Annotated in this window: 80 protein-coding genes, 2 tRNA genes and 2 pseudogenes (1 of these 84 cut by a window edge); 40 read left to right on the forward strand and 44 right to left on the reverse strand. The window is 65.0% G+C overall.

Annotation, left to right across the window (positions count from 1 at the left end):
• Positions 1–1,203, forward strand: partial view of a sensor domain-containing diguanylate cyclase gene (locus OC450_RS27535; RefSeq protein ID WP_262049014.1) — the 3' portion only. 381 nt of this gene lie to the left of the window's left edge; 1,203 of the gene's 1,584 nt are visible here — the last part of the coding sequence; the start codon falls outside the window, past its left edge; it ends in the stop codon at positions 1,201–1,203.
• Between the two features lie 13 nt (positions 1,204–1,216).
• Here the strand turns inward: OC450_RS27535 and OC450_RS27540 are convergent, their stop codons facing one another.
• The 4 genes from OC450_RS27540 to OC450_RS27555 form a co-directional block, all read right to left on the reverse strand.
• Entirely contained in the window at positions 1,217–1,552 is a 336-nt protein-coding gene (locus OC450_RS27540; protein WP_211386102.1) for a carboxymuconolactone decarboxylase family protein, read from the reverse strand.
• Positions 1,522–1,607, reverse strand: a tRNA-Ser gene (locus tag OC450_RS27545). The genes OC450_RS27540 and OC450_RS27545 overlap by 31 nt, the downstream gene beginning before the upstream one ends.
• A gap of 292 nt (positions 1,608–1,899) precedes the next feature.
• Entirely contained in the window at positions 1,900–3,060 is a 1,161-nt protein-coding gene (locus OC450_RS27550) for a PLP-dependent cysteine synthase family protein (protein WP_262049015.1), read from the reverse strand.
• A gap of 45 nt (positions 3,061–3,105) precedes the next feature.
• Entirely contained in the window at positions 3,106–3,570 is a 465-nt protein-coding gene (locus tag OC450_RS27555) for an Lrp/AsnC family transcriptional regulator (RefSeq protein WP_211386100.1), read from the reverse strand.
• A gap of 163 nt (positions 3,571–3,733) precedes the next feature.
• On the opposite strand from OC450_RS27555, the gene OC450_RS27560 reads away from it, so the two are divergent.
• On the forward strand, positions 3,734–4,747 hold the full coding sequence (locus tag OC450_RS27560; RefSeq protein WP_256806186.1) for a 1-aminocyclopropane-1-carboxylate deaminase: 1,014 nt from the start codon (positions 3,734–3,736) through the stop codon (positions 4,745–4,747).
• Positions 4,748–4,952: 205 nt separating this feature from the next.
• Here OC450_RS27560 and recQ read toward each other — a convergent pair whose 3' ends face one another.
• From recQ to OC450_RS27585, 5 genes are all read right to left on the reverse strand, one after another.
• The gene (gene recQ / locus OC450_RS27565; protein WP_262049016.1) at positions 4,953–6,818 is read right to left on the reverse strand and encodes a DNA helicase RecQ; all 1,866 of its coding nucleotides are present in this window, start codon (positions 6,816–6,818) and stop codon (positions 4,953–4,955) included.
• Positions 6,819–6,949: 131 nt separating this feature from the next.
• On the reverse strand, positions 6,950–7,693 hold the full coding sequence (locus OC450_RS27570) for a polysaccharide deacetylase family protein (RefSeq protein ID WP_211386098.1): 744 nt from the start codon (positions 7,691–7,693) through the stop codon (positions 6,950–6,952).
• 105 nt (positions 7,694–7,798) lie between these two features.
• On the reverse strand, positions 7,799–8,800 hold the full coding sequence (locus tag OC450_RS27575) for a homoserine O-succinyltransferase (protein ID WP_211386097.1): 1,002 nt from the start codon (positions 8,798–8,800) through the stop codon (positions 7,799–7,801).
• 12 nt (positions 8,801–8,812) lie between these two features.
• Complete coding sequence (locus OC450_RS27580; protein WP_211386096.1) at positions 8,813–10,114, reverse strand: O-acetylhomoserine aminocarboxypropyltransferase/cysteine synthase family protein; 1,302 nt, start codon at positions 10,112–10,114, stop codon at positions 8,813–8,815.
• Positions 10,115–10,377: 263 nt separating this feature from the next.
• Complete coding sequence (locus OC450_RS27585) at positions 10,378–11,949, reverse strand: amidase family protein (RefSeq protein WP_262049017.1); 1,572 nt, start codon at positions 11,947–11,949, stop codon at positions 10,378–10,380.
• Between the two features lie 253 nt (positions 11,950–12,202).
• Here OC450_RS27585 and OC450_RS27590 point away from each other — a divergent pair, with 253 nt between their 5' ends.
• Entirely contained in the window at positions 12,203–13,021 is an 819-nt protein-coding gene (locus OC450_RS27590) for a uracil-DNA glycosylase (protein ID WP_262049018.1), read from the forward strand.
• Entirely contained in the window at positions 13,018–14,628 is a 1,611-nt protein-coding gene (locus OC450_RS27595; protein WP_262049019.1) for an amidohydrolase family protein, read from the forward strand. Before OC450_RS27590 ends, OC450_RS27595 begins: the two co-directional genes overlap by 4 nt.
• Positions 14,629–14,654: 26 nt before the next feature.
• On the opposite strand, the gene OC450_RS27600 is transcribed toward OC450_RS27595, so the two are convergent.
• Positions 14,655–15,836 (reverse strand): MFS transporter, encoded by a 1,182-nt coding sequence (locus OC450_RS27600; RefSeq protein ID WP_262049020.1) that lies wholly within the window; start codon positions 15,834–15,836, stop codon positions 14,655–14,657.
• Between the two features lie 98 nt (positions 15,837–15,934).
• On the opposite strand from OC450_RS27600, the gene OC450_RS27605 reads away from it, so the two are divergent.
• Positions 15,935–16,894, forward strand: a complete 960-nt coding sequence (locus tag OC450_RS27605; protein WP_211386091.1) for a LysR family transcriptional regulator — start codon at positions 15,935–15,937, stop codon at positions 16,892–16,894.
• Here the strand turns inward: OC450_RS27605 and OC450_RS27610 are convergent.
• Positions 16,895–16,984 (reverse strand) — tRNA-Ser (locus tag OC450_RS27610). It lies immediately after the preceding gene.
• Between the two features lie 196 nt (positions 16,985–17,180).
• Between OC450_RS27610 and OC450_RS27615 the strand changes: the two genes are divergently transcribed.
• The gene (locus OC450_RS27615; RefSeq protein ID WP_211386090.1) at positions 17,181–17,522 is read left to right on the forward strand and encodes a hypothetical protein; all 342 of its coding nucleotides are present in this window, start codon (positions 17,181–17,183) and stop codon (positions 17,520–17,522) included.
• Between the two features lie 51 nt (positions 17,523–17,573).
• Here the strand turns inward: OC450_RS27615 and OC450_RS27620 are convergent, their stop codons facing one another.
• The 3 genes from OC450_RS27620 to OC450_RS27630 form a co-directional block, all read right to left on the reverse strand.
• Positions 17,574–19,037 carry a trehalose-6-phosphate synthase gene (locus OC450_RS27620; RefSeq protein ID WP_262049047.1) on the reverse strand — a complete coding sequence of 488 codons (1,464 nt, stop codon included), beginning with the start codon at positions 19,035–19,037 and terminating at the stop codon, positions 17,574–17,576.
• A gap of 236 nt (positions 19,038–19,273) precedes the next feature.
• Positions 19,274–20,095: a trehalose-phosphatase gene (gene otsB / locus OC450_RS27625; protein ID WP_211386089.1), complete on the reverse strand. Its 822-nt coding sequence runs from the start codon at positions 20,093–20,095 to the stop codon at positions 19,274–19,276.
• A gap of 3 nt (positions 20,096–20,098) precedes the next feature.
• Positions 20,099–21,586: an MFS transporter gene (locus tag OC450_RS27630; protein ID WP_211386088.1), complete on the reverse strand. Its 1,488-nt coding sequence runs from the start codon at positions 21,584–21,586 to the stop codon at positions 20,099–20,101.
• Positions 21,587–21,767: 181 nt separating this feature from the next.
• On the opposite strand from OC450_RS27630, the gene OC450_RS27635 reads away from it, so the two are divergent.
• Positions 21,768–22,151, forward strand: coding sequence for a DUF3175 domain-containing protein (locus tag OC450_RS27635; protein WP_262049021.1), 384 nt, complete (start codon positions 21,768–21,770; stop codon positions 22,149–22,151).
• Between the two features lie 61 nt (positions 22,152–22,212).
• Here the strand turns inward: OC450_RS27635 and OC450_RS27640 are convergent, their stop codons facing one another.
• Complete coding sequence (locus OC450_RS27640) at positions 22,213–24,246, reverse strand: methyl-accepting chemotaxis protein (protein WP_262049022.1); 2,034 nt, start codon at positions 24,244–24,246, stop codon at positions 22,213–22,215.
• 198 nt (positions 24,247–24,444) lie between these two features.
• On the reverse strand, positions 24,445–26,484 hold the full coding sequence (locus tag OC450_RS27645; RefSeq protein WP_262049023.1) for a methyl-accepting chemotaxis protein: 2,040 nt from the start codon (positions 26,482–26,484) through the stop codon (positions 24,445–24,447).
• Positions 26,485–26,735: 251 nt separating this feature from the next.
• Here OC450_RS27645 and OC450_RS27650 point away from each other — a divergent pair, with 251 nt between their 5' ends.
• Positions 26,736–27,899, forward strand: a complete 1,164-nt coding sequence (locus OC450_RS27650) for an FIST N-terminal domain-containing protein (protein WP_211387245.1) — start codon at positions 26,736–26,738, stop codon at positions 27,897–27,899.
• Positions 27,896–29,254: a hybrid sensor histidine kinase/response regulator gene (locus OC450_RS27655; protein ID WP_211387244.1), complete on the forward strand. Its 1,359-nt coding sequence runs from the start codon at positions 27,896–27,898 to the stop codon at positions 29,252–29,254. Before OC450_RS27650 ends, OC450_RS27655 begins: the two co-directional genes overlap by 4 nt.
• A gap of 9 nt (positions 29,255–29,263) precedes the next feature.
• On the opposite strand, the gene OC450_RS27660 is transcribed toward OC450_RS27655, so the two are convergent.
• The 5 genes from OC450_RS27660 to OC450_RS27680 form a co-directional block, all read right to left on the reverse strand.
• Complete coding sequence (locus OC450_RS27660; protein ID WP_211387243.1) at positions 29,264–29,962, reverse strand: response regulator; 699 nt, start codon at positions 29,960–29,962, stop codon at positions 29,264–29,266.
• A 68-nt stretch (positions 29,963–30,030) separates the two neighbouring features.
• Entirely contained in the window at positions 30,031–30,717 is a 687-nt protein-coding gene (locus OC450_RS27665; RefSeq protein WP_211387242.1) for a response regulator, read from the reverse strand.
• A gap of 134 nt (positions 30,718–30,851) precedes the next feature.
• Entirely contained in the window at positions 30,852–32,033 is a 1,182-nt protein-coding gene (locus OC450_RS27670; protein ID WP_211387241.1) for a c-type cytochrome, read from the reverse strand.
• 73 nt (positions 32,034–32,106) lie between these two features.
• Entirely contained in the window at positions 32,107–33,822 is a 1,716-nt protein-coding gene (locus OC450_RS27675; protein WP_262049024.1) for a PQQ-dependent dehydrogenase, methanol/ethanol family, read from the reverse strand.
• A gap of 289 nt (positions 33,823–34,111) precedes the next feature.
• Complete coding sequence (locus OC450_RS27680; RefSeq protein ID WP_256805428.1) at positions 34,112–34,561, reverse strand: SRPBCC family protein; 450 nt, start codon at positions 34,559–34,561, stop codon at positions 34,112–34,114.
• A 537-nt stretch (positions 34,562–35,098) separates the two neighbouring features.
• Between OC450_RS27680 and OC450_RS27685 the strand changes: the two genes are divergently transcribed.
• The 4 genes from OC450_RS27685 to OC450_RS27700 all read left to right on the forward strand — a co-directional run bounded on the left by OC450_RS27685 (position 35,099) and on the right by OC450_RS27700 (position 40,214).
• A complete protein-coding gene (locus OC450_RS27685; protein WP_211387238.1) occupies positions 35,099–35,584 on the forward strand; it encodes a (2Fe-2S)-binding protein in 486 nt (161 codons plus the stop codon).
• A gap of 83 nt (positions 35,585–35,667) precedes the next feature.
• Positions 35,668–38,010, forward strand: a complete 2,343-nt coding sequence (locus OC450_RS27690) for a xanthine dehydrogenase family protein molybdopterin-binding subunit (RefSeq protein WP_256805427.1) — start codon at positions 35,668–35,670, stop codon at positions 38,008–38,010.
• Positions 38,011–38,024: 14 nt separating this feature from the next.
• The gene (locus OC450_RS27695) at positions 38,025–38,825 is read left to right on the forward strand and encodes an FAD binding domain-containing protein (protein WP_262049025.1); all 801 of its coding nucleotides are present in this window, start codon (positions 38,025–38,027) and stop codon (positions 38,823–38,825) included.
• Between the two features lie 282 nt (positions 38,826–39,107).
• Complete coding sequence (locus tag OC450_RS27700; protein WP_262049026.1) at positions 39,108–40,214, forward strand: CaiB/BaiF CoA transferase family protein; 1,107 nt, start codon at positions 39,108–39,110, stop codon at positions 40,212–40,214.
• A gap of 97 nt (positions 40,215–40,311) precedes the next feature.
• Here the strand turns inward: OC450_RS27700 and hppD are convergent, their stop codons facing one another.
• The gene (hppD, locus tag OC450_RS27705) at positions 40,312–41,430 is read right to left on the reverse strand and encodes a 4-hydroxyphenylpyruvate dioxygenase (protein WP_256805425.1); all 1,119 of its coding nucleotides are present in this window, start codon (positions 41,428–41,430) and stop codon (positions 40,312–40,314) included.
• A 122-nt stretch (positions 41,431–41,552) separates the two neighbouring features.
• Here hppD and OC450_RS27710 point away from each other — a divergent pair, with 122 nt between their 5' ends.
• Together OC450_RS27710 and OC450_RS27715 are read left to right on the forward strand one after the other, a co-directional pair.
• Positions 41,553–42,032 carry an Lrp/AsnC family transcriptional regulator gene (locus OC450_RS27710; RefSeq protein ID WP_256805424.1) on the forward strand — a complete coding sequence of 160 codons (480 nt, stop codon included), beginning with the start codon at positions 41,553–41,555 and terminating at the stop codon, positions 42,030–42,032.
• A 74-nt stretch (positions 42,033–42,106) separates the two neighbouring features.
• Positions 42,107–42,418: a DUF1272 domain-containing protein gene (locus OC450_RS27715; RefSeq protein ID WP_262049027.1), complete on the forward strand. Its 312-nt coding sequence runs from the start codon at positions 42,107–42,109 to the stop codon at positions 42,416–42,418.
• A 134-nt stretch (positions 42,419–42,552) separates the two neighbouring features.
• Here the strand turns inward: OC450_RS27715 and fahA are convergent, their stop codons facing one another.
• The 5 genes from fahA to OC450_RS27740 form a co-directional block, all read right to left on the reverse strand.
• The gene (fahA, locus tag OC450_RS27720) at positions 42,553–43,827 is read right to left on the reverse strand and encodes a fumarylacetoacetase (RefSeq protein WP_262049028.1); all 1,275 of its coding nucleotides are present in this window, start codon (positions 43,825–43,827) and stop codon (positions 42,553–42,555) included.
• A gap of 178 nt (positions 43,828–44,005) precedes the next feature.
• Positions 44,006–45,352 (reverse strand): homogentisate 1,2-dioxygenase, encoded by a 1,347-nt coding sequence (gene hmgA / locus OC450_RS27725; RefSeq protein ID WP_262049029.1) that lies wholly within the window; start codon positions 45,350–45,352, stop codon positions 44,006–44,008.
• Positions 45,353–45,354: 2 nt separating this feature from the next.
• Positions 45,355–46,311, reverse strand: coding sequence for an MBL fold metallo-hydrolase (locus OC450_RS27730; RefSeq protein WP_262049030.1), 957 nt, complete (start codon positions 46,309–46,311; stop codon positions 45,355–45,357).
• Between the two features lie 22 nt (positions 46,312–46,333).
• A complete protein-coding gene (locus OC450_RS27735) occupies positions 46,334–46,567 on the reverse strand; it encodes a DUF2783 domain-containing protein (RefSeq protein WP_262049031.1) in 234 nt (77 codons plus the stop codon).
• Positions 46,568–46,575: 8 nt separating this feature from the next.
• Positions 46,576–48,225 carry an FAD-dependent oxidoreductase gene (locus tag OC450_RS27740; protein WP_262049032.1) on the reverse strand — a complete coding sequence of 550 codons (1,650 nt, stop codon included), beginning with the start codon at positions 48,223–48,225 and terminating at the stop codon, positions 46,576–46,578.
• 110 nt (positions 48,226–48,335) lie between these two features.
• Here OC450_RS27740 and OC450_RS27745 point away from each other — a divergent pair, with 110 nt between their 5' ends.
• Complete coding sequence (locus tag OC450_RS27745) at positions 48,336–48,878, forward strand: MarR family winged helix-turn-helix transcriptional regulator (protein WP_262049033.1); 543 nt, start codon at positions 48,336–48,338, stop codon at positions 48,876–48,878.
• Between the two features lie 9 nt (positions 48,879–48,887).
• Here the strand turns inward: OC450_RS27745 and OC450_RS27750 are convergent, their stop codons facing one another.
• A complete protein-coding gene (locus OC450_RS27750; protein ID WP_256805416.1) occupies positions 48,888–49,694 on the reverse strand; it encodes an N-acyl homoserine lactonase family protein in 807 nt (268 codons plus the stop codon).
• Between the two features lie 374 nt (positions 49,695–50,068).
• Here OC450_RS27750 and OC450_RS27755 point away from each other — a divergent pair, with 374 nt between their 5' ends.
• The 4 genes from OC450_RS27755 to OC450_RS27770 all read left to right on the forward strand — a co-directional run bounded on the left by OC450_RS27755 (position 50,069) and on the right by OC450_RS27770 (position 56,636).
• Positions 50,069–51,583: a caspase family protein gene (locus OC450_RS27755; RefSeq protein ID WP_211387222.1), complete on the forward strand. Its 1,515-nt coding sequence runs from the start codon at positions 50,069–50,071 to the stop codon at positions 51,581–51,583.
• A gap of 144 nt (positions 51,584–51,727) precedes the next feature.
• Complete coding sequence (locus OC450_RS27760) at positions 51,728–52,399, forward strand: OmpA family protein (protein ID WP_211387221.1); 672 nt, start codon at positions 51,728–51,730, stop codon at positions 52,397–52,399.
• Between the two features lie 158 nt (positions 52,400–52,557).
• Positions 52,558–53,487 (forward strand): efflux RND transporter periplasmic adaptor subunit, encoded by a 930-nt coding sequence (locus tag OC450_RS27765; protein ID WP_211387220.1) that lies wholly within the window; start codon positions 52,558–52,560, stop codon positions 53,485–53,487.
• Complete coding sequence (locus OC450_RS27770) at positions 53,487–56,636, forward strand: efflux RND transporter permease subunit (protein WP_211387219.1); 3,150 nt, start codon at positions 53,487–53,489, stop codon at positions 56,634–56,636. The genes OC450_RS27765 and OC450_RS27770 overlap by 1 nt, the downstream gene beginning before the upstream one ends.
• A 205-nt stretch (positions 56,637–56,841) precedes the next feature.
• Here the strand turns inward: OC450_RS27770 and OC450_RS27775 are convergent, their stop codons facing one another.
• Positions 56,842–57,516 (reverse strand): Crp/Fnr family transcriptional regulator, encoded by a 675-nt coding sequence (locus OC450_RS27775; RefSeq protein ID WP_211387218.1) that lies wholly within the window; start codon positions 57,514–57,516, stop codon positions 56,842–56,844.
• 250 nt (positions 57,517–57,766) lie between these two features.
• Here OC450_RS27775 and OC450_RS27780 point away from each other — a divergent pair, with 250 nt between their 5' ends.
• The 3 genes from OC450_RS27780 (at position 57,767) to OC450_RS27790 (ending at position 63,678) form a co-directional block, all read left to right on the forward strand.
• Positions 57,767–59,875, forward strand: a complete 2,109-nt coding sequence (locus OC450_RS27780; RefSeq protein ID WP_262049034.1) for an AsmA family protein — start codon at positions 57,767–57,769, stop codon at positions 59,873–59,875.
• 265 nt (positions 59,876–60,140) lie between these two features.
• A complete protein-coding gene (locus OC450_RS27785) occupies positions 60,141–62,588 on the forward strand; it encodes an adenylate/guanylate cyclase domain-containing protein (protein ID WP_262049035.1) in 2,448 nt (815 codons plus the stop codon).
• Between the two features lie 262 nt (positions 62,589–62,850).
• Entirely contained in the window at positions 62,851–63,678 is an 828-nt protein-coding gene (locus OC450_RS27790) for a hypothetical protein (protein ID WP_262049036.1), read from the forward strand.
• On the opposite strand, the gene OC450_RS27795 is transcribed toward OC450_RS27790, so the two are convergent.
• Both OC450_RS27795 and OC450_RS27800 read right to left on the reverse strand, forming a co-directional pair.
• Positions 63,679–64,950 carry a Spy/CpxP family protein refolding chaperone gene (locus tag OC450_RS27795; protein ID WP_249129696.1) on the reverse strand — a complete coding sequence of 424 codons (1,272 nt, stop codon included), beginning with the start codon at positions 64,948–64,950 and terminating at the stop codon, positions 63,679–63,681. It abuts the gene before it with no gap.
• Positions 64,951–65,084: 134 nt separating this feature from the next.
• Positions 65,085–66,188, reverse strand: a complete 1,104-nt coding sequence (locus tag OC450_RS27800; protein WP_211387247.1) for a LysM peptidoglycan-binding domain-containing protein — start codon at positions 66,186–66,188, stop codon at positions 65,085–65,087.
• A 190-nt stretch (positions 66,189–66,378) separates the two neighbouring features.
• On the opposite strand from OC450_RS27800, the gene OC450_RS27805 reads away from it, so the two are divergent.
• From OC450_RS27805 to OC450_RS27830, 6 genes and pseudogenes are all read left to right on the forward strand, one after another.
• On the forward strand, positions 66,379–67,071 hold the full coding sequence (locus tag OC450_RS27805) for a hypothetical protein (protein WP_256805412.1): 693 nt from the start codon (positions 66,379–66,381) through the stop codon (positions 67,069–67,071).
• 138 nt (positions 67,072–67,209) lie between these two features.
• Positions 67,210–69,873, forward strand: coding sequence for an EAL domain-containing protein (locus tag OC450_RS27810; RefSeq protein ID WP_262049037.1), 2,664 nt, complete (start codon positions 67,210–67,212; stop codon positions 69,871–69,873).
• A 409-nt stretch (positions 69,874–70,282) separates the two neighbouring features.
• Positions 70,283–70,435, forward strand: a pseudogene (locus tag OC450_RS27815) (helix-turn-helix domain-containing protein); the annotation flags it as partial.
• 98 nt (positions 70,436–70,533) lie between these two features.
• Positions 70,534–70,824, forward strand: coding sequence for a hypothetical protein (locus OC450_RS27820; protein ID WP_211387211.1), 291 nt, complete (start codon positions 70,534–70,536; stop codon positions 70,822–70,824).
• A gap of 104 nt (positions 70,825–70,928) precedes the next feature.
• Positions 70,929–72,134 carry an NAD(P)/FAD-dependent oxidoreductase gene (locus OC450_RS27825; RefSeq protein WP_262049038.1) on the forward strand — a complete coding sequence of 402 codons (1,206 nt, stop codon included), beginning with the start codon at positions 70,929–70,931 and terminating at the stop codon, positions 72,132–72,134.
• Positions 72,135–72,228: 94 nt separating this feature from the next.
• Positions 72,229–73,146, forward strand: coding sequence for an MBL fold metallo-hydrolase (locus OC450_RS27830; protein WP_211387209.1), 918 nt, complete (start codon positions 72,229–72,231; stop codon positions 73,144–73,146).
• 226 nt (positions 73,147–73,372) lie between these two features.
• On the opposite strand, the gene OC450_RS27835 is transcribed toward OC450_RS27830, so the two are convergent.
• Together OC450_RS27835 and OC450_RS27840 are read right to left on the reverse strand one after the other, a co-directional pair.
• Positions 73,373–73,495: a hypothetical protein gene (locus tag OC450_RS27835; protein WP_256805409.1), complete on the reverse strand. Its 123-nt coding sequence runs from the start codon at positions 73,493–73,495 to the stop codon at positions 73,373–73,375.
• A gap of 97 nt (positions 73,496–73,592) precedes the next feature.
• The gene (locus tag OC450_RS27840) at positions 73,593–73,769 is read right to left on the reverse strand and encodes a hypothetical protein (RefSeq protein WP_211387248.1); all 177 of its coding nucleotides are present in this window, start codon (positions 73,767–73,769) and stop codon (positions 73,593–73,595) included.
• Between the two features lie 147 nt (positions 73,770–73,916).
• Between OC450_RS27840 and OC450_RS27845 the strand changes: the two genes are divergently transcribed.
• From OC450_RS27845 to OC450_RS27860, 4 genes are all read left to right on the forward strand, one after another.
• The gene (locus OC450_RS27845; RefSeq protein WP_256805408.1) at positions 73,917–74,048 is read left to right on the forward strand and encodes a hypothetical protein; all 132 of its coding nucleotides are present in this window, start codon (positions 73,917–73,919) and stop codon (positions 74,046–74,048) included.
• Positions 74,049–74,168: 120 nt separating this feature from the next.
• Complete coding sequence (locus OC450_RS27850; protein WP_262049039.1) at positions 74,169–75,293, forward strand: lactonase family protein; 1,125 nt, start codon at positions 74,169–74,171, stop codon at positions 75,291–75,293.
• Between the two features lie 108 nt (positions 75,294–75,401).
• Positions 75,402–75,533, forward strand: coding sequence for a hypothetical protein (locus OC450_RS27855; RefSeq protein WP_262049048.1), 132 nt, complete (start codon positions 75,402–75,404; stop codon positions 75,531–75,533).
• 226 nt (positions 75,534–75,759) lie between these two features.
• On the forward strand, positions 75,760–76,650 hold the full coding sequence (locus OC450_RS27860; RefSeq protein ID WP_211387207.1) for an efflux RND transporter periplasmic adaptor subunit: 891 nt from the start codon (positions 75,760–75,762) through the stop codon (positions 76,648–76,650).
• 265 nt (positions 76,651–76,915) lie between these two features.
• Here OC450_RS27860 and OC450_RS27865 read toward each other — a convergent pair whose 3' ends face one another.
• Complete coding sequence (locus tag OC450_RS27865) at positions 76,916–77,764, reverse strand: caspase domain-containing protein (protein WP_256809503.1); 849 nt, start codon at positions 77,762–77,764, stop codon at positions 76,916–76,918.
• A gap of 423 nt (positions 77,765–78,187) precedes the next feature.
• On the opposite strand from OC450_RS27865, the gene OC450_RS27870 reads away from it, so the two are divergent.
• From OC450_RS27870 to OC450_RS27880, 3 genes are all read left to right on the forward strand, one after another.
• On the forward strand, positions 78,188–79,918 hold the full coding sequence (locus OC450_RS27870; protein WP_211387205.1) for a hypothetical protein: 1,731 nt from the start codon (positions 78,188–78,190) through the stop codon (positions 79,916–79,918).
• A 163-nt stretch (positions 79,919–80,081) separates the two neighbouring features.
• Positions 80,082–80,822, forward strand: coding sequence for a thermonuclease family protein (locus OC450_RS27875; protein ID WP_211387204.1), 741 nt, complete (start codon positions 80,082–80,084; stop codon positions 80,820–80,822).
• 105 nt (positions 80,823–80,927) lie between these two features.
• The gene (locus OC450_RS27880) at positions 80,928–82,115 is read left to right on the forward strand and encodes a pyridoxal-phosphate-dependent aminotransferase family protein (RefSeq protein ID WP_211387203.1); all 1,188 of its coding nucleotides are present in this window, start codon (positions 80,928–80,930) and stop codon (positions 82,113–82,115) included.
• Positions 82,116–82,279: 164 nt separating this feature from the next.
• Here the strand turns inward: OC450_RS27880 and OC450_RS27885 are convergent, their stop codons facing one another.
• Complete coding sequence (locus OC450_RS27885) at positions 82,280–83,386, reverse strand: hypothetical protein (RefSeq protein WP_211387202.1); 1,107 nt, start codon at positions 83,384–83,386, stop codon at positions 82,280–82,282.
• Positions 83,386–84,822 carry an MBOAT family O-acyltransferase gene (locus tag OC450_RS27890; RefSeq protein ID WP_262049040.1) on the reverse strand — a complete coding sequence of 479 codons (1,437 nt, stop codon included), beginning with the start codon at positions 84,820–84,822 and terminating at the stop codon, positions 83,386–83,388. Before OC450_RS27890 ends, OC450_RS27885 begins: the two co-directional genes overlap by 1 nt.
• A gap of 312 nt (positions 84,823–85,134) precedes the next feature.
• On the opposite strand from OC450_RS27890, the gene OC450_RS27895 reads away from it, so the two are divergent.
• Positions 85,135–87,240, forward strand: a complete 2,106-nt coding sequence (locus OC450_RS27895; protein WP_262049041.1) for a S9 family peptidase — start codon at positions 85,135–85,137, stop codon at positions 87,238–87,240.
• A gap of 24 nt (positions 87,241–87,264) precedes the next feature.
• On the opposite strand, the gene OC450_RS27900 is transcribed toward OC450_RS27895, so the two are convergent.
• Both OC450_RS27900 and araD read right to left on the reverse strand, forming a co-directional pair.
• Positions 87,265–87,984, reverse strand: a complete 720-nt coding sequence (locus OC450_RS27900) for a ribonuclease activity regulator RraA (protein WP_211387199.1) — start codon at positions 87,982–87,984, stop codon at positions 87,265–87,267.
• 10 nt (positions 87,985–87,994) lie between these two features.
• Complete coding sequence (araD, locus tag OC450_RS27905; RefSeq protein ID WP_262049042.1) at positions 87,995–89,731, reverse strand: L-arabinonate dehydratase; 1,737 nt, start codon at positions 89,729–89,731, stop codon at positions 87,995–87,997.
• Between the two features lie 257 nt (positions 89,732–89,988).
• Here araD and OC450_RS27910 point away from each other — a divergent pair, with 257 nt between their 5' ends.
• On the forward strand, positions 89,989–90,405 hold the full coding sequence (locus OC450_RS27910) for a response regulator (protein ID WP_211387197.1): 417 nt from the start codon (positions 89,989–89,991) through the stop codon (positions 90,403–90,405).
• The gene (locus OC450_RS27915; RefSeq protein WP_262049043.1) at positions 90,383–93,979 is read left to right on the forward strand and encodes a PAS domain S-box protein; all 3,597 of its coding nucleotides are present in this window, start codon (positions 90,383–90,385) and stop codon (positions 93,977–93,979) included. The genes OC450_RS27910 and OC450_RS27915 overlap by 23 nt, the downstream gene beginning before the upstream one ends.
• A 49-nt stretch (positions 93,980–94,028) precedes the next feature.
• On the opposite strand, the gene OC450_RS27920 is transcribed toward OC450_RS27915, so the two are convergent.
• Positions 94,029–94,664: a response regulator transcription factor gene (locus OC450_RS27920; RefSeq protein WP_106946755.1), complete on the reverse strand. Its 636-nt coding sequence runs from the start codon at positions 94,662–94,664 to the stop codon at positions 94,029–94,031.
• A gap of 149 nt (positions 94,665–94,813) precedes the next feature.
• On the opposite strand from OC450_RS27920, the gene OC450_RS27925 reads away from it, so the two are divergent.
• Positions 94,814–95,104: a hypothetical protein gene (locus OC450_RS27925; RefSeq protein WP_211387195.1), complete on the forward strand. Its 291-nt coding sequence runs from the start codon at positions 94,814–94,816 to the stop codon at positions 95,102–95,104.
• A 52-nt stretch (positions 95,105–95,156) separates the two neighbouring features.
• Here OC450_RS27925 and OC450_RS27930 read toward each other — a convergent pair whose 3' ends face one another.
• The 5 genes and pseudogenes from OC450_RS27930 to OC450_RS27950 form a co-directional block, all read right to left on the reverse strand.
• Positions 95,157–95,660: a response regulator gene (locus tag OC450_RS27930; RefSeq protein WP_262049044.1), complete on the reverse strand. Its 504-nt coding sequence runs from the start codon at positions 95,658–95,660 to the stop codon at positions 95,157–95,159.
• Between the two features lie 141 nt (positions 95,661–95,801).
• Complete coding sequence (locus OC450_RS27935; protein WP_211387193.1) at positions 95,802–96,119, reverse strand: PilZ domain-containing protein; 318 nt, start codon at positions 96,117–96,119, stop codon at positions 95,802–95,804.
• A gap of 2 nt (positions 96,120–96,121) precedes the next feature.
• Entirely contained in the window at positions 96,122–97,003 is an 882-nt protein-coding gene (locus OC450_RS27940) for a CheR family methyltransferase (protein WP_211387192.1), read from the reverse strand.
• A 61-nt stretch (positions 97,004–97,064) separates the two neighbouring features.
• A complete protein-coding gene (locus OC450_RS27945) occupies positions 97,065–97,451 on the reverse strand; it encodes a PleD family two-component system response regulator (protein ID WP_211387191.1) in 387 nt (128 codons plus the stop codon).
• A gap of 31 nt (positions 97,452–97,482) precedes the next feature.
• Positions 97,483–97,564: pseudogene (locus OC450_RS27950) on the reverse strand (chemotaxis protein CheW); the annotation flags it as partial.

Consider the following 97,564-nt stretch of genomic DNA (forward strand, 5'->3'; position numbering starts at 1 on the left):
ATCAACCGCGCATTCCGGCGGATGTGGCTGTTGCCGGACGAAGTCGCCAACAGCAATCCGTCTTTCGTGACCTTGATGCACCACGGCCGCGATACGCTCGCCTACGAGGTTCCGCCGGCCGAGCTTGAGGCCTATGTCGCCGAGCGGGTCCGTCAGATACAGGCGGGCGACGCGTCTCCGCGCGATCTGCGCCGCACCGGCGGCGACGTCGTTCGGATGCAATGCACGCCGCTGCCCGACGGCGGCCGGATGCTGACCTATACGCCCGTCACCGACATCGTACGCTATTCCGACGAGCTGAAATTGCTGCGCGACGCGCTCGAGAACGTCGAAGACGGCGTGCTGTTGCTCGACCGCGATCTCAATGCCAGCTTCATGAACCGGCGCATGCGGCGGTTCTGGGAGGTGAGTGAGCAGGAGGCGGCCGGCCACCCGACCTATGCATCGCTGGTGAGCCGGGCGCAGCGTGCGAGCGCGCCGGGACTTCCGGCGACCGAAATGACGAAGTTTCCCGTCAAACGCGTCGCAGAGGTCAAGGCCGGCGACCATGTGCGCGATCTTCAGACCCCGGATGGGCGGCGCATCAGGGCCCACTGCACCACGATGTCGAATGGCGGTCGCATGCTGACCTATGTCGACATCACCGATCTGACGCAAAAGGCCGCGATGCTGGAGACGCTCGCCACCACCGATCCGCTCACCGGCCTCTACAACCGCCGTCACTTCCTCGGCTCTCTCGATGCAGAATGGAGCCGGTTCCAGCGCTATTACCGCGCAGTTTCCGTCCTGATGCTCGACATCGATCATTTCAAATCGGTCAACGACCGCTACGGCCACGCGGTCGGCGACGCCGCGATCAGGACGGTGGCGGCCGCATGCCTCGATGGCAAGCGCAAGTCGGACATCGTCGGTCGCCTCGGGGGCGAGGAGTTTGCGATTCTGCTGCCCGAGACCAGCCTGTCGCGTGCCAGGACGGTGGCCGAGCGCATCCGCAAGCGCGTGATGAGCTCGCACATCCCTGCCCATCAGGTTCAGTTCGGCGTCACCGTGAGCATCGGCATTGCGGAAGCAAGCGTCAGCATGTCCGGCATCGACGCCTTGATGAGCGCGGCCGATCACGCGCTGTATCAGGCCAAGGCCGAAGGCCGCAACCGCTGCATCGCCTGGTCGCCCTCGCCGCCCGTGAACAAGGCGGCGGAGTGATCGCACCGAGGATCTATTCCGGCACCGGCACGTCGAAGGTGTTGAGCGTGACCGAGACCATGCAATAGACGCCGACGAGATAGGACAATTCGGCCGCGCCGTGCTCGCCGAACTCCTTCACTGCAGCGCGCCAGGTCAGTTCCGGCAGCACGCCGCCGCTGACCAATGCCGATGCCACGTCGTAAGCGACGGCCTCCTGCCTGGTGAGATCCACCGGCCGCTGCCCGGCGACGATGGTCGCGAGCTTCTCGTCCGACAGGCCACGCTGCTCGGCCACCAGCACATGCGCATAGAGCTCGTAGCCGGAGCGGAAATGCGAGCCGGTGACGAGAATCGCAACCTCGCGCACCGGCGCCGGCAGCAACGGGTTCGACGCGATCGCCTTGACCAGCTCCCACACCGGCTTGCCGAAACGCGGCTCGCGAATCCAGGGATTCCAGGGCCCGAGCAGCGCGCCGTCGTCGCGCATATTTATGAAGCCCTTGAAGTGGTCCGTAATGCCGGCTCGCATGTCGTCATAGAGCGGCTTCTGCTCGTCGGTCAGCTCTTTCGGATCGAGTATGGGAAGGCGCACGGCAGGATCTCCTCGTTGAGAAGGTGGAAAGCTCACCCGCGTGCGCGCGCAAGGCAAGTGAAGTTGCCGTGACGACCGTGCAATTTTGCAAAGGGCAGGGAGACGTTACGCGACGGTATGCCCTATGCCTCGGAATTTTCCACGCTCTGTGGATTGGCGACGTCATCGACGGCAAGCGTCAGCGGCTCTCCCGTCGCGAGGAACGAGGACAAGGCCGCCTCGAACGGCGCAGGGTCGAGCCCCCGCGCTTTCAGCCAGGCGGGCTCGTAGTAGGTCTGCCGGTAACGTTCGCCGGAATCGCAGATCAGCGTTACCAGCGATCCCGTGACGTTCGCTTTTCGCATCTCCGATGCGAGCCGGCACAGCGCCAGGAAATTGGTGCCGGTGGATCCGCCGACCGTCCGCCTCAGGCGGCGCGACAGCACGTTCATCGCTGCGATCGTCGCCGCATCCGGAATCTTCATCATGCGATCGACCACGCCCGGAACGAACGACGGCTCGCAGCGCGGGCGACCGACGCCTTCGATCAGCGAGGGACGCTCGCAGACATGGGAGCGATCCTGCAAGCGGAAGCAGTCGAAGAAGGCGGAATGCTCGACATCGGCAACGCACAGCCGCGTCGGATACTGGCGATAGCGCAAATACCGTCCGATGGTGGCTGACGTACCGCCGGTGCCGGCGCCCATGACGATCCAGTCCGGGATCGGCCGCGGCTCGCCCGTCAATTGCGTGAAGATGGACTCGGCGATGTTGTTGTTGCCGCGCCAGTCGGTCGCGCGCTCGGCGAAGGTGAACTGGTCCATGTAGTGGCCGTTCAACCGGGTGGCGAGCGCGGTAGCCTCCGCATAGAGCGCGCGGCCATCATCGATCAGATGGCAGTTGCCGCCAAAATGCTCGATCGCGGCGATCTTCTCCGCCGAGGTCGTGCGCGGCATCACCGCGTAGAAGGGCACGCCGATCATCTGCGCGAAATAGGCTTCCGACACCGCGGTCGAGCCCGACGAGGCCTCGACGACGGGCGTGCCCTGGCGGATGTGACCGTTGCAGAGTGCGTAGAGGAACAGCGAGCGCGCCAGCCGGTGCTTCAGGCTGCCGGTCGGATGCGTGGACTCGTCCTTCAGATAGATGTCGATGCCTGATAGCGCCGGCACGATCAGCCGGATCAGATGCGTGTCAGCCGTGCGGCACTGGTCGGCCTCGATCGCGGCGACGGCTTCATCGACCCAGCCGCGCCGATAGGCCGGCCCGTCCGGATTGAGATGGCGGAAGGGAAAAGTCTGCATCGGCTGAATCTCTCATGACGCCGATCGCGCATCAATAGCTGCCCCTCAAAACTCCAGCGGCGCGTTGTCGACGACCTCCTTCATCACGAAGAAGGTGCGGGTCTGGCGCACACCGGGTAGCGCGATGAGCTGCTCGCCGTGGATGCGGTTGAAGTCCTCCATGTCGCCGACGCGGATCTTGAGGAAATAGTCGAAGTCGCCGGCGACGAGGTGGCAGTCGAGCACGAATTTCAGTTTTGCGATCGCCTGCTCGAAGATGGCAAAGCTCTCCGGGGTGGAGCGATCGAGCACGACGCCGACCATCACCAGCGTGCCCTTGGCCACCTTCTTCGGGGCGACCATGGCGCGGACCGCGGCGATGAACCCGTCCTCGAACAGGCGCTGGGTGCGGCGATGGCAGGTGGCGGGGCTGATGGCGACGGTCCCCGCCAGTTCCGCGTTGCTGAGGCGACCGTTATTCTGCAGCAATCTCAATATCTTGAGGTCGACGCGATCCAGCCGTGACGACATGGAAGATACTTCCGCTATTAGATTGATTTGCGAAAGAAACACTATCTCAACAGGCAATATTCGCAAGATCACATGCAATATGAGTGCAGCATTCGAGAGCACATTTCTCGCCGACCATGCTAGTCGCTGCGGCCAGCTCAACGCCAATCGGGATGACCTGACCATGCTGGAAAAATTCGCGCGCTATCCGCTGACCTTCGGCCCGACGCCCATCGAGAAGCTGGAACGGCTGTCGAAGCATCTCGGCGGCCAGGTCGAGGTCTATGCCAAGCGCGAGGATTGCAATTCCGGCCTCGCCTATGGCGGCAACAAGCTGCGCAAGCTCGAATACATCATTCCCGATGCGATCGCATCGAACGCCGACACGCTGGTGTCGATCGGCGGGGTGCAGTCGAACCACACCCGCATGATCGCGGCGGTCGCCGCCAAGATCGGCATGAAGTGCCGCCTGGTGCAGGAAGCCTGGGTGCCGCACGAGGACGCCGTCTATGACCGCGTCGGCAACATCATGCTCTCGCGCATCATGGGTGCCGACGTACGTCTGGTCGACGACGGCTTCGACATCGGCATCCGCAAGAGCTGGGAGGACGCGATCGAGGAAGTGAAGGCGGCGGGCGGCAAGCCCTACGCGATTCCCGCCGGAGCCTCGGTGCACAAGTTTGGCGGGCTCGGCTATGTCGGCTTCGCCGAGGAGGTGCGCAAGCAGGAGGCCGAGCTCGGCTTCAAGTTCGACTACATCGTGGTCTGCACCGTCACCGGCTCCACCCATGCCGGCATGCTGGTGGGCTTCGCCGCGGACGGCCGCGCGCGAAAGGTGATCGGGATCGACGCCTCCTTCACCCCTGCGCAGACCAAGGCGCAGGTGCTTTCGATCGCGCAGAACACGGCAAAACTTGTCGAGCTCGGCAGCGACATCGTCGCAGACGACGTCGTGCTGATCGAGGACTACGCCTATCCCGCCTATGGCGTGCCGTCGGAGGAGACCAAGGAAGCGATCCGCCTCACCGCGCGTCTCGAAGCCATGATCACCGATCCCGTCTACGAGGGCAAGTCGATGCAGGGCCTGATCGACCTGACGCAGAAGGGCTATTTCGAGAAGGGCGCAAAGATCCTCTACGCCCATCTCGGCGGCGCGCCGGCGCTGAACGGCTACGGTTATGCATTCCGGAACGGGTGAGGTTGCCTAGCTCTCGCCTCCTCTCCCCTGTTGTCCCGGGCAAGCGTTTAATTAGCACTGACCCGGGACCATTGCCCCAGGAAGGCGTTTGGCGAAGACTTGCAGTTCCGTACTCCTACCGATCGCAATCGATAGATCACGCAGTATGGAACCCGGATCTGCGCTGCGCTTGTCCGGGATGACAGCAGAGCTATTGGCGGGGCCCCTACCGCGTCCGCACGATCTGCAGCAGCTCGTCTCCGTAATGTTCGAGCTTCTTGTCGCCGATGCCGGGCACGTTGCGCAATTCGTCGAGCGTGGTCGGCCAGGCCCGGACGATGCCGTCGATGGTGGCGTCGTGCAGCACGACATAGGCCGGCACGCCGCGCTCCCTCGCGATATCCGCGCGCCAGGATCGCAGCCGCGCGCGCAATTCGGGATCGACGTCGCCTTGCGGCGTGCTGGCCGCCGGCGCGAGATCGCCGCGGCGGGATTTTGCACGGCTGCCGCGGGTGCGGGTGGCCGGGGCGTCCTCGCGCAGCTGCACTTCGGTCTCGCCGCGCAGCACGCCGCGCGAGGACTCCGTCAGCTTCAGCGCGCCAAAAGCTTCGCTGTCGCTCTGCAAATGGCCCATCGCCACCAGCTGCCGCAGCACGGTGCGCCACTGTTTCTCGTTGAGCTCGCGCCCGATGCCGAACACCGACAGTTTGTCGTGGCCGAACTGCGTCACCTTCTCGGTGAGGCGTCCGATCAGCGCGTCGATCAGGTGCATCGCGCCGAAACGCTGGCCGGTACGATAGACGCAGGACAGCAGCTTCTGCGCCAGCACCTTGCCGTCGCGCATCTTCGGCGGCGTCAGGCAGTTGTCGCAATTGCCGCACGCCTCGCCCATCGCGATCTCGCCGAAATAGGCGAGCAGCCGCCGGCGCCGGCAGTGCGGCGTTTCGGCAAGACCAACGAGCGCATCGAGCTTGCCGATCGACACCCGCTTGAATTCGTCGGAGCCGCTCGACTCGTCGATCATGCGGCGCTGCTGCACGATGTCGGAAAGGCCATAGGCCATCCAGGCCGCCGACGGCTTGCCGTCCCGACCGGCGCGCCCCGTCTCCTGGTAATAGGCCTCGATGCTCTTGGGCAGATCGAGATGGGCGACGAAGCGGACGTCGGGCTTGTCGATGCCCATGCCGAACGCGATGGTCGCCACGATGACGATGCCGTCCTCGTTGAGGAAGCGGTCCTGGTTGCGCGAGCGTACGCTGCTGTCCAGGCCGGCGTGGTAGGGCAGCGCGGCAATGCCGGCATCGGCGAGCGCGGCGGCCACTTCCTCGACGCGATTGCGCGACAGGCAGTAGACCACCCCGGCATCGCCCGCATGCCGCTCCCGAATGAACTCCTTCAGTTGCGACACCGCATTGCGCTTGTCGACGATCTCGTAGCGGATGTTGGGCCGGTCGAAGCTGGAGACGAATTGCGGACTGTCCGCAAGCCGAAGCCGTTCGACGATTTCCTTGCGCGTCAACTCGTCGGCGGTCGCGGTCAGCGCGATGCGCGGCACATTTGGAAAACGTTCGGCGATGATGGAGAGGCCGACATATTCCGGGCGGAAGTCGTGGCCCCATTGCGAGACGCAGTGCGCTTCGTCGATCGCGAACAGCGCCACCTTCGCCTGCGCCAGCAGCGCCAGGCAGCGTGGCGTCACCAGGCGTTCCGGCGCGACATAGAGCAGGTCGAGATCGCCCGCGATCAGGCGCCGCTCGATGTCGGACGCTTCCTGCGGGGTCAGCGAGGAGTTCAGCGCGGCGGCATTGACCCCGGCTTCGAGCAGGCCGGCGACCTGATCGCGCATCAGCGCAATCAGGGGCGACACCACGATGCCGCAGCCTTCACGCAGCAGCGCCGGCAATTGATAGCACAGCGACTTGCCGCCGCCGGTCGGCATCAGCACCAGGCAATTGCCGCCCTCCGTGACGTGCCGGATGATCTCGCCCTGCTCGCCGCGGAACCCCGGCAGGCCGAACACCGAATGCAGCACCGACAGCGCATCGCGGCCGTTGGCCGGCGCAGGCAGCGGAGCGGTGGAGGGAGAGGACATGCGTGTGTCGGGGCAAAGCCGTGAGATTCGTCACAAGGCCAGTCGCATGGCGGCGTCCGCGTGGCAAGCCCAACTTGTCCCTCTCCCACTTGCCGGGAGGGACAAGAGGCATATGCGCGCATGAGAAAGCGCTACGCCCCGATCCTTCGCAGCGCTTCCGCGACCGTCACGATCGGCATGTTGCGCTTCCCGGCGGCCTCTAGCGCGTGGCGCATCAGATGCGGCGTGCAGCCATAGGGGCTCGGCGCATCGACGACGTCATGGCTGTAGAAGATCAGCCAGCCACCACTCGCGACCGCCTCGTCGAAATAGCCATCGACGCCTGCCGCATCGATCTCGTAATTGACCAGGGGCGAGGCGCGCAGGAACTGGAGATCGATGACGTCGCGATTGACGCCGGGAAGGATGCCGCGCGCCGAACGGAAGGTCCTGGCGAGCTGCGGCTTGCGCCAGACCGAGGCGATCCCATAGGGATAGGCGAAATTTTCCAGCACGATCGAGGAATCGATGCCGCGAAAATGGCTGCGGTTCCGCTCGATCTCGCGGGCCATGGCGGCCTCGTCGAGATTGATCGCGCTCTGGTGCGAGAAGGTGTGGCAGGCGATCTCGTGCCCGGCACGGTGAAGCCGCACGATGGCGTCGTTCGACAGGCCGTGCCAGTGGTCCGACGGCCGGTCGATCAGGCTGCCGGCGAGATAGAAGGTGCCGCGGCCGCCATGCCGCTCCAGAAGCTCGGCGCCCTCGCCTGCGGCGCTATCGGGAGCATCGTCGAAGGTGAAGCTCACCATCGGCGCATGCGCGGGCAGCCGGTGCGGCGCGGCGCGGAAATGCCGGGCCAGCCGATTGCTCACGCGTCCCTGGAGTGCCGACCACACGACTGCGTTTCCCGTGATTCCCTATTGCTCTACTGAAACATTCGCGCGCTGGTTGAGGCAAGCCTAACGCTTGGGTAATCCTAACGAGGGACCAACGCCCTTCGGTTAACGCGCCAGCACCGAGGCGTCGGCTTCGGTACCGAGATATTGCAGCCAGTTGCGAAATAGTGCCGCAGCAGCGCTGCCCGCGGCAATATCCGTACGCAAATTCAGCGCAGGCAGTTCGTTGCTGAGCGCCGGGTGGCGCTGGTGCCTTGCCTGTTTCTCGAAGCGGGCAAGCTTCTCCTCCGTCGCTGCGTCAAAATAGCTCACGGGCAAATGCGGGTAATTTTCACGCTCGCGCGCAAGATAGCGGCCGATGTCGCGCAGATATTCGCGCTGGAGCGACAGTGCATCATATTCCGGGTGGCCCTGGAAGAATACGAAACGGCTGGCATATTGCCGGACGAAGATATCGACGCCGGCCTTCGCCGAACGCGTCAGCACCTGGTAGCCGGCCTGCGCGAGGTCGCTTTCCGCAATCTCGTTGAGACGCGAATGCGAGACCTTGAGCGGCGCAGGCGCTGCCCGCATCAGCGCATCGCCGGTGACGGTCTCGCAGTCGAAAATGCCGTGACATTTGGCCGGCAGCCGCCGCCGTTCGATCCGGTCGAGGTGCAGCACCGCCGCATGCGCGGCAAGGCACGACCAGATCGTCGAGCGCGTGTTGACCTTGGCCCAGTCGATCAGCTCGGTGAGATCTCGCCAGTACGGTTCCTGGTCGAGTTCGGGTGCAACCGGCTCGGCACCGGTCACGATCAGCCCGTCGAAATTGTGTTGCCGGAGTTCAGCGAGCTCAGAATATTCACTCTCGACATGCCACTTCGCTTCCGGCGAACGCTTCACGGAAGGAAGCGAGAAGCAGTGGAAGCGGATGCGCCGCGGGCCTGCCGCGGCCTGCAGCAGCTTCATGAACTGCCGCTCGGTCGCCTTCAGCGCCGCATCCGGCATGTTGTTGATCAATCCGATGGTGAGTTCGGCGCCGCGATGCTCGCGCGCCAGATCACCCTCGCCCGGCACCAGTGCCGGGCTCGATATGCCTTGATCCCTGTCGATCAAGATCGTCATCGGTACCGCCGCCTACTCCGCGGCCTGGAGGCGCGCCGACGGACAGGCCTTCTCCAGCGCCTGGTCGATGTCTCCGATGATGTCCAGGGAATGCTCGATGCCGATCGACAGGCGGATCGTCTCGGGCAGCACGCCGGCGGCGCGCTGCTGCTCGGCCGACATCTGCCGGTGCGTGGTCGAGGCTGGATGGCAGGCCAGCGACTTGGCGTCGCCGATATTGACGAGGCGCGTGATCAGCTTCAGCGCATCGTAGAAGGTCTTGCCGGCTTCCATGCCGCCCTTGATGCCGAAGGTGAACAGCGAGGAGGCGTTGCCGTCGAGATATTTCTGAACGAGCGGATAATAGGGACTGTCCGGGAATCCAGTGTAGTTGACCCAGGCGACGCGCGGATCCTTGCGCAGAAATTCTGCGACCTTGCGGGCGTTCTCGCAGTGGCGCTCCATCCGCAGCGCGACGGTCTCGATGCCCTGGAGCAGCAGGAAGGCGTTGAACGGCGACAGCACCGAACCCATGGTGCGCTGATAGATGCTGCGCGCGCGCTCGATATAGGCCGTCCTGCCAAAGCGCTCGGCATAGACGAGGCCGTGATAGGAGGCGTCCGGCTTGTTGTAGCCCGGGAAGCGATCGGCGTGCTTGGCCCAGGGGAAGTTGCCGGAATCGACGATGGCGCCGCCCAGCGTGGTGCCGTGGCCGCCGAGGAACTTGGTCAGCGAGTGCACGGCGATGTCGGCACCGTAGTCGAACGGCTTGAGCAGGATCGGGGTCGCAACCGTATTGTCGACGATCAGCGGCACGCCATGCTTATGCGCGATTTCCGCCAGCGCCTCGATGTCGCAGACATTGCCGGCGGGATTGCCGATGGTCTCGGCAAACACGGCGCGGGTGTTCTCATCGATCAGCTTTTCGATTGCTTCAGGCTTGTCGCTCTCGGCGAAGCGGCCGGTGATGCCCTGGCGCGGCAGGATGTGCGAGAGCAGCGTGTGCGTGGTGCCGTAGAGCTGCGGAACCGAAACGATGTTGCCGCCGTGGTCGGCGACGTTGACGAAGGCAAAGTGCAGCGCCGCCTGTCCGGTCGCAACCGCAAGCGCGCCGACGCCGCCTTCGAGCTGGGCGACGCGTTTCTCCAGCACCGCGCTGGTCGGATTGGCGATACGGCTGTAACGATAGCCTTCGGCCTCGAGATTGAAGAGCGCCGCGCCATGATCGGCGCTGTCGAAGGCATAGGCCGCGGTCTGGTAGATCGGCACGGCAACCGCGTGCGTGGTGGCTTCGGGCTCGTAGCCGGCGTGAATAGCGATCGTCTCGTTGCGCATCGTGCCACCTCCGCGTGGAGCGGGCCGCACTTATTGGCCTGTACGAGGCATGTGCGTTGTCCGCCGTCCCTCTGTTAGAGGCGGCTGGTAAAGCGGACAATAATTCGTCTAGAGATCGAGGAAGTAACCCTAACGGTTGTTGATGAATTGGCTAAAATTCGAATCAAACTGGATTAATGAATTGATGCGCCGTGGTGCCTCTTCTCCGGCGCGGCGCGCCACGCTCTCCCTCTCCCGCAACAAGGGGAGAGGGAGAGCGTCGCCTACTCCATCATCTCCCACAGTCGATGGGCGAGCACGCCGGCGCGCTTCTCGATCGCGGCCGCCGCATCTAGCGCGAGGTCCTCGCGATAGCGCCCGGCGATGAGCTGCACGCCGATCGGCTTGCCGTCATGCGGGGTCACCGGCACCACCGCGCCGGGCAGGCCCAGCACATTAATCGCGGAGATGAAGCGGATTTCGCCCCAAAAGATCTCCTTGACGCGTTCCGCGCTGACGGTGTCGTCGCGCGGCCCCGGCGTCGGCTGCACCGTGGTCGGCGCCAGCACCACCGGATATTCCTCGAAAAACAATTGCCAGGCGCGGATGTGGCCGTTGCGCGCGGCGGTCGCATGCATCCAGGCCTTGAGATCGAGCACATTGGCCTTGGTCTTCATGCCATTCCACGCCTTGTGGAAGTCTTCCGAGGTGACTTTCAGCATGCCGGCTTCCTGCATCACCACGGTCTCGTTGGTGATGATGTCGCACCAGCTCTGCCAGACGCCATTGATGTCGGGCACATCGACCTCGGTCACGCGATAGCCGGAGCGCTCGAGGTGATCGGCGGCCTGGCGCAGCGCCGCGCGGACTGAAGGATCCACGTCCATATCCTCGGGGATCCTGGCCAGCGCGACCTTGATCGGCCCCTTCGGCTTCGGCCCGACCAGCGGCGCCGGCACCCACCAGGGATCGCGCGGATCGCGCTGGCTCATCGCCTCCAGCGCGAGACGGACGTCGGCGACGTGGCGGGCGAGCGGGCCCTGCGCCGACATCAGGTGCGCCAGCATCGGCCGCTCGGCCGTAGCGCTTCCGTTGAAGGCGGGGATGCGGCCCTGCGTCGGCTTGATGGTGGCAACGCCGTTGCAATGCGCCGGCCAGCGCAGCGAGCCGCCGATGTCGTTGCCGTGGGCGATCGTGCCGATGCCGGCGGCGACTGCCGAACCTGCTCCGCCCGAGGAGCCGCCGCAGGTGATGTTCGGATCCCAGGGATTGAGCGTCAGCCCGTGCAGGGGATTGTCGGTAAAGCCGCGGAAGGAGAATTCCGGCGTGTTGGTGAGGCCGATGACGATCGCACCGGCCTTCTTCAGGTTGCGGACGACGGGCGAATCCGACGGCGCGATATAATCCTTGTTGGCGGGAACGCCGTTGAAATTAGGCCGCCCCTCGTAGTCGACGTTCTCCTTGATGGTGATTGGCACGCCGTGCAGAAGGCCGAGTTCGCCACCTTTGGCACGCCGCTTGTCGGCCGCATGCGCCGCAGCCAGCGCCTCCTCCGAGAGATCGACGACGACGGCGTTCAGCCTCGGATTGATTGCGCGCATCCGTTCGAGATTCGCCTCCACGGTCTCGACCGCGGAGATGGCACCGGAGCGGATTGCGGCTGCGGTCTCGACCGCCGACCATTGCCAGGCCGGGCCCCTGGGGCGGCGCGGTGCGGACGATTTGCGCGGAGCGGCCTTCTTGACCGTCTTCGCTGCAGCCTTCGCAGCTACGCTCTTGCGAACGGCGCTGGTCTTGCTGGAGGTCCTTGCTGCCTTCTTCGAAGCGTTCTTCTTGGTAGCCGTCTTCTTCGCCACGCCGCATCTCCTGGAATTGCGCGGCGGAATTTATGGAGGTCACGCGACCGTGTACAGGTGCGTTTCTGCATGGCGCGCCGTCGCGACGCGTTGTCGCGGCCGAAGGCGAAGCCAGAGGTGCGCATGAACCTTTGGGACTTCTCGCTTGACCCATATAGTGGTTGAACAACGCAATAAACTACCGCTAAGATTGCCGCCAAACGATCCGTTTTTGACGCAGCTATTTTGACAGCCACAGACTGGAGCATTTGCCATGCTCGTGGATTTCGACAGCGGCTACGGCCAGCAACCATTTCGCGATCTGTGTGCCGACTATCCCGGCGCCGAGACCTACGATCCACACGACTTCCGGATCGAATGGGGGCCGATCTTTCACCGCGGCCGTCTCGACGGAACGGCGCGCGTCCTCGTCGTCGGTCAGGATCCCGCCCAGCACGAGACGGTCGTGCGCAGAATTCTGGTCGGCACCGCGGGCCGGCGGACACAGGGTTTCCTGGCGAAACTCGGCATCACGCAGAGCTACGTGATGGTGAATACCTTCCTGTACAGCGTCTACGGACAGAGCGGCGGTTCAAAGCACAAGAACGAGCCCGGCATCGTCGCGTATCGCAACAAATGGTTCAAGGCCGTGCTCGGGCCGGGCAACATCGAGGCCGTCGTCTCCCTCGGGGGCCTCGCCGACGAGGCCTGGAAGGCCTGGCTCAAGACTGCCGATGGCGCGGCCTACAAGACCCTTGCGTATCAGCACATCACCCACCCGACGTGGCCGGAAAGCTCCGCGCACGATAATGCGACGCGGGCTGCAAACACCAAGATCATGCTGACCAAGTGGAATGCCGCGCTCGCAGCTCTTGCGCCTCAGGTCATGCATCCCGACGTGGCGACGACGCTCGTGCCCTATGGCGACGCCTTCAAGCCGACCGAGCTGTTCGACATCATCGCAAAGGATCTTCCCGCGGGACTGCCGGCCTGGATGCGCGGAGATACGCCATGGGCCGTGCGCCAGGGCGCGGATGCGGCAGCCAAGCGGCGTACGATCACGATGACCATTCCTGACGGAGTGATCCCATGAGCCCGGCCGCAAGCCCGATGCGACGGGCGCTGACCGGGCGGATCGTGACGATGGCCACCGAGGGCGACGTCATCAAGAGCGGCACGATCTTCATCGAGGACAATCGGATCGCCGCGATCGTGCCCAAGGGCCAGCCGGCTCCCGCAGGCTTCGAGGCCGTCGATCCCGTCGCGACCGGCGGCACCATCTATCCCGGCCTGATCGAGCTGCATAATCATTTGAGCTACAACATCCTGCCGCTCTGGCGCGTGCCGCAGCTCTTCGGCAATCGCGACCAATGGCAGAACGCCAAATCGTACAAGACGTCGGTGACCGGCCCAATGAGCGCGATTGCCCTCGCCGACGATGGCTCCCTGCTGCCGGCGCTGGTGCGCTATGTCGAAGCCAAATGCCTGGTCGCGGGAACGACGACGAGCCAGGGGATCACGCTGTCGAACTGGAGCGGCACGATCCACAAATACTACAAGGGCGCACTGCGCGCCGCCGAGATCGGCAGCCCTCCCGATCTTCCGCGAGCGCACTCGAAGATCCCCGACATCGATGCGGAGGATTGGCTGAAGTTCGACAACGAGCTGAAATCGTCGGCGTGCTTCCTGCTCCATCTCAGCGAAGGCATCGATGCCAAGGCGCATAACCATTTCCTCGCGTTGCGCAATGCTGCGGGAGATTGGGCGATCGAGCCGTCGCTGGCCGGCATTCATTGCACGGCCCTCGATGCGACCGACTTCGGAACGATGGCCGAAAACCACGCCAAGGTCGTCTGGTCGCCTCTGAGCAATCTGCTGCTCTATGGGAAAACGACCGACGTCGCCGCCGCCCGCGCGGCCGGCCTGACGATCGCGCTGGGCTCGGACTGGTCACCATCCGGCAGCAAGAACCTGCTGGGCGAGCTGAAAGCGGCGAAAGTCGTGTCCGCGCATTTCGGTCTCGGCTTCAGCGACTACGACATCGTCTCGATGGCGACGCGCAACCCGGCGACGATCCTGAAGTGGGATGCGAAGTTAGGGACGATCGCCACGGGCAAGTTCGCCGACCTCCTGGTCGTGAAGGGCGTCACCGGCGATCCCTACGATCATCTGATCAAATCGCGCGAGCAGGATATCGTCGTGGTCACGATCGGCGGACGACCGCGCTTTGGGACGAAAAAGGCCATGCAGCTGGCGGGCGGAAGCGGCGAGGCGCTCAAGATCGGCAGCAGCGCCCGGTTGATCGACTTCACCTCGCCCGACCAGGACCCGGGAATCGAAAGGGTCACGCTGGCGGAGGCGACGAGCCGGTTGCGCGCGGCGCTCGGCGGTCTCGGCACATTGCAGCCGCGCAGCGTTGCCATGGCGGCGGCGATCGCCGACGGGAGGGTGTCGCGGGCCGGGTGGCGCCTCGCGCTGGACGAGCAGTTCGGCAACAACGTTCAATTGCGCCCGCGGCTCGCATATAACGGCATCCGGACCGGTCCCGATTTGCATGCGGTGGCAGCAGCAGCCGAGCCGCTGCATCCGATCAAGCTGGACGGCCTCACGGTATCAGGCGATGCCGTCTTCCTCGACACGCTCAGGAGCGAGCCAAATTTGCCGCAGGGAATCGCCGAGGCAATCGCAGCGTTCTACTAGGCCGCGATCGCCGATCGTCATCGCCCCTATTCCGCCGGACACGCCGCAACGACGGGGTGCCTGCGGTCGAGCTGGAGGCTCCACAGCGCGAGCAGAAGGCCGATCGCCGTGATGCCGGCTGCGACCAGAGGCAGCGCGGAGAGGCCGAGCCCGCGATCGATGGCCACTCCTCCGGCCCAGGCACCGAGCGCGTTGCCGAGATTGAACGCTGCGATGTTGAGGCTGGAGGCGAGCGTGCGACCGCTGGCGCCGGCCGCCTCCAGCACGCGAAGCTGAAGCGGCGCGACCGTCGCAAAGGACGCGATGCCGAGCAGCAGGATCAGAGCGATGGCGGCGATCTTGACCGACAACACGGCGGCGAGGCCAAGCAGCACGATGGCGAGCGCCGCGAGCGTGCCGATCAGGGCGCGTGCAAGACCGCGATCGGCGAATTTGCCGCCCGCGACATTGCCGATCGCGAGCCCGACGCCGAACACAAGCAGGATCGGCGAGACCGCGGCTTCCGAAAAGCCGGTAAAGCGCGTCAGGATCGGCTGGATATAGGTGAAGACGACGAACAGGCCTGCAAAGCCGAACACGGTCATGGCAAGCCCGAGCAGCACCTGCGGACGGCCGAGCACCGCGACTTCCTCGGCAAGCGAGATCGGCTTGTCGCCATTGCCGACATCACCCGGCACGAGCGCCGCGACCACCGCGAATGCAATCATGCCGATGACCGTCACTGCCCAGAACGCCGCGCGCCAGCCGAGCATCAGGCCGAACCAGGCCCCGAAGGGGACGCCCAGGAGCGTTGCGACCGTCAGGCCGATGAACATGGTCGATATCGCCGAAGCCCGCTTGTCCTCGGCGACGAGGCTGGTCGCCACCACCGAGCCGACGCCGAAGTAGGTGCCATGGGCAAGCGAGGTCAGCACCCGCGCCGCCATCAGCAGTTCATAGTTCGGTGCGAGCGCGCAGGCGGCATTGCCGAGCGTAAAAATCGCCATCAGCCCGAGCAACACGGTTTTCCGCGGAATCCGCCGCGTCGCCAGCGTCAGCACCGGCGCGCCGACGAACACGCCGAGCGCATAGCCGGAAATGAGCAGGCCCGCGACCGGCACCGAAACATGCATGTCGGCGGCGACCTGGAGCAACAGGCCCATGATGATGAATTCGGTGGTGCCGATGCCGAAGGCACCGGCGGTGAGGGCGAGGACGGCGGGAGGCATGCGTGGCTCCAATGCGAGGGAACAACCACGCAGATAGCCGCGCCGACTCAAAATCATTAGAATGCCCATAATCCAATCATTTGTGACGTGAATTCAACATGGCCCGTTTCGATACCAACCGCTCCGCCGAGATGGAGGTCTTCGTCCGCGTCGTCGATCTCGGGGGGTTCACCCAGGCGGCGCGAAAACTGCGCCTGACACCGTCGGGCGTGAGCAAGCTGATCTCGCGGCTGGAGGCGCGGCTCGGCTCCCGGCTGATCAACCGCACCACGCGCAAGCTCACGCTGACGGAAGAGGGCCAGGCTTTCTACCAGCGCGCCGTACGCATCCTCGCCGAGATGGAGGAAGCCGAGCGCGAGGCGGCATCCGGCGCCACGCCGCGCGGCCGGCTCACCGTCAACAGCAACATTCCCTTCGGCATGCTGCATGTGATGCCGCTAATCCCGCGCTTCCTCGAACAGCATCCCGACGTCACGCTCGACCTCGTTCTGACCGATACGCTGATCGACCTGATGCAGGAGCGCGCCGACGTCGCGATTCGCGTCGGACCCTTGCGCGCCTCACGCCTCGTCGCGCGAAAGCTCGGCACCAGCCGCATGGTCGTGGTCGGCGCCCCGAATTATCTGGCACGCTTCGGCACACCAAAGATGCCGGCGGATCTCGCCGACCATCGCGGCATCGGCTGGACCTTTCCGCGCTCGATCCGCGGCTGGCCATTCAAGCGCGGCGACCATTCCGAAGAAGCCGTGCCGCCGCCGGCCGCGCGCGCCAGCGACGGCGAAGCCGCCCGCCGCCTCACCCTCGGCGGCGTCGGCCTCGCCCGCCTCGCCCTCTTCCACATCGGCCCCGACATCGAAGCCGGCCGCCTCGTGCCGGTGTTGCAAGGCTACAACCCCGGCGACCGCGAAGACATCCACGCCGTCTATGTCGGCCATAGCGCACCGCTCCCGGCACGCGTGCGCGCGTTCATCGATTTTCTGGCCGAGCATGTGCGGGTGAGCGATCCCGTTCTGAAGCGCGCGGGGGACGGGAGGTGGAGGGTGTTGGGGCAAGGCTGATGGCGGAGAGAGTGGGATTCGAACCCACGGTACGGTTTCCCGCACACACGCTTTCCAAGCGTGCGCCTTAAGCCACTCGGCCATCTCTCCGGAGCGCACTCTCTTGAAGGGGCGCCGACGATTTTGCAAGGGATCGCGGGGGAATCGGGCAATTTTTCCGTAAGATGTTGTATTTTATAAGCAATATCGGGCGTCACCTTGGCGCCTGGAACCGCCGGCAGACTGAACCGGCGGCAGGTTTGGCGCGACGATTCACTTGAGGATTCCAAACACGACCGGGGACACGATGACCTTCCGCCAGACCATCGCCGCGCTGAGCCTGATTTCGGCCCTTGCCACAGCCTTCGCGGTGCCGGCCGCCGGGCAGGTCTGCACCCGGCAAGGGTTCGACGTCAGCTGCGACGACGGGCGGCGCGGGGTGCTTTCAGGCGATGCCATCCTCTGGCCGGACGGCACGCGTTCGAGCGCGACGCCGCACCAGAGCGTGATCATCGGCAACAAGAGCTCGGTGCATGTCGGGCCCGGCGTGTTCGTCGGCCAGGGCAAGGGCGTGGTGCCGCTGGACGATCCCAACGCACCGAACAAGCGGCAGTGCGCGATTCTGGAGGGGGTGTCGTATTGCTATTGAGGCGCGCTCATCCTTCACCTCTCCCCGTAAGAACGGGGCGAGGGAGAAGACCTATATCAACCGCACGCCGGAGATCGCCGACTTGAGCCAGCGCAGCGCTTGCGGCGGCTGGGCGGCGAGCGGTGCCACCGCCGCCTTTTCCGTCCGGCACTTCTCCAGCTCGGCGACGAAATCGGCGGACCATTGCTGGATGGTGTGGCCGCGCAGCTTCTTCATCATCGCTTCCCAGCGCATCTTGCGCTCGGTCAGCGGCATTGCGGCTGCGACGGCGATTGCGCGGGCCATGCCGTCGATGTCGTGCGGATTGACCAGCAGTGCCGTGTCGAGCTCATTCGCTGCGCCGGCGAATTTCGACAGTACCAGCACGCCGGGATCGGCCGGATTCTGAGCTGCAACGTATTCCTTGGCGACGAGATTCATGCCGTCATGGAGCGGCGTCACCACACCGATCTGCGCGGTGCGGTAAAGGCCGGCGAGCACGGCCTGGCTGAAGCCCTTGTTCAAATAACGGATCGGCGTCCAGTCCACCTCGCCATGGCGGCCGTTGACGTCGGTGACGAGGCGCGCGACCTCGTTCTGGAGATTGCCATAGGCCTCGATCGCACCGCGGGAGGGGTTGGCGATCTGGAGCAGCGAGATGCTGCGCAAGAATTGCGGCTGCTCGGTCCAGAGCCGGTCGAACGCGCTGATGCGATTGACGAGGCCCTTGGAATAGTCGAGCCGGTCGACACCGATGGCAAGCCGCTCGCCGTTGAGGCTGCGGCGCAGCCGCGAAACGTCGGGATGCGAAACCGATTTCGCGGCGTATGCGGCGAACTTCTCCGCATCGATGCCGATCGGGAACACTTCGCAGCGCGTGCGGCCATGCTGCGAGCTGACGACCCCATCCTCGATGGCGAGGCCGAGCTCGCTGCCGACATAGCCGAGGAAATTCTCGCAATCCTCATTGGTCTGGAAGCCAAGCAGATCATAGGCCAGCATCGCCGTGATCAACTCGCGATGGTTGGGCACGCCCTGCATCACCGCGGCGACCGGCCACGGCGTGTGCAGAAAGAAGCCGATAGGATCGTCGACGCCGAGATCGCGCAGCTCCGCACCGAGCGCGAGGAAATGATAGTCCTGCACCCAGAACGCGGTTTGTGCTTTTCGGAATCGCATCAAGGCGCGCGCCATGAAGGCGTTGACCTCGCGATAGCTGACATAGTCGTCGCGAGAGACGTGGATCAGGTCGCTGCGCGAATGCAGCGCCGGCCACAGCGCCGAATTGGCAAAGCCTTCGTAATAACCGCCGTAATGCGCCGCCGGCAGATCCAGCGTCGCGATCGCGCCCGAACCCAGCGATTCGATCTCGGCGAATGGTTCCTTCTGATGGCCGTCGCGCACGCGGCCGGACGAACCCACCCAGATCGCACCCGAATGTTCCACCACCGGCAACAAGGCCGCAGCGAGACCGCCCGTCATGGGCTCGTTTGGCTTCCCGCGCGCAACTCGATTTGAAACGACGACTAAGTTCACAGGTCGTCCCCTCCTGTTCATTCCACCCCATTTAACTGCCGTTCATCAATATGGTTCCTGTCATCATTTCTTCGGAATGAAACCAAAATCGGGCACGCGCGTTGGAACCGGTTTACCTCGACGGAACCCGGGGATTTCACTGAACAAAGTCGTCTTCCGAGGCTTTGGTGCGCAACGTGAATTGCGCGCGCAAGGGAACTGCGCGAGCGATAATGTGGCTCCGGGATGTCGGTGCCTTATTCCAACCTTGAGTCGTCGAGCAGCCGCGCGAGGAACGCGCGCACATCGTTCGGCGCGTCGAAGTGCCCGTTGACACCCATAGCGCGGCGGCCGACCGAGAAGGCGAGCCCGTTCATGTCGGGCATGATCGCAAACACGGTCTCGTCGGTGACGTCGTCACCGATGAAAATCGGACGGCGTCCCTTGAAAGGTTCGTGCTTCATCAATTCACGCACGCCGGTCGCCTTGGTGAAACCGGAATGCTTGATCTCGCAAACGAACTTGCCGGGCAGTACCTCGATCGGCGCATTGGGCAGGTCGGCGCGGATCAGCGAGACGGCTTCGTAGATCGCCTTCTCCGCGTGCGGCGCGAGGCGATAATGCAGCGCCAGCGAATAGCCCTTGTCCTCGAGAAGAATGCCGGGGCTGAGTTTTGCGACCGCGGCCAGCCGTCGCTTCAATTCCTTGTCCATCGGCGGCGCGTGCACGTCGTCGGCCTCGTTGCCCCCCGACAGGCGCATCTCCGCGCCGTGGCCGGCGACCGCGCGGAAGACATCCGGCGCGAAGATCAAATCGATGTCGTTGAGCGAGCGGCCGCTGACCATCGCCAGCGCGCCTGAGGTGCGCTCCGTCAGTCGCTTGAGCGTTTCCGACAGGCCCGGCGGCACCCACACCTCACGCGGCGTCGGCATCAGGTCGAGCAGCGTGCCGTCGATGTCGAGCAGGATCGCTGTCTCATCGAGATGCGGCACGAGTGCGTGAGGCACCGGCACCGCATCGGGCGCTTCATCGTCGACCATGGCGCGCTTTTGATCCAATTCAGCCAGTTCCGATTTCATAGTCTACTCCATTGACGCCAGCGGCCGCGCGATTTCTTCCAGCGATTTGCGCTCCGCAGAGACGGCATAGCGCCACGCCACGATTGCAGCCGCGACCATCAGTGCCGCCCCCAGCAGATAGCCGGCGAACACGCTGGTCCGGGAGCCGGTGTCGATCAGCGCGCCGAACAGCGCCGGCCCGATGACGCCGCCGATGCCGGTACCGACCGCGTAGAACACCGCGATCGCCAGCGCGCGGACTTCCAAAGGAAAGGTCTCGCTGACGGTGAGATAGGCGGCGCTCGCGGCGGGCGAGGCAAAGAAGAAGATCACCATCCATGCGATGGTCTGCCCCTGCGCACTCAAGACGCCGATCGAGAACAGATAGCCCGACAGCGCCAGCAGCAGGCCCGACGCGCCGTAGGTGAACATGATCATGGCACGGCGGCCGAGCGTATCGAACAGACGGCCGAGCAGCAGCGGGCCAAGGAAATTGCCGGCGGCGAAAGGCAGCAGATACCAGCCGACGTGATCGGCGCGGATACCGTAGAAGTCGGTCAGCACCAGCGCGAAGGTGAAGAAGATGGCGTTGTAGAAGAAGGCCTGCGCGATCATCAGCACCAGGCCGACCATCGCGCGCTGGCGATAGACCGAGAACAGCGTGTGCACGACCTCGCGGATCGGCGTGTGATCGCGCATCCTCAGCCGCATCCTGGGGAAACGCCCGTCGCTCGTGTCCTGATCGTGTCCGATCACCGAGCGCTCGATCTCGCCGACGATGGCGTGGGCCTGGTCGGGACGGCCGTGGATCATCAGCCAGCGCGGACTTTCCGGAATCCACATGCGCATCAGCAGCACGACGAGCCCGATGGCTGCGCCGATGAGATAAGCGAGGCGCCAGCCGAAATCGGGGTCGATCACGGCAGGATCTAGCAGAACGATGGCCGCCACCGCACCCATTGCCGCGCCGATCCAGAAACTGCCGTTGATGACGAGATCAGTCCAGCCGCGATAGCGCGCCGGCACCAGTTCCTGGATGGTCGAATTGATCGCGGTATATTCGCCGCCGATGCCGGCGCCGGTGAGGAAGCGAAACAGCGCGTAGCTTGCGACATCCCATGACAGAGCGGTCGCCGCCGTTGCCGAGAGATAGAGCGCGAGCGTGATGAAGAACAGCTTCTTGCGGCCGATGCGATCGGTGAGCCAGCCGAAGCCGAGCGCGCCGATCACCGCCCCGGCGAGATAGGCCGAATTGGCAATTCCGAGATCGAGATTGGAGAAATGCAGCGAGGGGCTCTGCTTCAGCGCGCCGGAGAGCGCGCCGGCCAGCGTCACCTCGAGGCCGTCCAAGATCCAGGTGATGCCGAGCGCGAGCACGACGCGGGTGTGGAAGCCGCTCCAGGGCAGCGCATCGAGCCGTGCGGGGATGCTGGTCTCAATGACGCGATCGGCCGCGGCCGCCGTGGAGACCACAGGTCCATAGTTCGGCGCTGGACTTCGCTGCAATTCCATCGCGTTGTTGCATCTGACCAATGGACGCGGCCCCGGTTCACACGACGTGGACGGGGCGATCCGATCCTGGGGGTGCGGCATTCCGCCTGCCACCTGCGACAACGTCTGCGGCGAGGGCAGGTTCCCATGGGAACGGCCGTTGGCACGGCTCGTTTCCGGTGGAGCCACAAGGAATTGACGCATGGCTCACGTCAGAAAGACGACACATTCCCGCAAACCGGCAGCACGCAGGAGCGCGCGCAGGAAGACCAGTACAAGGCACAGCGTCGCGCGCAAGAGCAGCAAACACGCCACGCCAAAGCGCTGGTCGCAGCGCGTGACGAAGGAGAGCGACGCCCTCGACCTCAAGCAAGGCGTGTTCAAGCTGACCAGCGCGAAGAGGATCGCGGCCTCACTGATGCGCTCGGCCGAGCACAGCGCGCGCCGCAGGACCGGCGCCTACCGCTCGGCGCTGTCGATGCTGACCTTCTACATCAATCGCGCCGGCAAGACGCTGCCGAAGACGCAACGCACGCGGCTGGAGCGCGCGAAGGTGGAGCTGAAGCGGGCGTTCGGGAAGGAGTGAGCCCCGAATCATCCTGGACAAGCGGAGCGCTGATCCAGGACGACATTGGAGAGAGCGCGCGTTACGCCGCCCGGATATTTCCCATGAACCGGTCGAGCTCGGCGCGCAGGCGGGTGCTTTCGGACGACAGCGTCTTGGCCGAGTTCAGTACTTCTTCCGAGGCCGAGCCGGTCTCGGCCGCGCCGCGGTTGACCTGGCCGATGTCGATGGCGGCGGTCTGGGTGCCCTGCGCGACGGTCTGGACGCTGCGCGCGATTTCCTGCGTCGCTGCGCCCTGCTGCTCGACCGCGCTCGCAATCGATGTCGAGATCGACGAGATCTGGCCGATGGTCGCGCCGATCTCCTTGATCGCCGCAACCGATTCGGCAGTTGCGCCTTGCATGCCGGTGATGTGAGAGGAGATTTCGTCGGTGGCCTTCGCAGTCTGGCTCGCCAGCGACTTCACTTCGCTGGCGACAACGGCAAAGCCGCGGCCGGCCTCACCCGCACGCGCCGCCTCAATCGTCGCATTGAGCGCGAGAAGATTGGTCTGCTCTGCGATCGCCGTGATGAGCTTGACGACTTCGCCGATCTGCTGGGCGGCATGCGAGAGCTTGCCGATGCGACCATCGGTCTCCTTGGCCTGCACCACGGCAGCTTCCGCGATGCGGCTGGAATCGCGGACCTGGCGACCGATCTCCTCGACAGAGGCCGAGAGCTCTTCCGTCGCGGTCGCGACCGACTGCATGTTGCTGGAGGCCTGCTCGGAGACGCCGGCGACCTGGCTCGACAGGCTCTGCGTGGTCTCCGCGGTGCGGGTCAGCGTCGAGGCCGCCGATTCGAGCTGCACGGCTGAGGCCGAGACGTTGGAGACGATGGCGCCGACCGCGCTCTCGAAATCGTCGGCAAAGCGGATCAGCTCGGAACGGCGGCTTGCGGCCTGCTCCCTGTTCTGGGCTTCGCTCGCGGCGGCGTCGCGCTCCGCCTTGGCCACGGCCTGCACCTTGAACTCCTCGACTGCGCCGGCCATCTCGCCGATCTCGTCCTTGCGCCCCAGGCCCGGCAGCACGACGTCGAAATTGCCCGACGCAAGCTCGCGCATCGCCTTGCACATCGCGATCATCGGACGCGAGATGCCGTTGCCCAGCATCAGAGCCAGCACGGCGCCGATGGCAAGGCCGCCCAGTGCCATCATCAGCATCAGCCGCTCGGTCTCGCCGATGGTTGCATTGGCGCTGACTTCGATGCGCTGCTGATCCGCCGTGAGCTCCGACCGCAGTTCACCCGAGAGCTTGAGAATGGACGCGGCCGTCTTGGTCATCTCGCCGTTCAGCTTGACGATGACCTTCACGTTCTCCGTCAGCTTTGAAAAGGAGGTGCGGTACTGCTTGAGCAGATTGCCGATTTCGGTGACGCGATCGGTGATCTTCTGGTCGTTCGCATAGATCGAGACCAGCAAGGTCTCCAGGAACTTGATGCGGGCGATCACGCCGTCGGCGGTCTTCGGCTCCGGCTTGGCAACGAAGGCGCTGACCGATGTGGAGACCGCCAGGTATTGCGATGTGATGTCCTTGGCCGTGGTTTGGACGGATCCAAGCCCTGCCAGTGCGGCGGTATCGGCGAGATCGTCGAACTTGAAACGGATCTTGTTGCCGACGCTGTTGAGCTCATCAGCCGCGATCTTGCTGTTATCGCGCGTCAGCGTGATGATTTCGCCGAACACCTTGGTAAAGCTCTTGAAGTCGGCCTCGAGCTTGCCGACCTGCTCACGGCGCGCGGCGCCCGTGGTGGCCGCCGCCGACTTGGCGATCGCAGCCCTCAGATTCTCTTCGGCTCCCCTGGCCGCGGTCTCATCGTCCGCCGCACCGGTCAGCGTGTAGGCCCGCGCCAGCCCCTGGTAAGCGATCAGCTCGCGATCGACCGTCCGCGCAAGGTCCGCTTCGGCGACGCTGGAGCGGTAGGAGGTCACGGCGACCTGAATCCGCTCGAAGCCGAAATAGGCGAAAGCCATGCTGACGGCGAGGATGGCCAGCACCGCCACGAAGCCGAGGATGATTTTTGCACGAAAACGCAAGGTGAGCAGCTTCGATGTGTTCGGCTTCGACTTGACGGGCATTCCCCCACCCCATTCCATTCGCGGAAAACCAGGCGCAGCCCGGAAGCAGCCCGCTTCCCGACTCTTCGCCACGTTACGGGGCAAAGGATAAGCCGCGGTAAATTTGCGGCGCCGCAACCGGCGGTTAGGCGACGCGGATTTTTCCGTCGACCCGGTCTTCGCCGGGACAACATCGAATCCTAACGCGCGGCGGAGCCCTTACGCCGCCCTGATATTGCCCATGAAGCGATCGAGTTCGGCGCGCAGGCGGGTGCTTTCGGACGACAGCGTCTTGGCCGAGTTCAGTACTTCTTCCGAGGCCGAGCCGGTCTCGGCCGCACCGCGATTGACCTCGCCGATATCGGTGGCCGCAGTCTGGGTGCCCTGCGCGACGGTCTGGACGCTGCGGGCGATTTCCTGCGTCGCTGCGCCTTGCTCTTCCACCGCGCTGGCGATGGACGTCGAGATCGACGAGATCTGCCCGATGGTCGCGCCGATCTCCTTGATCGCGGCGACCGATTCGGCGGTTGCGCCTTGCATGCCGGCGATGTGCGAGGAGATTTCGTCGGTCGCCTTTGCCGTCTGGCTCGCCAGCGACTTCACTTCGCTGGCGACAACTGCGAAGCCACGACCGGCGTCTCCGGCGCGTGCGGCCTCGATGGTCGCGTTGAGCGCCAGAAGATTGGTCTGCTCGGCAATCGCGGTGATCAGCTTGACGACTTCGCCGATCTGCTGGGCCGCATGCGAGAGCTTGCCGATACGACTATCGGTCTCCTTGGCCTGCACCACCGCAGCCTCTGCGATACGGCTGGAATCGCGGACCTGGCGGCCGATCTCCTCGACGGAGGCCGAAAGCTCTTCCGTCGCGGTCGCGACCGATTGCATGTTGCTGGAGGCCTGCTCGGAGACCCCGGCGACCTGGCTCGACAGGCTTTGCGTGGTCTCGGCGGTGCGGGTCAGCGTGGAGGCCGCCGATTCCAGCTGCACGGCGGACGCCGAGACGTTGGAGACGATGGCGCCGACCGCGCTCTCGAAATCGTCGGCGAAGCGGATCAGCTCGGAACGGCGGGCAGCGCTCGCTTCCTTGTTCTGGGCCTCGTTGACGGCGGCGTCGCGTTCGGCCTTGGCCACGGCTTGCAGCTTGAACTCCTCGACCGCGCCGGCCATCTCGCCGATCTCGTCCTTGCGGCCGAGACCCGGCAGCACGACGTCGAAATTACCCGACGCAAGCTCGCGCATCGCCTTGCACATCGCGATCATCGGACGCGAGATGCCGGTGCCGAGCAGGAAAGCGAGGACCGCGCCGAGCAGCGTGCCGCCGATGGCCAGCATCAGCACCAGTTGCTCGGTCTTCCCGATGGTGGATTCCGATTCGGTATCCAGCCGCTGCTGCTCGGCGACGAGGTCCGCCTTCATGGCGGTGGCGCCCTGCAGGATCGCGCCGGCCGAGCCGCTCATTTCGGTGACGAGTTCGTCGACCAACTTGGCGTTGGCGATCAGCTTCTCCAGCGATTCGCGATAGGCTCCCAAGAGGTCCTTGGCGTCCTTCAGGCCGGCGACGATCTTGTCGTCCATGGAATAGACCGCGCCGAGGGAGTTCTCGACGAATTTCAGCCGCGCCAGCGCGCTGGTCGCAATCGCCTGGTCGGACGTCAGCACGAAATTGGTCGCGGCCGCGGTCGCAGTCTGGAATTGGGCATTGACCTGCTTGGTGCCGAACTCGATCGCCTGCGCCTCGGAATCGGAGGCGTTGTTGCCGATGTCGTCGAGCTTGTACTTCAGCAGGTTGGCGTTGCGCATGAGCTGGTTCTGCACCAGCAGCGCGCTGTCACGCTTGGCCTGGAGGACTTTTGCGAAAGTCGCCGAGAAGTTGGAGAACTCCTTGGCGAGCTTGCCCAGGCTCTCCTGCCGCGCCGGCTTCTTGGCGCTCTTGACCGCCTTGTCGATGGCGTTCCTCAGGCCGGTCTCGGCGTCCAGCGCCGCCTTGGCGTCGTCCTCCTTGCCGGTGACGACGAAATACTTCACGGCCGAGCGGTAGGCGAGCAGCTCACGGTCGATGTTGCGGGCGAGATCGGCCTCGGTAACGCTGCTGCGGTAGGACCCGACCCCGAACGAGACCCGCTCGAAGCCGAAATAAGAGAAGGCCATGCTGCCGGCGGAGATCACCAGCACCGCAGCAAAGCCGAGGATGATCTTGGCGCGGAACCTGAGGGTCGGAAATATTGTTCGCTTCGACGGCGACGCGGTACGCCCGGACATTCCCACCCCCATTTATATTCAGCCGCGTTCCGGAGGCGCCCCGCCCCCAGACCCGCATGCGCAAAACTAGGGCACAATGGATAAAGGGCGGTAAATTCGTCAGGCCCGCAATCACGGGGTTGGCCGGGATCGCCGCCGCGCCCTGCAGCTCGCCGCAGCCCGGCCCGGCATGTGTTGCGGCCGCGCTGGAAAGGCCCTACTCTTCCGATACTTGGCGCCAGACCAAGCCTATCCAGAGAGGGAGCTACCGAGTGGGACAAACCGATTTTCGGTTTGGCAATTCCTCCGGCGTTGCCGTTGCGAAGTCGAAGGCGTCGACCGTGGAACAGGCGGTGGCCGAGCTCGCGGGCCAGATTCCGTCCGACGACACCGCGCTCATCCTGGTCTTCCTATCCCCGCATTACGACCCCCACCACTTCATCGCCGAGATCACCGCACATTTTGCAGAGATCCTGATCTGCGGCTGCACCACGGCGGGCGAGCTTGCGCCCGACGGTTGGGATGAGAACAGCGTCGTGGCCCTCGCCTTCAGCCGCGAGGATTTCAGCGCGGCGGCCCGGCCGATTCTCAATCTTCAGAATTTCCGCGTCGAGGACGGCCGCAGGGCCGGCGCAGAGCTGCGGCAGGAATTGCGTATCTCGTCGGAGGTCGATGGCGGCAGCTCCTTCGGGCTGGTGCTGATCGACGGCCTTTGCCGCCGGGAAGAAGCCGTCATGTCCGCCATCTATGCCTCGCTGGACGACATTCCGATCGTCGGAGGGTCGGCAGGCGACGGAATGCGCTTCGAGAAGACCTGGGTGTTCTTCGACGGCAAGGCCCACACCAATGCCGCCCTCCTGATCCTTCTCAACACCACGCTGCCGTTCCGCGTCTTCAAGTGCGACAACTTCGAGCCGCGATCGCAGAAGATGGTGGTGACAGAAGCCGACGTCGAAAATCGTACGGTCAGGGAGTTGAACGCGGAGCCGGCGGCCGAGGAATATTCGCGCATGGTCGGCATCATGGATGCCAAGCTCGACCCGTTCTCCTTCGCGTCCCATCCGGTGCTGGTCCGCGTCGGCGGCTCCTATTACGCACGGTCGATCCAGCGCGTCGAGCCCGACGGCTCCCTGCATTTCTTCTGCGCGATCGACGAAGGCATGGTCTTGACGGCCGCGACCTCGCGGAGCCTGGTCGGGGCGACCCGCGACCTCTTTGCGGAAACCCGCGATCAGATCGGCGATGTCTCTCTCTATATTGGGTTCGAATGCCTGCTGCGCAGGCTCGACGCAGAGCAGCATCAACTCGCCCGCGACATGTCGGAGCTCTATCGGGACAATCGCGTCATCGGTTTTCACACCTACGGCGAACAGTTCGGCTCGATGCACGTGAACCAGACCTTCACCGGCGTCGCCATCGGCAGGCGGCGGACGTGACCGAGGTCTGGCAGGATCCGGAAACGGTCGAGCAGCTGCGGCGAGAGGCCGCGAAGCTGAAGAAGATCAACGCCGCGTTGATGTCCCGCGTTGAGCGCTCGATGGATCAGCAGCTCAACGCCTTCTCGCTGTTCGAGACCGCGATCGCGCTCGACCACCAGGTGCGCGACCGTACCCAGCAATTGCGGGATGCGCTGCACTCCGTCGAACGGGCCAATGAAGGGCTCTACCGCGCCAAGCAACAGGCCGAGGCCGCCAGTTCGCTGAAATCGTCGGTTCTGATCTCGGTGACGCACGACCTGCTCCAGCCCCTGAACGCAGCGCGGCTGACGCTGTCGGCGCTTGCCGAAATGATGGAGTCGCAGGATGGCGCCCTGCTCGTCGACCAGGTCGACCGCTCGCTGATGACGCTGGAAGACCTGTTGCGCTCGCTCCTTGAAATCGCGAAGCTCGATGCCGGCGCGCTGAAGCCCGACGTGCGGCCGATCGCCGTCGCGCCGCTGTTCACGCAGCTGCGCAACGAATTCGAGCCGATCGCCTCGCGGCAAGGTCTCTCACTGCGCATTCGTCCTTCCTTGCTTGCAGTATCGTCCGACGCAATGATGCTGAGGCGAATCCTGCAAAACCTGCTGGCAAACGCCATCCGTTATACGCGCACCGGCGGTGTCATCATGGGATGCCGGCGGCGGGGCGGTCGCGTCTGCATACAGGTGACCGACTCCGGGCCTGGCATCGCCCATGCGCAACAGGAAGCGATCTTCCGCGAGTTCCAGCGCGGCGAGGCCAATGCCATCGACCAGGCCGGCTTCGGGCTCGGCCTGTCAATCGTTCGTCGCTTCGCCACGGTGCTCGGCCACGACGTACGACTCTCGTCGCAGATCGGACACGGATCGACATTCGTCCTGGAGCTGGAGCAGGCGGATCGCGCCGACGTCAGTGACGACGCGCGCGAGGTCAGGCCGGCGGATCTCCAGTACGGCGGGATGGGAGGGGCAAAAATCTTGCTGATCGAGAACGATGCGTCGGGCTCGGCGGCCATGGCAGCGCTGCTGGAAGGATGGGGTTGCGACGTCGCGACAACGCGCTCCGGCGCAGAGGCCGTGCAGCGTCTGAGCGAGCTCGGCGGCGCGCCCGACACGATCATCGCGGATCTCCATCTCGATCATGGCGAGAGCGGGCTGTCGGTCGTGGAAAATATCCGTCGGCAGCTCAAGCTGGACGTGCCCGCGATGATCATCACGGCCGACTATTCCGAGAAAGCGGCCAAGGAGGCGAGCCTTTGCGGGCTCGAAGTCTTGAAGAAGCCGGTCAAGCCAGCCGAGATGCGCGCGCTGCTGTCGTTCCTGCTGACCTGATCCGGCCGTTCAGCCCTTGGAATCCGGCTTCGCGCGCGCGTGCCTGGCTTCGGCGCCGGGGCTTATCAGCGACGTAAAATCGATCCTCGACATCTCGACGATCGCCTTGGTTCGGCTGAGCACGTTCAATTTGCGCAGGATCTCGGAGACATGAACCTTGACCGTGGTCTCGGAGATGTTCAGCTCATACGCTATCTGCTTGTTCTGCAAACCACGCTTGAGCATCTCGAGGACCCGTAATTGCTGCGGCGTGAGATCGTGCAATCGTTTCAGCAGGTCACGGGTCGGGCTGGTAGACCGTAGCGGACGCGTCTGCGTGCGATAGGCCGCCGGAACACAGACCGCGCCGCGCAACACCTCGCCGATCGATTGCGCAAGCTCCTGCTTGGATGCGGACTTGAGGATGTAGCCGGAAACACCGAGCGACAGGGCGTTGCCGATGATTTGCGTATCCTTGTACCCCGACACGATGATGACCGGAATCCGCGGGAAGGCCTTGCGGATCCGGATGATGCCCGACAGACCGGTCGTCCCCGGCATCGAGAGGTCAAGCAGAATGAGATCGACGCTTTCAGTCGACGACAACAGGTCAAGTGCACCGTCGATCGAGGTGGCTTGCAGGATCTCCGCCCCGGGCGTCGCCATTTGCAGTGCGCTCTCCAGCGCCTCGCGAAACAGCGGATGGTCTTCAACGATCAGAAATCGCATCGCGTTCGAGCCGTTGTCACGTTCAGTCGCCAAACATAACGCATTTTCGGGCCGGACCGGACCGGATTTCATTGCGGCCTGCCGCGATCGGCCCGCGCATTGAGCCTGCTCTTCGGATCAGGCAATTCGAGCTTGCCGATCTCGATAACCGCCTTATTGCGGCTGAAGAGACCAAGCTTGCGCAGGATCTCGGTGATATGTGCCTTCACGGTCGATTCCGCGAGTTGGAGCTCATGGGCGATCTGCCGGTTCGGATAGCCGCGGCGAAGCAGATCCAGCACGCGAAGCTGCTGCGGCGTGAGTTCGCGAAGCTTGACCTGCAGCGCCCTGGCGCTCGCTTCCTTGCTGCGCTCGGGCGTCGCGACGAAGTCCTTCGGCACGGAAACGGAACCGCTGAGCACGCCCTCGATCGATTGCGCCAGCTCGCGCTTCGACGTCGACTTGGGAAGATAGCCGGCCGCCCCCAAGGCCAACGCCTCTCGCACCACGTGTTGGTCCTCCTCGCTCGAGACGATTGCAACGGGCAGTCGCGGATGGGTCTCGCGCAGCCGGAGGAAGCCCGAAAACCCGGTCGCATCAGGCAGCGAGAGGTCGAGCAGCGCGAGATCGATGCCCTGCTCGCCAGCAAGGACATGCAGGGCATCCTCGATCGACACGGCCTCGAAGATATGCGCCTCGGGAAGCGCCAGACGAACGGCATTGCCGAGCGCCTCGCGAAACAGCGGATGATCGTCGATGATCAGGAAGCTGGTCATGGCGCCTTCCCGGAACTCCAGCGCGGCGCCCACTCTGAGCGCGAAATGGGCGCACGCCTCAGGATCTTGACCGGCACCGAGGCGACGCGGGACGGACGCTAGCACATCTATCCGCTCCCGTACGGTCGAGCTCGTCAATCGTTCGACTCGACCTGAACGGTCGCCAGGAATGAATAAATGCTCTCGAACTGCTCATCCGTGAAGACCTCTTTCCAGGCCGGCATGCCCTTGGCCGGCCGTCCCTCATGCACGGTCTTCAAATACGTCGCGCGCATGTCGTCGCCATAGCGATGGCGCAGGAGCCGCAAATCGATCTTGCGCTCGCTCTGGATCGCGTCGGGACCATGACAGTGGGCGCAGGTGCCGTTGAAGATTTCCTTGCCGGTGCTGACCGCCTCGGCGCTTTGAGGCAAGGCGTCTCCCTTGGTCTCGGTCGCCACCACATTCGCAACCTGCGCTACGCTCGCTGCGGCCCCGGTCGTGACACCCGGCGGCTCAGCCCTCGCCGCGCTGAAGTGAACGGGTTGGCCGGCCGGCAGGCCATACTTGACCGAGAGCTCGGTGATGGCGCGCGCAAGCTGCGGCAGGACGGCGTCGACGCGGTCGCGCAGTTCGCTTGACGTCCTGGCGAAGCCGATAGCGGCGTCCCAGGAAAGGCCTTCGCCTTCAGTGACCTGGATCCGGTATCGGTCCTGATAGACAGTCTTGTTCAGCCAGCCGGCGACCGGGCCCCAGATGAAGGCAACGTCGGCCTTGCCCGCATCGAGGGCCTTCATGCCTTCCTCGGGCGACAGCACCGTGACCTTCTGGATATCGTCACGGCTCGCCAGGAGATTTTGCGGCGTGCTGGCAAACTGCACGGCGACGCGTTTGCCGCGGAGATCCTCGACACCGCCGACCGCGCGGTCCCTGGCCGTGACCAGGGCATACCCTTCCTTCGCAATGGCGCTGGAGAAGATCACCGCCGGCCCCATGAAATCGTCGGAGCGCGGCAGGCCGATCATGGCGTCACACTGCTTGCCGAGCAGCGTGACACGTACCGTGCGCTTGCCGAAATAGGACTTGTACCAATCATAGGCGATCGGCTGGCCCAGCGCCTGCGCCAGCGCCTGGCCGATCTCGACATAGAAGCCCGGTTGCGACGGACTGTCGCTGGAAAATGGAAGATTGGTCGGGTCGGCGCAGAGGCGGAACGGCTGCGGTTGGTCTGCGCGGCCTGGCACCGCTGCGATCGACGCCGCAATCGCGGCGCACACAAGGATCGTGCGATGCCGGCGATCAATTCGCCTGCCAATGCCTAATGGGTCTGAACGCATGCTCAATCTCCGGTCGATTAAGATCGAAAAGAGCGCGCGCGTATCCCGTCACCGAGGATACGCGCGCGAGTGGTCACTGGACGGAGAACACGAAGAGCGACCCGCCCTCAGGAGCCGCGGCCGTCATCTTCTTTCCAACGTCGCCCAGGAACGCCGGGAGAGCAGCGGTCCGGCCGACAACGATGGCGACGTATTGCTTGCCATCGACCATGTAGGTCACGGGACCGGCGCCGATGCCGGAACCGAGGTTCTTGGTCCAGAGCACCTTGCCTAACTTGGCATCGATGGCGCGGAAGTCGCCACGGATGTTGCCCGCAAAGACGAGGCCTCCGCCGGTGCTCAGCGTGCCGCCGTTGAACGGCAGGTCTTCCTTGATTGACCAGACCTTCTTCTGGTTTACGGGATCCCATGCCACGAGCTCGCCGAGGAAGCCGCCCGGACCTTCCTTGGTCGGGAATTCGGCACCGAGATAGAACACGCCGCGCTTGTAGGAGACTTCGCCGACCGACCAGTCCATGCACACGTTGTTGGACGGGATGTAGACGAGGCCGGTCTGCGGGTTGAACGACATCGGCTGCCAGTTCTTGCCGCCGATGAGGTTGGGACAGATGTCCTTGGCGGGATGGCCTGGCCCCGGACGCTTGTCGGGATCCTCGACCGCGCGCATGGTAGCGAGGTCGAACTTCTCCGCCCAGTTGGCGAAGACGTATTTCTCTGCCGAGAGCACCTTGCCGGTCTCGCGGTTGGCAACAAAGAAGAAGCCGTTGCGATCCGCCTTCATCAACGCCGGAACGGTGCTGCCGCCGATCTTGAGATCGGCGAGAATGGCCTCGTTGACGCCGTCATAGTCCCAGGCATCGGCCGGCGTGGTCTGGAAATGCCACTTGATCTTGCCGGTGTTCGGATCGAGCGCCAGCGTCGAGGCCGTGTAGAGGTTGGTGAGCTTGCCGAAATTGCCGTCGCCGGTCGAGCGCACCGCCGTGTTCCACGGGCCGGGATTGCTGGTGCCCCAATAGACCGTGTCGGTCTTGCCGTCGTAGGAGCCGACCAGCCACGCGGCGCCGCCGCCATGCTGGGCGGAATCGCCCTTCCAGGTGTCGCCGCCGGGTTCGTCCGGCGCAGGCACCGTGTGCGTCTCCCAGAGCTGCTTTCCGGTGTTGATGTCGAAGGCCAGCAGCGCGCCGCGCACGCCGTACTCGCCGCCGCCGAAGCCGGTGATGACCTTATCGCGCACCACCAGCGGCGGCGAGGTGATGACCGAGCCCTGCTTGTAGTCGACCACCTTCGTCGTCCACAGCGCCTTGCCGGTGGCCGCATCGAGCGCCGTCAGCTTGCCGTCGAGCCGCCCGACGAAAATCTTGCCGTCGGCATACGAGACGCCGCGATTGTTCACGTCACAGCAGGCGTGTTGCAGCACGTCGTCCGGTATCTCCGGCTCGTACGTCCATTTGCGCGCGCCGGTCGCGGCATCGAGCGCATAGACGTATTTCGGCCCCCACGAGGTCGAGACGTAGAGCGTGTTGCCGATGACGAGCGGCGAGGATTCGTTCGAGCGCAGCGACGCCAGCGAGAACGAATAGGCGAGCGACAGCTTGCCGGCGTTCTCGGTGTTGATCTGGTTGAGCGAACTGAAGCGGGTGTTGGCGTAGTCGTGTCCCGCAACCGCCCATTGATTGGCGTCGGCTTGTGCCTTGATCAGTGAATCGTTGGCGCGAACGCCGATGGTGCCGGCCGCCAGCATGGCGATCATCGAAATGCCAGCCAAGAATCCCTTGGTGCCTAAGGACATATTCCCTCCGCGATGTTGTGTTGCGCCACGTTGGGCGCTGATGCGCTTTGTGCTTGTGATGCGCAGTTCGCCTGCGAGCCATCGGGGAAAATTACAGCATCGCGCTTGCGCGCTTAGTATAGGCGGAAGGTAGTAGTGCAAATCATCGCCATATTGTCCGGCGCATGTCGTTGTCGTCGCTCGCCTCTTGCCGGATGACCGCGGCTCGAAACGCGCAATCGAACCGCGGCGGAGTTGCGCCGCAATCCCATTTTTCCGTCGAGCATAACGCGACGGGCCGCTCGTCGAATCAGGCGGAGGGAGCGACGATACCGGCAAAATTTTCGAAGAAGCTTGCGGCGAGCTTCCTGGACGTCGAGTCGATCAGTCGCGAGCCGAGTTGCGCGAGCTTTCCGCCGATCTGCGCCTCCGTCTCATAGTGGAGAACGGTGATATCGGGCGACTCCTCTTCGAGCCTGACCTTGGCGGCGCCCTTGGCAAAACCCGCGACGCCGCCCGCGCCTTCCCCGATGATGCGATAGCTGCTCGGCGCATCGATATCCGTCAATGTCACCTTGCCGTTGAAGGTTGCCTTGACCGGACCGACCTTCAGCACGACGGTCGCGCTCATCTCGGTCGGAGAAACCATCTCGAGCGATTGGCAGCCGGGAATGCAGCGCTTGAGAATGTCGGGATCATTCAGTGCGGCCCATACCGTCGCCTTCGAAGCCGGAATGCGCTGGCTATCGTTCATCCGCATCGTTTCCACCCTCCACCGTTGTTTGCGTACTCGGTTAGGTTGGTTCAGCGCGACAGACAATCGCCAGGAAGTACTAGGCGCAGCGTGGACCGCCGAAGCGCCTCCAAGTGCTGCGTCGAGTGACGCGCCGAAGGCCGCCGGCCACCCGGCACGCAGACGTCTCAACAAGCGAAATCAACGACTTAGCCTGGCGATCCCCTACTACGAAGATCGCGATTACAAAGCCGTCGGGCCGTGCTCCTATTGCTGCCAACAACGAATGCTTTCTTCAGGGAGAAACGACACGCGGCGGGCTTGGCGCCGAGGGCGAATGGTCTCGCATGATGGCGCGAGACAACGCTGCCGCAGACAAGACACGAATTTCTTCTCAGGTCGCGCCACCCTTTGGCGGCGCCACGGAACAGTTTTGCCGAAGCACGACGCTTTGGCAGTCGTCGCAATGACCTTTCCATGACGCTCGCGACCAAAATCCCAGTTGCAAAGTTCCGTTGCGCTGTCTCTAATTAGAATAACTACAAACGATCGGGAGGTATTCACGTGTCTACAGTCAAACTGACGGTGAACGGCAAGGCCGTTACCGTCGACGTCGAGGACCGCACGCTGCTGGTCCAGCTGCTGCGCGATCACCTCAATCTCACCGGAACCCATGTCGGCTGCGACACCAGCCAGTGCGGCGCCTGCGTCGTCCACATGGACGGCAAGGCGGTGAAATCCTGCACCATGCTGGCAGGCCAGGCCGACGGCGCCAGTATCACCACCATCGAAGGCATCGCCAAAGGCGAGGAGCTGCATCCGATGCAGGCCGCCTTCCGCGACAATCACGGCCTGCAGTGCGGCTATTGCACGCCGGGCATGATCATGTCCGCGATCGACATCGTGCACCGCCATGGCGGCCAGCTCGACGAAGCCACCGTGCGCCACGAGCTCGAAGGCAATATCTGCCGCTGCACCGGTTACCACAACATCGTCAAGGCCGTGCTGGATGCAGCCGGACGCATGAAGGTCTCGCAGGCGGCCGAGTAAAGCGGCCCGCCTCGAATAAGAACCACCGCTGCTGCTTTCGAGGGAAAGCGCGGTCAAGACAATTCCGGTCGGGAGGACCAGACATGGGTGTTGAAGGTATCGGCGCGCGCGTCGTGCGCAAGGAAGACAAGCGTTTCATTACCGGCAAGGGTCGCTACGTCGACGACATCAAATTGCAGGGCATGACCCATGCCCATTTCATCCGCAGCCCGCACGCGCACGCCAAGGTGAAGGGGATCGATTCCTCCGCCGCGCTGAAGATGCCGGGCGTGGTCGCGGTGCTCACGGGACAGCAGATCGTCGACGACAAGGTCGGCAACCTCATCTGCGGCTGGGCCATCACCTCCAAGGACGGCAGCCCGATGAAGATGGGCGCATGGCCGGCAATGGCGCCGGAGACGGTGCGCTTCGTCGGACAGGCCGTCGCGGTCGTGATCGCCGAGAGCAAGAATCTGGCGCGCGACGCGGCCGAGGCCGTCGTCGTGAACTATGAAGAGCTTCCCGCGGTCGCCGACGTCCAAGCCGCGATCAAGTCCGGCGCACCGCAGCTGCATCCCGAAGCCCCCGGCAACCAGGTCTACGACTGGGTGATCGGCGACGAGAGTGCGACGGACGCCGCCTTCGCCAAGGCCGCCAATGTCGTGAAGCTCGACGTCACCAACAACCGGCTCGCGCCGAACGCGATGGAGCCGCGCGCGGCGATCGCCGATTACGACGCGGCGGAAGAGCATTTCACGCTCTACACGACATCGCAGAACCCGCACGTCGCCCGTCTGGTGCTGTCGGCGTTCTACAACATCGCCCCCGAGCACAAGCTGCGCGTGATCGCTCCCGACGTCGGCGGCGGCTTCGGCTCGAAGATCTTCATCTATCCCGAGGAGATGGTGGCGCTGTGGGCCTCGAAGAAGGTCGGCCGTCCCGTGAAATGGACCGGCGACCGCACCGAGGCCTTCCTCACCGACGCGCATGGCCGCGACCACGTCACCCACGCCGAGATGGCGTTCGACGCCAACAACAAGATCACCGGCCTCAAGGTGAAGACCTACGCCAATTTCGGCGCCTACATGTCGCTGTTCTCGTCCTCGGTGCCGACCTATCTCTACGCGACGCTGCTGTCGGGCCAGTACAACATCCCGGCGATCCACGCCGAGGTGGTCGGGGTCTATACCAACACCACGCCGGTCGACGCCTATCGCGGCGCGGGCCGCCCCGAAGCGAGCTACCTGATCGAACGGCTGATGGAGACGGCGGCGCGGCAGTTGAAGGTCGATCCGGCCGCATTGCGCCGGACCAACTTCATCACCCAGTTCCCACACCAGACGCCCGTGATCATGGCCTATGACACCGGCGACTTTAATGCCTCGCTCGATGCCGCGATGAAGGCGATCGACTATGCCGGCTTTGCCGGACGCAAGGCCAAGGCGAAGGCCGACGGCAAGCTGCGCGGCATCGGCGTGTCCTGCTACATCGAGGCCTGCGGCATCGCGCCGTCCAAGGCGGTCGGCAGCCTGGGGGCCGGCGTCGGCCTGTGGGAGTCCGCAGAAGTGCGCGTCAATCCGGTCGGCACGATCGAGATCCTCACCGGCTCGCATAGCCACGGCCAGGGTCACGAGACGACGTTCTGTCAGCTCGTCGCGGAGCGCCTGGGGGTTCCCATCAGCCAGGTTTCGATCGTCCACGGCGACACCGACAAGGTGCAGTTCGGCATGGGCACCTACGGCTCGCGCTCGGCGGCCGTCGGTCTCACCGCGATCCTGAAGGCGATGGAGAAGATGGAATCCAAGGCCAAGAAGATCGCAGCGCATGCCCTCGAAGCGTCGGAAGGCGACATCGTCATCGAGAACGGCGAGTTCAAGGTGGCCGGCACCGACAAGGCGATCGCCTTCCCGATGGTCGCGCTCGCGGCCTACACCGCGCACAACCTGCCTGACGGAATGGAGCCGGGCCTGAAGGAGAGCGCCTTCTACGACCCGACCAACTTCACCTTCCCGGCCGGCACGTACATCTGCGAACTCGAGGTCGATTCCGGCACCGGCAAGACCTCCTTCGTCAACTTCGTCGCGGCCGACGATTTCGGCCGGCTGATCAACCCGATGATCGTCGAGGGCCAGGTCCATGGCGGCCTTGCCCAGGGCATCGGGCAGGCACTGCTCGAGCACGCGATCTACGATGCCAACGGCCAGCCGGTCACGGCGTCGTTCATGGACTACGCCATGCCGCGCGCCGACGATTTGCCCTCTTTCAACCTCTCCCACACCACGACGCTGTGCCCGGGCAATCCCCTGGGCATCAAGGGTTGCGGTGAGGCCGGCGCGATCGGCGCCTCTGCGGCCGTGATCAACGCGATCACGGATGCGATCGGCAAGAACAATCTGGAAATGCCCGCAACCCCCGACAGGGTGTGGCGCACGATCCACGCAGCTTAAGAGGGAGAGCCAAGATGTACCAGACCATTTATCATCGCGCCTCCACTGTCGACGAAGCCATCAGCCTGTTCGGCAAGAGCAGCGAGGCGAAATTCCTTGCTGGCGGCCAGACGCTGCTGCCGGTGATGAAGCAGCGGCTCGCCAGCCCGTCCGACCTGATCGACCTCGGCAAGATCAAGGAGCTGCAGGGCGTCGAGCTCTCCGGCGACGTGCTGACCATCAAGGCCGGCACGACCTATTTCGACATCATGCAGAGTGCCGACGTGAAGAAGGCGATCCCCGCGATCGCTTATCTCACCTCCGTGCTCGGCGATCCCGCGGTGCGCTATCGCGGCACGATCGGCGGCTCGATCGCCAATAACGATCCCGCCGCGGATTATCCGGCGGCGCTGCTTGCGCTCGGCGCCACCGTGAAGACCAACAAGCGGTCGATCGCGGCGGAGAACTTCTTTCAGGGCCTGTTCACCACCGCGCTCGAGGACGGCGAGATCATCACCGCCGTGTCGTTTCCGGTCCCGGCGAAGGCAGGCTACGAAAAGATGCGGCATCCGGCCTCGCGCTTCGCGCTGACCGGCGTGTTCGCGGCGCAGACCAAGTCGGGCGAGGTTCGGGTCGCCGCCACCGGAGCCTCGCAGAGCGGCGTGATGCGGGTCCCCGCGATCGAAGCCGCACTGAAGGCGAACTGGTCGCCGGCCGCGATCGACAGCGTCAGCATTTCAGCAAGCAATCTGCTGGCCGACATCCACGGTACGGCGGAGTACCGCGCGAACCTGATCAAGGTGATGGCACAACGCGCCGTAACCGCTGCCGGCTGATGAGGCACGATCCGGAAAAGCGTGCAGCGGTTTTCCGGAAAGTTATGCCCAAACAAAATGCTAAAGCACGATCATGATCGCGCTTTAGCGCCTCAACACAAATTTTCCGCGGCGCGCACTTCGGTGCGCGCCGCTTTTATTTTGGCCATGCGTCACGAAAACCGCTTGCCTCGCTGGCGTGAAGGCGGGAAAAGTTAATCGGTCAATTAACTCGCCCACAGAGGAATGGTCCACGCGATTGCCGGACATCGGCACTCCGCCTGGACCCGAGGAAACAAAAACGTGCTCGACAAATCAGCCCCCACATCCTCCGTTCGCACCTCGGGCCCGCTGTCGGGCTTCCGCATCGTCGAATTCGCCGGCATCGGGCCCGGCCCGTTCGCCTGCATGATGCTGGCCGATATGGGCGCCGATGTCGTCACGCTCGACCGGGTCGGCGCGAAGAAGAGCATGAAGTCGGTCGCAGGCCGCGGCCGCAAGGTGATCGAGCTCGACCTCAAGGACAAGGCGGCGATCGCCAAGGTGCTCGATCTGCTTGCGAATGCCGATGCACTGGTCGAGGGCTTTCGTCCGGGCGTGATGGAGCGGCTCGGCCTTGGACCCGATGTGGTGCTCGCGCGCAATCCGAAGCTGGTTTACGGCCGCATGACCGGCTGGGGCCAGGAGGGCCCGCTTGCGAACGCCGCCGGCCATGACATCAACTACATCTCCATCACCGGCGCACTCGCTGCGATCGGCACGAAGGAAACGCCGGTGCCGCCGCTCAATCTCGTCGGCGATTTCGGCGGCGGCGCACTTTATCTGGTCGTCGGCGTGCTCGCAGCCCTGCTGGAAGCGCAGAAGTCAGGCAAGGGCCAGGTGGTCGATGCCGCGATGTGCGACGGCGCGGCATCGCTGATGTCGTTCTTCTTCGACATGACCACGATCGGCCGCTGGACTGAAGGGCGCAACCAGAACTTCCTCGACGGCGGCGCGCATTTCTACGGCGTCTATGAATGCGCCTGCGGCCATTTCGTCTCGATCGGCTCGATCGAGCCGCAATTCTACGCGCTGCTGCGCGAGCATGCGGGTCTGACGGATGCGGATTTCGACGCGCAGATGGACCGCAAGGCGTGGCCCGCGCTGAAAGCGAAGTTGCAGGCCGTGTTCAAGAGCAAGACGCGCGAGGATTGGTGCAGGATCATGGAAGGCACCGACATCTGCTTCGCGCCGGTGCTGACCATGTCGGAAGCCACGCAGCATCCTCACATGGTCGCCCGCAACGTCTTCGTCGAGCGTCACGGCGTGAAGCAGCCGGCGCCGGCGCCGCGTTTCTCGCGCACTCCGTCGGCGGTGCGCGAGCCGGAAGGCGCGGAGATTGGTACGGTGACGAGCGCTTGGAAGCGATAATCTTCGCACTCCGCCGCAGCGTCAAACTCCGCTGTCATCCCGGCGAAGGCCGGGACGACGCCTGTTTTAACGTGACAATGTGCTTGAAAGTAACAGCCTAGGCCGCGTTCCCCACCTTCAACACCCCGCGCCGGATCTGATCTTCCTCGATGGATTCGAACAGGGCCTTGAAATTGCCCTCGCCAAAACCGTCATCGCCCTTGCGCTGGATGAACTCGAAGAAGATCGGGCCGATGGCATTGGCGGAGAATATCTGCAGCAGCACCTTGGTCTGGCCGCCCTCGACCACGCCCTCGCCGTCGATCAGGATACCGTTGGTCTGGAGCCGGGCGACATCCTCGCCGTGCTTGGGCAGCCGCGCGTCGATCCGCTCGAAATAGGTTTCGGGCGGAGCCGGCATGAACGGAAGGCCGGCTTCGCGCAGGCCCTCGATGGTGCGGTAGATGTCGCGGCAGCCGCAGGCGATGTGCTGGATGCCCTCGCCGCGATAGATATTCAGATATTCCTCGATCTGGCCGGAATCGCCGGCGTCCTCGTTGATCGGAATCCGGATCTTGCCGTCCGGGCTCGTCAGCGCCCGCGAGAACAGGCCCGACGCGCGACCCTCGATGTCGAAGAAGCGGATCTGGCGGAAGTTGAAGAGCTTCTCGTAGAAGCCGGTCCAGACATCCATGCGGCCGCGATGGACGTTGTGGGTGAGATGATCGAGGTAGAACAGGCCGGCGCCATTGGGCCGCGGATCGCGCGCCCCCAACCATTCGAATTCGGCATCGTAGGCCGAACCCTTGGCGCCGTAGCGATCGACGAAATAGAGCAGGCTGCCGCCGATACCCTTGATCGCGGGCACGTCGAGCGTCTTCTGCGCTGGCGTCGCATCGGCAGGCTCGGCGCCGAGCGCAATCGCGCGGTCATAAGCGGCCTTCGCATCGACCACGCGGAACGCCATCGAGGGCGCGCAGGGACCGTGCGCGGCGACGAAGTCGCAGCCGTGGGTGCCGGGCTGCTCGTTGACGAGATAGTTGATGTCGCCCTGACGATAGACCGTGACCTTCTTGGTCTTGTGGCGCGCGACGGGCGCATAGCCCATCAGCTTGAACAAGGCGTGCAGCTCTTCCGGATTGGGATGCGCATATTCGACGAACTCGAACCCGTCGGTGCCCATCGGATTGTCGGCACTGATCGTAGCCGGCGGTGCATCGTGCGGAAACGGACCCATTCGCTGCTCTCCCAATTGCTTGCTGCCTGAACTATCCTTCATTGGGCGCGCAAGGAGCGTGCAAACGGGACGTCATTTCGCTATCTTATGCACAATTTGTGCATAGATTGGACATTTGACGCATGACCTCCGTAGATGCCTTCGACCTCAAGATCCTGAGCGCGCTCCAGGATGACGGCCGCCTCACCAACCAGGAGCTTGCTGAACTCGCAGGGCTCTCGGCCTCGCAATGCTCGCGCAGGCGGATGCGGCTGGAGGAGGAGAGGGTGATCGCGGGCTACCACGCCGATCTCTCCAGCGAGGCGCTCGGCTTCGGCGTGATCGCCTTCATCCAGGTGGGGCTCGCGACCCACTCGCCGGACAATTCCAAGCGCTTCCGCTCACTGGTTGGCCGTATCGACGAGATCCAGGAAGCCTATTCGCTCACGGGCGACGCCGATTATGTGCTCAAGGCCGTGCTGCGCGATCTGAAAGGACTCTCCAACCTCGTCAACGACGTGCTGATGCCGCACCAGAGCGTGGCGCATGTGCGCTCCTCGATCGTGCTTGACCGGCTGAAGGAAAGCTCGCGGCTGCCGCTGAAGGAATTGAAGGCTGGCTGAATTTGAGGGAACTACGCCCTTCGCGCCCTGGATGCGATCTGCGATGATCCGGGCTGATCTGCGGAGATTCAGCCATGGCCCTCCAGCTTCGACCGAACTGCGAATATTGCGACCGCGACCTGCCGCCGGACGCAACGAACGCGCGGATCTGCTCCTACGAATGCACTTTCTGCGCAGACTGCGTCGAGACGAAACTCTCCAACGTCTGTCCGAACTGCGGCGGCGGCTTCGTCCCGCGCCCGATCCGCCCCGCGCAGGAATGGCGGCCGGGCGTGTGCGTGACCAAGCACGTCCCGTCGGACAAGCGGGTGCATCTGAAATACAGCGCGCAGGACGTGGCCGCGCACTGCGCGAGGATCAAGGACGTGGCGCCGGAGAGACGGTGAGCCCTCTCGACGTCATTGCGAGGAGCCCTTGCGACGAAGCAATCCAGACTGCTTCCGCAGAAGATTCTGGATTGCTTCGCTACGCTCGCAATGACGGAGAATGTGGATAGAACGTCGCGTCACATCCCCAGCAATCACTCCGCCGCCAAAATCGTCCCCTCGACCTCGCCGAAGCCGACCCGGTAGCCATCGCCCTGGCACCAGCCGCGCATCACGAGACTGTCGCCGTCTTCCAGGAACGAGCGCTTGGCGCCGCCGGGCAGCTCGACCGGCTCGGTGCCGTTCCAGCTGATCTCCAAGAGGCTGCCGCGCTGGTTCTTCTCGGGCCCGGAAATCGTGCCGCTGCCGAGGAGATCGCCGACATTCATGGCGCAGCCAGAGGAGGCGTGGTGCATCAACTGCTGCACCGAGGACCAATACATGTACCTGAAATTGGTGCGGCTGATGCCGGCCGGCGCATTCGCTCCGACGGCACGCAAGGAGACGTCGAGCTCGACATCGTAATTCTGCGGCTTGCCCTGCTTGAGATAATCCAGTGGCGCCGGCTCCTGCTCCGGCCCCTTCAGGCGGAACGGCTCCAGCGCCTCGCGCGTCACCACCCACGGGCTGATCGAGGTCGCAAACGCTTTGGCGAGGAACGGCCCGAGCGGCACATATTCCCATTGCTGGATATCGCGCGCGCTCCAGTCGTTGAGCAGCACGAAGCCGAAGATCATCTCCTCGGCTTGGCTCTCCGCGAGCATGCCGCCCATCGGCGATGGCTGGCCGACCACCACGCCCATCTCCAGCTCGAAGTCGAGCCGCTTGCACGGCCCGAAGCTCGGCATCTCGACGTTCGGCGGCTTCAGCTGCCCGCGCGGGCGCTTCACCTTGGTGCCGGAGACCACGACGGTCGAGGCGCGGCCGTTATAGGCGATCGGCATATGCAGCCAGTTCGGCTGCAGCGCATTGTCCTTGCCGCGGAACATCACGCCAACATTGGTGGCATGCTCCCTGGAGGAATAGAAATCGGTGTAGCCGGAGACCGCGAACGGCAGATGCAGCCTGACGTCGCGCATCGGCACCAAGGCTTGCTTGCGCAGCTCGTCATTGTCGCGCAGCTCCGGATGATCCGCGCGCAAGAGCTCGCTGATCCGCGCCCGCGTCTTCGCCCAAACCTTCGGCCCGAGCGCCATGAACGGATTGAGCGAGGCGCCGGAGAACACGCCGAGCGGGCCGACGTCGAGCCGGGAATCCTGCTCGAGCTCCCAGAGATCGAGCACATAATTGCCGATCGCAACGCCGACGCGCGGCGTCGGATTGGTCGCGGTCGAGAACACGCCGTAGGGCAGGTTCTGGATCGGGAAGTCGGAGGACGGATCGACATCGACGAAGGAGCGGAGGCTGGGGTTGTTGGGGTGGGTCGTCACTTTTGGCCCGGTCCTTTCTTCCTTCTCCCCTTGTGGGAGAAGGTGGCGCTAAGCGCCGGATGAGGGGTTCTATCCGCGAGTCCAAATGAGTTAGGGTCACTCGCGGACAGAGACCCCTAACCCGTCTCGCCGCTCCGCGGCGAGCCACCCTCTCCCACAAGGGGAGAGGGGAAGACCGCTAAGGCCGGTTCGGATCGAACCGCTTCTCGAGTCCCTTCCAGCAATCCGCGTAATCGTCCTGCAATGTCGCAGCGTTAGCGGCATGGGCGGTGACGCGCTGCGGGTAGCGGGTCTCGAACATGAAGGCCATGGTGCCGGTCAGCTTCACCGGCTTCAGTTCGCCGTTGCTGGCGTGCTCGAAGGCGTCGCGGTCGGGGCCGTGCGGCAGCATGCAATTGTGCAGGCTCATGCCGCCGGGAACGAAGCCCTGCGGCTTGGCGTCGTAGACGCCGTAGATCAGGCCCATGAACTCGCTCATGATGTTCATGTGATACCAGGGCGGACGGAAGGTGTTGTCGGCAACCATCCAGCGCTCGGGGAAGATCACGAAGTCGATGTTCGCGGTGCCCGCGGTCTCCGACGGCGAGGTCAGCACGGTGAAGATCGACGGATCGGGATGGTCGAAGCCGATCGCGCCGACCGGCGAGAACGTGCGCAGATCGTATTTGTAGGGCGCGTAATTGCCGTGCCAGGCGACCACGTCGATCGGTGAATGCGGCAAGGTCGTCTTGAACAGCGCACCGCCCCATTTCACATAGAGCTCGGTCGGCGTGTCCTTGTCCTCGTAGTACGCGACCGGCGTGAGGAAGTCGCGCGCATTGGCGAGACAGTTGGCGCCAATCGGGCCACGCTCCGGTAGCGTGAAGGCGCCGCCGTAATTCTCGCAGAGATAGCCCCGCGCCGGCCCGTTCGGAATCTCGACGCGGAATTTGACGCCGCGCGGGATCACCACGATCTCGCCGGGCTCGGCGTCGATGCGCCCGAACTCGGTGACGAGGCGCAGGTTGCCCTGCTGGAGCACGAACATCAGCTCGCCGTCGGCATTGTAGAAATGCTGGTCTACCATCGACCTGGTGATAAGGTAGACATGCGCCGCCATGCCGGCCTGCGTGTTCACGTCACCGGCCGTCGTCATGGTCTGCACGCCCTGGAGGAAGGTCATGTCCTCCTTCGGGATCGGCGCCGGATCCCAGCGCAATTGCGCGATCGGCAGGTTGTTCTCGTGGCAGGGCGCCGAGCGCCACAGACCGGCATCGGCCTTCTCGAAGCGCCCGGAATGCTTCACCGAGGGGCGGATGCGATAGAGCCAGGAGCGCTCGTTGGTGCCGCGCGGCGCGGTGAAGGGAGAGCCGGAGAGCTGCTCGGCATAAAGTCCGTAGGCGCAGCGCTGCGGCGAGTTGCGGCCGATCGGCAGCGCACCCGGCAGCGCCTCGGTCTCAAAGCTGTTGCCGAAGCCCGACATGTAGCCCGGCGTGACCTGAGCGGTGCTGCGAACGATCTGATCGGGCGAGGTGTTGATGTTCATGACTATCCTCCTCCTTGCAGGGCGGCCCACATTTCCTGGTCGCGCTTGTCGGTCCAGATCACGGGATCGTCGATTCCCGACGCCTCGTCGAAGGCGCGCGACACGTTGAACGGCAGGCAATGCTCGTAAATGGCGAAGCTGTGGAACTTCGGATCCATCACCTCGCGCGTCGCCGCCATCGATTCCTTCAGCGTGCGCCCCTTGGCGACCGAGATTTCGGCAGCGCCATAGAGCGAGGTGACGAAGTCGCGCGTCATCGCGATGGCCTCGCGCACCGTGGCTGTGCCCTTGAGCGCATCGCCGCGGCCCGGCGCGATCGCCTTTGGATTGAAGTTGCGGATCTCGTTCAGCGTCAGCGGCCATTCGCGCAAATGCGCGTCGCCGCAATAGCAGGCCGAGTGATATTCGATGAGGTCCCCGGAGAACATCACTTCCGCATCCGGCACCCATGCGACGATGTCGCCGGAGGTATGACCGGCGCCAAGCTGCATCAGGCGCACCTCGCGCTTGCCGAGATAGATCGACATCTCGCCTTCGAAGGTCAGCGTCGGCCAGGTCAGGCCGGGGATGCTCTGCGCATCCTGGAACAGGCGCGGAAAACGGCCGTATTCGGAATCCCAATCCTGCTTGCCGCGTTCCTCGATCAGCCGATAGGTCTCCTGCGAGGCGACGATCCCTTGCGCCTTGTAGGCGGAGGCCCCCAGCACGCGCACGGCGTGATAATGCGACAGCACGACATATTTGATCGGCTTGTCGGTGACGGTGCGGACGCGTTCGATCACCTTGTTCGCCATCGCGGGCGTTGCCTGCGCGTCGAACACGAGGCAGCCGTCGTCGCCGACGATGACGGCGGTGTTCGGATCGCCCTCGGCGGTGAAGGCGTAGAGATCGGTCCCGATCTCGGAGAAGGTGATCTTCTTCTCGGAGAGATCGCCGGTGGATGCGAAGTTCTTCGCCATCAGTTCATCCTTAAGTCAGGGGTTATTGTTGTTGCTGTTGCTGCTGCTGCTGTTGCTGCTGGCCGTCGATCATGCGGCGCGCGAGCCCGATCGCCTCGCCCAACACGTCGATGTCGCCGATGTGGTTGGCGAGGATCAGCACCAGCGCGGCGTCGAAATCGGCGCTCTGCTCGTCGGTGAGACCGCGATGCGCTTCGACGATGGCGCGAAAGGCATCGTCTGGCCGCGCGAAGTTGGAACTTGTGGAAAGCGGCATACCAGACCTCAATTCAAACCTTCGGCCCGCGACAGTGCCGCGGCAACGGCCTCGCGCGTCGGATGACGGAAGCGCGCCGCAACATAGCCGTCTGGCCTGAGCAGATAGGCGGCCCCGGGCTCGGCGTCATAGCGTTTCGCGACGAGGCCCGAGGGATCGGCCAGTCCGCCCTCGCCACCGATGCGGATGTCCTTCACGCCATCGGGCGGGTGGATCGCCGCCCCATTGCTGAACGACAGCAGGGTGAAGTCCGTTCCGCCTTTCCGGAATGCGTCTGTCAAATAGGCACTCTCGCTCGCGATCGGCGCATCCAGCATGGAACAGCCGGGCCGTGGCCCACCACGCCACGCATCCGCATCGGGCGACGACAGTGGCGAGTCATAGCTGCACGGCACCGACAGCCGGCCGCCATTGACCATGCGCTTGCCGAATTCGGTCTCCTTGGCGAGCGACAGCACCGCTTTGCGCAGCCGCGCCTCCTGATGCGAGTTCGGCGCCATGAAATCGGTCGATCGGGTGGATTCGCGGATGTTCTCGTCGGCCGCCATGCTGCGCTCGACATGGTAGCTCTCCAGCAGGCTTGCGGGCGACCTGCTCCGCAGCACGCGATCGAGCTTCCAGGACAGATTTTCCGCGTCTTCAAGGCCCGAATTGGCGCCCCGCGCGCCGAACGGCGAGACCTGGTGCGCGGAGTCGCCGGCAAAGATCACGCGGCCATGGATGAAGCGGTCCATGCGGCGGCACTGGAATTTGTAGAGCGAGATCCACTCGAACTCGAACTTGTCGTGCCCGAGCATGCGCGCGATCCGCGGCCGCACGTTCTCCGGTTTCTTCTCGACGGCGGGATCGGCATAGCGATTGAGCTGGAGGTCGATGCGCCAGACGTCGTCGGGCTGCCGGTGCAGCAGCGCGGAGCGCCCGGCATGGAACGGCGGATCGAACCAGAACCAGCGCTCGGTCGGGAATTCCGCGGTCATCTTGACGTCGGCGATCAGGAACTGGTCCTCGAAGACCTGGCCGGCGAACTCGGCGCCGACCATCTGCCGCAGCGACGACCGCGCGCCGTCGCAGGCGACGACATATTGCGCATGCAGGCGATAGGCGCCCTCGGGCGTCTCGATCGTCAATGCGACGGAATCGTTGCGCTGCTCGAGCGCCGTCACCTTGTTGCGCCAGCGCAGATCGACCGCAGGCAGGTCGCTGATACGATCGACCAGATAGGCCTCGGCGTAATATTGCTGGAGATTGATGAAGGCCGGCCGCTTGTGACCGTCTTCGGGCAGCAGGTTGAACTGGTAGAGCTGCTGCTCACCATGAAAAATGCGACCGACGCTCCACACCACGCCCTTCTCGACCATGCGGTCGCCGACGCCGAGCCGGTCCCAATATTCCAGCGAACGTTTCGAGAAGCAGATCGCACGCGAGCCTTCGCCGATGCGATCGGCATCGTCCAGAAGGACGACGCGCTGGCCGCGCTGGGCGAGATCGATCGCCAGCGACAGCCCGACCGGGCCCGCACCGACGACCACCACCGGATGCTCTGCCGGGTTCTGGCCGGAGCGGTCCTGATCAGGGTGGCGGCGATAGCCGAACTGGGTCTTGGCTTCGAAGGTCTTGGCTTGATAGGTCTTGACCTGCTGCGTACTGGCCTGCGCCATACACTAACCTCGGCTCTGGTCAGGAGAGGAGTGATCTGCTAGATAGTCTCACGTGCAACTATTTTGGACCGGAGCCGGCCGGCCGTCAACTGGAATTCGGAGCGCTCTCCTTGGCGAGGACATCCAGCGACATCGCGCTGAAGGCGCGGGACCGCGAAGAGGCTTCACCGCGGCCCAAGACCCGGCTCGACCTGTTCAAGTTCGTGCCGTTCCGCCTCAACCGGCTCGCGGCGGAAGTCAGTGCCGCGCTTTCGGTCGAATATCAGGAGCGTCACGGGCTCGACATCCCGGCCTGGCGCGTGATCGCAACGCTCGGCTTCCGCAACGATGCCTGCAGCGCGCAATTCATTGCGCAATGCACCCGCACGCACAAATCCACAATCAGCCGCGCGGTGACCATGCTGCTGCACAAGGACCTGATCGAGCGGGTCGAGAACGAAGCCGACCGCCGCGAATTCCGTCTGCAGCTGACAAAGAAGGGCCGCGTGCTTTACGAGGAGCTGTTTCCGCAATTGTTGCGGCGGGAAGACGAGATCCTCGCGTGCCTCTCCGCGCAGGAGCGCAAGCAGCTCTCTGCCCTGCTCGGCAAAATCGAGCAGAGCCTCGACCTGATCCAGACCAGCGAAGAGGCGGACGCCAAGCAGGCCTATTAGCCTGCGCCGTCACTTCGCAAATGACCGCGACGGCGGCAGGTGCAATGCCCAGGCATCGACCTTGTCGCTGGCGCGCGGATAGATCTCGGTCACGATCGGATCGTGGCCGGGAATGAACCGGTCAGGATGGCCGGCGAGACGCTCGATCGTCTCCCAGCCCTGTGCCATGTCGCCGACGTTGTAGACGATCGGGAAAGGGCTCCTGCGCTGGAGATTGGCGTAGTAATGCGCGGCATCGGAGGCCAGCACCACCGGCCCGCGCGCCGTCTCGACCTTGACCACCTGCAAGCCGTCCGAGTGACCGCCGACGCGGTGCACGGTGACGCCGGGCGCGACCTCGCCGTCGCCGGAATAAAAATTGACGCGCTCGCCATAGACATGCCGGACCATCTGCGTGACGTGCTCGACCGAGAACGGATGTCGCAGCAGTCCGTTGCACATGCAGCGCCCCGTCGCGTAGGCCATCTCGCGCTCCTGGAGATGGAAGCGCGCGCTCGGGAAACGGTCGAGATTGCCGGCGTGGTCGTAATGCAGATGTGTCACGATGATGTCGCGTATGGCTGACGCCGCCACACCAAAGCGCTCCAGTGCATCGACCGGATTGAGCGTCAGCTTGCGCGCCCGTGCGCTCGCCTCCTCGGCATTGAAGCCGGTATCGACCAGGATATCGCGGCCGCCGCCGCGGATCAGCCAGACGAAATAGTCGAGATCCTGCGCTGCGCTGTCATGCGGATCCGGCGCCAGGAAGTTCATGCTGGGGGTGCGCGGCGACATCGTCGCATAGCGCAGGGCGTAGATTTCGTAGGCGTTTCCCATGGCTTTGATCTTGCTTTTTTTTCTGAGTGGACCTTCAGGCGCGATTAATCGCACCAAGCCATTGTCCGTCGCAAAGGTCAAACACCGGAGATTGCGAAGGGCACCGGCCCGCAATGTGAGACCAATCACATTCTTGTCGCCATGACTGCCCTAACGTGCAACGGCAATACCAACCAGAATGTATCGAGTCCAACCGTGACCGCCCGTTTATTCCCCTCGCAACGTGCCCGGCCGTCGCGGTCAATTGTCGCGATAACGCCGAATCTGCAAGCGGTTGACGCCCCCCTTCCCCGGTTTGATAATGCACTTTGCGTAAGTTAAGGTCGCCGCGGCGCAAGCTGGAACGGCGCCTTTTTGGCTGGACCGCGCTGATTATGAAAATTCGCCTTCTTTTCCTTCTGCCCCTGCTTGTCTCGCTCATCCCGACGGCGCCGTCGCGGGCGGCCGGTGATCGCTTTGCGCTGGTCATCGGCAACGCCAAATATCCAGACGCCGACGCCCCGTTGAAGGAACCGCTCAACGATGCGCGCGACGTCGCCGACGAGCTCAAGCGCGACGGCTTTTCCGTCGAGATCGGCGAGAACCTGACCGGCGACGGCATGCGCCGCGCTTTCGACAAGCTCTACAGCAAGATCAAGCCGGGGTCGGTGGCGCTGGTGTTCTTCAGCGGCTTCGGCATCCAGTCGGCGCGGCAAAGCTATTTGCTGCCGGTCGACGCGCAGATCTGGACCGAATCCGACGTGCGCCGCGACGGCGTCGGCCTCGAAACCGTGCTCGGAGAGCTCAATACCCGCGGCGCCGGCGTCAAGATCGCGCTGGTCGACGCCAGCAGGCGCAACCCGTTCGAGCGCCGGTTCCGCAGCTTCTCGGCCGGCCTCACGCCCGTCATCGCGCCGAACGGCACGCTGGTGATGTATTCGGCGGCGCTGGCCTCGGTGGTCTCGGACGTCGGCGGCGAGCACAGCCTGTTCGTCCAGGAACTGCTCAAGGAAATCCGCGTCCCCGACCTGATGGCCGAGGAGACGTTGAACCGCACCAAGATGGGCGTCACCCGCGCCTCCCGCGGCGAGCAGGTGCCGTGGATATCCTCGTCGCTGGCCGAAGATTTCTCGTTCATTCCGGGGGCCGGCGGATCGCGTCCGACAACGACGCCGCCACCCCCGCCTCCCGCGCCGCCGCCCGTCGTCGCCAACAACCCGCCACCGGCCCCACCCGCGCCGCCGTCACCGCCTCCGGCACCGAAGCCGGCCGACACGGCGGTCGCGCCTGCGCCGGCTCCGTCACCAAAACCTCAGGTCGAGGCAGCCTTGCCGCCGGCGCCACCGCCGGTGAAGCCGGCCGAGACCACCCCCGCGCCAAGCATGGATAGCGGGCCGAGCGCGGCCGTGCTGGCGGAGGACCCGACCATCAAGGGACTGACGGCCAAGATCGCCGCCAATCCGGACGACGTGAACGCGCTGTACCGGCGCGGCCAGGTCTATGCCAGCAAGGGCGCCTACAACCTGGCCATCAAGGATTTCGACGAGACGCTCCGGATCAACGCGAAAGACGTCGAGGCTCTGAACAACCGCTGCTGGACCCGCACCGTGATTGGCGACCTCCAGGGCGCGCTCAAGGATTGCAACGAGGCCCTGCGGCTGCGGCCGAACTTCGTCGACGCGCTGGACAGCCGCGGGCTGGTCAATTTGAAATCGGGAGCGGTCAAGAACGCCATCGCCGATTTCGACGCGGCCCTGAGGATCAATCCGCGCCTGACCTCCTCGCTGTTCGGACGCGGGATCGCCAAGCAGCGCAATGGCTCGGCCCAGGAAGGCGCGCTCGACATCGCCAATGCCAAGGCGATGGACCCGAACATTGTTCAGGAATTCGCAAGCTACGGAGTGCGTTGATATTTCTTTGAATCGAGGCCGGTGTGCCTCGAACCCCCGGCGGCCCGGCGAAGACTAACCGAACGGATGCCGCAAGCCGCCCTTTCGGGGCTGATTGCAGAGATTTTGGAACCGCGCCAGCTGGCTGCGCAGGAGGGACTGGCTATGAGATTGGCTGCAAAGGGACTTACCGCGATCCTGTCCATCATGACCATCGGCGCCGCCCTGTCGCTGACGACCCCGCTCGCCTTCGCGGGCGACGACGGCAACAGCAAGAACGTCACCGAGGACGAGATCGTGCGCGCGCTGGCACCGCCGGCGAAAAAGCCGCTGACCCGCGGCCTTTCGATCGCTCCGCAGGCCGATCCCGCACCGAATGCGGCGGAGACCAAGCTGATCCAGTCCGTGCGCGGCCGCTCGACGCGCTCGCTCTCGTCGACCGAGCGCGAGGAAATCGCGTCGGTGGCCAAGGACAAGCCGAATATCGATCTGGAAATCACGTTCGACTACAACTCGGCCAATATCAGCGCCAAATCGCTTGCCTCGGTACAGGCGCTCGGTCGCGCGCTGACCAGTCCCGACCTGAAAGGTTCGACCTTCGTGGTCGCCGGCCACACCGACGCCGCCGGCGGCGAGGGCTACAATCAGGACCTGTCGGAGCGCCGCGCGGATTCGATCAAGCGCTACCTCGTCGACAAGTACAGCATCTCCGCGACCGATCTCGTCACCGTCGGCTACGGCAAGAGCAAGCTGAAGGACCCGAGCCAGCCGTTGGCGGAGGTCAACCGCCGCGTGCAGGTCGTCAACATGGAAAACAAGACCACCGCATCGAAGTGAGCACGACGTAATCCTTTGAAGTGACAAGTCGTGATGTGGTGTAAAGTCTCGCTCCCGGAGCGCGTCCCGCAGCCTTGCGGGACGCTGCTTCATTTCGCGGAAACGCTCGCTATGGGCCGCGTGCGGATGGCCGTGAGCCAGGCCAGGACGATCCGGCGATGAATCTCTCCGAATATCTAAAGCCGGCCGGAACGGTCGTCTTCGTCGTCGCGCTCGGCGTCGGCTATTACCTGTTCGAGCACCGGCATCGCGCCGAGCCCAAGGAAACGCCGAGCGAGGCGCAGGTCATCGTGACCAAGTCGACCAATGCGTGCTTCTCGGACCTGGTCCGGGTGACCGGCTTCTTCGTGCCGCGCCGTGAGGCCGTGGTCGTCGCCGACCAGGAGGGATCGAGGGTCACTGACCTCTTCGTCACCGAGGGCACCCTTGTCACCGACAATCAGGAATTGGCGCGCCTGACCGCGCCGCCCCAGATTCCGGGCCAGCAGCAGCGGCCCGGCCCGCAAGGCCCGGTTTCGCTGAAGGCGTCCGCGCCGGGCCTCGTCACCGAAGTTCGCACCATCGTCGGCGCGCCGGCCTCGCCGCAGGCCGGCCCGATGTTCCGCATCGCCGTCAATAACGAGATCGAGCTGGACGCGCAGGTCCCGGCGGTGCACATGCCCAAGCTGAGCTCAGGCGCGACCGTTCGCATCAGCCGCGACGACGCGCCCGATTTGATCGGCAGGGTTCGGCTGGTCGCGCCCGAAATCGATCGCGCGACCCAGCTCGGCCGCGTCCGCATCAGCGTCACCAACAATCCCTCGCTGAAAGTCGGCGTGTTCGCCCGCGCCTCGATCGACGCCAAGCGCAGCTGCGGCGTCGCGGTTCCCAAGACCGCGATCGACCATCTCACCGTGCAGGTCGTCAAGGGCAACATTATCGAGACGCGCAAGGTGCGGGTCGGACTGTCGTCCGACAGCGCCACGGAAATCCTGGAAGGCCTCGAGGTCGGCGAAATCGTCGTGGCCGACGCGGGCTCTTCACTGCATGACGGCGACCAGATCAAGACCATGTTCGCCGATGAACTCGATCGCACGCGGGTACGCTGATGGCTCTCAATATCTCGGCATGGTCGATCCGCAATCCGCTGCCGTCGGTCGTCTTCTCGATCATCCTGCTGATCCTCGGCTGGGTGTCCTTCACCAAGCTCGCGGTGACGCGGCTGCCCTCGGCAGACATTCCCGTGATCTCGGTCGCGGTGTCGCAGTTCGGCGCAGCACCCGCCGAGCTGGAATCCCAGGTCACCAAGACGGTTGAAGACGCGGTCTCAGGCGTCGAGGGCGTCAGGCACATCACCTCACAGATCACCGACGGCCTGTCGGTGACCACCATCCAGTTCGCGCTCGAGACCAACACCGACCGTGCGCTCAACGACGTCAAGGACGCGGTGACGCGCGTGCGCTCCAACCTGCCGCAGAACGTCACCGAGCCGCTGATCCAGCGCGTCGACGTCATCGGATTGCCGATCGTCACCTATGCCGCGATCTCGCCCGGCAAGACGCCGGAGCAGCTCTCCTATTTCGTCGACGACGTGGTCAAGCGCGCGCTGCAAGGCGTGCGCGGCGTCGCCCAGGTCGAGCGCATCGGCGGTGTCGAGCGCGAGATCCTGGTCTCGCTCGATCCGGACCGTTTGCAGGCGATGGGGCTGACCGCCGTCAATGTCAGCCAGAGCCTGCGCGGCACCAATGTCGACGTCGCCGGCGGGCGCGCCGAGATCGGAAAGAACGACCAGGCGATCCGCACGCTCGCGGGCGCCAAGACGCTGGGCGACCTTGCCGGCACAATGATCCCGCTGTTCGGCGGCGGCGAGGTCCGGCTCGACGACCTCGGCACCGTCACCGACACCATTGCAGACCGCCGCACCTTCGCCCGCTTCAACGGCGAGCCGATCGTCGCGCTCGGCATCAAGCGTTCCAAAGGCGCCAGCGACGTGAAGGTGGCCGAGGCTGTGCAGAAGCGCATCGACGCGCTCAAGGCCGCCTATCCCGACGTCGACCTGAAGGTGATCGACACCTCGGTCGAATATACCAACGGCAATTACCACGCGGCGATCTCGACCCTGTTCGAAGGCGCCATCCTCGCTGTCGTCATCGTGCTGTTGTTCCTGCGCGACCTGCGTGCCACCATCATTGCCGCGATCTCGCTGCCATTGTCGATCTTCCCGGCGTTCTGGGCGATGGACCTGCTCGGCTTCTCGCTCAACCTCGTCAGCTTTCTCGCCATCACGCTGTCGACAGGTATCCTCGTCGACGACGCCATCGTCGAGATCGAGAACATCGTCAGGCACATGAACATGGGCAAGTCGCCCTATCGTGCCGCGCTCGAAGCCGCCGACGAGATCGGCCTTGCCGTGATCGCGATCTCGCTGACGATCATCGCGATCTTCGCGCCTGCGAGCTTCATGTCGGGCATCGCCGGACAGTTCTTCAAGCAGTTCGGCATCACCGTCTCGGTGCAGGTGTTCTTCTCGCTGCTCGCGGCGCGCTTCGTCACGCCGGTGCTCGCCGCCTACTTCCTCAAACATGGCAATCACGAAGAGCCGCCGCCCGGCCGCGTGCTGCGGTCCTATCACAGGATCGTGGCGTGGTCGGTGAAGCACTATTTCATCACGGTGCTGGTCGGCTTCGGCGTCTTCGCCGCCTCGATCTGGAGCATCACGCTGCTGCCGCAGGGCTTCCTGCCGGCGCAGGACAGCGCGCGCTCGCTGCTTGCCCTCGAGCTGCCGCCGGGCACCCAGCTCGCCTACACCGAAAAGGTCACCGAGGACATCGTCGCGCGCCTGCGCAAGCGGCCCGAGGTCAAGAGCATCTTCGTCGACGGCGGGCGCGTCCCACCGGGGACCCAGGAAGTCCGGCGCGCCGCCTTGATCATCAACTACACGCCCAAGGACAGCCGCGACATCACCCAGCGCGAGCTCGAATTCTCGATCAGCCAGGAGCTGGAGAACGTTCCCGACATCCGCTTCTGGTTCCTCGACGAGAACGGCCTGCGCGCCATCTCGCTGGTCGTGACCGGGGTCGACGCCAACATCGTCAACAACGTCGCCAGCGAGCTCGCGACGCAGATGAAGCGGATTCCGACCATCTCGAACGTGATCTCGGAAACCACGCTGGAGCGACCCGAGCTGCGTGTCGAACCGCGGGCCGATCTCGCCGCACGCCTCGGTGTCTCGACCGAAAGCCTGTCGCAGACCATCCGCGTCGCCACCATCGGCGACGTCGGGCCGGCGCTCGCCAAGTTCGACGTCGGCGACCGTCTGGTGCCGATCCGCGTGCAGCTCGAGGATGCCGCGCGCGGCAATCTGAAGACGCTTGAACAGTTGCGCGTGCCGCTCGGCGAGCACGGCGAAAAGGGCGGCGTGCCGCTCTCGGTCATCGCCGACGTCAAGCTCGACCAGGGTCCGACCAGCATCAACCGCTACGACCGCGAGCGGCAGGCGACCGTCGCGGCCGATCTCGTCGGTTCCGCAGCACTCGGCGACGCCACCAAGAAGATCTACGACCTGCCGGTCATGAAGAGCCGGCCGAAGGGCGTGAAGGTCTCGCCCTCCGGCGACGCCGAGAGCCTGAACGAATTGTCCGACGGCTTTGCCACCGCGATCACGGCGGGCCTGATGATGGTCTACGCCGTGCTGGTGCTGCTGTTCGGCACCTTCCTGCAGCCGATCACCATCCTGTTCTCGCTGCCGCTCTCGATCGGCGGCGCGATCGCGGCCCTGCTCGTCACCGGCAAGCAGCTCACGACACCGGTGTGGATCGGCATCCTGATGCTGATGGGCATCGTCACCAAGAACGCGATCATGCTGGTGGAATTCGCCATCGAATCCATCCACGCCGGCAAGCCGCGCGAGGAAGCCATGATCGATGCCGGCATGAAGCGGGCCCGCCCGATCGTGATGACCACGATCGCGATGGCCGCCGGAATGATGCCGAGCGCGCTCGCGGTCGGCGCCGGCGGCGAGTTCCGCTCGCCAATGGCGCTCGCGGTGATCGGCGGCCTGATCTTCTCGACCATCCTGTCGCTGGTGTTCGTGCCCGCGATGTTCATGGTGATGGACGATCTCGGCGCCCTGATCTGGCGCTTCGGCAAGCGGCTGGTCGTGCACAGCGAGGATGCGGAGACCGCCGGGCATCACGAAGCCGCGCCCGCCGAAGCGGCATCAGCGCCGAAGAACATCGTGCACCCTGCGGCGGAGTAGCCGTAGCACCGACGTCAGGTACGCAAGGCAGTTCAGCGGCCTCCATCCGCGAGCCCGACATAGCCGAGGATCGTGTTCGCTACGAAACGTTCAGGCGTACCGGTCGTGCCGTGCCACTCGAGACGGTGAAAGCCTGGGTGGCGAGCTGGGGGCTCTTCCGACGAACTGCCTCGCCCCGATTGCAGCAACCCAGCGTAGCTGCCCCTTACTCGTTCCGCGCGATCGCCGTCAGCTTGGTCATGTTCCGCAGCAGGATGCGGCCCCGCTGCAGATCCAGAATCGCCTCCTTGCGCCAGGCCTGAAGCTGGCGGTTGACGCTTTCGCGGGCGGCACCGACGAAGACGCCGAGCTGCTCCTGGGAGATGTGGACCTCCGAGCCGAAATCGGCGGCGAGCGCGCAGAGCCGCCGCGCCAGTCGCACCGGCAGCGGTTGCAGCATGGACTCTTCCATGCGCTCGCTCTGCCAGCGGATGCGCTGGCAGAGCAGCGCGATGATCTTGATCGCGACCTTCGGCTCGCGTTCGAGGAAGGCGAGAAAATCTTCGCGCCGCAGCACGAACAATTCGCTGGCTTCGCCCGCGGTCGCATCCGCCGTGCGGCTCTGGCCGTCCAGCACCGCAACCTCGCCGAACAGATCGCCCGGCCCCATGAAATTCAGCGTCAGCCGGCTGCCGTCGGAGGCGCCGGTCTCGATGCGGACCTGTCCGCGGCGCACGCCGAACAACGCGTCGCCCGCATCGCCCTTCTGGAACAGCACCTCGCCGTTCCCCAGATGCTGGGTGTGGCAGAGATTCGACAACCGCTGGAGCTCGTCTGCGCCGAGATCAGCGAACATCGCGTTCATCTTCAGGATGACCGCAAATTCGGCCTGCTTGCTCATTTCAATGTCCTTGTGAATTTCCTTGGCCAGATTCCCTGGCCGGTTTTCCCTGGCAAATCGCTTGGAACCATCAAGATCAGGATCGCGTAAAACCGCGCCGGCGAAGTGTGTCATAAGTCACATAACTTTGCAGCACCCCCGGACTATTTTTACGCGCTTGGAGCCGCTTCCCGTCCGGGGATAAACTCAGGCGCAAAGGACGGATGGGAGGCCGGATTCGACGCCGATCGTCCGTCGCTGGAAAGTCGACATGAGAGCAGTGAAATTCGCCGGCGCGGCTTTGGCCGCCGTCATCATCGTGATCGCACTCCTGCTGGTGGTCGGGATCCCCTCGGGTTTCCTGACCTCGACGATTGCCTCGCGGGTCGAGAGCGCGACCGGCTATCGCCTGTCGATCGACGGCACCACCAGGATCAGCCTGTGGCCGACGCTGAACGTGACACTGAACGACCTTTCGCTTGCCGACCCCAAGGACCGCAGCGGTATCACGCGCCTGACCATCGACAGCGTGCAGGCCGACATGTCGCTCTCGAGCGTATGGTCGGGCCGTCCGAAGGTCAGCGAGCTCGTCGTCACCCATCCCGTGCTCTACCAGCCGCTGCTGCGTGAGCGCCTGCCGAATGCCGGCGGCGCGTCGAAACCGCTCGCGCTCGATACGGACGGCGCCGCCATCGACCGCATCACGATCACCGATGGCGAGGTCGCATTCGCGCGCGCGCGTGATCGCGTCGAGAGCCGCATCAGCGCCATCAATGCCGACGCGACCGTCGGCCGCGACCGCAAGATCAACATCACCGGCACCGCGCGGGTCGGCGAGCACCCGACCAAGTTCGACATCAAGGCGACCACGCCGGTACCGCCGGCCGACCGGCCGACGATTCCGGTGGATTTCGCCATCGACATGCCCGATGTGCTGAAATCCCGGCTCGCGGGTCATGCCGAGATGCGGCTGAGCGGCGATGTCGTGATGATCAACGGCGTGAATGGCACGCTCGGCGACGGCGCCTTCAACGGCTGGGCCTCGGTCGACATCGCGAGCAAGCCTCTGGTGAAGCTCGATCTCGACTTCCAGCGGCTCGCGATCCCGCTGGCGAAATCGCCGCAAGGCGCGTCCGGGCAGCCCTGGAGCGATGCGCCGATCGACGTCTCCGGGCTCAACTATGTCGATGCGCAGATCAGGATTTCCGCGCACGAAGCCGTCATCGGCGACGCGCGCCTCGCACCGCTGGCACTCGATGCAAAGCTCGCCGGCGGCGTGCTGAAGGCCGGCACCGCCAATCTCGGCGCCTATGGCGGCCAGGTCTCGGGCGAGGTGATCCTGGACGCGACCAGCGGCGCGCCGAGCTTTGCCATGCACTCCGACCTCACCGGCGTGCGCGCGCTGCCGCTGCTGCAGGGCCTCGCCGAATTCGACCGGATCGACGGCAAGCTGCAGGCCAAGCTCGCGCTGCGCAGCGCCGGCACCAGCCAGCGCGCGCTGATGGCGAACATGCAGGGCACCGCCTTCGTCACCTTCCAGGACGGCGCCATTCGCGGCATCAACGTCGCGCAGATGATCCGCTCGCTGACATCGGGCACGCTGTCGGGCTGGCAGGACAATCAGAACAGTAACCAGAACAACAGCCAGGAGCAGAGCACGGATCTGTCGCAGCTGTCGGCGTCCTTCCGTATCGACAAGGGCCAGGCGGTGACGACCGATCTCAATCTGATCGGACCGCTGGTCCGCGTCACCGGCGCCGGCACGATCGCACTCGACACCAAGATGATGGGTTTTCGCGTCGAGCCGAAGCTGGTGATGACGACCGAAGGTCAGGGCCGCGCGTCCGAGCCGGTCGGCTTCGGCATTCCCGTGATGATCCAGGGCCCCTGGTCGCAGCCGCGGATCTTCCCCGACATGGCCGGCATGCTGGACAATCCGGATGCTGCCTATGCCAAGCTGCGCGAGATGGGCAAGGGCCTGTTCGGTCCCGACGGCGCCGGGCTCGGCAATATCCTGGGCAGCCTCGGTGGTAACCTTGGTGGTAACCTTGGGTTGGGCGGCGCCACCGCGCCCGGCGGCGGCAACGCGGCCGGCGATGCCAATCCGCAAACGCAAACCCAGCAGCCGGGACAGAACAATTTGCTCGGCGGCCCCTTGGGCGAGGCGATCGGCAATCTGATTCAGCAGGGGCTTTCCAGTGGCGCGGGAAACGGCACCGGCACCGCGACGGGCGCCAGCCGCAGCCGCAGCCTGCCGGCAGCGCCATCCACACCGGCGCCGCAGGCCTCGCCCGCGTCCCCCGCCCTGGAGGACCCGCCGGCTGCACAGCAGGACAGTCAGCCGATGAACGACGTGCTGCGGCAGCTCTTTAATCGATGATTGCAGGACCAAAGCGCCGGACTCCAAGCCCTGCCCTTAACCAAGTCCTCCCCTTACATCGGCTTCCCCGCTCACGGCTTCCTCCAAAAGGATGAGACTGCGACAATTGATCACCCTTCCGCCGCCTGCTGCGCCCACAGCGGGTAACCAAGGCGGCCGGTTCACCGGTCCCTCGGGCAGTCCGTAGGCCCGGATTGTGGTAGAAGGCTCGCAGGGTCCGTGCGGCCCGTAGCGCCGGCGTCGATGGTGGCGCGAGAGGATCGGGATGGCAGGAGCGAACGACAAGACACGGTTTCTGCGCGAGGGCCTGTTCGCCAAATACGTCGTCTCCCTCGTCGGCCTCGTCGTGTTCGTGCTCGCCGTCAACGGCGCGATGGAGACCTGGATCTCCTACCGCGCCACCAAGACACAGCTGACCGACGGTCTCGAGGACAAGGCGCAAGCAGCCGCCCGGCGGATCGAGCAGTCGATCTCGGAGCTGGAGCGCCAGATCAGCTGGGTGACGCGGGCGAGCCAGGACACGCTCGAGAAGCGCCGCGCCGATTATGCCCAGCTGCTGCACCAGGTCGCGGTCGTCAACCAGCTGTTCCAGCTCAACGGCGACGGACGCGAGGTGCTGCGCGTCTCGCGCCAGTCGACCACGACCGGCAGCAATGCCGACCTCTCCCGCGACATGCGCTTCACCGAAACCGTCGCCCGGGGCGTCAGCTACGCGCCGGCCTGGTTCGTGGACCGGACGCCGTTCATGTCGATCTCGGTGGCGCATTCCGGCTTCAATGCCGGCGTCACGGTCGCCGAGCTCGATCTCAGCTTCCTCTCCGAGTTGCTGTCCGACGCCCAGGTCGGCAAGGCCGCCTTCGCCTATGTCGTCGATCCGCGCGGCCGCGTGCTGGCGACGTCCTCGAAAGGGCCCGATGTCGGCAAGGACCTGTCGAAGCTGCCGCAGGTTGCGGCCGCGGTCGCGCCTGGCCACGAGACCGACATGTCGGGCACCGACTTCAACGGCCATTCGGTGATGAGTGCCGCGAGCACCGTGCCCAAGCTCGGCTGGAGCGTGATGTTCGAACAGCCGACCACGCAGGCCCTGATGCCGATCCGCGACCAGCTGGTGCGCATCGCGCTGCTGATCGGCATGGGCCTGATGGTCGCGATCCTCGCCGGCACGCTGCTCGCCCGCCGCATGATCATCCCGATCACCGCGCTGCGCGACGGCGCGCACAAGCTCGGCGAGGGTGATTTCAGCCACCGCATCGACGTGCACACCTCCGACGAGCTGGAAGACCTCGCCGGCCAGTTCAACCGCATGGCGGGCCAGATCCAGGAGACCTATTCGAACCTGGAGACCAAGGTCGAGGAGCGTACCCGCGACCTCGCGCAGTCGATCAACGAGCTCAAGGTGCTGGAAGAGGTCGGCCGCGCGGTCGCCGCCTCGCTCGACCTCGACGCCGTGCTGCCGACCATCGCCGCGCGCGCGATCGAGATCACCCATGCCGACGCCGTGCTGATCTACGGCTATGACGCCGAGGGGCGCCGCTTCAACCTGGTCGAGGCGGTCGGCATCGACAAATCCGCCGACGGCGCGCATGTCACCATCGAGGAAGGTGCGAACATCCTGAGCGATGCCGCCGGGAGCGGCGAGCCGATCGCGATTGCCGATCTCGACCATGCGGCCGAGCAGCCGCTGCGCGACGTCGCGATCGATTCCGGCTTCCATTCGGTGCTGGTGGTGCCGCTGGTCGACCAGCAGGGCACGCTCGGCTCGCTGGTGGTGCTGCGCCGCGCCCGCGGCGAGTTCGCCAGCAGCGTCATCGGCCTGATGCGCACCTTCGCCAACCAGGCCGTGCTGGCGATGCGCAATGCGCGGCTGTTCACCGAGGTCGACCACAAGGGCCGCGAGCTCGCCGCGGCGCACGAGACCGTGCGCGCCCAGGCCGACAAGCTGCGCGAACAGACCGAGCAGCTCAAGGACTGGAACAAGTCGCTGGAGGAGCGCGTCAAGACCCAGCTCGGCGAGATCGAGCGCATCCGCAAGCTCGAGCGGTTCCTGGCGCCGCAGGTGGCGCAGCTGATCGCCTCGTCCGACAGCCCCGAGGGGCTGCTCACCAGCCAGCGCCGCGAGGTGACCGTGGTGTTCTGCGATCTGCGCGGCTTCACCGCGTTCACCGAAGCGACCGAGCCGGAAGAGGCGATGAACGTGCTGCGCGAATACCACGCAGCGCTCGGCACGCTGATCTTCAAATACGAGGGCACGCTCGACAAATATGCCGGCGACGGCGTGATGATCCTGTTCAACGCGCCGATCCAGTTCGAGGACCACACCAGGCGCGCCGTGAAGATGGCGCTGGAGATGCGCGACACGATCGGCCCGCTGACCGAGCGCTGGCGCAACCGCGGGCACAGCCTCGGCTTCGGCATCGGCATCGCGGTCGGCTATGCCACGCTCGGCCAGGTCGGCTTCGAGCAGCGGCTGGAATATGCCGCGATCGGCAGCGTCACCAACCTCGCCTCCCGCCTCTGCGGCGAGGCCAAGGCCAACCAGATCGTGGTCAGCCGCCGCGTCTACGGCATCGTCGAGCCTTTCGTCGAAGCCCGCGCCCTCGACGATCTCCAGCTCAAGGGCTTCAACCACCCGGTGCTGGCGATGGAGATCTTGTCCTGGTCCGACGGCGCGGAGAACGTGGTGGATGCCGCGGCCGCAAGGCGGCGGGGGTAGCCAAAACAAAGAATGTCGAAAACAACCCCATGCACAGTAGCCGGGGCGTGCCGGATCAATGACTTGCGCGTATGACGCGCGCGCGGTGAAGCCGTTTGACACGTCGGGCAAAACACCGGCAGGATGGCATCATTCCCCCACCCCGGCCACGAACCACTTCCCTCCTCCCCGCGACTAACCCTCGCCTCAACTACGAGGCGACAATCCGGATGGGAGTCGGCCTGTGGCGCTTGCCTTGCCTTCGCGTGCGTATGATTTGCAGATGCTGGACCGGCCCGCCGATCGCGCGCACGACCAGGGCTGGGTCTATGGCCTGCCGCCGGGCATTGCATCCGAGCAATGGCCGCTCGATCCCGTCACCGGCTATCCGTTGATGCACGGCTTCACGCTTCTGCTGCCGGAGGATTATCGCGTGCATGGCGAGGACATCGTCGCGGTGTCGTTCTTCGCCACCGCGCCCGATCACAATGACGGCGGCGCGCCCGACGATCCCGAAATCCGCGAGGCGGTGCTGGCGCGCGCCTCGCATCCGCGCCTGTCGCGCATGACCGACATCCTCGATTACGAATATGCCGCGCTGCTGCTGACCAGGGCCGAATATGACGGCTCATTCGCGGCTCCGCCGGCGCCGCTTGCGCAGGCGAGCGCCGATCGGCCGCGCTGGCTGGATGTCGGCGGCGCCAACGCCTTCTTCGAGGCCGCCGCACCCTACGCCAGGAAGATGTTCGCCACTTCGCCGCGCACCGATCTCGGCGAGACCCGCGCCATCGCGCTGGTCCCGCGCGCCACCGATCCCAATGCCGGCAAGGGCCCGCAGGACGAGCGCACACGCCGGAACCCGCCGACCGGCTATCAGCCCTATTACTACTATGTCGGCGGCGTGCCGGGCCGCGACAATTTCCGCCTGCACGATTGGGGCAAGGACCACGCCCACAATCATGTCGGCGGAACCATGCGACCGTGCCAGGCGGTGCCGGAGATGAGCCCGTTCTACATCGAGTTCGAGGAATATTTCGGCGGCTGCAATTTCGGCGGCGGCAATGCCCAGCTCGACTTCAGGGACATGAAGTTCGACTGGGCGTGCGGGTGATCACGCCCCGCGCTTCGGCCCGATCGCCTCGAAGCCGGCCTTCTGCTCGTCGCTCAAATCCGCTTCGAAATCGTCGAGCGCATCGCCGACACCGCTCACCGCCTGCAGCATGGTCTCGAGCCGGGTCTTCACCGCGGCGAGGCGGGCCTGCGGTGTCGCGGCGGCGCTCGATGGACAGGGGCTCAAGGTCTCCATCGTGCGCAGCGTGGTGTCCTGCAGCACGTCGAGGCGCGCGCGGGCGATGTCGTCGAGCTTGAGCGTGGACGCGATGTCGGCCGCGGGCCATTGCTGCTGCACGAGCTGCTCGTATTGGCGCTGCACCTTCTCGTCGTAGCGGGGATCGCTGTCCGCCTGGCAGGCCGATGCCGCCTGGGGATTCTTTTGCTGGATCGACGCGAGCGCGACGCGGCGGTCCCTGGCCAGCGCATCGAGCCTCGTCTTCTGGTCGTCGTCGAGGAGATCGACGAATTTTGCCAGCGCAGGTGCGACGGCATCCGTTGCCTTGATCATCGCCTCGAGGCGCTCGCGCATCAGGCCGAGGCGTTCCGTGGCCGTCGCGGGCACCTGCGTGGGGCAGGTCGCACGGATCGTGTCACGAGCTCCATTCCACGCGGTGGCGAGCTCGTCGAGCGCCACGCGCTGCAATTCATTCGGCTGCACGGCAGCGGCGATGCGGTCGACCGGAAGGCCGCCGGTGTCGCTGGCATCGCAGACGGCGTCCACGGTCGGGACCCTTCGTCCGCGCCTTCCTTGCGGCGCGGTGTAGGCGGCAAGCTCCGTCGCCGCATAAGGCGCGAAGATCGCGGCATAGATGTCGCCATAGCCGTAGAGCGAGAGACTGGTCGTATCGCCGAAGACCACTGCAGTGGTGAGGTCGTCATGGGCGAACGGCCAGAACACCGGGCCGACCCAGCCATAGCTGCCGTCGGGGTGCCGCCACCAGCCCTGCGGACGGCGGCCGCCGCGCCAGCCCGACAGCGCAGCCTGCGCCGTGAGCGCCGCACGGAGGACGTAGGGATTGGACGGTTCGCCGCGCTCTGCACCGCGCGGATTCTGTGATCTCAAGGCGGCGGAACGGTAGCGGCCGCCCCGCACCGCCATGCGGGCATGGCGCAGGCGCGACAGACCGATCATGTGGCCGACGGCAAACCTGGCAACGCCGAGCGGGCCGCCGCGCAAGCCGAACTGCGCCTCGGCGCGAGTCGGCAACAGCACTGCCAGAAGCACGAGGGTTGCGCCTGCCAGCGCAAGCCCGAAGCGTGATCTCGACATGACCACAGACCTGTCGACCCCTGAGCTGTCCACCTTGGCCCTCCTCCGGTGCCAAGCGCACATCACGGCGCATCACGATGACGCACAGGGGAACCGAAGGTTCCGGGCCAGTGACGGTCAAACCGTCGCAGAAACTACTCCGCCTTCTGCGGCAGCACGAAGGTCTGGCCGGGATAGATCAGATTGGGGTTGTGGATCTTGTCGCGGTTGGCGTTGTAGATCACGGCAAAACGGGCGCCGTCGCCGTAAGCGAGGCGGCTGAGCGCCCACAGGCTGTCGCCGCGAGAGATCACCCGGCTACCCGCTTCCGCCGGCGTGCCGCCGACGATTTCCGCCGGCGAGGCCGATGCAACCGCCGTCGCGGCCGCGGGCGCCCGCGCCATGACCCCTGAGGCGCCCCTCGGCTTCGATGCGCCCATCAATCTCGGCCGGGCCGCTGGCCTGTCCGCTGCCGAGGCACCGCGCGGCGATGTGGACTGCAAGGAGGCAACGACATCGGATTTGTCGTCGGACTTCTCGGCATGTTTCGCCTCTTGCTTCGACTCTTGCTTTGCGACCGGTGCGGGGCGCGCGGGCGGCGGCGCCGCTTCGGCAACGGTCACCGGCATGCTGCGGGCGGATTGCGTGACGGTGCCGTCAGGCGATTTCGCCCGCAGGGTCAGCTCATAGGAACCGGCAGGAAGCTGCGGCGGCGTCATCACGAATTGACCCGACGCATCGGCGACCACGGAATCAAGCGGCTGGCCGTCGCGCAGCAGCTCGACCTTTGCGCCCGGCGCGGCCTGGCCCGCAATCACCGCCGCCTCGCCGTGATCGTCGACGCGCGCGACGTCGAAACGGGGACCGGGGTCCGCAACCGCCGGCAGCGGCTTGACCGGTGCAAGATCGGCGAGCGCGGCCGTGACCTGCTTCTGCGTCTCGGCCAGCGCGCCCTTCGGCTCGGAGGCCGGCGCCGGCGACGCGGCGGGTGCCGGCGGCGCAGCGGCGGCGAGCTTCGGCTGTTCCGGCTTGAGTTCCGGCTTGGGTTCGACTTTGGCGTCAACCTTGGGTTCGGCCTTGAGTTCTGCCTTTAGTTCGGCCTTGGGTTCGGCTTTGGCCTCCGGCTTGGCGGCGACGACGGTGCCGGTCTTCGTCCCGCCCGGCAGCAGACGGCGCAGCTCGGTGGGACCGATCACCAGCACGGCGCCGCCCACGGCAAGCAGACAAAATGCAATGAAGGCCTTGGACGCGGTCACCATCGGAAACGGACCTTGATCAGAAAGAACCATGTAAATCAGCGGAAGATACCAAGTTGCGCCGATTTGGCTACGGCAGCAAGACGGTCGATAGGATGATGGCCGGGTCGCCAGGGGATGAACCGGCGCCACCCCGCCGGCGTCATATGACCGAGGCCGCGTCGCGGCAGTTTTTTTCTTAAGGAATTTCCCCGTGAACGCATTTTGCCGCCCCGCACAATGGCTGGCGCTTGCCCTGACACTGGCCGCATCGCCCGCGCTCGCCGCATCCGGCCCGCCGCCGGGATTCGCCCTCACCGACGATGCCGAACTCGCCTTCACCTCGCCCGACAAGGCCACCCGGCTCGAGCAGTACATGAAGGACGGCGGCGATTTCGACGTCAAATGGCAGGTCTGGGCGCGGCACGGCGAAGACATGACCGAGCTGAAGCCGGAGCAGGGCTATCCGGCCGGCTTCCGTTTCACCAGCGACTCGCAATGGCTGGTGCGGATGCAGAAGACCGGCTCGGGCGAGCAGGACCTCTATCTCTACCGTGCCGGGAAGGGGTCCTTCGTCAGCGCGACGAAGACCTCGCTCAGCGATCTGGCCTGGGCCTATTTCCATAGCCGGCCCGACACCCGGAAGATGAAGCTCGACTACCACATCTCGGCCAATCTGGTGAAAGGCACCGAAGAAGCCTATCGCTGGCTCGGCGTCGATTGGCCCAACAACCGCTACCTCGTGATCTCGCTGTCGGGCGAGATGGACAAGCATCCGAAGAACGTCGCCGTGAAGGGACTGGCCGACTGGAAATGCCGCTACGATCTCAAGACCGGGACCTTCGACGTGCCGGCGATGTTCGCCAAGACCAATGCGGACGCGTTGAAATGGGAAATCCGCCGGTAAGGCAGTCATCGCCCAACGGCAAGTTCCGCTGCGAGGGAACCAACCCCCTGATTCCACTCCGATTCATGTTTTCCTAACCCTCGCTGGTAACGAGGTCTTGTCGGTTTTGCCGCATCTTGCATCCCACGGGAGGGCTGGATGGGCACATCGATCCGATGGACCGCGCGCATGCGCGGGTTGCTGCGCCGCTGGCGCGGAGCGCCGCTGACATGGCTGATCGCGGGTGGCTTCGTGCTGATGGTCGCGATGGCCATCGGCACCGCGCTCACCGTCGACCGCTTCCGGCAGAATGCGATCGAGAGCGGCCGCGACAGCCTGGAGAATTCCGTCCGCCTGCTGGCCCATCATTTCGACCGTGAGTTCGAGGATTTTGCGGTGCTGCAGAAGAGCGTCATCGCGGAACTCGAAAGCCATGGCATCGAATCCGCGGACGTATTCCGCAGCGAGATGGGCACGCTCGCCATGCACGAGGTGCTGCGCGCCAAAGCCAGCGGCTGGTCCGACGTCGCCGGCGCCAATGTGTTCGATGCCGAGGGCCTGCTGATCAACTCGTCGCGGCGCTGGCCGGTCGCCGATATTTCGGTCGCCGACCGCGGCTATTTCAATCGCCTCAAGAACGATCCGGCTTCGCAGGAAGAGGTCGAGGTGGTGCCCGGCCGGCTCGGCAGCGGACCGGCGATCGTGTTCGCGCGCCGCGTCTCCGGCCCGCACGGCGAATTTCTCGGGCTGGTCTCGCGGGCGATCACGCCGGAGCAGCTCGAATCCTTCTTCGCCTCGAGCGGGCTCGGCGAGGAATCCTCGATCGCGATGCACCACCAGAACGGCCAGCTGCTCGCGCGCATTCCGCATGTCGATACGATGATAGGCCGGAATTTCCGCAACGGCACGCGCGAGCAGATGGCGATCTTCGAGCGCACCTTCGTCACGACCCAGCTAGCAAGCCCGGTGGACGGCAAGGAGCGCATCGTCGCCTCGCGCATGCTGACCGGCGAGCCGCTGGTCGTGGTCGCGACCAAGTCGCTCGATGCGACGCTCGCCACCTGGCGCACGCAAACCAAGTTCTTCGTCGCCGTTGCCGTGCTGTCGATCGGCCTGCTCGTGCTCACTCTGTTCCTGATCTTCCGCCAGGTGACGCACCGCCTCTCGGTGGAGAAGCAGCGGCTCGACACCGCGATGAACACGATGACGCAGGGCCTGCTGATGTTCGACCAGGACGAGCGGCTGATCGTCTGCAACCGCCGCTACATCGAGATGTACGGACTTTCGGCCGACGTCGTGAAGCCCGGCGTCCATTTCCGCGACGTGATCCAGCACCGCTACGACACCGGGTCCTTCGACGGCGATGTCGACGCCTATTGCGACGGCATCTTGAACAGTGTCGAGCAGACCCATAGCGCCATCGTCGAGACCGGCGACGGCCGCCTGATCGAGATCAAGAACCAGCCCGCCGCGGGCGGCGGCTGGCTGGCGACCCATGACGACGCCACCGAGCGTCTCCGCGCCGACGAGCGCATCGCTCACCTGGCGCATTACGACGCGCTGACCGACCTGCCCAACCGCGTGCTGATGCGCGGCCATCTGGAGCGGCGCATCGCCGAGCTTGCCCAAGGCAAGCCGTTCGCGATCCTCTACATCGACGTCGACGAGTTCAAGGGCGTCAACGATTCGCTCGGCCATGAGGCCGGCGACGAGCTGCTGCGCCAGGTCGCGAACCGGCTGCGCGCCTGCGTCAGCGGCAACGATCTCGTCGCCCGGCTCGGCGGCGACGAATTCGCCATCGTCAAGGCCGGCACCAGCGACCAGGACGAGCTGACGGCGCTCGCCGAGCAGATCCTGAAGGCGCTGCGGGCGCCGGTGAACTGCAACGGCCAGGAGATCCCGACCGATGCCAGCATCGGCATCGCGATCGCGCCCGAACACGGCGACAATCTCGACGATCTGCTCAAGCGCGCCGATCTTGCGATGTACGCGGCCAAGTCCGAGGGACGCCGCACCTACCGCGTGTTCGCCCCCGAATACGACGCCAAGGCGCGGGAGCGCCGGCAGCTCGAGCTCGATCTGCGGCAGGCGCTCGCCCGCGGCGAGTTCGAGGTGCACTACCAGCCGCTGGTCGATCTCGCAGCCAATGTCGTCAACGGCTGCGAGGCGCTGCTGCGCTGGCGCCATCCCGAACGCGGCATGGTTTCGCCCGCGGACTTCATTCCCGTCGCGGAAGACACCGGCCTGATCGGCGAGATCGGCGAATGGGTGCTGAAGCAGGCCTGCCTCGAGGCCGCAAGCTGGCCCGGCCAGATCCACATCGCGGTCAACGTCTCGCCCGTGCAGTTCCGCTCGCGGACGCTGGCGCTCAAGGTCGCCGCCGCGCTCGCGGAGTCGGGGCTGGCGCCCGGACGGCTCGAGCTCGAAATCACCGAGACCGTCCTCATTCGCGACGACGCAGAGGCACTGACGGTCCTGCAGCAGCTGCGCGAGCTCGGCGTGCGCATCGCGCTCGACGATTTCGGCACCGGCTATTCGTCGCTGAGCTATCTGCACCGCTTCCCCTTCGACAAGATCAAGATCGACCGCAGCTTCATCAGCGACATCGGCCAGTCGGAGGATTCCTCGCCGATCGTTCAGGCCGTGGTGCATATGGCCGCCGCGCGCCACATGGTGACGACCGCGGAAGGCGTCGAGACCGAGGCGCAGCGCGAAGTGCTGCGCCAGCTCGGATGCAGCCAGATGCAAGGCTGGCTGTTCAGCCCGGCCGTGCCCGCGGCGAAGCTGAAGCAATTGCTCTCGGCGCAGGCGGCGGCGGCCTAGCGGCGCGCAACCATCGCCGCACCGTCCATCTGCGGGATCTATCGCGGAATCGGGCAAGCTCCATCCATGTGACAGCCTGCCTCACCTGTTTTCTTAAAGCATCCGTCCCGCATCGGCCGCCCGCCGTGCGTTCGCGCAAGCGCGCCTCGGCTTGGCGCAGGATCGGACAAGGCATGGCCGATTCAGGAAATACGCTTGGCGTTCGCGGCGCCTAGAACAAGCGCCGTTCCGTACAAATTCGGACGACTGATCGAAACCTCGGGATGATCAGGAGAGCCACACCATGACCGAGACCACCTCACTCATGCGCGATTCCTCGCACAAGGGCTCGCCGCCTGCGCCTTACGCGCAGCCCGACAACCGCCCGACATGCGAGCGGCGCACCGCCGATGCGGAGATGGCGCGCGTGCTCGGGATGGCCATGAACATGCTGCGCGACGACCGCGAAACGGTCGCCTCGATCGCGGCCGCGCTCGGCTATTCCTCGCAGACGGCGTTCGCGGCGGCGTTCCGGAAGCTGACCGGCGAGACCCCGAGCGACTGGCGCAGGCGCAGGCGTTAGCAGCAATCGCGCTGCAACCGCGGCAATCGCTCTGGCGCAGCGGCAAATCCGGTCGGCTACATCATCACCATGTCCAGAGCAATCGATGGAGACCCAAGATGATTTGGAAAGACTTCGTCAGCCGACGGGTGATCGCGGCTCGCCACCGACGCCTTGCGACCGCAACCCTGTACGGACTCTCGCTGGCCGTTCGCTTCACGTCGGCGACCGGCGAGGAGGTTGAAGTGCCCGCGTACGCCATGCACCCGACACATCCGCCGCTGTCCATCATGACCCGAAATGATCCCGGCCTTCCCTATCAGGACTGGGGCCGAAATGAGCCTCAGCCTGTCGTCTTCGGCTACGGCCGGCCGCCGGGCTCGCCGCTGGCACGCTGCAGCGCGCCTTAAGAGGCGCGATCCACCTCGCACCCACATGCCGTCGTCGGACGCTGCCCTCAACGCAGTAGCGCGGTCGCACGCGGCCTTTCGAAAAGCAAACAAGGAGAAAATCGATGCGAATCATCATCATCGGCGCCGGCTTCGCCGGCATGTACGCCGCCCTCTCCGCAGCCCGCCTGCGCGACATCCAGGGCGCCTCGCCGCAGGATCTCCAGATCGCGCTGGTCGCACCGGAGCCTTTTCTGGTGGTCCGTCCGCGGCTCTACGAGCCGAAGCCGGAAACCCTGACGGCGCCGCTGCTCGATGTCCTCACGGCGATCGACGTCGATTACATCCAGGGCAGCGCCGAGACGATCAACACCGAGGCTCGAACGGTGCAGATCACGGTTCCGAACGGCCCGCGAAAGACCCTGTCCTACGACCGCCTCGTCGTGGCCACCGGCAGCCGGCTGTTCCGTCCGAACATCCCGGGTCTCGCCGAGCACGGCTTCAGCGTCGATACGCTCGATGATGCGGTTGCGCTCGACAAGCATCTGCACAATCTTCCGACGCGGCCCGCCGCGAACGGACGCGATACGGTGGTCGTCGCCGGCGGCGGCTTCACCGGCATCGAGGCGGCAACGGAGATGCCGTCGCGGCTGCGCGGAATCTTCGGCAAGGATGCCAGGCTCCGCATCGTCATCGTCGAGCGCAACAATGCGATCGCGCCCGACATGGGCGAAGGCCCCCGCCCTCTCATCGCGGAAGCGCTGCGCAAGCTCGGCGTCGAGACACGGCTCGGCGCCGGCATCGTCTCGCTCGATCAATCCGGCGTCACGCTGTCGAACGGCGAGCACATCGAAACCGAAACAATGATCTGGGCGGCGGGTATTCGCGCCGCGCCGCTGACCGCGCAGATCCCCGCCGAGCGCGACAGTTTCGGCCGGCTGCTGGTGGACCGCGATCTGCGCGTGCCCGGTGTCGCCGGCGTCTTCGCCACCGGCGATGCCGCGCGTGCCGCGTGCGACGACGACGGCAATCACGCGCTGATGTCGTGCCAGCACGCCACGCGGATGGGCGCCTTTGCCGGCAACAACGCCGCTGCCGAGCTGCTCGGCGTTCCGACCAGGCCCTACCACCAGAAGGCTTACGTCACGTGCCTCGACCTCGGCGAGGCCGGTGCGCTGTTCACGCGCGGCTGGGAGCGCACGGTCGAGATGGTCGGCGACGTCGCCAAGAAGACCAAGCGGGAGATCAACACCGTCTGGATCTCCCCGCCGAAGGCCGAGCGCGCCGCCGCCCTCGCCTCGGCCGATCCGGAGCGCGTGACCAGCCTCTGACGCGCGAAGCAATAAGGGCCGCGCTCTCCCCGGCGGCGCGGCCTGCTCGACCAGGACCAGCCGGAAGCCTCTATCCTTGAAACCGGAGACGAACATGAATCTGCACAACACCTCATATCCCCGCTCATCGGGCCCCGAAGAGCTGGTGCCGTCACGCTACGCATTGCGGATCGGCGAGATCGACGTGCTGGTGGTCAGCGATGGCGTGCTGCCGCTCCCGACTACGATGCTGGCGCACAACGCCGATCCGGCGGTCCGCGCGGCCTGGCTGCACGACATGTTCCTGCCGCAGGACGCTTTCGACTGGGCGCTGAACGCGGTCATGGTCCGCAGCGGCGGCAAGACCATCCTCATCGACGCTGGGCTGGGCTCCGACCCGAACCTGCATTTGCCGCGAGCCGGGCAGTTGATCAAGCGACTGGCGGCGGCCGGGATCGATCTTGCGTCCGTGACCGATCTGGTGCTGACCCATTTGCACATGGACCACATCGGCGGGCTGCTCGTCGACGGAGTGAAGGAACAGCTGCGCAAGGACCTGCGGATCCACGTCGCGGCCGCCGAGGTCAAGTTCTGGGAGGCGCCCGATTTCTCCCGCACTGCCATGCCGGAAGGATTCCCGGACGCGCTGCGATCGACCGCCAAGCGGTTCGTGAAGGAGTACGGCAGTCAGCTGCGGCTGTTCGATGACGAGCACGAGATTGCGCCTGGCGTCATCGCCCGTCGCACTGGCGGCCATACCCCCGGACACAGCGTGGTTCGCATGGCGTCCGGCGGTGACGCGCTGACATTCGCCGGCGACGCCGTGTTTGCCGTCGGGTTCGAGCAACCCGACTGGCACAATGGTTTCGAGCACGACCCCGAGCAGGCGGCACGGGTTCGTGTCCGTCTCTTGCGCGAGCTTGCCGAGAGCGGCGAGATGCTGGTGGCCACCCACCTGCCGTTCCCGTCGGTGGGCCGGGTCGCCGCCGACGGCGATGCCTTCCGCTGGGTGCCGGTGTTCTGGGACTACTGACCGCTTCTCAGGCTAGCGCCCAAGCAGGGCGCGGACTCGTTGAAACATGAGTGCGCGCCCTCCCGGAAAAACAGGATCAAACCTCGGACCTTGCGGTTATCGCCCGGCTGAGACGGCTGGACCCCGGCCGGCAGCATGATTTGAGATATGAACCTTCGTGTCCCGGGGCGCGGCGCGGCATGCAACGATGCGCCGTTGAACCGGGCGGCGCGCGTTTGCTTCGCGCTTACTTGGCCTGCCTGGCCGCCCGGATCTCGGCGAACTCGGCGTCGGGATGGGTGACGATGGTGGCGAACATGATGCCGCTGATGATGAGCGACCAGGCGGTGTCCCAATAAATCCAAAACACGTGCCAGCCTCCGTTTCGATCGCCTTCGCCCGCGGGATCAGGGTAACGGCAAGTCGACCCTGCCGTTCCCGATGCGCGCGCGGCGCGGGCGAGGGCGCTATTTTTTGTTGGTCGGCGGCGGCGTGCGATCGGTTTGACCGGTGTGGCGCTTTGCCACGACGTCCTCATCACGCGGACCCGCGCGCGGGCGCGGCGGCGGCTTGGGCTGGCCGGCCTGACCGCCATGCTTGCCGCCCATGTCGGGCTTACCTTCCAGATCGTTTTCACGGGGCATGCCGGGTCAATGCGTTCGCGCGGCATTGGTTCGCATGGACGCCCGGCTGTTTTGGCCTGTGAACGAGTTCATAGGATCGCCGCGGTTTGCAGTGCAGGATGACGCCGAGCCCCCCGGGGGGATCCATTTGAGGGACGGATTCGGCTGATGCGGAAGCGACTCGTCGCCTGGACTGTCCTGACCTGCGCGCTGCTCGCGCTCACCGTGTGGACCGTGCTCGGGCCGCCCGATCGCCCGTCCGTTCCGCATCTGCCCTCCCGCACAGCAGCGGTGCGATAACCCGCCCACCGATACGATTTCGGCATCGATCGATCCCAATTGGAATTTGGTGCGGCGGGGCGGCACCCGCTATCCTCGCCTTCAAAACAACAATGCCGCACCGGCTTTCAGGAGGACCCCATGTCGAGACCGACCCGACGCATCGCATCCGCCGCGCCACGCGCCGCGATCGCCACCACCCTCGCTTTCCTCACTCTCATTTCTGGAGTCCGCGCCGGCATGGCCGAGACCTTCGCCTATGTCGGCAACGCCGACAGCAACGACATCAGCGTGTTCAAGATGGCCGAGAACGGCGAGATGATGCCGGTGCAGACGGCCGCCTTCACCGGCGTCGAAAAGCCCGGCCCCTCGACGCCGCTCGCGATCACGCCCGACCATCGCGTGCTGATCGCCGGTGTCCGCTCGCAGCCGTACCTCGCGGTGAGCTTTGCGATCGATCCCAAGACCGGCCAGCTCAGCCATATCGGCAACGGCCCGCTCGCCGACAGCATGGCCAATATCGCCAGCGACCGCACCGGCAAATTCCTGTTCAGCGCGTCCTATGGCGGCAACAAGGTCGCGCTCAATCCATTGCTCGCCAGCGGCGTCGCGGGCGAGCCGAAGCAGGTGATCCCGACCGGGCTGAACGCCCACGCCTTCCTGCCCTCGCCCGACAATCGCTACGTGTTCGCGACCAATCTCGGCTCCGACCAGGTGCTGGCCTTCGCGTTCGATGCCACGGCCGGCACGCTCACGCCGAACGATCCGCCGGCGCACAAGGTGCCGGAGAAATCGGGGCCGCGGCATTTCGTGTTCCACCCCAACGGCAAGTTCATCTATCTCGTCCACGAGCTGAACGGCGACGTCGCGGCGTTCGCCTATGAGGCAAAGGGCGGCGCATGGGACGAGATCCAGCGCACCACCGCCTTGCCCGAAGGATTTACCGGAAAGCCCTGGGCCGCCGACATCCACATCACCCCGGACGGCCGTTTCCTCTACGCCTCCGAGCGCACCACCAACACACTCGCCGCCTACAAGGTCGATGCAACCAGCGGCAAGCTGACCACGATCGGCAGCGTGCCGACCGAGAAGCAGCCGCGCGGCTTCCACATCGATCCCACCGGGCGCTACCTCGCCGCGGTCGGCGAGCTCTCGGACAGCATGACGGTCTATGCCATCGACCAAAGCAGCGGCGCGCTCAGCAAGCTGAAATCCTACGCCACCGGCAAGAAGCCGAACTGGGTGGAGTTCTTGAGCCTGCCGTGAGGGATCGCGGGCCGGCCTAAGTAAACATCCGTAATTTCAAAGTCACCGTCTTGTCGTCATATGGCGGCGATGGACCGCCATATTGTCTTCAAGTGCCCTCAGACCGGCATGAACGTGCAGCATCGGCTTGGCGACGAGCCGGCCGATCTCACGCACGTTTCGGTGTCCTGCCCGGCCTGTACGCGGCTGCATCTGATCGACCGTGCCACCGGCAAGCTGCTCGGAGTTCGCCGAGGCTGACCAGCGGCTCGAAGACGAACCGTTCCATCCCATCTCGAACCACAGGCTGTGCGACCACGACGCCCTGCCCGGCGGCGAGCGAACCTGATCTCCGATCGCGCGACTAATCAAGGACTTGCCGCGGCAGCCGGCGGCGGCGAGGCATCCCGCTTTGGGACAACGCTGCCGTAGTCCGGGCCGCTGCCATCTGCTATCGATTGGAGGCATAGCTCCCGTGGAATTCCCGATGCGCGATTTGCCCCGTTCCGTTGTTAGAAGCCTGTTTCCCGCAGCCATCGCCGGAGTGCTCGTCTTCGGCCAATATCCGGCTGCCGCCGCCGATGACGACGCGCCCAAGGGGCCGGCAGTCACGGTGCTGAAGGTCGCGAAATCCTGCTTCTCCGACATCGTCGAGGCCACCGGCACGACCATCGCGCGCGAGGTGACCTCGGTGCGGCCCGAGCGCCCGGGCCTGAAGGTGACGGAGGTGCTGGCGGAAGCCGGCGAGACGACCACGGCCGGACAGGTGCTGGCGCGGCTGGCGCTGCCGGAAGGCGGCACGCTTCAGGTCACCGCGCCCGTGGCGGGCGTGATCGCGACCTCGACCGCGCAGATCGGCAATCTCGCTTCGGCCAAGGGCGAGGCACTGTTCACGATCGTGGCGCGCAGCGAATACGATCTCGTCGCCCTCGTCGCGACCAGCGACGTGCGCAAGCTCGCGATCAACCAGACGGCGACGGTGCGCATCGCCGGCGCCGGCGACATCGACGGCAAGGTGCGCCGCATCGGCCCGACCGTCGAGCCGAACATCCAGCAAGGCATGGTCTATATCGGCATCTCCTCGCAGAAGCGGCTGTTGCTGAATGCGAGCGGGCGCGCTCTGATCAAGAGCGGGCAGAGCTGCAACGTCGCCGTGCCGCTGACGGCCGTGCAATATTCCTCCGCCGGCACCGTCGTGCAGGTGATCCGCCGCAACCGCGTCGAGACCAAGCGGGTCGAGGTCGGGCTGATGTCGGGCGGCAATATCGAGGTTCGCGACGGCCTCAACGACGGCGACGTCATCGTCGCCCGCGCCGGCGCGCTGTTGCGCGAAGGCGATCCGGTGCGCCCGGTGATGGCCGCGGAAGCGGCGAAGTAGAATTCAGCGAGACGAGACTCTGCACCCTCCCCTGAAGGGCAGGGGAATCGCATATGAAGAAAAGCGTGGCGGGCAGCTTGCCTGCGGACGCCCGCCTACGGCGGGCTCTCAGGATGAGGTGGCGTTTTGCGGTGAGATATCAGACCCTCAGGGTGAGGAGCCCGCCAAAGCGGGCGTCTGGAACCATGCAGGCCGAGCTCTTTCGGAAACCTCCCGCTGTCCTATGCGATCGACCCTTCCCCTCCAGGGGAGGGTGGAAAGAAAACTAGCCGCCGGCTTCGCCGAAATGGACGTCTTCGAGCAACGAGGAGGAGACCGACGGGACCTGGTCGCCTTCGCTCGCGCGCGAGATGGCGACGCGGGTCTTGTTGAAGACGCTCTCGGCGCTGCCCTGCGCATTGAGGTTGTTGAGGAACTCGCTGACCAGCACGCTGTGCTCGCCCTTGCCGTCGTCGACGACCTTGCCGGGCGAAGCCGAGGAGAGGATCAGCGCATTGTCCGGCGTGCTGATCGGCGCGAGGCCGTGGCTGTAGGAGCGGAAGCGGCGCTCGTAAGGGTTACGGCGAGAGGCGTCGACCACGACGAGCTTGGCCTTGGCGCCCTGCTCCTTCATCATGTCGAGCACGCCCTCGATGGAGACGCCCTGGCGGCGGACGTCGTTTTCCTTCCAGATCACGGCATCGACCGGCAGCATGAAGCTTTCGCGGCCGGCCTGCACGCCGTAGCCGCCGAAGAACAGCATGACGACGGTGTCGCGCTTGATCCGGGACTTCAGGCGGTTGACGGCACGGACCATGTCGTCCTTGGTCGCGTCTTCCACCATGTCGACGTCAAAGCCGTTCTTGCGCAGCGACGAGGACAGCGCGCGGGCGTCGTTGATCGACTGGGTCAGCGGCGCGTTGGCGTCGGGATAATGTCCATTGCCGATGACGAGCGCGAGGCGGGAGGTCTGGCCGATCGAGCCCGTGACCTGGTCGGTCGAGACGGCCTTGGCCGCATCGAGCGCGCGCATGTTGAGAGCAGCATGGGCGCCGATCACGAGCGAGACCGTGCCGATGAGGGCTGCGGCCACCGCAATCGTGCGTCGGGAAATGTCGAGCTGCCTAACATTCATCTCGCTTCATTCCTGTCAGTGCCAAAGACCAGCCAAGCGCGCGCATACAGGTTGAGTAGCGCGCTAGCGTCTTTAGGTTTGAGGGATTGGCCGGGGTGTGCCCCCGAATTGCGCGCAATTTGCGGCGCCGCACCAAACAAACCTTTAACGGGATATAGTGTGCCCCGCAATAGATTGCCCAAAATTAGAACTAAGTCGCTGACAACATTAGCTAATTTATCCGCCTAAAAGTCTCCGTTTTCTGCGTCCCCGTAACCTTCCGGAGCCCGATCATGCAGCGTTCGTGCCGGGTTTTTCCGTGACTGCGATCACATTTGTATTTCCTGCGAATCCGGGTAGCTTTTTCAACGACTTGCAGGGGGTGGCGCGCGGCTGGGAGCGTGCCGGCCGGCCCCCGGCCAATGCCCCGCGACCAGGTATTTCATGAGCTTTCATTACTTTGCCGGCGCCGCCTGCCGGGCGCTGACGGCGCGGAAGGACGGCCCCTCGCTTTACGACGTCTGCGATCCCGTCCTGTCGGGCCCCGCCAGCGGCGATCTGCATCTGGCCAAATTCTACAAAACAGCGCTGGGCAATCCCGCATTGCGGCTGCTGCTCCGCCGGGCCGGCCTGCCCGAGCTGCGCGACGAAGGGAAACTGGCCCGGCTGCGCGAGGCGCTGGTGCGCGCCCGCGACGAGGCCGAGCCCGATTGGACCGCGATCGGCCAGCCCGTCGCCGATCTCGTCGACGGCATCGCGCTCGACCATCCCAAGCCGCCGCCGGCAATGTTCGTCGGCACGGCGCCGCAACCATCGCAGATCGACGGCGTGATCCGCGATTGCGCGCAGCATCTGCTCGGCTCGTACCGCAGGAACGGCTTCCTGCCGACCTATGCCGCCTTCAACCTGATCGGCGATCCCGATTTCCGCGGGCGCGAGCTGACCATGGCGCTCACGGGCCTCAACGCGCGCGGCTACAAGAACTCCTCGCTGCTGTTCAACCTCGCCCGCGTCTTCATCGCGCGCTCCCCGGCGCGCGCGGTCGTCAATCCGCCCTGGACCGGTATTGCCGAACCGATGTGGGAGCCGGTGCAGATCCGTCACCGCTCGGCCTATTACGACGCGTTCTTCATCGAGGCGCTGCTGAGCTTCGTCGAGACCGGGCTCGCCTCGTCCGCCGACAAGATGGCGGCCGAACGCGCGATCGCCGACATGGTGGACTTCTGCGTCAACATCAGCCGCGAAGAGGTCGAGGGCAGCGGCGGCGCGCGGTTCAACGTCATCACCGCGCTCGCGCCTGCGCCGCATCCGCGTTTTTCGCGCTACTTCGCCCAGATCAAGCAGGATCTCGGTTTCGGCGTCTACGTGCCGGATTGCGACACCACGGCGTGCTCGATCTCGGCAGCGACGCAGGCCGGCTGCACCGATCCGATCATCGACCAGCCGCTGCTGGATTTCTACGCCGGCTATCAGGTGCGCGCCGGCGTCAACGAGCCGCGCGTGACCGTGCCGATCAACGACAATATCGACTACGAGGGCGGCGTTGCGACCTGGATCGACAATCTCAACGGCGAGCGCCCCTATGGCAACGATCTCGATCCGACGCTCAATCTCGACATTCTCGAGGTCAGCTTTCGCAACCTGGCGCGCTGGAAGGTTCTGGAGACGCCGGCGCGGCTTGCGATCGTGCATCGCATCATCGGCTTCCAGAAGCGGCTGGCCGCCAGCGGCGCCTTCGCCAATCCGCGCTCGCACATCTATTATCTGCCGGAGCTCTACAGCGCCTATTTCGGCCGCTGCTACGCCGCCTTCCTGGCGCTGCCGCTGGCAGCGCAGGCCGTGATCGATCCCGACGGCGATTTCGATTTCATCCGCCACCGCGTGCTCTCCTACGTCAAGGGCGAGCTGATGGCCGGCGAAATGAACGTGTTCGATGCGGCCCTGGCCCTGATCGCACTCGGTCATCTCGGTGCCGACCCGCGTGCCTTTGCGCCGGCGCTCAACGTGATCGTCGCGAGCCTTGGCGAAGGCGGCCGCCGTGGTCCGTTCCGCGCCTATGAATGGAACAAGATGAAGACGCCGACACGGATCCTGGTCGGCGGGCCCGAAGTGACGTCGGCGTTCGTTCTGATGGGACTGGCGGTGGCGCGAAAGGCGATGATGGGGCAGGGGTGAGATGGTCTCGTGCCCCGGACGCAGCGCAACGCTTCTTCATCGGTGGCCATCACGCAATGACGGGAAGTTGAAAGCCCATCTGTTGGGCAGGCGCTGGCCGGGCGGACAAAAGCCGACCACAATTGCGCGGCTTATCGAGATTGTCCTGAACACGCGGACCGGCATGTTGCGAAAATCCCTGATTGCGCTGTCATTGCTCGCCTTGTCCTTGCCCGGCTTGCCGTCGCCGGCCGAGGCCGCCGACATCACAGGCACGGCCAAGGTCCGCGAGGGCGATTCCGTCGTCATCGGGAATACGCGGATCAGGCTCGGCGGCATCGACGCGCCCGCGGTCGACCAGCTGTGCCTCAACACCAAGCGCGAGCGCTGGACCTGCGGCATCGCAGCCCGCGACGAGCTCGCCAAATACGCCGAGGGCAAGAACTGGGTCTGCCATGCGAGGGCGATCGATCGGCGCGGCCGCACCGTGGCGCGCTGCGAGGTCGGCGGGGAGGACATCCAGAAATGGCTGGTTCGCAGCGGCTGGGCACTGGCCTACACCCGAATGTCCCACGACTATGAGGCGGACGAGAAGGCCGCGCGCGAGGCCAGGGCCGGCATGTGGCAGGGCGCCTTCATCGCGCCCTGGGACTGGCGCGTGCGCAACAAGAAGACAACAATCCTTGGCGCGACCAAGCCGCCCGACGGGGCGCATGCGGTGCTGCTTGCCTCGGCCTCGGGGCCGGTCGCGCCCTCACCCGACTGCACCATCAAGGGCAACGTCAACACCGCCGGCGAGTGCATCTATCACCAGCCGACCAGCCGCTGGTACACCCAGATCAAGATGAAGATCAGCAAGGGCACCCGCTGGTTCTGCTCGGTGGAGGAGGCGGAAGCCGCCGGCTGCCGGGAAACGAAGAGGTAGAGCCCCAGACCTGCATTTTGCGCGCTTTTCTTGGATGCCAGGCACGCGTAAAAGCAAAAATCAGCGACCCACAATCCTGTTCTCAAGCAACAAGGACCAACAGCAATGACCGTTCGCGCGGGCCGGGAGTTTCTGGCCATCCCCGGGCCCACCACGATGCCCGACGAGGTGCTGCGGGCGATGCATCGTCCGGCGATCGACATCTACTCCAAAGAGATGCTCGATCTGACCGAGAGCCTGCTCAGCGACATCTCGAAGCTGTTTGCGACCAAGGGCAAGTCCTACATCTACATCGCCAACGGTCATGGCGCCTGGGAAGCGGCGCTCAGCAACGTGCTGTCGCGCGGCGACAAGGTGCTTGTGCTGGAGAGCGGACGCTTCGCGATCGGCTGGGGCAATGCGGCGGCGCTGATGGGCGCCGAGGTCGAGGTGCTCAAGGGCGACTGGCGCCGCGCGGTGCGGCCGAGCGAGGTCGAGGAGCGCCTGCGCCGCGACAAGGAGCACACGATCAAGGCCGTCGTCGTCGTCCAGGTCGATACGGCCTCGGGCGTGCAGAACGACATCGAGGCGATCGGCAAGGCGATCAAGGCGGCTGGCCATCCCGCGCTGTACATGGTCGACACCGTGGCATCGCTGGGCTGCATGCCGTTCGAGATGGACAAATGGGGTATCGACGTCGCGATGTCCGGCTCGCAGAAGGGCCTGATGACGCCGCCCGGCCTCGGCTTCGTCGCGGCCAACGCGCGCGCCCTCGAAGTGCACAAGAAGGCAAACATGTCGACGCCCTATTGGAGCTGGAGCGAGCGCGAGGGCACCGAGAACTACCGCAAATATGCCGGCACCGCGCCGGTGCATCTGTTGTTCGCGCTGCGCCAGGCGATCGACCTGCTGCACGAGGAAGGGCTGGAAAACGCCTTCCGCCGCCACAGCCTGCTCGGCGAAGCCGCGCGCCGCGCGGTGTCCGCATGGTCGGAAGGCCAGGTGCTCGGCTTCAACGTCGCCGAACCCCATGAGCGCTCCAACACCGTCACCACGGTGACCATGAGTAATGGCCACGATCCGGCAATCCTGCAACGCTATTGCAAGGAGAAGTGCGGCGTCGTGCTCGGCACCGGCATCGGCGAACTCTCGGGACAGGCCTTCCGCATCGCCCATATGGGCCACGTCAATGCGCCGATGCTGCTCGGCACGTTAGGGGTCATCGAGATCGGCCTGAACGCGCTGAAGATCCCGCACGGCAAGGGCGGGCTCGAAGCAGCGGTCGCGTATCTCGGCGAAGAGGTGGCGGTGTAAGGCGTCTTTTTTCCTGCTCCCCTTGTGGCAGAAGATGGCGCGAAGCGCCGGATGAGGGGTTGCCTTCCGCGATCTCAATTGCGAAATGGACTCGCGGTTAGATAGCCCGTCTCGCCGCGACTGCGGCGAGCCACCCTCTCCCACAAGAAGGGGAGAGGGGAACATCAGTGCTCGACGCGATACGCCTCGACCTGCGCCTTCAGCTCGTTCAGCGACGCCAGCGGCGCCTTCGGGTCGACCCTGTACTCTCCACGCGCCAGCCACGACAGCACCTTCGCATCAATCACCGGCGAATGGTGGATGACGTCGCCGTAATTGTCGAGGTCGTGCGTCACCGCCTTGATCGCGCGGAAATCGTACAAGCGCACATTGGGAAGCTGCGTCAGGCGCTGTGCGATGAAGGCCGTGAGATCTGTGACGATCTTCAGCGTCGCCGGCGAGGCGTCGCGCATCGCGACGAATTGCAGGATCGAATAAGGCGGGAAGTAGATGTCGAAGGTCACGTCCGGATGGCGCGCGATCAGGCCGACGGCATCGTGCTCGAAATGCCGCACCATGGCGTCGTAGCCGTAGCCTTCGCCGAGGAAACGGCTGCGCACGGGATCGGTGATGTAAGCGAAGGCCGCGAGCGTCCTTTTCGCATTGTAGCCACGTGCGACCTCGAAATCCCGCGGCAGCGCGTAGATGTCGTCGACGTCGGACAGCGCAAACTTGACGGGGAGAAACGGCGCCACCCGGCCCAGCGGGCCCCGCAGCGGCGGAACCGACCGCAGCAGAGCGAACAGGGATTCCTTCGCCATCGTCGCGTTGAACAGATAGGACGCGATCCCCTTTGCCGTCCCGCGATAGAGATCGACGGCGAGATAAGGATCGGCCTCGATGCCGGCCGCATCGACAAAAATGAAATCGTCCATCGCCCAGACCACGCGCCTCGCGCCGTGATCGATCGCCTGCTCCAGCACGAAGCCCTGCTGACGCGAATTGGATCCGGTCATCGCCAGCTTGAGCGAATGGACGCCGAGCGCACGATCGATGTCGCTCTGGCGAAAGTGAATCGCGAGCGAGGTGCCCATGAAGGCGGTGTCGAACGACTGGCTGCGGATCAGCCCGGCGTTCTGCACCCGCGTGTCGTCGGAATAGAAAGCCGGGGCGAGACGCGAGGAGCGGAACAGTTGCAGCGGATCGACGACGAAGGTGAGCGCGGCCGCGCCCAGGACGCACGCGACGCTCGCGAGGAGAACACGTCCCGAATATGTGAATGCGCTTTGCATCAGAACCGGAAATAGATGAATTCGCTGTGGCTCTGGATGCCGAGAAACCCGAACGCGAGCACGAGCGACGCGGCATAGAGGAACAGCGACCGCATGCGCCCTGCCCTCAGGCTCTCACCGACCCGGCGATTGGCGTGGTCATATCCCATGATTCCCTGCGTGTTCGGCGCCAGCCACACCAGCGCAGCGTAGATCGTGATCTGCACCAGCGCCGCGATCTCGTCACGGCCGAAGGCGATGTTCGCGGGATCAGCCATGGCGCCGAGGATTCGCAGCGCCCAATCGATGCGCTCGGCGCGGAAAAACACCCAGGCGACGACGACGGCAAGGAACGTCAGCGCCGCCCCCGCCATGCGGACCGGGCGCGCAAGAGGCCTCGGAACGCTCGGCACCAGCGCGCTGAAGGCATGGTTGATGCAGAGATAGGCGCCGTGCAGCGCGCCCCACACCACGAACGTCCAGGCCGCACCGTGCCAGAGCCCGCCGAGCAGCATCGTGATCGACAGGTTCACGTAACGCAGCACCCGGCCGTGCCTGTTCCCGCCGAGCGGAATGTAGAGATAGTCGCGCAAGAATTGCGACAGCGTCATGTGCCAGCGGCGCCAGAACTCGACGATGCTGGTGGCCTTGTAGGGCGAGTTGAAATTGACGGGCAGGAAGATGCCGAACATCAGCGATATGCCGATCGCCATGTCGGAATAGCCGGAGAAGTCGAAATAGAGCTGGAACGTATAGGCCAGTGCACCGAGCCAGGCCTGGTCGAAGCTCGGCGAGCGCGCCTCGAAGGCGAGCGCGACCAGCGGCTGGATGCCGTCGGCAAGGCAGGTCTTCTTGAACAGGCCGATCGCGAAGATGATGATACCGCACAGCATCAGATGCCCGTCCGGATGCTTGGATTCCTCGCGCTCGAATTGCGGGATCATGTCCTTGTGGTGGAGGATCGGGCCCGCGATCAGGTGCGGAAAATACGTCACGAACAGCGCGTAGTGCGGCAGCGCGTAGGCCGCGACCTGGCCGCGCCAGGCATCGACCAGGAACGCGATCTGGGTGAAGGTGTAGAAGGAGATACCGACCGGCAGCAGGATATCAAGCGCGACATGCGTCCCGGCCAGCGCATTGACGTTCTCGGCGACAAATCCGGCATATTTGAAGATTCCGAGCACGAGGAGATCGCCGGCAACGCCAAGCGCGAGCGCCGCTCGGCGCTGCATGGGGTCGAGCTTCGCCACGATGAGGAGATGGCCGACGCCATAGTTGAACGCGATCGAGACCAGCAGCAGGGCGACGAATTGCCAGTTGCCGATGGCGTAAAAGGCGAGCGAAGCCGCCGCCAGCCAGATCACCGGCGTCAGATTGCTGCGCCGCCCCAGCCAGAAATAGCCGGCCAGAACGATGGGAAGGAACAACAGGATGAACGGGTACGAGTTGAACAGCATGAGGCTGGACCGGCGGCGGAGATATGGCCCCTAAAGCATAGAAGCAGCGCATCAACAACCCGGCGACTTGGTGTGGTGCCGCTGGCAATTCGAGGAATCGGGACGATATAAGAGGCAACGCAGCGGCCTTCCTTCTCCCTCTCCCCGTTCTTACGGGGAGAGGGTTGGGGTGAGGGGCTGCTTCAGCAAGGGTAGTGAGAGTTGAACTCGCGGAGAGTCCCCCTCACCCGGATTGCATCGAAGATGCAATCCGACCTCTCCCCGCGAGCGGGGAGAGGTGAAAGAACGCCGACGCATCTGAATGAGGATCGAGTGACGCACTCCAAAACACCTTCCCAGCCCCCCGTCGCCCCGCGCCGGCCGCATTCCTTTACGCGGCACGGGATCACCGTGACCGACGATTACGCCTGGCTGAAGGACGACAAATGGCAGGAGGTGCTGCGCGACCCGAAGGTACTCGATCCCGACATCCGCAAATATCTGGATGAAGAGAACGTCTACACCGAGAGCCTGCTCGGCCACACCTCGTCCTTGCAGAAGATGCTGGTGCGCGAGATGCGCGGACGGATCAAGGAGGACGATTCCAGCGTGCCGTCGCCGGACGGTCCGTTCGCCTATTTCCGCAGATTCCGCGAAGGCGGGCAGCACGAGCTGTTCGGCCGCATGCCGCGCGACGGCGGCGAGGGCCATATCGTGCTCGACGGCGATGCACTCGCCAAGGACCACGAATACTTCAAGTTCGGCGGCAGCCGCCACTCGAACGACCACAAGCTGCAGGCCTGGAGCGCCGACACCAAGGGCTCGGAGTATTTTACGATCCGCGTCCGCGACTGGGCCACAGGGAAGGATTTCGACGATCTCGTCGAGGAGACCGATGGCGGCGTGGTCTGGAGCGCGGATGCAAAATCCTTCTTCTATGTGAAGCTCGACGACAATCACCGGCCGATGCAGGTGTGGCGGCACAAGCTTGGCACCAGGCAGGCCGACGACACGCTCGTCTACGAGGAACAGGATTCCGGCTGGTTCACCCATCTGCACGAGAGCACCAGCGGCCGGTTCTGCGTGATCGCGGGCGGCGATCACGAGACGTCGGAGCAGCGGTTGATCGATCTTGCTCACCCGGAGGCGCCGCCGCGCCTGGTCGCGGCGCGCGAGGAGGGCGTGCAATATTCGCTCGCCGACCGCGATGACCAGCTCTTCATCCTCACCAATGCCGACGACGCCATTGACTTCAAGATCGTCACCGCGCCGCTCGCCTCTCCCGAGCGCAAGAACTGGCGCGATCTGATCCCGTACCGTCCCGGCATCTACATCATCGATCTCGATCTCTATGCCGGCCATCTGGTGCGGCTGGAGCGCGCCAATGCGCTGCCGTCGATCGTGATCCGCGACCTCGCCTCAAACGTGGAACACGCCATCGCCTTCGACGAAGCGGCCTACTCGCTCGATACGATGGGCTCCTACGAGTTCGAGACGACGAATTTGCGCTTCGCCTATTCGTCGATGACGACGCCGTCGGAAGTCTATGACTATGACATGACCGGGCGCACGCGCACCTTGCGCAAGCGGCAAGAGATCCCGTCGGGCCACAACGCCGCCGACTACGTCACGACGCGCATCATGGCGAAGGCGCAGGACGGCGCCGAGGTGCCGGTGTCGATTCTCCATCGCCGCGGGCTCAGGCTCGACGGCGCGGCGCCGCTGCTGCTCTACGGCTACGGCTCCTACGGCATGGCGATGCCGGCCTCGTTCAGCGCCAACAGGCTGTCGCTGGTCGATCGCGGCTTCGTCTACGCCATCGCCCATATCCGCGGCGGCGCCGACAAGGGCTGGGGCTGGTATCTCGACGGCAAGCGCGAGAAGAAGACCAATTCGTTCGACGATTTTGCCGCCAGCGCGCGGGCGCTGATCGATGCGAAATACACCAGCGCGAAACGCATCGTCGGCCATGGCGGCTCGGCCGGCGGCATGCTGATGGGCGCGGTGGCGAACCGCGCCGGCGAATTGTTCGCGGGCATCGTCGCCGAAGTGCCGTTCGTCGACGTGCTCAACACCATGCTCGACGACACGCTGCCGCTGACGCCGCCGGAATGGCCCGAATGGGGCAATCCGATCGAGAGCGAGAAGGATTTTCGCACGATCCTGTCCTACTCGCCCTACGACAACGTCGCGGCGAAAGACTATCCCGCGATCCTGGCGATGGGCGGGCTGACCGATCCGCGGGTCACCTATTGGGAGCCAGCCAAATGGATCGCGCGCCTGCGCGCCACCATGAGCGGCGGCGGCCCGGTTCTCCTGCGCACCAACATGGGCGCCGGTCACGGCGGCGCCTCGGGACGCTTCGACCGGCTCGATGAGGTCGCGATCGTCTATGCGTTCGCGCTGTGGGCGGCAGGGATGGCGGAGGCCGGGGTGTAGCCACACCCTCCACCGTCAAACCAACTACCGCCCGTTCCTCTTCCGCCATTCCGCGAAGTCGGTGAGCGTCTGCGGATCGGTCGCGGGATAAAGACCAAAAATGCCGCGACCTCGGCCTACTTCCTCGGTGACGAAATCCTCGAACGCGGTCATCTCGAAGGTCTCGTTGGCGATCTCGTCGGCGAGATGCGCGGGGATCACGATGACGCCGTCGGCATCGCCCAAGATGACGTCGCCGGGAAACACCGGCGCGTCGCCGCAGCCGATCGGGACGTTGATCTCGATCGCCTGGTGCAGCGTGAGGTTGGTCGGTGCGCTCGGGCGGTGGTGATAGGCGGGGATGCCGAGTTTCGCGATCTCGGCGGAATCGCGGAAACCGCCGTCGGTGACGACGCCGGCGACACCGCGCTTCATCAGCCGCGTCACCAGGATCGCGCCGGCCGAGGCCGCACGCGCGTCCTTGCGGCTGTCCATCACCAGCACGCTGCCTGCCGGGCAATCCTCGACCGCCTTGCGCTGCGGATGCGAGCGATCCTTGAAGACGTCGATGGTGTTGAGATCCTCGCGGGCCGGCATGTAGCGCAGCGTGAAGGCTTCACCGACCATGGTCGGCTGGTCCGCGCCCAAGGGGTGCACATCCTGGATCATCTGGATGCGCAGGCCGCGCTTGAACAAGGCGGTGGCGACCGTAGCGGTGGAAACGGATTTGAGCTTGTTGCGGGTGGCTTCGCTGAGTTTGGTCATGTCGTGCTCTCTAGTAAATCGACGGCTCGCCGATCGGCGCGCCGAAATCGGTCTCGAGGAAGTCGAAGTCGCAGCCGTCATTGGCCTGCTTGATGTGCTTGGTGAACATCCAGCCATAGCCGCGTTCGAAGCGGCGCTCGGGCTGCTTCCAGGCGGCGCGGCGCTTGTCGAGCTCGGCTTCGGGAACGTCGAGATTGATGGTGCGCGCGGCCACGTCGAGCGTGATGCGATCGCCGTTGCGGACCAGCGCCAGCGGACCGCCGACATACGATTCCGGCGCGACGTGCAAAATGCAGGCGCCGTAGCTGGTGCCGCTCATGCGTGCATCGGAAATGCGCACCATGTCGCGCACGCCCTGCTTCACGAGTTTTGTCGGGATCGGCAGCATGCCCCATTCCGGCATGCCCGGTCCGCCCTGCGGCCCCGCATTGCGCAGAATGAGGATATGGTCCTCGGTGACGTCGAGATCGGGATCGTCGACCGCCTTCTTCATCGACGGGTAGTCGTCGAACACCAGCGCCGGTCCGGTGTGCTTGAGGAAGCGCGGCGCGCAGGCGGAGGGCTTGATGACGCAGCCGTCGGGCGCCAGATTTCCCTTGAGCACGGCGAGCGCGCCTTCCTTGTAGATGGGATTGTCGACCGAGCGGATCACATCGCCATTGTGGACCTCGGCGCCAGCGATGTTCTCGCCGACAGTCTTGCCGGTGACCGTCATGCAGTCGAGGTGCAGGTGCGGCTTGATCTGGCCCATCAAGGCCGGCAGGCCGCCGGCGTAGAAGAAGTCCTCCATCAGATAGGAATCGCCGCTCGGACGCACGTTGGCGATGACGGGCACCTTGCGGCTGGCGATCTCGAAATCGTCGAGGCCGATGTCCAGCCCGGCGCGGCGGGCCTGTGCGATCAGATGGATGATCGCATTGGTCGAGCAGCCCATCGCCATCGCCACCGCGATCGCGTTCTCGAACGCCTTGCGGGTCTGGATCGTCTTCGGGGTCAAATCCTCCCACACCATCTCGACGATGCGGCGGCCGCATTCGGAGGCCATGCGGATGTGGTTGGCGTCAGCGGCCGGAATCGAGGAAGCGCCCGGCAGCGTCATGCCGATCGCTTCCGCGATCGCGGTCATGGTCGAGGCCGTCCCCATGGTCATGCAGGTGCCGTAGCTGCGGGCGATGCCGGCTTCGATGTCGAGCCAGTCCTTGTCGGAGATTTTTCCGGCGCGGCGCTCGTCCCAGTATTTCCAGCCGTCCGAGCCGGAGCCCAGCGTCTTGCCCTTCCAGTTGCCGCGCAGCATGGGACCTGCCGGCAGATAGATCGCCGGAATGTTCATCGAGGTCGCGCCCAGCAGCAGCGCCGGGGTGGTCTTGTCGCAGCCGCCCATCAGCACCACGCCGTCGACGGGATGGCTGCGCAGCAGCTCCTCGGCATCCATCGCGAGCAGATTGCGATAGAGCATCGTGGTCGGCTTGAGCAGCGATTCCGACAGCGACAGCGCCGGCAACTCCACCGGCAGGCCGCCGGCCATCAGGATGCCGCGCTTGACGTCGTCGACGCGCGACTTGAAATGCATGTGGCAAGGCTGGGCGTCCGACCATGTATTGAGGATCGCGATGATCGGGCGGTCCTTCCACTCCTCCGGCGCGTAGCCCATCTGCATGGCGCGGGAGCGATGGCCGAACGAGCGGAGATCGTCGGGCGCGAACCAGCGCGCGCTGCGAAGCTGGTCGGGCGTTTTCTTCTTGGTCATTGCTTTTTCCTCTGCATATCCGTCCGCTCTTCTCACACGCCGTCCACACGTCGCAAGTCGCCGGATGTGCCGAACTCAGCCTTCCGGTATGCACGCAAACGTGCATATATTGGGACACGAAGCAACAGCGACCGACCGGGCCCCGTAATCGCGCGAAGTGCTTGCGGGCTGAGCGGAATCCGCGCAACAATTTCATTTTTGATGGTTTGATTTGCGGCCGGCGGGGAGGCCCCACTCCGGCCCGGAGGAATTCAGACGTGGCCAACATCCTGATCGTGGATGACGACCCGGCCGTTCAAATCACGATCCGGCTGATCCTGGAGAGGGCCGGTCATCACGTCACCGTCGCCGGCGACGGCCGCAGGGGAATTGCGCTGTTCGAGGCCGGCCGGTTCGACCTGCTGTTTCTCGACATCTTCATGCCCGGCATGGACGGGCTGGAGGCGATGCGCCACATAAGGGCGCTAGCCCCGGCCATTCCGATCATCGTCATTTCCGGCCGTTCGATCACGCCTGAGAGCTATGCGGAGCCGGATTTCCTGAAGATGGCGACCAAGCTCGGCGCGGTGGCAAGCCTCCAGAAGCCGTTCCCGCCCGACGCCCTGCTCGCTGCGGTCGACGGCTGCTTCGCGGCGGCGCGGCAGGCTCCCGATGTCAGCACCGAGCGCCGATGACAACAGCATCCGATCCGCTGCGGGCCAGATCGGGCGCGACCATTCGGGACGTGGTACGAATATCCCCATGACGCTCGCAACGCGGCTCGCCATCGCGATGATCCTGCTGGTGGCGGTGACCGTGGCCGCGGTCGGCTGGCTGGGCTATCGCAACATCAGCCAGGCCGTCATTCCGCGCGTCCTGGAGCGGATCGAAGCCCAGTCGAGCCTGCTGGCCACCCATCTTGAATCCTACGTCGCCGGAGCCCGCGGCGACCTGCTCGGCTATCGCTCCGCCGTAGCCATCAATGGCCTGATCCGTGCCCACATCAATGGCGGCATCGACGCCCTCGACGGCGTTTCGGAGCAGACCTGGCGCGAGCGCATCGCGGCACGGCTCGCGGCCGAAATCGAGGCCAAGCCCAGCTACGGCGAGTTTCGTATTATCGGCCTTGATCACGACCAGCGCGAACTGGTCCGCGTCGATCGCTCCGGTCCGAATGGGGCGGCACGGATCGCTCCCGACAACGAACTGGAGAACAAGAGCGAGCGACCCTATTTCCAGGCGACGATGCGACTGGCGCCGGGGGACATCTATGTTTCGCCGGTCGATCTCGCCACCCGGCAGGGGGGAACCACGGATCCTCACATTCCGACGTTGCGCGTCGCAACGCCGCTGTTCACGCCGGACGCCAAGCCGTTCGGCATCATCATTGCCAATATCGACATGCGTCCGGCGCTCGACCGCGTCCGCACGACCGCTGGCGCCGGAGGCGAGATCTATGTCGTGAATTCGCGCGGGGATTATCTCGTTCATCCCGATCGCGCGCAGGAATTCGGCTCATTTCATGGCCACGCCAACGATTGGCGCAAGGACTTTCCGTTCTTTGCAGCACGGGCCGGCCTGCCGCAAGGATCCACACAGCTCATGACCGATCGATCGGGCCGTCCGAGTGGAGCGGCGATCGCACCGGCGATGCTTGCGGGCAAGGAGTGGGTGGCGATCATCGAGACGGTCCCGCCGTCCGTGTTCGGCCGCGTTCCGGCCGCGATTCAAAGAACCTCTTCGCTGGTCGGCCTGCTTGCCGTGATCGGCGCAGCTTTACTTGCGGTGCTGCTGGCGCGCTCGCTGACCCGCCCGATCGGACGTCTGACCGCGGCGGTGGAGGCCATCGGCAGCGGACGGTCCGCCGACATTCCCCTCGATGCCAGCGGCGAAACGGGCGTGCTGGCCCGGGCTTTTGCCCGGATGGTCGAGGAGACGCGCGCGAAGACGGCCGCCCTCGAACGCGAGGTCGAGGAGCATCGCCGCACCGAGGCCGCCCGAAGCCATCATGAAGAGCGCGAGCGCCTGTTCAGCTCCGCGGTCGAATCGTCCGACGATGCGATCGTGATGCAATCGCTCGACGCCGTCATCACCGGCTGGAATCCCGCCGCCGAGCGCCTTTACGGCTATTCGGCGCAGGAGGCGATCGGGAACTCCACCTCGATCATCGTTCCGGCCGACCGGCGCGAGCAGGGCAAGGACTATCTGAGGCGGATCGCCAGAGGCGAGCCGATCGAACGCTTCGAGACGGTGCGCCTGCGCAAGGACGGCACGCCAGTGGAGATCTCGCTCAGCCTGTCGCCGATCAAGGGGCCGTCGGGCGAGATCGTCGGTGCCTCCGGCACCGCGCGCAGCCTCACCGAGGCGCGGCGGGCCGAGCGGGTGCTGCAGCATCAGATCGAGGAGCGACGGCAGATCTTCGATACGTCGCAGGATCTGATCATGGTGATGGACGCGCGCGGCCATATCGCGCAGATCAGCCCGAGCAGCGAAATCATTCTCGGCTACCGGCCCGAGCAGATGATCGGCCGCAGCGGCGCCGATTTCATTCATCCCGACCATCTCGACCAGTCGCGCGGAGAGATGCGCGCGCTGCGGCGCGGCGAACGTCCCACGCTCGCCGACACCCGCTGCTTCCACCAGGACGGCCACGAGGTCTGGCTGTCCTGGCTCGGCAGCTGGTCCGAGCCGGCGAAGCGCTTCTTCTTCGTCGGCCGCGACATGACGGAGGCGCGGCTCGCGCAGGAATCGCTGCGTGAAAGCGAACGGCTCGCCCGCAACATCGTCGAGACCTCACTCGACGCCTTCGTCCAGACCGACGAGATGGGCGGCATATTGAACTGGAACTCGCAGGCCGAGCAACTCTTCGGCTGGAGCCGCGACGAGGTGCTCGGCAAGAGCACGATCGACCTGATCGTCGCCGAGAGCGAACGCGAAAGGGTCAGGGCGGGTCTGAAGCATTTCCTGGGAAGCGAGGACGGCAGGACGCTGAACCGCCGCCGCGAGCTCATGTGCCGCCGCCGCGACGGCAAGGAGTTCAAGGCCGAGCTGAGCGTCACCGCGCTGAAGCGCCGCGAGGGCCTGCTGTTCAACGTCTTCTACCGCGACCTTACCGACAAGATCGCGGCCGAGGAGCGCATCCGCCACGCCGAGAAGATGGAGGCGGTCGGCCAACTCACCGGCGGCGTGGCGCACGACTTCAACAACATCCTCACCGTCATCACCGGAACGATCGAGATCCTGGCGGAGGCGGTCGAGAAGGAGCCGCAGCTTGCCGCCATCACCAAGATGATCGACGAGGCCGCCGCGCGCGGCGCCGATCTGACCCAGCACCTGCTCGCCTTCGCGCGCAAGCAGCCGCTCCAGCCGCGCGAGATCGACATCAACTCGCTGATCATCGACACCGCGAAACTGCTGCGGCCGACGCTGGGCGAGCAGATCCAGATCGAATCGGTGTTCGAGGACGAGAACTGCGTCGCGATCGTCGATCCCAACCAGCTCACCACCGCGATCCTCAACCTCGCGCTCAATGCCCGCGACGCCATGCCCGGCGGCGGCAAGCTGATCGTGGAGACGGGCGCCGCCTATCTCGACGAGATCTATGCCAGCGTCAACGACGTCCGGCCGGGCCATTACGTGCTGATCGCCGTGAGCGATACCGGCAGCGGCATTCCCGCCAACATGCTGGCCAGGGTGTTCGATCCGTTCTTCACCTCGAAGGGGCCGGGCAAGGGCACCGGACTCGGGCTTTCGATGGTCTACGGCTTCATCAAGCAGTCCGCGGGCCATATCAAGATCTACAGCGAGGAACGGCACGGCACCACGATCAAGATGTACCTGCCGCCCGGCAAGACGCCGACGGCGGTCGGCGAGGGTGTGATTCCGGCAACCATCGAGGGCGGACACGAGACGATCCTGGTGGTCGAGGACGACCGGCTGGTGCGCGACTACGTGCTGGCACAGCTGCATTCGCTGGGCTACGTCACGTTGCAGGCTGCGAACGCCGCGGAGGCGCTCGCAATCGTCGCCGCCGGAAAACCGTTCGACCTCCTGTTCACCGACGTCATCATGCCCGGCAAGATGAACGGACGGCAGCTCGCCGACCAACTGCAGAGGACACGTCCGGATCTCAGGGTGGTCTATACGTCCGGCTATACCGAGAACGCGATCATCCATCACGGCCGGCTGGATTCAGGCGTTCTGCTGCTGGCGAAGCCCTATCGCAAATCGGATCTGGCGCGGATCATCCGCAAGGCGTTGAGCGCTTGAGGACTCCGTAGCCCGGATGAGCCGGGCTACGAAAACTCCACCGAAAGACTTACGACGCGCGCTGGGCCGCGGTCATCACGATGCGGATCAGATCGGCGGCATTGCGCGCGCCGAGCTTCTTCATGATGTTGGCGCGGTGATCCTCGATGGTGCGCGGGCTGATGCCGAGCGTGCGACCGGCTTCCTTGTTGGATGCGCCGGCGGCGAACTGCTCGAGCACCTCGCGCTCGCGCCGCGTCAACGGCTCGCGTCCGGGGAAATGGAGCGAGCCGAACTTCGGCGCCGCGTTCTCCGACTGCCTGCGTGCATAGGCGCCGATCGCCTCATCGAGCCGGCCGACGATCTCGCTGCCGCGGAACGGCTTCTCGATGAAGTCGAGCGCGCCGCTCTTGATGGCCCCGACCGCCATCGCGATGTCGCCCTGTCCGGAGATCATGAAGATCGGTGCCGGATAGTCTTCGCCGTGCAGCTCCTTGAGAATGTCGAGGCCCGACTTGCCGGGAATGTGCACGTCGAGCAGGACTGCTGCAGGTGTGCGGCTTCGCGCGACGGAGAGCAAGGCTGCGCCGTCCGCAAAACAGATCACCTCATAGCCCGCCGCCTTCAACACCATCGACAAGGTGTCGCGAACGGCAGCGTCGTCGTCGACCACGAAGATTTCACCGCGAGAGCTTTGTTCGGCCATGTGCCACATCCGGTTGGCATGAAGGACTCGCGTCCGCGCCAACCGTTATGGCGTTAGGCGCGGATTCGGCCCACCCGTATTTGTACGGGACATGGACTTAACGCACAAGTAGCGGCAAGGCGCCTAATTGCAGGGGACGGAGAATATCCATGCTAAATTTGGCCGACACGTCGCCTCTGGCCGCAATGCCCGAAGTCGAGAGCCTTCAGTTGATTGCGGCCGACCTTCGCTTGCTGATCGTGCAGGTCGAGACCAGCATGCGCCGCATCGCCGCAGCCACGGATCAAGAACACGGCAGCGATCAGGAAGGTTCCGCGGACGTTTTCGTTCTCGACGACGTCACGCCGCGGTACGCCACGGCGAGCGCCGCCCTCGGCGCCTGCCGGGCGGGCCTTGGCCACGCCCTGGAATGCCTGTCGGAAACCGGAAGCACGGTGTAGATCGCGATCGGCGCGCCGGCGCGGCCGGATCATCGCATGGCAGCTTCGCGGCTCAGGCGCGGTGCCGTTCCACGATTGCGTCGGTGGCGACACCACCCCAGGTGTGGATCGCCGGCAGGCCCATCGCGGTCTTGCCGAGATTGGCGAGGCTGATGCGCAGGGCCGCGAGATCCAGTGGCTTGGGCAGGCTCTGGAGCTCGATCCCGACCGAACGGGCGAAGTTGCGGGCGGCGCTGCGGCGCTTGCCGTCCATGCCGCTGATGACGATCACGGCGCCGGCAAATTTCACCTTTGCCATCTCGCCCAGCACGTCGATACCGTCGCCATCCTCCAGCACGAGATCGAGCGTCACGCAGTCGAAACGGGCGGCACGGAGCTTTTCGATCGCTTCCGTCACGGACGGGGCCACCGTGACTTCGTGGCCGGCCTGCTTGGCGGCGACCGTGATCAGGCTGCGCTGCGTGGCGTCGTCATCGACCACCAGGAGCTGAAGCGCACGCCGTTCGGCGCCGTCGGGCAGGTTGGACGGGATGGGAGAGAGTGAGCTTCTGGGCATTGCCGTATCCTGAGATTGAGACCGGCAATGGATACACGGCTCGCGCTTAGGCGGCGTAAAGCCGCTACGGCAAATTGTGGGGGATGTTTCAGCAAATATGAACCAACGTCCCGGCAAACGGCGGCGAGACGCATGTGACGGTCAGGCCGCCTCGTCACGGCCACCGGCTGCGCCGCGCTTCTTCCGGTTCTTGCCGCGCAGGAACTGGATGTCCATTTCGGCGCCGTTGACGCGCACCAGCTCGCAGCGGCGATAGGCGAGGCCGGTGGACGACAGCAGCAGGAAGAACTCTTTCAGGTTCAACCCCTGAATCGAGCCTTCCACGGTGAGGATCGCGTCGGTGTCGGAGATCGCATTGAGCTTGCAGTCGCGGCGCCAGGTGCCGTCGATCGCCATGATGCAGACATCATAGCCGCGACTGAAAGTTACGCGTTCAGCGCCCTTGCCATCCTCGACCATGCCTATCGTCCTGCCATGACCGCCATGCGCGGCGCCGCGCCGGCGAGTGCCGGCTTGGCGGCTGCGGCACGCGGGTCGTTCGGCTTGTAGAGGCCGCGCCGCTCCGGGATCGGCCTGAACGTGTCGGTCAACCCGACCACGGTTTCGGCCGCGCCCAGCACCAGGAAGCCGTCGGGCTCGATCTGGCGCGCCAGGCGGTTGAAGATGTTGATCTTGGTGTCCTGGTCGAAATAGATCAGCACGTTGCGGCAGAAGATGACGTCGAAGGTGCCGAGCTGGGCGAAATCGTGCAGCAGGTTGAGCTGCCGGTGCTGGATCATCGCCCGCAGCTCGGGATTGATCTGCCAGGTTTCGCCGGTCTGCTTGAAATATTTCATCAGCATCTGGATCGGCAGGCCGCGCTGCACTTCGAACTGGCTGTAGATGCCGGCCTTGGCCTTCTCGAGCACCTCCTGCGACAGGTCGGTCGCGATGATCTCGACGCGCCAGCCGGTCAGGGCCGCGCCCATCTCCTTCAGGCTCATCGCCAGTGAATAGGGTTCCTGTCCGGTCGAGCCGGCGGCGCACCAGATGCGCACGCTGCGGCGGCCGGCGCGGGCCTTGATGATCTCCGGCATGATGGTGTCGCGGAAATGATCGAACGGGACCTTGTCGCGGAAGAAGAAGGTCTCGTTGGTGGTCATCGCCTCGACCACGCTGGTGACGAGCGCGCCCGATCCTGCGCCCTGCAACTTCTGCACGAGCTCGCCGATGCCGGAGAGCCCGGCCTTGCGGGCGAGCGGCAGCAGCCGACTTTCAATCAGATATTGCTTGTCTGCGGACAGGTCGAGCCCGGAATGATCCCTCAGGAACTTACGCAGATACTCATACTCGGTCGGGGTCACGGATAGCCTCTCGGAAGCTGTACTGGGAACACTCTGGCCCAAGCACTCGGGCCAGACACACTCAGACCATTGCTTGTCCGACCGGGATCAAGCCGACTTCGGCGAACTTGTCGGCGATAATGTCTTTGTCGAAGGGCTTCATGATGTACTCGTTGGCGCCGCCGCTGAGCGCCTGAGCGATATGAGCCACGTTGTTTTCGGTGGTGCAGAACACGACCTTGGGCTCCTCACCGCCGGGCAGGCGGCGCATGTGGCCCATGAACTCGAAGCCGTCCATCACCGGCATGTTCCAGTCGAGCAGCACCGCGTCGGGCAGCTGCCGCTTGCAGATCTCGAGCGCTTTCGAGCCGTCCTCGGCCTCGGTGACTTCGAATTCCAGGCCTTCCAGGATCCGGCGCGCGATCTTGCGCACGACGCTGGAATCATCGACCACCAAACACGTTTTCATTTTGGTTCTCCGGCTTCGATGTTGTTGGGGCTCACGCAGCCATCTGCACTTCGGTTTTGAGCTCGAGGACGCGATCGACGTCGAGGACGACCATGAGCTGGCCGTCGAGACGG

Origin of the sequence: Bradyrhizobium sp. Bra78 (genome assembly GCF_024519855.1) — a bacterium.
In the GTDB taxonomy this organism is placed as follows: Bacteria; Pseudomonadota; Alphaproteobacteria; order Rhizobiales; family Xanthobacteraceae; genus Bradyrhizobium; species Bradyrhizobium japonicum_G.

Bases quoted from the DNA above. Each gene is read 5' to 3' on its own strand.
- OC450_RS27550 (WP_262049015.1), bottom strand. From the start codon at position 3,060: ATGCAGACTTTTCCCTTCCGCCATCTCAATCCGGACGGGCCGGCCTAT.
- OC450_RS27555 (WP_211386100.1), bottom strand. From the start codon at position 3,570: ATGTCGTCACGGCTGGATCGCGTCGACCTCAAGATATTGAGATTGCTG.
- OC450_RS27560 (WP_256806186.1), top strand. From the start codon at position 3,734: ATGCTGGAAAAATTCGCGCGCTATCCGCTGACCTTCGGCCCGACGCCC.
- recQ (WP_262049016.1), bottom strand. From the start codon at position 6,818: ATGTCCTCTCCCTCCACCGCTCCGCTGCCTGCGCCGGCCAACGGCCGC.
- OC450_RS27575 (WP_211386097.1), bottom strand. From the start codon at position 8,800: ATGACGATCTTGATCGACAGGGATCAAGGCATATCGAGCCCGGCACTG.
- OC450_RS27580 (WP_211386096.1), bottom strand. From the start codon at position 10,114: ATGCGCAACGAGACGATCGCTATTCACGCCGGCTACGAGCCCGAAGCC.
- OC450_RS27590 (WP_262049018.1), top strand. From the start codon at position 12,203: ATGCTCGTGGATTTCGACAGCGGCTACGGCCAGCAACCATTTCGCGAT.
- OC450_RS27595 (WP_262049019.1), top strand. From the start codon at position 13,018: ATGAGCCCGGCCGCAAGCCCGATGCGACGGGCGCTGACCGGGCGGATC.
- OC450_RS27600 (WP_262049020.1), bottom strand. From the start codon at position 15,836: ATGCCTCCCGCCGTCCTCGCCCTCACCGCCGGTGCCTTCGGCATCGGC.
- OC450_RS27605 (WP_211386091.1), top strand. From the start codon at position 15,935: ATGGCCCGTTTCGATACCAACCGCTCCGCCGAGATGGAGGTCTTCGTC.
- OC450_RS27615 (WP_211386090.1), top strand. From the start codon at position 17,181: ATGACCTTCCGCCAGACCATCGCCGCGCTGAGCCTGATTTCGGCCCTT.
- otsB (WP_211386089.1), bottom strand. From the start codon at position 20,095: ATGAAATCGGAACTGGCTGAATTGGATCAAAAGCGCGCCATGGTCGAC.
- OC450_RS27630 (WP_211386088.1), bottom strand. From the start codon at position 21,586: ATGGAATTGCAGCGAAGTCCAGCGCCGAACTATGGACCTGTGGTCTCC.
- OC450_RS27635 (WP_262049021.1), top strand. From the start codon at position 21,768: ATGGCTCACGTCAGAAAGACGACACATTCCCGCAAACCGGCAGCACGC.
- OC450_RS27640 (WP_262049022.1), bottom strand. From the start codon at position 24,246: ATGCCCGTCAAGTCGAAGCCGAACACATCGAAGCTGCTCACCTTGCGT.
- OC450_RS27645 (WP_262049023.1), bottom strand. From the start codon at position 26,484: ATGTCCGGGCGTACCGCGTCGCCGTCGAAGCGAACAATATTTCCGACC.
- OC450_RS27660 (WP_211387243.1), bottom strand. From the start codon at position 29,962: ATGCGATTTCTGATCGTTGAAGACCATCCGCTGTTTCGCGAGGCGCTG.
- OC450_RS27665 (WP_211387242.1), bottom strand. From the start codon at position 30,717: ATGACCAGCTTCCTGATCATCGACGATCATCCGCTGTTTCGCGAGGCG.
- OC450_RS27670 (WP_211387241.1), bottom strand. From the start codon at position 32,033: ATGCGTTCAGACCCATTAGGCATTGGCAGGCGAATTGATCGCCGGCAT.
- OC450_RS27675 (WP_262049024.1), bottom strand. From the start codon at position 33,822: ATGTCCTTAGGCACCAAGGGATTCTTGGCTGGCATTTCGATGATCGCC.
- OC450_RS27680 (WP_256805428.1), bottom strand. From the start codon at position 34,561: ATGCGGATGAACGATAGCCAGCGCATTCCGGCTTCGAAGGCGACGGTA.
- OC450_RS27690 (WP_256805427.1), top strand. From the start codon at position 35,668: ATGGGTGTTGAAGGTATCGGCGCGCGCGTCGTGCGCAAGGAAGACAAG.
- OC450_RS27695 (WP_262049025.1), top strand. From the start codon at position 38,025: ATGTACCAGACCATTTATCATCGCGCCTCCACTGTCGACGAAGCCATC.
- hppD (WP_256805425.1), bottom strand. From the start codon at position 41,430: ATGGGTCCGTTTCCGCACGATGCACCGCCGGCTACGATCAGTGCCGAC.
- OC450_RS27710 (WP_256805424.1), top strand. From the start codon at position 41,553: ATGACCTCCGTAGATGCCTTCGACCTCAAGATCCTGAGCGCGCTCCAG.
- OC450_RS27715 (WP_262049027.1), top strand. From the start codon at position 42,107: ATGGCCCTCCAGCTTCGACCGAACTGCGAATATTGCGACCGCGACCTG.
- hmgA (WP_262049029.1), bottom strand. From the start codon at position 45,352: ATGAACATCAACACCTCGCCCGATCAGATCGTTCGCAGCACCGCTCAG.
- OC450_RS27730 (WP_262049030.1), bottom strand. From the start codon at position 46,311: ATGGCGAAGAACTTCGCATCCACCGGCGATCTCTCCGAGAAGAAGATC.
- OC450_RS27735 (WP_262049031.1), bottom strand. From the start codon at position 46,567: ATGCCGCTTTCCACAAGTTCCAACTTCGCGCGGCCAGACGATGCCTTT.
- OC450_RS27740 (WP_262049032.1), bottom strand. From the start codon at position 48,225: ATGGCGCAGGCCAGTACGCAGCAGGTCAAGACCTATCAAGCCAAGACC.
- OC450_RS27750 (WP_256805416.1), bottom strand. From the start codon at position 49,694: ATGGGAAACGCCTACGAAATCTACGCCCTGCGCTATGCGACGATGTCG.
- OC450_RS27755 (WP_211387222.1), top strand. From the start codon at position 50,069: ATGAAAATTCGCCTTCTTTTCCTTCTGCCCCTGCTTGTCTCGCTCATC.
- OC450_RS27760 (WP_211387221.1), top strand. From the start codon at position 51,728: ATGAGATTGGCTGCAAAGGGACTTACCGCGATCCTGTCCATCATGACC.
- OC450_RS27765 (WP_211387220.1), top strand. From the start codon at position 52,558: ATGAATCTCTCCGAATATCTAAAGCCGGCCGGAACGGTCGTCTTCGTC.
- OC450_RS27770 (WP_211387219.1), top strand. From the start codon at position 53,487: ATGGCTCTCAATATCTCGGCATGGTCGATCCGCAATCCGCTGCCGTCG.
- OC450_RS27775 (WP_211387218.1), bottom strand. From the start codon at position 57,516: ATGAGCAAGCAGGCCGAATTTGCGGTCATCCTGAAGATGAACGCGATG.
- OC450_RS27780 (WP_262049034.1), top strand. From the start codon at position 57,767: ATGAGAGCAGTGAAATTCGCCGGCGCGGCTTTGGCCGCCGTCATCATC.
- OC450_RS27785 (WP_262049035.1), top strand. From the start codon at position 60,141: ATGGCAGGAGCGAACGACAAGACACGGTTTCTGCGCGAGGGCCTGTTC.
- OC450_RS27790 (WP_262049036.1), top strand. From the start codon at position 62,851: ATGCTGGACCGGCCCGCCGATCGCGCGCACGACCAGGGCTGGGTCTAT.
- OC450_RS27795 (WP_249129696.1), bottom strand. From the start codon at position 64,950: ATGTCGAGATCACGCTTCGGGCTTGCGCTGGCAGGCGCAACCCTCGTG.
- OC450_RS27800 (WP_211387247.1), bottom strand. From the start codon at position 66,188: ATGGTGACCGCGTCCAAGGCCTTCATTGCATTTTGTCTGCTTGCCGTG.
- OC450_RS27810 (WP_262049037.1), top strand. From the start codon at position 67,210: ATGGGCACATCGATCCGATGGACCGCGCGCATGCGCGGGTTGCTGCGC.
- OC450_RS27820 (WP_211387211.1), top strand. From the start codon at position 70,534: ATGATTTGGAAAGACTTCGTCAGCCGACGGGTGATCGCGGCTCGCCAC.
- OC450_RS27825 (WP_262049038.1), top strand. From the start codon at position 70,929: ATGCGAATCATCATCATCGGCGCCGGCTTCGCCGGCATGTACGCCGCC.
- OC450_RS27830 (WP_211387209.1), top strand. From the start codon at position 72,229: ATGAATCTGCACAACACCTCATATCCCCGCTCATCGGGCCCCGAAGAG.
- OC450_RS27840 (WP_211387248.1), bottom strand. From the start codon at position 73,769: ATGCCCCGTGAAAACGATCTGGAAGGTAAGCCCGACATGGGCGGCAAG.
- OC450_RS27845 (WP_256805408.1), top strand. From the start codon at position 73,917: ATGCGGAAGCGACTCGTCGCCTGGACTGTCCTGACCTGCGCGCTGCTC.
- OC450_RS27850 (WP_262049039.1), top strand. From the start codon at position 74,169: ATGTCGAGACCGACCCGACGCATCGCATCCGCCGCGCCACGCGCCGCG.
- OC450_RS27855 (WP_262049048.1), top strand. From the start codon at position 75,402: ATGAACGTGCAGCATCGGCTTGGCGACGAGCCGGCCGATCTCACGCAC.
- OC450_RS27860 (WP_211387207.1), top strand. From the start codon at position 75,760: ATGCGCGATTTGCCCCGTTCCGTTGTTAGAAGCCTGTTTCCCGCAGCC.
- OC450_RS27865 (WP_256809503.1), bottom strand. From the start codon at position 77,764: ATGAATGTTAGGCAGCTCGACATTTCCCGACGCACGATTGCGGTGGCC.
- OC450_RS27870 (WP_211387205.1), top strand. From the start codon at position 78,188: ATGAGCTTTCATTACTTTGCCGGCGCCGCCTGCCGGGCGCTGACGGCG.
- OC450_RS27875 (WP_211387204.1), top strand. From the start codon at position 80,082: ATGTTGCGAAAATCCCTGATTGCGCTGTCATTGCTCGCCTTGTCCTTG.
- OC450_RS27880 (WP_211387203.1), top strand. From the start codon at position 80,928: ATGACCGTTCGCGCGGGCCGGGAGTTTCTGGCCATCCCCGGGCCCACC.
- OC450_RS27885 (WP_211387202.1), bottom strand. From the start codon at position 83,386: ATGCAAAGCGCATTCACATATTCGGGACGTGTTCTCCTCGCGAGCGTC.
- OC450_RS27890 (WP_262049040.1), bottom strand. From the start codon at position 84,822: ATGCTGTTCAACTCGTACCCGTTCATCCTGTTGTTCCTTCCCATCGTT.
- OC450_RS27900 (WP_211387199.1), bottom strand. From the start codon at position 87,984: ATGACCAAACTCAGCGAAGCCACCCGCAACAAGCTCAAATCCGTTTCC.
- araD (WP_262049042.1), bottom strand. From the start codon at position 89,731: ATGACCAAGAAGAAAACGCCCGACCAGCTTCGCAGCGCGCGCTGGTTC.
- OC450_RS27915 (WP_262049043.1), top strand. From the start codon at position 90,383: ATGTCAGCACCGAGCGCCGATGACAACAGCATCCGATCCGCTGCGGGC.
- OC450_RS27920 (WP_106946755.1), bottom strand. From the start codon at position 94,664: ATGGCCGAACAAAGCTCTCGCGGTGAAATCTTCGTGGTCGACGACGAC.
- OC450_RS27925 (WP_211387195.1), top strand. From the start codon at position 94,814: ATGCTAAATTTGGCCGACACGTCGCCTCTGGCCGCAATGCCCGAAGTC.
- OC450_RS27930 (WP_262049044.1), bottom strand. From the start codon at position 95,660: ATGCCCAGAAGCTCACTCTCTCCCATCCCGTCCAACCTGCCCGACGGC.
- OC450_RS27935 (WP_211387193.1), bottom strand. From the start codon at position 96,119: ATGGTCGAGGATGGCAAGGGCGCTGAACGCGTAACTTTCAGTCGCGGC.
- OC450_RS27945 (WP_211387191.1), bottom strand. From the start codon at position 97,451: ATGAAAACGTGTTTGGTGGTCGATGATTCCAGCGTCGTGCGCAAGATC.